The sequence below is a fragment of the Mesorhizobium sp. WSM3879 genome, from assembly GCF_002294915.1.
In the GTDB taxonomy this organism is placed as follows: Bacteria; Pseudomonadota; Alphaproteobacteria; order Rhizobiales; family Rhizobiaceae; genus Mesorhizobium.
The window spans coordinates 1-115,343 of sequence record NZ_NSFZ01000006.1; the positions used below are offsets into that span (position 1 = coordinate 1).

The following is a 115,343-nucleotide window of genomic DNA, read 5'->3' on the forward strand; positions in this document are numbered from 1 at the left end:
CTCATCATCTGCGACGAGGTAACCAGCGCGCTCGACCCGCTTGTCGCAGACGGCATTCTCAAGCTGTTGCTCCGCCTTTCCATCGCGGTCATGTATCGCGGCGAGGTCGTCCGCTACGGCTCAAAAACCCAAGTGCTGCGTCCGCCCTTCGATGCCTATACCGACCTGCTGCTCTCCTCGGTTCCCGAGATGGAGGTTGGCTGGCTGGAAAGCGCTATCAAAGGACGCCGCATGGAGAGCGCGGGAAACTCAGCTTCACCGGAAGATTACCCTGAAAAATTCCTGTCGGCCGTGAAATCATCCGTACGCTATGACATCGTTGGTCAGAAGCGGGATGGTGTCGCCGTTCTGGCGCTGCACGGTGAGCCGTCGCAATGAATCGGCAGGTTACTATGCTCTTGCTGGCCAGGCTCACCTCGGCGTCTTCGAGAAGGATCAAGCCGTCGCCCTGCGCGATCTCGATAGGGCGGCTGCTGCCCGGCGCAGATGCGTGTAATCGTTGCGCCAGCCAATATGCCTGCCGCGCCTGCTAGGACGTCGTGGTTTAGGCTCCCGCGCCGCCCGGCGATCGAGGGTGGTCTTCCGACCGAGGCGACGGTGCCCAGGTGCTGGTTTCCAAATATGCCGGTCATCTGCCGCTCTATCGTCAGGTGCAGATCTCCGCCCGGCAGGGCATCAATCTCGATCGCTCTACGCTCGCCGACTGGGTCGGCCGGCCGTCTGGCACCTGCGTCCGGTGCATGAGCGACTGCTTGGCAAGCTGAAGTCCTCGCCAAGACTCTTCGCCGACGAGACGACCGCGCCGGTGCTCGATCCGGCCGCGGCAAGGCTAAGACAGGTCAACTGTTGTCAATGGGCACCGAAGTTTCCGCAGATGTGGGCATCCAATTTTCGCCAGTTTGCGGGGATGCGATCGGTGATCAGCCGGGGTCTGGATCGATCGGTTTCAGTCCTGCTGGGCGGCGATGTTTTTCGGCGGCGCCCCGCAGTCGAGATCGCCGACCTCTATGAGGGTCGCTGGCAGATCGAGCTCTGTTCCGCTGGATCAAGCAGCGCCTCAGGATCCCCAAGTTCCTCGGCACCAATGACAGCGCCATCCGCCTGCAGCTCTTCGCCGCCATGATCGCCTGCGGTGCTGCGCATCGTCGCCCGGGCCTGCCGTATCACCATGCCCATCCTCAGATTCACCGATTTGGTCGCCCGATGCCTCTTCGAGCGACGAAACGTCGCCCTCGACAAACCGCCGCCCCGTCAACGTGAGAGACCAAATTGCCAGAACTGCGCCGTCGAGAACCGGCCTCCAAATCCACCCCGCCAAGCTGTCCCGGATTTAGCGAAATCACTGTCCGGGAATTACTGGAGTTGCTGTCCCGACTAGAATGCCCTCCCGGGAATACCGGAACGCGCAAGACCTCGACGCGTTGACGGCAGCATGTCGTTGCCGCTGTCGAACATCGGCTATCGCTGTCGGCGACCTCCGGTATCCGCCCGGCAGCAAAAGAGATCAGAGCGGTGGTTTCCGGACCACCTTTCGGGAGTGTTCGCGATCCGTGAGGTTGCTGATCCTTGGGTTATCGGAGATGGCTTGTGTCTGGACTTGACCTTCCGCTTGACCCGGGGCGGCAGCTTCGGTGTCTCGAGGCAACGGTGCCGGCGGTCGGCGCTCGGAAAGATTGCGTTCGGCTCCAGCGTCTCCGATGATCCGCGTCTTGTCATCTACCGACCACTGACAGTCGCCCGTCGGTATGGCCTCAGGGCCGCAGCAGGTCTTCGCCCGGCGCCACAAAGGCAGGAGAATCTTGCTGCACCGAAGCGACCTGTTTGCGCTTCGCGGCGGTTGTGGCGGCGGAACCTGTAGCCAGCCGTTCACCGAAGCAGCGGAAACGGCAAGCCACCCGAGATGCGGGAAGGATCCGCAGGATAAGGTTCCTGCCTGCTGCTCATCCGCTCGGGCGATGGCCCACATGAAAGCAGCGAGTTCCCGAGCTATTGCGGTCACAGCTACGGTGCTGCGACATACGGTCTTACGATTGAACGAAGCCGCTAACGCGGATGGCGGATCGATTTGCGGTGACGCTTCTGTTTTTTGAAGGAGTCCGCGCTTCTATGCCTTTTCCCTTTCGTCAACAGTGGGCAATGGTGTTATCGACCAACCAATTGAGGCGACTGCACGCTGCACTATGGCTATCGTCTGAGCATGGGTGGGTGACGCGGCGACGACATGCCCGATGCAGTCTCGGTAATCGCCTTTCCTCGCGATCGGCGCCTTAGACTTAACATGCAATCTGATCTCGGCGACACCTGGTAAAGCAGCAGCCCCGCCGGCGCCATCGATAGAATCGAGGATGCCATCGCTATCAGCAACAAGGAATCGCCCAACCGCAACCTGTGATTCTCTTTTGCATAAGTTAGGTTTACCGCCGGTGACAAGCTTAATGTGCTCGCAAATAAGATCTACACCGTAAGCAAGCTTGATCAGTAGAGGAGTGGGCGCGCCACTAAGACGCGGATTGACTTCAATGACGACTGGGCCACGTTTGGTCAACCGGAGTTCAATACTTTTTGGCCCCCAGTAGAGGCCGAGAGCTGACAAACAGTTAAGCGAAACATTGGCAATACGCTTATACGCCTCATCAGTTAGCGGGGCAGGAAAAGTGCACTCTCGATAGACGAAGTGCGGTGGCGAATGGTAGTCAGCGGCGACAATCCCAACTACCTCATGTCCCATCACTGCAGTGACATACGCAGGGCCTTCTGCGAATTCTTCGACCAGAACTCTTGGCGGAGACCGCCATATGTGCTTCCCCTCCAACAGATACGCCGTATGTTCGGCCAATTCATCGAAGCTGCTGCACAATCGGACACCCATGCTGCCGCTGCCGACGGCTGGCTTAACAATCACCGGCAGGCCAATCTCGGCAGCCGAGCTTTCTACGTCCGTCGCATTCGCTGCCAGGCGATAACCAGGTATTGCAACGCCGGCCTCTGCGAGGAGCTGACGTTGAACGAATTTGTCGTAGCATTGTTCAATAGACGCGGGATCGGGACCCGGCAGATCAAAATACCGGCAGAGCTTACCAACTGTCGCAGAGACCGACTCGTCGTCGCCTGCAAAGCCGGTAATGCCGGCAATGCCAAATGTGGCATCCAGCCGGGAACATTCATGGATTAGCGCATCGAGATTGTCTATATCGACACGGATTGTCTGAACGTTTTCAGCTGCAAGATATTCGTACTGAGTCGGATCTGCCGACAGTGTAATCGGATATAAACCAAGACGCTGAGCCGCTCGGACATAGAGCTGACCATTACCCCTATGACCTTCGATCAGGATGAGCGCTTTCTTTGCCATTGGCTGTCTCCTACGTTGTGTCCCTGCGACCTTCAGGAGCAAAAATCGGCATCAGCTCGTTCGGCCGTGCCCTCGGAAGTGAAAGTACCATCGCCGTCGCTTTGCGGTTGCAAAGAGTGTGTATATTTATGCGAAGGATCTGCAACGGCTGGGCTGGATTAGGGGGAACGATTGTTGCCATATGGGCCATGGCACGACATCATCGAACCATTCGTCAGCTCTGCTTCTTATATTCGGCCCATGAGCGCAAACGCGGATGTGGCTTCTCGGCTGAGTTTTCGGCCCGTTGAAAAATGGCATCACGACGCTGTAGACGTGGAGCCTACGGGGTATAATGCGGTCGCGCGTTTCTCTCTGCATCGAGCGACCAGCCCCCCATATTTTGAATATTTAATACATCAGGTCTAAGCGCGCTATGTCGGCCATAGCTGGTCGTTGCTGTCGAACTGAACCTTGGGCTTTGCCATCGGGCCATCGACAAAAACGGCCGACGTGCACATGAACTACAATATGCAGCGGAAGGAGACGCTGGCTGCGGAGCGGCGCTCGCGGCGAAGCGGCAAGATTCGGCAGCTGGTGATCGATACTTAGCGATAGCTTTGGTCTCTCTGAGGCTATCTCAAAACCAGATGGCGGCGATACGCAAACTGAATTTGACGCAAATCGCGGAGCCTGGAACATAGATCGAATGACTGTTCCTTCAATATTTATCTAACCGATAAGCGTGATAACGGCGCGACCGGAAAAGGGGAAAGACCAATAACAATCTCGACGTGAATGATCAAGGCGCGTTTGGCTGCCCGAGCGGCTGTATCGATCCCATCAGTCCTGAGGGCGACCAACTCGCGGACGGTCCGATGATGCTGGTAATCTTAGCGTATTCGATCCGATGTTGACGACGGCTGTGGACACTATCACCCACTGTCTGGCGATTTACGACCCGCTGTTGCCTTTGATTCCAAGTATGTGCCTCAGCTGCTAACGTAGGGAAGTTGGGGGGCGGCGACAAAAAGATCTATACGTTCGAGCTTCAGGATGGCTGGGCTGGCACGACGGCAGCGCCACCGCAGCGGACTGTGCCGCCCTCTATCGCAAGGTACGTGTTCAACCCCACGAAGATGTCAGGCGCTGGTCAATCAAGTTGCAGCGCTGAGTGGACAAGTAATAAGCTGCTATATACGATCGATAACTGCCATCTATTAAGGACATTGCGTACGTGAAACTGCAGCATAAAGGGTCTATCGGGATATTAACTTCCGGCCAGGAGAGTTGCCCAACTATGAGAGGGCTAAGGAACCGGGCGCATAGAGAATCCTGCAACCTTTGATTTTCCTGTCATCACGGAAGTGTGAAGGAAACCAGAGGCAGAAGAATCTTGGCAGGCCCCAGTTCTAGAGCACGGTTACGAGCTGCCAGTTTACGATATCACAAGTCTGTGCGCGATGATGATCGCTTCGCTCACATAAATTTTTTACTGGCCGAGCGTGATCCCATGATAGGCACAAAGGGGGGGCCGAAAGGGTATGTCCATATCCCGCTCGCGACAGGGGGCCCGAAACTATCTGCTCCCAGTACCGGTCCGGCAAACATGGCGACTTGGGCAATCCACGCGTGTCGAAAAAAGCTATGCGATGGACCGCGCCTGCGGGCCAGACCCTATCCCTCACTATGCTCTCCTTCGCGCGACCGCCGGAATAATGGCATCGATGAGTTGATGGCTTGGCATGTGCCAAGGGTGGCAAAATTCCGGCTCTCCGGGAATCTGAGTTTCATCTGAAAACCAGATGGCCGCGATACACAGACTGAATTTGACGCAAACCCCCGCGGCATTTGAGAATCAACAGCCTAATAAAACCGGTGGCGCTTCCTCGGCGGCGATTTCGGTACTCGATTTCCATCGAGGCGTCCTTCGGGATTAGGCGATTCTCGCAAGGAGTAACGTCTATGCAATCATCTATTGATGCGACAATCGAGCGCAAGCTTAAGGAATTTTGGATTCCCGGCTCGGCAGTTGGGATCGTGCGAGATGGCACGCTTGTTTGGGCGAAGGGCTATGGATTGGCAGATGTGACACGCAACGTTCCGATGACGCCCAAAACCATCATGAATATCGGCTCCGTATCCAAGACTATTACTGCAACAGCCGTGATGCAGCTTTGGGAACGAGGGTTAATTGACCTGGATGCGGATGTCAGTAGGTATCTTCCCTATCAGGTCGTCAATCCGAAACACCCATCGCTGGCCATCACAGCGCGGCGGCTCTTGAACCATCGCTCGTCAATTGGGGACGGGAAGTCTTACTCGGACAGCTACGCCTGCGGCGATCCGACGGTTGCCCTTGGGGACTGGCTCGAGGCATACCTAACGCCAGGAGGGGTCTATTTTGACGCCAAAGACAATTTCCACGGGTGGGCGCCCGGCAAACTCGATCCGGATCACCCCGGCGGGTATTCCAATGTTGCTTATGGCCTGCTCGGCCACCTTGTCGAGTGCGTAGCTGGCACGCACTTCACCGATTATTGCGCCGACCACATCTTCACCCCCTTGGGCATGAACAGCACTGGCTGGTATGTGCGCGATATTGCTGTTAACCGGCATGCAGTTCTCTATAGCAGAGGCACCAAAGAAAAGTGGGAGAGGGGCGGGCAAGCATTTTCCTCACGATTTGCAGTTCCTGGCTTGACAATTGATGAGCTTACGCCCGGGGGCCGTATGCAGCTTTGCCTCTACAGTTACCCCACCTATATGGAGGGACTAGCGCGCACGAGCATTGAGGAACTGTCGCTCTTTCTCGCCACTTATGGAAACCGAGATAGAAATCAGTTGCTGAAAGAGTCAACCATCAATCTGATGCTCTCTCAAGTCCACGATGGTCGCCCCCTCTGCTGGATGAGATCCATCCTCGAGAATGGTGATATCGTTTGGGGGCACACTGGCAGCGATCCTGGCGTCAGGACCTTTGTGGGCTTCCGTGAAAAGGACGGGGCTGGGGCGATCATCTACTTCAATGGAGACGACATTGGTGATAGCAGAGAGGTCCTTATCGAAAGCCTTTTCTGCAAGGCCAGCACCCTTTAACGTTCGTTTCGTCATCGCGCCCCTAGGATGTGCGAGTCCGAAGTACGCTGACTCACGCTATCCGTTCCTTGTCCCAGCCAGGAAAATCAGGCGGGGGCTCTAAGCCGTAACCGGTCGGGCGCCTCGCATAACCAGGAAGGCGTTTGTCCCCATTTGAACCTCCACTCGTCTACATCCGGACCATCTCAAACCCAGATGACCGAGATATACAGAATGAATTTGACGGAGGCATCGTGGCGGAATCAATTTAAATGAAACAAACCCAGAGGCGCAGAACCGGCGCCGTGCAAGAGAGGGATGGAAGATGTCAATTTCTCGACGCAACCTCGTTAAGATGGGCATTGCCGCCGGAGCATCTATATCGATCCCCTCAGTCCTGAGGGCGCAAACAGCACCGACCGACGCACGGACGGTCCGCATGGTGATGGGCGAACTCAGCACCTTCGATCCGATCCTTACGACGGCTACCATGACCGGCAATCATGGCCTGGCGATTTACGACATGCTGTTTTCGCTTGATTCCAAGATGGTGCCTCAACCGCAAATGGTGGGGAAGTGGGCCGTTTCCGATGACAAGAAAGCTTATACGTTCGAGCTGCGGGATGGTCTGGGCTGGCATGATGGCACCCCCGTCACCGCGGCGGACTGTGTCGCCTCGATCCGTCGCTGGGGCGAAGTGCCTTCTGGCGGAAAGCTGATCATGGAACGGGCCAGCGATATCTCGGCGCAGGACGATAAAACCTTCACCATCTCGCTCAAGGAACCGATGGGGCTTCTTACCGAAATTCTAGCGGGAGCTGTCACGCCGGTCTTGTACATCATGCGCGAAAAGGACGCCAGTCTCGCAGCCACAGAGCAGGTGACCGCGAACATTGGGTCTGGGCCTTTCAAGTTTAACCATGCTCTTGCTAATCCGGGCACCAGCTTCACCTACGACCGCAATGAAAAGTATGTACCCCGCCATGAGCCGGCCGACGGGTTCGCGGGCGGGAAGGTCGTCAACGTCGATCGCGTTATCTGGGAAAACATCACTGATCAGCAGACTGCCCTTGCGGCCTTGCAGTCGGGCGAAGTCGATTTTCACTTAACGCCACCGGCCGATCTTTACCCAGCGATTGAGAGCGATACCAACCTTTCGCTGCAGGTTCTTAACAAGGCGGGCGATGTATATTTCCTGCGCATGAACTGCCTGCAGAAGCCGTTCGACAACGTCAAGGCACGCCAGGCAATGCTTCACCTGATCGATCAGGAGGCATTTATGCGTACTTCGTTTCGTCCAGAATACACCCGCACCATCACTTCGTTTTTCGGAAACCAAACGCCTTATACCAACGACGAAAATACGGGGTGGTACAAGAAGGGCGGTGATCCGGAAAAAGCCAAGCAGCTCTTCAAGGAGGCGGGATATTCGGGCGAGAAAGTCGTCATCCTTCAGCGCACAGACTGGGCAGAGGCGGGCAATTGTGCTCAGCTCTTGGCGGTCACTCTGCGCAACATTGGGGTGAATGCCGAGCTTGCGCCGGGCGATTCGGCCCTAGGTGGCGATCGCATAAAGAACAAGGGCTCCGTTGAGAGCGGCGGCTGGAGCATTTTCATCACCTGCGAGTCTGATTATGAGCGAAGCACTACCCTGAGTAATCCCACTCTGAGCGCGAATGGCGAGCAGGGTTGGTGGGGCTGGCCGCAGAGCGATGAATATGAGGCTCTTCGGGCCAAATGGGCGGATGTCGAAACGCTCAAAGAGCGCCAGGCACTGGCCCGCGAGATGCAACGTATACAGTGGGACATCGCGGGCACCGTTCTACTGGGTTCAGCTCTCTCGCCAATCGCGCGCCGAAAGACGCTCGCTAGTCTCATCGAAATGCCATCACTCATAGCGATGTGGAATATGCAGAGGGTTCCGGCCTAATGGCTGCTTACATCCTACGCAGACTCGTTTCGACCATCGCCGTCATGGCGACGGTCGGGGTCTTCATATTCCTGCTTCTCAGGCTGGCTCCCGGCGACCCGGCGGCCATCATCGCTGGCAGGAATGCCGCTCCGCAGCTGATCGCCAGTATCCGAGAACGGCTGGGCCTGAACGACCCCATGCTGGTTCAGTTCATGCGTTGGGTGCGCGACATGCTCGCCGGCGATTTCGGCACCTCAATCTTTGCCGGCCGACCGGTTCTGGAACTCATCTCCCAGCGGCTTGAGCCGACACTTTCCCTATCGATCCTGACGATGATCCTTTCGGTGACGGTGGGGGTCTCTTTCGGCATTCTTGCCGCGTGGCGAACTGGCGGGCTCGTCGACCGCCTGCTCGCCGCCTTTTCGGCAGTTGGTTATTCCGTTCCGGTCTTTGTCATCGGCTATTTTCTCATATACTTCTTCGCCATCAGGACACATTGGTTACCGGTCCAGGGATACGCCCCTTTCAACCAGGGCCTCGGGCTTTGGTTTGTGCACCTGATTCTGCCCACCGTGGCTTTAGGGCTTGGGTACATTGCATTCATTGCGCGGATTACGCGGGCGAGCATGCTCGAGGTCTTGTCGGAAGACTATATGCGAACGGCCGCCGCCAAAGGCGCGTCGTCCTATGCCATGCTTTTTCACCATGCCTTGAAGAATGCCGGCGTCCCCATCCTGACCGTTGTCGGCATAAGCTTCGCCTATCTGATCGGCGGAGTCGTCCTCACTGAAACAGTGTTCAACATACCCGGCATTGGTCGTCTGGTCGTGGGTGCGATCAACAACCGCGATTATCCCATCATTCAAAGCGTGCTCATCCTGACTTCGGGTCTGTACGTCCTTGTCAATCTCATTGTCGATCTGGCCTATACGCTGATCGATCCCCGCATCCGGTACTAATATGACCCTCCTCTCCGCACCAGCCGAAGCCGCGCCGATGGCGCGGCTGCAGCTATCCGATGTTCCCCGTCTTGCAAGGCGGCACCCGCTGATCCTGATAGGTGGCGGCCTCCTGATGTTCCTGATCGTTCAGGCTATGGCCGCCCCGCTTTACGCCGGAGATCCAGTCAACATAGATCCATTCAGGCGCCTTCAGCAGCCTTCGGCCGAGATGTGGTTCGGGAGTGACAATCTGGGGCGGGACGTGTTTGCACGAACGATCTTCGGTGCTCGGGTCTCCCTCGTGGTGGGACTGATGTCGGCAGCATGCGCGGCGGTGGTCGGGCTCCTGGTTGGGGTCGTCGCCGGCTACAGCCGCAGCTTCGACAATGTCGTCATGCGGGTCATGGACGGGCTCATGTCAATCCCAACGATCCTGCTGGCGATTGCGCTGATATCTCTGACGGGTCCGGGGCTCGGCATCCTGATCGTCGCGATCGCGATCCCGGAGACGCCAGCCATCGCGCGGCTAGTCCGTTCGGTGGTGCTGGGGATTCGTGAGCGGCCCTATGTCGAGGCTGCGCTTTGCGGCGGGGCGCGCTTGCCGAGGGTGCTTTGGCGCCACATCCTGCCAAGCACGGTTCCGGCGCTTATGGTGCAGGGCGCCACCGTCTGCGCGGGCGCAATCCTGACTGAGGCGGGGCTGAGCTTTCTTGGCGTGGGCGTACCGCCTGAGATTCCGAGCTGGGGCAACATGATCGCCAGCTCGCGGCTCTATCTGGCCATCGCGCCACTGACAATCTTTGCCCCCGGCATCTACCTTGCCGTCACAGTCCTTGCCGTCAACCTACTCGGGGACGGCCTTCGCGACATGTTCGATCCCCGAGCCAGGCCGAGGCCTTGACATGCAGATGCATCAAAGGCCCGCGAACGACTTGTTACTCGATGTGCGAGATCTCGAAACGCATTTCTTTGGCGAAAACAGCGTCACTTGTGCGCTGAGCGGCATCAGCTTCCAAGTGAAGAAGGGCGAGACGCTAGGCGTCGTCGGCGAATCGGGATGCGGGAAGAGCGTCACGGCGCTGTCCATCCTTCGCCTACTGCCGAAGCGGGGCGCCAGGACCGTGGGCGGTGAGGTCCGCTTCCAGGGTCGCGATCTGCTAGCGTTGTCCGATCGGGAGATGCGTAAGATCCGCGGCGACCGGATCGCCCTGATCTTCCAAGAGCCTATGACGAGCCTGAACCCGGTATATACGGTTGGAAGGCAGATCGCGGAGGCGGTGCAGATACACACCAAGGCTTCCCGCCCGGCGGCCATGAAGAAAGCCGAAGAAATGCTCCGTCTCGTCCGAATCGCGGATCCTGAGCGTCGCGTCAACAACTACCCCCATGAAATGTCGGGGGGCATGCGCCAGCGCGCGATGATCGCCATGGCTTTGGCCTGCTCGCCGGAATTGTTGATTGCCGATGAGCCGACGACGGCGCTCGACGTGACCATCCAAGCGCAGATCCTGCGGCTGATCGGTGAGTTGAAGGAGCGCACGGGAACGGCCGTGATGTTCATCACGCATGACCTCGGGGTAGTCGCCGAGACCTGCCAGCGCGTGATCGTCATGTATGCCGGGCGTATAGTAGAACAAGCGAACGTAATCGATCTGTTCGCGCGCCCCGCGCATCCCTACACACAGGGGCTCATGCGCTCGGTGCCCGACCGGCGGCGGGGCCGTCAGCGCCGCCTTCCGGAAATTCCCGGGATCGTGCCGAGTCTGCGCGAGCCCATCGTCGGCTGCAGCTTTGCGCCGCGCTGCCCATTCGCGGTCGACATTTGCCGCGACAAGACGCCGGCCTTGCGAGATGTCGGTTCCGAGCACGCCGCGGCCTGCTGGCGCGCCGAAGAGGTGATGGGCACATGACTGGTCCTCTGCTGAAAGTCGAGAATCTGACCAAGCACTACCCACTTGGCTCGGGCCTCTTCAAGAAAAGCATTCCGGTGATCCGGGCGGTGGAGGATGTATCCTTTTCCGTCGAGGCGGCGGAGACGCTTTGCATTGTCGGCGAATCCGGCTGCGGCAAGTCCACTGTGGCGCGGCTCTTGATGCGGCTCGTCGAGCCGACGGGCGGGCGGGTGCTGATCGAGGGCACCGATATTGCGGGCCTCAAGAAGCACGCGCTTCACGCCTGGCGCCGTCGCATGCAGATGGTCTTTCAGGATCCTTACTCGTCGTTGAACCCGCGCCTTACTGCCGGGCAGATCATTACCGAACCTGTCGAGAATTTCGAGCGCCTCGGCCGAAGGCAGCTCCAAGCGCTTGCCGCGGACCTTCTGCGAACGGTCGGAATGTCGCCCGAGATGATGCACAGACTGCCATCCGAGTTGTCGGGTGGTCAGCGCCAGCGGCTCGGTATCGCGCGGGCGCTGGCCCTGCAGCCCTCGCTTATCATTGCCGACGAAGCGGTATCTGCCCTTGACGTCTCCGTGCAGGCGCAGATCCTAAATCTGCTTCTGGATCTCCAGCAGCAGATGGGCATCGCCTTTGTCTTTATCTCGCATGACCTCGGCGTCGTGGAGCATATCGCGGATCGTGTCGCCGTCATGTACCTGGGGAGAATAGTGGAACTCGCCCCAAGCGAGGCGCTCTTCGCGAAACCGGGCCACCCCTACACCGAGGCGCTGATTGCGGCAGCCCCAGTGCCGGATCCAACCCGAGTTCGGACGGAGGCGCCCGTCGAGGGCGAGGTGCCGAGCCCCATCGACCCGCCCAGCGGTTGCGCATTCCACCCCCGCTGCCCGCTCGCAGTCGAGCGTTGCCGCAATGAGGTCCCCCCTTTGGTGCCAATTCTGGGCGGGGGAGTCGTGGCCTGCCATGTCCGCGCCCCAGCCACGGAAAATTCGAGCCCGGCCGAATCTTCGTTCATTGGCGCATAGCATCAGGGCCTTTGATCCGATCGAAGATCGCAAGAGCGCTCCGAGGAAACGGTGGAAGTGATAACATTTTTCGCCAAAGTATAGGAAAGTCCATGGAAAACGGGAACGGTGGTCATCCAGCACAGCGGGAAGTTGGCTTTGATGTGGTCGGTTCGACAGCAACGAACGTGGCGGACGGTTTCACAATGGTGGCAGTTGGTGACCTCATCGTCTCGCGAGCGGTGACCAGATCGCAGGATTCTGGCTTCGGCGCCGTCGTCCAAATTCTTCGTGATGCTGATGTCACGTTTGGCAACCTGGAAGTTAACCTAGTCGATATCCGATCGTTCACTGGATACCCGCAGGCTGAATACGGCGGGGCGTATCACCTCAGCCTGCCGGAGGTCGGTCCTGATTTGAAGGCGATGGGGTTCAACATGGTAGGTCGCGCTAACAATCATTCCCTTGACTGGGGCGTTGAAGGCATGCGCGAAACAAGCCGGGTGCTCGATCAGAGTGGAATCATCCATGCCGGCGTGGGAGAAAATCGTGCGCAAGCCGGCGCCGCTCGGTTCTTAGAAACCGCACGCGGCCGCGTGGCTATGGTTTCATGTGCTACAACCTTCATGCCTATGGCTCGTGCCGGCGACCCCGCCGGCGAAGCGCCCGGCAGACCTGGACTCAACGCCCTTCGTTTGGCCAAAAGCATCGTGGTTCCTCCCGAGATGCTCGAGAGTTTGAGGCAGATACGCGCTGTGTTACCCTGCCACTGGCCTGGTGGTGAAGATCCCAGCGTGGTCGTGATTGAGGGAACGACATACATAGCCGGCGAGACTGCCGGAGTCAGCTACGAACCCAATCCGCGCGATATCGCCGATATTCTACGAAACGTTCGTCGAGGCAAGCAGTTCTCCGACTTCTGCATTGTCACGAACCACGGGCACGAGCCTGATAATTGTCGCCAGCTAATTCCTGATTACGAACCATCCTTTGCACATCGCATGATCGATGCTGGGGCCGATGCCTATATCGGGCATGGATCGCACCAGTTGCGCGGCATCGAGATCTACAGGGGTCGCCCGATCTTCTATGGCCTTGGGAACTTCTTCGAGGACGACCTCGGTACTCCGTCGGGCGCCGATATGTTTGATGAATACGCTAAGGACCCACGGGTCGACACGGATGCGGAGGTTAAAGTCGCCGAGATGGCAGGTGGATTCACACACCCGCTCTTCTATGAAAGTACTGTAACTGTGAGCCGCTTCGAGCTGAACCAGCTTGCCGAACTGCGGCTATATCCGATCGAACTCGGTCGCTCCAAAAGGTTTGCAGACCGGGGCGTGCCGAGTCTCGCACCCACGCAGCAAGCGAAAGCCATTCTCGAGCGTCTGCAGATACTCTCAAAGCCATTTGGGACCGAGATCGTCATCGAGAACAATGTTGGAGTGATCAGATTGCGGCCCAACTTGCTGGCATGAGCAACAGCCCTCCAACGTTGCGGGCAAACCGAAATGCCGATCACAGGCTATCTTGAGCGGAATCCGCGAGGGCCTGCACCTGCCGCTTCTAGATGTTTAGTCCCGGCATCTGGTAGAACGGCTTGAGTGTGAAGCGTTCGGGCTGAGTGGCCCATGCCTTGCAGATGAACTCGTACGGCGTGAGGCCCTTGAGGGTCCTGAGCGTGCGGGCGAAGTTGTAAGCCGTGACGAAGTCGGCAAGGGTGCTGGCGCAGCTGATCGTGGCTCTCGTAATAGAAGCGCTTGACGGTGGCGTTCTTGATAGTGCGATTCATCCTCTCGAGCTGGCCGTTATCCGGTATGTGATCTGTGGTGCCTTTTCGTCCTGCTGTTCTTGTTTTGGAACGGCCTTATGGTGAGCCCATCCGGGACGTGGGGCTTCGGGAGCACGAAGGTGCAGGCAGGCCGTCAATAGACCGTGGGCTGAGAGCCCGAGCTCGTTACATGGCCGCCCCTCGCGACGTTCCCGGATGCGCTGCGAGCGCCGATCAGTAGATGTCGTGTTGCCCGCCAGCTCCCGTCTTTGACCGAAGCCAAAAAGGAGGAACGGGCATGCGCATCACCGGGCTGGATATCCATCGCGCCTTAGCCGAGGCGGTAGCTTGGGAGGACGGCAGGCTCAGTGGGCTGGGTCGTGTCGACATGCGGCGCGATCTGCTGGATGCCTTCGCCGCAAAGCTGTCGTTGGATGATGTCGTGGTGATCGAGGCGACGGGCAACGCGTCCTCGGCCGCCGCGGTTGTTGCGCCGCATGTGAAGAAAGTGGTGATCGCAAACCCCAAGCAGGTGCGCGTCATCGCCTATGCTGAGATCAAGACGGATACGATCGATGCCAGCGTTCTGGCGCAGCTCTATGCCAGCGGCTTCCTGCCGGAAGTCCGGATTCCGGATGAGCCGACGCAGGCTCTGCGTCGACAGGTGACACGGCGCAATCAGATTGTCCGACAGATATCTCGATTGAAGAACGTCATCCAGTCGATCCTTCATAGCCACCTGATCCCGTCCTGCCCGCATGCCGACCTGTGCGGCGCTAAGGGCCGGTCATGGTTGAGCGAGCAGGTCGTACCTCAGGACGAGCGCCTCGCGATCGGCATCTGCGCGAGTTCGACCGATTGGGCGAAGACCTCCAGGTCATCGAACGCGATCTTGCCCGCTCGGCTCTCGCGGAAGAAGGCGTGAAGCGGCTGATGACCATTCCCGGCGTCGACTTGACCGTCGCGCTGGCGCCTGGGATCAAACAAGTTCTTCGGGCAAGGTGATGATGGTGCGCGTAATCGCGTCGCGCATGGCCATCTATCAGGCCCTTTTAGTTCAGGGCCGGGGGCTCTACGCCGCGAACTGTCGGCCTGCTTGAGAACAGGGCGCGTGTTCCGGGTCCACAGGCGCGCGAACGCGGGCAAGAGCTTTGTCTCGCCGGAGACCATGATCAGTCGACGCCCGGCCGAAGCGGCTGATCGCGCGGTACCGGGTCACTGAGAAGGAGACCTCATCCTTGGTCTTGACGCTCGGCGATCGGGACGCTGGTTGAGCGTACGACCACGCTAACGATGTTGCCCATCTTCCCTGGCTTGCAGGGCATGGCGAAGCTCTAAGCACGAAGAATGGCCCTGACGGGACACGCGGCCGAAGCCTGCTCACGTTCCCCAAACGAGAGGTACCGCCCGGACGGCGGAACATCGCGCTGGTGCGATGCCGCCCTTTCGGAACTTTGGTTCCCACAGGCTGCGACATACCAGCCGCCAATGCAGCATCCACGTATCATTCCTTACGCGATTCCCCAACCAGAATAGCTGGAGTTCAGATCGCCCCCGCTACCGGCGGCTGTCCCGGTGACGGCAGCGTCGCTCGTCCAGACCGGTGTGACCGTCGCTTTCGAATGTCCATCGCAGCCTCCTTCGTTCAGATGTTGCGCCGTGATAGTTTTTTAGGATGTCGCGCTCCGCCTTAGCTTCGCGACTTCCTGGCGCAGGCGATCGATCTCGATCTGCTCAGGCTTCATCTGCCCGCGGTCGGGAAACGCATGCTGCGGATCGGTCGACAGGTCCCGCACCCTTTTGCGCAGCATATTCTCGTGGAATTGAGGTGGCGGGCCGCCTGGGTGACTGCGACGCCCGACCCTTCACCAGCCTCACTGCCTCAAACTTGAACTCGCGGATGAACTTCCTTCTCTGCATTTCCAGTCTCCAGTTCCGTTGAAACACCTTGCCCCGGCGCCTTCCCGCCAAACGCCTGTGCCAAGTTCTCCGAGATCTAATCAGCGCGCTAACACCGCGGGTTGATTGCTGACTGTTGGTTTCCAACATACTTAGAATCATTGTAGCAAATAACGCGAAAGACATCCGCCCTTACAGCCGTCATCGCAGAAATCTCAAAACACCTCATCGCTTTGTTCTGGTGTATTGTGTCCCCGACATAGTAACAGCCAACCTTGATATTTTTTATAAGAGAACGAGTGTTACTTTTTGAAATGAAAATAACAACTTTATTAAGCTTCAAATACTCGAACGCATACTGTAAAACCGCCCTGCTGGCCTCAACGCCGATCCCTCTTCCGGAAGACGCAAAGTTAAGACAGGTTACGCTTTCCACTTTATTCGCATATTGTGGAAAATACTGACCGCAGCACCTCAATCCAGAATAGCCTGCGAACTTTATGGCTTGGCCTGCATCTTTGACGAACACCATCCATAAGCCGAAACGATTTTGCTGCCAATGATTGATGAACTGAAGCAGTGCAGCTTTCGACTGCTGTATCGTCGGATAAACCCCATCCTCGAAAGCGTTGACCACGAACGGTTCGCTATGAAGTCCATGAAGAAGAAGCTCATCTCCATGCGAGGGCGGCCTCAGGATTAGGCGCGGCGTTTCGAGGATATGCATGTGATTATTCCTTTTTTAGCCGGTGTTTACAATCGAGCGGCACTCACAAAATGCGAATGGCTCCCCCAAAAAAAGGTGGGCCTAGTATCACATTCAATGCGCACTCTGTGGATTAAAAATCTAAGAAATATCGGTAATAATCTTGTTTCCGGGATGCGGAAATTCCTAAAATCCACAGAGTGGCGTGCCAATTGTACGCTGACGTGTTTGCTCAAGTCTCCTCGTGGAATTTGGTTAATGAGCCGAACCGAATTACTTTCCGTAGATAAACCCGCAATGAACTACGCCGCCCTGAGCAATTTATCATCTGTCAGCGGCAAGTCCGTCGTTCGCTCGGGCGGCATGCTGTCGCCTAACAGCGGCGTTGTCGGCGCAACGTGTCCATCCCGGCGGCGCGTGCCTCAAGCTCGCCCTGCACCGGCGGGGTGGCCGCAGGGTCATCCGCGTCATCAGCTCGACAATCAATGCACCCACCGCCGGGTCGACGACTTTGCCGGTCACGTGCTGGCAGACCTTGCCGCCACGCCGGGCCGCGGTCTCCTGGCAGATATAGGTCGGGACCGGCTGACCGTGCCCTTGGTTGTAATGGACGGCGTGAACACCATGCGGAGCGCCGCCTGCACATGGACGTCCGGGTCGAGTGCGAGGTGTCATCTGGCAAAGTAGACCAAGCTGGCGGCCCTATCTTCAGATCGCCGGCTTGCCTTGCTGAGTTGGCCGCCGCGCATGCGCGCCTTGAAGAAGTGCAACTCCGCTTCCGAGATCGTTCCTTTCAAGTCCAAAAGAAGCCTGTCGTTGAAGCTGGCCGGGTCGCAGATGCCATCGAGGATGCGAGTGCGGGTCAGGGCGCACAGCTCAAGCAGTCGGTGGGCGGCAGAGTTGCGGCCCAAGCGCTCCAACCCCCTGAAAACCGGCCTTGGCATAGCTACTTCGCTGACCAATCCCTGGAAGCCGTCGCGGGCAACGGCGCGGATCCCGATTTTCCCAGGTCGCAGTCGATCACGTGGACGCGTTCGGCCGGCCAACCGGCAGCAATGGCGCGATCACGCGGCCCATAGAGTGGCACGCGTGCTCTCGCGTTGTGGGCGACTTGTCGCAGCGTAGGCTGACGGATGTCGAGGTAGCCGTCGCGCCGGAGGATCGCCAGTGACTTTGAGTTCAGGGCTGGCTCCGAGGTAAGCGTGACAACAAGGCTGCAAGGATGAGGGTTGGCTCGCTGGTGGCGATCGCGCCTGCCGCCGTTCCATCAAGCATGGTTAGCACCATCGGCCTGGATTTGGCTGGAACGTTTTTTCAAATTCATGGCGCCCACGCTGAGGGCGCGCCCGATTTTCAACCGCAAACTGCGTCGAACCGAGCTGCTGGGCTTTTTCGAAAAGCTACCGCCGTTTTTGGTTGTTTGGAAACGTGCGGCGGTTCGCATTATCGGGCGCGCGAGATCGCGGCGGTCGGTCACGACGCGCGTGTAAAGCCTTCGTGAAACGAGGCAAGAGGGACGCCGCCGAAGCCGCCACCCGCAAACACCCGCAAGACCGTGCCTTTCGTTCTGATCAAATCGGCTGATCAACAAGCGGCGGCATGGTGAAGGCCATCGCCCATGCCAGGATAAAACCGCCAAGATCGATGCCGGGGTTCTGGCGCAGCTCCATGCCAGCGGCTTTCTGCCGGAGGTCTGGATTCCCGATGATGGGACTGAGCGGCTTCGCCGCCTCGTCGCGCGGCGCAACCAGGTCGTTCGGCATCGCACGCGCGTGAAGAACGAGGTGCATGGCATCTTGCAGGCGCACCTCGTGCCGAAGTGCCCGCAAGCCGATCTGTTCAACCGTCGGGGTCGCGCCCGGCTCGAGCGGCAGGTGCTTCCCGACGACGAGCGGGCTGCTATGCCCGCCACATCGGCGAGATCGACCGCCTGGCCGAAGATCTGGCTGACCTCGGATCAGGAGATCGCCCGGGAAGCGGTTGATGATGTGCAAGTCCGGCGGGCTTCGGACCATCACCGGCGTCAACGCCATCGTCGCGAGCCGTATCATCGCCCCGTCGGCGACATCCGGCGGTTCCGTGAACCGCAGAAGCTGGTGAGCTACTTCGGCATCAACCCTCGTGTGCGCCAATCCGGTCTTGGCTTGGCGCCATATGGCCGGATCAGCAAACATGGGCGTTCCCATGCCCGCGCCATGCTGGTCGAAGCCGCCTGGGCGGCGGCAAAGGCGCCCGGACCGCTCGGGGCTTTCTTCCTGCGCATCCGCAACAAGCGCGGCCATCGCAGCCGTGGCGGTCGCCCGCAAGCTCGCCCTATTGATCTGGCATCTGCTCACATAGGAGCAGGACTACTTCTGGGCTCGCGCGGCGTTAGTGGCGGCAAAGCAGAGGCAGCTTCGCTCCCAAGGCTGGTGCGCCGGGCGAGCGCGGAGTGGCGCGGTTCGGCTTACGCCTACGAAGGAGACGCGAAACAGCGAGAAAGCCACGGCCGAGGATGCCGAACCTCCGAGGTGCCGATCTCCATGCCCACGACCTCGCGCAGGCCGTAACGGCGATGATTACGGCGACCGAGACGATCCGCCCGCCGCGGCGGACCTTCATGTAAGTGGCGTCGATCCACAGGTATGGCCAATGCGGCTATCAGCAGCTCGCCATTTCGTCACGTGCAAAGCTAACCTTTGCAACAGATCCATCAAATAAATTTACAGGAACATTTGCGACCGCAAATCGCTGGCGATGATACTCTCACCGCAACGTCTGATCAGGCACGGATGGACCGAAGGGTCGAACCGCTCATACAGCACGCAATGTTGGAGTTAAAGCCAATGGCAAAAAGAGCGCTCATTATGGTTGGAGAGTCAAGAGGTAATGGTCCGCCACACATCCAAGCGGCCCGGCGTCTTGGCCTTCATCCAATTACCCTGGCAGCGGATCCAACTCAACACGATTATCTTGCGGCAAAAGGGATCGAGGCAATCCGTATCGATACAGGCAATCTCGATGCGCTGATCCACGAATGTTGCCGGCTTCGCGTGACCTATGACATTGCCGGCATCACCGGGTTTGCGGGCCTCGACGAGTCAATCCCTGCGACAATTGGCCAGCTCTGTCGGCATTTCGGCCTGCCAGGGCCTAACCCCGCATCCGTTGAACGGTGCTGCGACAAATTCATTCAACGTCAGCTGCTCGCAGAGGCCGGCGTTCCAATGCCTGCTTATCGTTTAGCAGCGAATGCGAAGGAGGTAGAAAGCTCTGCCGTAGAGATCGGCCTGCCTGTGGTTGTTAAGCCAGTCGTGGGCTGCGGCAGCATCGGTGTTCGATTGTGCCGCAACTTCGATGAGTTGGCCGAACATACGACCTTTCTGTTGGACGGGAAGCATGCATGGCGATCGTCGCCGAGGATACTGGTCGAAGAATTCACAAAAGGCCCCGTTTATGTCGCTAATTTAATGGGAGATGAGCTTGTTGGAATTACCGCCTACGAGTTCAGCGCTCCACCGTATTTCGTCGTTCGTGAGTGCGCCAGTCCGGCCCCGCTGACCGACGAGGAGCATCAACGTATCGTCAATGTTTCGCTGAGCTGTCTGCGAGCTCTCGGCCTTGGTTGGGGGCCATCGAACATTGAATTCCGGTGGACGAAGCGTGGCCCAGTCGTCATTGAAGTCAATCCGCGTCTTGGCGTTGGGGAACCTGAACTGATCCGACTGGCGTGCGGTGTCGATCTCGTCACCGAACACATCAAGATTGTCATCGGCGAGGAATGCGATTTGCGCAAAAGGCATTCGCAAACGGTGGCCCAACGGAACTTAATCCCTGATCGCGATGGCATCCTCGATTGGAACGGTGGCGACCGTCGGGCGGCGGCTATACCAGGCGTCGTCGATGTCAAATTCTATCTTGAATCCAAGAGGCCGATAGTGAGGAAAGGCGATGGCCGAGACTCTATGGGATACGTTACCGTCGTTTCGCCCAGCCTCGCTCAGAGCAAGGCGATCCTTCAGCGGGCCGTCAAGTCAATCGGTTGGTCGATCAAACCATTTCCTCGGCTTAGCGAACGGTAACCACATGGGGCCCCCTTGCCTCCTCCCCGCTCGGCCATTTTGGTGCAATCGAGAGCACGAATGGCACACAGGCGGTATTCAGTGTTCTTCAAGAACCGTGACCGGCGTTGGAGGCAACATCGCTGCAAAGTTCCTGGCGGGCGCAACCCAAGGTGAAGAAGCTTCTGTAGACGGAGTCACTTCTCGGCCGACGGCAAGCTGATCGAGGCCTGGGCGTCGATGAAGAGCATCAAGCCGAGGACCGCCCAAGCGGTGGTCATGGCGAGCCGCCGGCCCGCGAGGTTATGGAAAGAACGACGGCGGGTCGCCCCCGTCCTCGACCCGAATGGCAGCCGAGGAATCGAGCACGCCTGGCTGGACTAGATGTTTGATCCCAGGCTTTGATGGGGCATCCTTATCGTCCGAATCAAAGGATGCGCTATGGGCCAGGTTCTTCACGGGAGCGCCACGACGACAGAGGCGGTCTGTCGAGCGATACAGCATAGTCATGTCTGGACGGCGCCCGCTGATCAAGGGTTTGTTTTCGGCGATGGGACGGTCGCGGGTGCGGTCATGTCTCCGGCCTGTTGTTGCGGTACTGTGACCGCTGGCCCTGATGGTGTCCGCTGATCCTTTGGCCTGATCAAGAGAACGAGCTCGAAGCTCCGACTATGCTGCAGGCTTTGGGGATGTGTCCTCGTCAGTTCCCATAACGTCATTGTCACCCTCGATTCCGGCTCGCGGCCTCAGCCGCTTCTGCTGTTACTCCGGTGTTTCGGCATAGCGTGCGTCATCACGCATGAGCGCGAAGGCGATGCGGGCAAGCTTGTTGGCGGTCGCCACGGCGACAAGCTTGAACGGCTTGGTCTCCATCAAGCGATCGGCCCAGCTTCTCAACGCGTCGCTGCAGCGTTTGCGATGGAAGAGGACCGCGTGAGCGCCGACAACGAGCAGCTTGCGCAGATATCGGTTTCCCATCTTGGAAACGCGCCCCAGCCGCTCCTTGCCGCCTGATGAACTTTGCCGGGGCGTTAGCCCGAGGAAGGCCGCGAACTGCCGCGGGCCCGAGAACGCGGAGATATCATGGATACTTGCGGCAAGCGCAGAGCCGGTGACGGGACCGCCGGGAAGGTCATTAGACGGCGCGCGGTGTTATCGGCTCTGGCGAGAGCCAGAATGGCCTGATCGCTTTGCCCGATCTCATGATCGAGTTCATTCAGCCGACGCACGATAGGCAACAGCGCCGGGCGTACGATCGCTGGGATCATGTCGTTATCTTCCATGATGAGAACCGCCAGAGCACGGGCATTGTTCGGTCCCTGCGCGGCGATGATCCCGATCTCAGCCAGATGGCTGCGCAGGGCATTGAGCAGTTGCGTGCGTTGCGCCACCAAAAGTTCGCGCACCTTATGGTGCATTGAGCGCAGCCTGGTTCTCGACCGATCGTACCGGTACAAAGCGCATGGAGGGCCGCGTCACCGCTTCGCAGATGGCCGCTGCATCAGCGGCGTCGTTCTTCTGGCGACGGACATAGGCCTTCACGCACGCTGGCGGCATCAGCCGCACATAATAGCCAAACTTTGCCAGTTCGCGAGCCCAATGGGCCGAGCCGCATGCTTCCATGCCGATCAGGCACGACGGCAGACGCTCGAAGAATACCAGCACATCTTTGCGCCGTAGCGCACTAGACATGACGACACGGCCGGGAGCGTCGACAGCGTGGACCTGAAAGACATGCTTGGCCAGATCGAGGCCGATGGTGGCTACAGCATTGAGTTCGATGGTAGTCTTTTCCATGGACGGTGCTCCTTCAGATGAGTGCTCGACAGCAGCCATCTTGGCACGCCTCTCACGAGGATGATGCCGTTGCGGGCGCCGTCCACCCCATCAAGAGAGCTTAAGGGCGCTGGCCAGGCGCTATGGGATCAACCAGAAGACCGTCGCGAAATGGAAAGGGCGGACCACAGTCGCCGATCTGCCGACCGGACCAAAGGAGCCGCGATCGACGGTGCTCTCCGTCGAGGAAGAGGCTGTCATCGTCGCCTTTCGGCGCTACACGCGCTGCCGCTCGACGACCGCATTGCAGCCGACAATCCCGCATCTGACGCGTTCTTCCCTGCACCGCTGCCTGCAGCGCCACGGCATTGGCCGCCTGCCGGACGTCGAAGGCGACAGGCCGGCGAAGAAGAAGTTCAAGACCTATCCGATCGGTTGTTACTTCCACATCGACATTGCCGAGGTGCGGACCGAACAGGGCAAGCTGCACATGTTCGTCGCCATCGACCGCACCTCGAAGTTCGCCTTTGTCGAGTTGCACGAGAAGGCCACCACCGCCGTATCGAGAGACTCCTGCTGCGGCTGATCGCGGCCGTCCCCTACAAGATCCAAACCGTGCTCACCGACAACGGCATCCAGTTCACCACGCCCGGCGCCGGTGGCTCGGCCGTGCCGCTGATCAAGGAGGCCATCGCCAACGGCGAGCGCTTCTGGGCTCATGCCTTCGAATACACCTGCGCCACCAACGGCATCGAACACCGTACCACCAGAGCCAAGCATCCGTGGACCAACGGCCAGGTCGAGAGGATGAATCGCACCATCAAGGACGCCACCGTCAAGCGCTTCTATTACGAGAGCCACGATCAGCTGCGCCAGCACCTTGCCGACTTCGTCACAACTTCGCCCGCACGCTCAAGACCCTCAAGGGCCTCACGCCATACGAGTTCATCTGCAAGGCATGGGCCACTCAGCCCGAACGCTTCACAGTCAATCCGCTCCACCAGATGCCGGGACTAACATCTAGCTTAACTGCGTGTCGGAAAAACCGGCAGCAGGCCACCTTCCGTGCAGAGGTGTAGCGGCATGGAGCGCCCTCCACGGACCGTGAGCCAGTAAGAAGTGACGGACAGCGATCACCTCTCACTTGGCCACCTCAGCTGGTTGTGGAGTTGAGGGCCATATATTAGTCCTGTTAGCCAAGGGCCGGAAGTGGTGTAATCGACCAATCAATCAAGGCGACGGCACGTTCAAGTATTGTCTCGGTCTGAGCAAGGCTGGGTGAAACGGCGATGATATGTCCGATCCAATCTCGGAAATCCCCTTTCCTGACGATCGGCGTCTCGGGTTGAATATACAATTTGACTTCGGCAACACCTGGCACAGCAGCCGCCCGACTGACGCCATCGATCCAATCGAGGATGCCATCGCGATCAGGAACTAGGAACCGAGCGGCCGCAGTTTGCGAATGGCTTCTGCGCAAATCGCATTCCTCGCCAATGACAAGCTTGATGTGCTCGGTGATGAGGTCGACACCACTAGCCAGTTGGACCAGTTGGGGCTCCAGCGCGCCAGCAAGGCGCGGATTGATTTCGATGACGACTGGGCCACGCTTCGTCCACCGGAATTCCATGTTCGTTGGCCCCCAGCCAAGGCCGAGAGCTCGCAAACTACTCAGGGATAGATGGGCTATGCGCTCATGATCGTCATCAGCTAGCGGGGCCGGAAAGGTCGTCTTATGGAACACGAAATGCGGTGGGGGGCTGAAGTCAACGGCGACAGTCCCGATAACCTCATTTCCCATTATCTCGACGCTATAAAAGGGACCTAGTACGAACTCTTCGACCAGTATTCTCGGCGAAGACGGCCAAACGTGTTTGCCGCCCAACAGATGGGTTGTATGCTCGGCTAACTCACTGAACGTGCAGCACAATCGGACTCCGATGCTACCGCTGCCTACGGCCGGCTTAACGATGACGGGGTAGCCGATCTCCGCGGCAGAGCGTTCTACGTCCGTCGCATTCGTCGCCAGACGGTAAGCAGGTACTGGAACCCCGCCGTCCGCGAGAAGCTGACGTTGAAAGAATTTGTCACAGCATCGTTCGATGAATGCGGGGTTCGGTCCCTGAAGATCGAAATATCGGCAGAGCTTGCCAACTGTCGCATAGACGGACTCGTCGATGCCCGAAAAGCCGGTAATGCCAGCAACGTCATAGCTTTGACGCAGTTGGGAACATGTGCGGATCAGCGCATCGAGATTGCTCGTATCGACGCGAATGGCCGCACTCCTTTCCGAAGCAAGATAGCCGTAATCTGTTGGATTAGACGCCAGCGTGATCGGATGAAGACCAAGACGCTGGGCCGCTTTGACGTATCGCAGACCATTATCCCTTGCGTGGCCTTCCACCAGGATGAGAGCCTTTCTACCCATCGGCTGTTTCCTCCAACTTGTGTACTTACCCATTCAGCTTTTCAGCTGTCCCTGACCTCAGGCTCTGCGGTGAAGGTACCAATGTCAAAGCTCCGTCGTCTCAAACATTTTGTGAAGCTTTTTTGAAGGACCTGTTGAACGTCGATAGTAGTGCAACGTTGACCTGCAGCTATGAATCGATCTCACATTTTACAGGCTAAAGTGAAGCCCGCCGGCGGCGATCGAACTGGCAACTGTTCGGATCCTATGAGGAGGTGGATAGCGATGTTTTGGCGACCTCACTTTGCCACCGCGCCGGTCGCGGCTGTCGCCTACCCACAAAAATTGCGGCCGCAGTTCGCACCTTCCGGCATCTCCTCTTGGAGGCTAAACATGGGGCCTGCTGGTCTTAGTTTAGCACGGTTTGCCGAGCTCAACCGTCGCCGCGCACTCGTTACAATCCCTTCGGAGCCAGGGAATTATCCGCTGCGATCCTGTGGCGAATGCCTTCGCCCCGCGAGCGGTCTGTCAGGGATTGGGTCGACTCGGGAAATTTCTGGCCTTGCCGATCGCGGTCCCATGGACATGGAGTGACTGTGTACTGCGCGAGATCGAGTGGTGGCTTTAAACGAGCATTGACATGTACAACCGAGATCCGGTCACCTTGCGCCAGCAGAAGCAGACAGTCAGACGCAGTTGGTCCGTTGTGAGCCGGGGCATCGCCGTTCTGCTGTGCCGCTTCCGTAGAGAAAGTCCCGACGCTGATGCATGTTTCTTTCCTTCGATCGATATCAATGTTCGACGTGTTGCAAAGTCGGCAGGTTCCACCGGCTCGCGACCAGCGCAGCAAAGCTCGTGCCACTTTGGCTGGTCGGGCCACGATCTGTGATCCTTTCAGCAATTTGCCCGTGAGACCAACCAGATCGGGCAGTTTGTGTTGCGTACCCGACAAAGCAACATGGGGTGTCGGGTTGCTTGAGGCGCTATTGCTGACGTTGGGGCTGCAACGAATTTGAGCGTGGTTTACGCAGGATCCTCTGGACGGCGAGTAGACCCTTGCAAGGAGTGGATTTCGCGCGATTGTCAGCGCCGCAATCACGTTTCCGCCGATGATCCGGGCGGTCACGCCACCATCTGCTTTCGCTGCCGTTTCTAACGCGTGCCAGAGCGATCCGGCAGATGAGCGCGCGCCAACACGGGATCAGCTTGCCCCGCCGGAGCGATAAGCAACCCATATGTTCAAGGCCTTCGCCCGAACCCGTGAAATCGGTTTAGACGAGGATGCTCCAAGGTCAATGAATATAGCAAACATATTTAAAAAAGGTGCGAAAAACTTTACAAATATCCCACTTGACGTCCCTGACCTGTATGCGCATCTTTTATCAAAGAACTTGTAGATTTGAGCAATGCGCAAGTAAAATAGTAAGTGGGCTCGTCTATCGCAGGCGGTGTGGGATGTAAAAGCGTCGAAGTATGATTTTAGTTAGTCGGAACTGGCGCAGAGTAAAGAGGGCGCTATTTTATAAAGGGTCATGGTGGCATATACATAGACAATTCCAGACATTGAGAGCTTCGTTCTTTTGGCAAGGCAGCGGGATTTTTCGGGCTGGGAGGCAGCACCGTGGGTCATCTCAGTGCATCGGCCACCCAGCAGGCTCACTCCCTGTCTCAGGTTTCCCGCATTGTGGGGTGGTCCGTCCCGTGCAGTGGCGTCGTACTCGACCCTCAGGGACTCGGTCCTCAGGATCACGAGGGCGGGGCACGGCGGCAGCTTTCTGGATCCGTGGCGAAGGTGGACCGGAAGGGCAATTCGATTTTGGCCCGGGTGCATTGTGGTTACGCGCCTGGGAGGCTGGCGGATCCGGTAGATTAGGTACATGCGTACCGCGTCTCGTGTAGTTCTCGACTATACTCGTCGCTCTGATCCTAACAGCTGCACCCCGCCGCCGGCTGCATCTTGCAGACTGATGGCCGCAATATAAAAACTGTATTTGACGCAGACCGTGGGGCGGCTTTTTCTGAGAAAAACCCGCAGCGGCGACAGATTTGAACTTCGGTCCGGTGACAAAGAATTGGGGTGAAATATGGCGACGATACGCCCAGCGATTCCTCTGACAGGTGTCCCCTTCCCGAGATCAGAGTACGAGCGCCGGCAGCATAGGGTTCTGGCGGCAGTGGAGGCCGCCAGATTAGATGCACTTGTGGTGACTAGCCACGGGCATCTTCGATACCTTAGCGGATATGATGGAAGTGGTGGGTATTTCGGCCCCTTTCCGTTGATCTTAATGCCGGGTCGGCCTGCTACATACGTCGTTCGAGAATACGACGAGCAGGCAGTTCGTGCGTATAGTTGCATTGACGAGATCGTTGCGTATACGCAACAGCACGATTTTGGCAAGGTTTGCGCCGATGTCTTTCGTCGATACGGACTGCAGAACAAGCGGGTCGGCTTTGAGCTTGGCTGCTGGAACCTTGCGCCGGCTGACGTCAGTGAACTCCAAGCGCAGCTTTCCGATTTGAATATCTGCGATGCGACACGCTTGGTTTCTTCAGTGGCGGCGGTGAAGAGCGAGCTAGAGCTAGAGTGCATGCGCGACGCAATGCGCATGACTGACCTAGCGGTGCGAACCTTCCAGAACTCGCTGCGCGAAAACGTTACCGAACTGGAAATCGCGGAAACAATGGCGATGGCGATCAAGCGAGATCCCAGCAACTCTGGCGGTGACGTTGGGTTGGCGCCAGTCACCATTCTGTTCGGTGAGCGGACGAAGTTGCCGCACGGCTTCCCAATGCAGCATCCAATTGCTAAAAATGAGCCCGCCTTTTTGGAAATCGGCGCGTCGAAGCACGGTTACACCGCGGGGATGGTTCGGTGTGCTGTGCTTGGCCGGCATCCTGAGGCCGAATCGCTGCATGCCCTAGCCGAGGAGGTCATCGAGGCCGTCGTTGCCGCGATCAAGCCGGGTATGACCGCAGGGGCAGTGGACCTTACCGGCCGCGAGGTGCTGAAGCAATCTGGGCGCCAAGGAGTGTTTCGCCAACGAAGCGGATATCAAACCGGCATTAATTGGACCGAACGCGGGGACCTGAGCTTAGAGCCGGGCGCGGAGGATCTCCTGACAGCCGGGATGACCCTGCACATCCCAAATATTTTGTGCAGCGAAAACGGCTATTTGTTCGGGGCTGGCGCCCACGTCTTGGTTTCAGAGCGTGGCGCCGAATTACTGAGCAGCATACCGTACACGCTCCATCGCGCATGAATTGGCAAATCGCGTGCTGCATGACTGGGCAGCCGGGAGTGGCTGGTTTGGGATATTCAGTCGATATTGCTTCAAGCAGCATGGTACATGCCTGCTGGCCAACTATATTGCGGGATGAAGGATCGCTTCAATCGAATCTGCTGACTTGGGAAGGCTGGGCATCCCGGAGGGCAGCCCGAATGGGCAGAACGCACAGAGGTTCATTGAATTCTTCATCACCAGTGCTGATAGGCAGGCACCTTTTGCGCAACTGATGCCTTGCGGGCCAGCGAACCGGAATGAGGTAAACTTATACCAAAAGCTGGGACGAAAATTCGCTAGCCACCCAGACTACTTGGCGTCTAGCATACAGCACGATTCAAAGTGGCACGCTGAGATGGGGTCAGACGGCGTGACAAACGTCGAGCGGCTTACCCAGCGTTGGAACGAGTAGGTTCTGCCACCGATCAACAGAGTCTGTTGCGAAGTCGGCGCCGACCATGGCGGTCGATTTGCTGGCTTCTGAAAATTTCGCTGGAGCCGCATTGACCGACGCTCTCGCTTCTTGGAAGCAATTCCTCGCTGTCGTGCTGGGTATCAATTGTGACCTTGAATATTAAAAGCACCACACCGCCAACCGCCGAGGAAGAAGCATTAGGGAAAAGTTGGGTTCCTGCGCAAAATGAATTTCGCAGCGAAATGTATGGGGCGGTTGCAGCGGTCAAAGCCCTGTCACTCACACTTCGTCGCGGTTGACCAGCGGCTGGAGTAGGCGGCGAAGAGCATGCGAGCTGGGCCATTCCAGACTTTGTGAGGGTAACGCTACCGCTAATCAGGCCAGGCGTAATGGGGATGCCGTGTTCACGTTCCTCAGTTCATTCGATGAGGCGTCGTTACATCGCTGGTAGGCGGATCCCGCGATCGGCACCTTCCGCTGAAGATGCGGGAGGACATTCCCCCATCAGATCGACCCGACCATTGCAGCAGTGTCGTCGCTACTAATACTCATGCCCCTCCTTTCGCTAATCGTGCTGTCTATCACGTGGTGGCGATCGAGCCCGAGCGCTCAGCGCCTGCTCCGAAACCCCGCGACTTGAGCACCGACCTTCAGCAGGCATTCGCCCAACAGAACGTCACATACGAACAATGGATGCATGGAAAATACGTCACGTGCTTGGGATGACGGGATTTCCTGCTGCCTAGGACAGTGCAAAATGCTATGTCTATATTCCTACCCATGACGAGACGATGAGCTGCTGCGCACGCCAGACCGGGTGTCCCGGGCGACATTTCGGTCTAATACCGGCCTGCGCCTATCTTGGAACCAGATGGCCTTAATACACACACTGGATTTGACGCACGGCCTCCGTCGATTGAAACTCCATTAATAAACCACTCAACAAGACAATCGCAACGCAGGCGGGAAGCGGAGGAGACGAGGGGCTATTGCGAGTGTGCGCTGCGCTCAGCGGCGTTCGAACAGCTGAAGGCTCAAGAAGGACAAGCGTCAACTGGCTCTCAACCAAGCACATGTAACTCGCCAACTGTTGTCGAGCTTCGCGCGCAGGCGGTCGCACGGTATGCGGAGGAGTAATGAAGCAATTTCTGTCCAATAAGGATCTTGACCAATGAGCGAAGCGCCCCACGTTACGTTTGACCTTGACACGCCCGGGGTGAGCACAGGACATCTTGTTGTCCCCAAAGGGGCGGACTGCGAAGCTCTTTCGCTTCCGGTCTTTAGCCTTAATAAAGGGGAAGGGCCGCGCCTCCTTATTACTGGCGGATGTCATGGCGATGAATCGGAAGGGCCAATAGTGGCTCGACGGATGGTTGAGTGGCTGCCAGAAAGGCAAACATGTGGAAGGGTCGTCATCTTACCAGTACTCAATCCGCCGGCCGTGCAGGCTTGGACCCGTAACACCCCGATAGACGGCTTGAATCTCAATCGAGTCTTTCCGGGCCGCGCCGACGGGTCAGTAACTGAACGAATCGCGGATGCAGTTTCGCGTCTGTTGCTGCCAACGGCTGATACGGTATTTGATCTACACAGCTTCGGGCGAACGTGGGATTTCCCACCGGCGGGTACGACGCATCCCATTGCTGACGCCGGCCTCATGGCCAAGACGCTCCAAATGGCAGCGGCATTCAAATTACCCGTGACGTTGCTCTGGGATCACGACGACACGCTTGGAATGTTCGACACTTGGGCGCATAGTCAGGGCAAAGTGTTCGTTTGCGCTGAGTTCGGCGGCGGCACGGTCGGCGCGGACAACCTCGCGATCTACGAGGCTGGCGTACGCAACGCGCTCATCGCGCTCGGGATGGTCCTGGGTAAAGCCGAGTATCCAACGTTCCGTCAACAGAAGTTCGGCCATACACTCGAGACACATCCTTCCGACGAGTTGAAATCGGCTGCATCCGGGATCTTCGAACCTCGCTGCTCGGTGTTTGATGAGGTCAAACAGGGAGATCTCATAGGCATCCTGCATGCGATGGATTCGCTGTCTGTCGAGTCCATTGATATCCGCGCGCCTGGAACATCCATCGTCTTCGCCATCCGATCGGGGGGGCATGTCGACGTCAACGAAGGCGTAGCACTCGTTGCGCGACCGCTGAAGACTTGAGAATCAGGTGCAGGTGAGCGCCTCGCGAGCCATTTAACCGCCTCAAAATGAACAGAGTGACTGAATTGCAGATCAAAGACGTCCTCCTTGCCCCGGGCAACGGCGCATTCTTCTATGATGATCAAGCTGCCATTAGCTCCGGCGCAACCCAGGACGGTTTCATCTATGTTGGCGCGCCCGCAACGCCTGGGTTCAAGTCGATTCGCATTCCAGCATCTTCGCTCGGTGTTGGACTTGTCCTTACCGACGACACGGTCGTTTGGGGCGACATGATGAACGTGCAGTATTCAGGTGCCGGTGGACGCGATCCTCTGTTCGACACAAAGCAAATCTCAGATTTAACGTCACGCGTTGTCGTATCCCGGCTTTTTGATGTTGATGCCTCTCGGTTTCGTGATTCTTGCACGAAGTGTTTTCAGCCCGTCGAACATCGGAGGCTACCTCTGGCTGTAGAGTATGGCATCAGCCAAGCGCTTCTTCGAGCAGCAGCCCATCTTCTGCGTAAGACGATGGCGGAGATCATATGCGCGGAGTTTGATTTGCAGCTGCCGAGGTGCCGGGTACCGATTTATTGCCAGAGCGGTGACGCTCGTGAATTTAATGTCGACAAGATGATCCTGAAGGCGGTGGATGTGCTTCCCCATGGCCTGATCAATTCACAGCAGAAATTCGGCCAAGGCGGCCATACGTTCCTTGACTTTGTCAAGTGGGTTGCAACGCGCACGCGCCACCTCGGCCCCCCTGGGTATCAGCCGGTGCTGCATTTCGATGTGTATGGCTGGATCGGCCTAGAAATTGGCCTGGAGCCGCAACGGATCGCCGACTTTATCTGCAGCGTCGCGGAGGCCGTTCCAGGTTTTGCGCTGAACATCGAGTGCCCGGCGGACTTTGGTTCCACACAAGCTCAAATTGATAACTATGCCCGGATCGTATCGATTTTGGACAATCGGGGTTCGAGCGCTCGCATCGTCGTGGACGAGAGGTGCAACACGCTCGAAGATATACGGCTCTTTGCCGAAGCCAAAGCGACGCATCTGGTCCAGATCAAGACGCCCGATGTCGGCTCAATGGCCGATACGGCGCGTGCCGTTCTCCTCTGTAAGGAGAATGGAGTAGGGGCATATGTTGGAGGAAGCTGTACCGAGACAGATCTCTCCGCCCAGGCTTCTGTCCACGTATCAGTGGCAACCCAGGCCGACATGATGCTTGCAAAGCCCGGTATGGGTGTCGACGAGGCATTCTCAATTGTTGGTAATGAACAAAACCGGTTGCTGGCGATGCTGAACCGGCGTCGGGCTCAAAACGAAAACGTTGGATGAAACACGGTGGCGCATGCAGAACTCTCTTGAGGGGATCACCGTCGTAGCCGTGGAGCAGGCCGTGGCCGCGCCTTACGCGTCGTCTAGGCTCGCGGATGCCGGCGCGCGAGTGATCAAGATTGAACGGCCTGAAGGGGACTTTGCCCGAAGCTACGACAACTTGGTGCGTGGACAGAGCGCTTACTTCGTTTGGCTCAACCGGGGTAAAGAGTCGGTCTGTCTGGACCTGAGGTTGGAGGCGGATCGCGCCGTCCTGGACACGCTCATTGCCGCTGCTGACGTCTTTATCCAGAATCTGAAGCCGGGCAGCATCGAAAAACTCGGTTTCGGGTCTGCTGATCTCCGTCGCCGATTTCCGCGCCTGATAACCTGTGACATCTCGGGTTTCGGTGACAAAGGGCCCTATTCACACTTGAAGGCCTATGATCTCATCGTCCAGGCTGAAACAGGTCTATGTGCGATCACCGGCAACCAACAAGGGCCCGCACGTGTCGGCGTCTCGGTCTGTGACATCTCAGCGGGCATGACAGCGCACAGCGCCATTCTTCAGGCGATGTATCACCGCGAGGTCACCGGCGAAGGGACCAGCATTCAGGTGTCCCTGTTCGATGCTGTCGCTGACTGGATGAATGTTCCGGTTCTGCAAAACGACTATAGCGACTACCACACGGAACGCGCCGGTGTTAAACACCCGTCTCTGGCGCCATATGGCGCCTATCGTTGTGCCGATGGTAAGGACGTCATCTTTTCGGTTCAGAATGACCGCGAATGGGTGAGTTTTTGCGAGAAGTTCCTCAAGCAGCCGGAACTTACACGCGCACTTGGTTTTGCAGATAACATGGAGCGCCTCAGTCACCGTGCGCAACTTGATGCGATCATTGAACGGCGGTTCTCTGAACTATCATGCCAGGGAGCAATGCAGGAGCTTGAGGCGGCCGGTCTGGCATATGGCCGACTGAGCGAGGTGGCGGATGTTTCAAAACATCCACATGTCCGCAGAGTCGAGATTGGCACGCCTGAAGGAAGCGTCGAGACGATCGCGCCGGCGGCAATTTTCAATTATGAGCAGCCCTCGCTACGGCCAGTTCCGGCTCTTGGCGCTCATACTGAGGCTGTCCGAGAGGAGGTTCTGGGGCTTTTGCGCGACAGAGCCGCGTCAGCGTGAGCGCGCGTCTGAGTATGGGGAGTGCGCTCGCGGTTTGCGAGCCTGTGCACCTCGGATCATCTCAGCGCGTCGGCCATCCAGCAAGCCCACTGCCGTCACGCTCGCTAAGATTGATTGAAGAGGTGAGTCCATGATCGCGGACACCCTGCCGTCAGTTGAAACCGCGGTGTCTGTACCACGTTGGAGATCCCTGCTCTTCGTACCCACTCACGTACCGCGTTTTGTGGAGATGGCCCACGAGCGGGGTGCGGATGGCGTCATACTGGACCTCGAGGATTCCGTTCCCCAGGATCAGAAGGGAGAAGCACGGCGGCAGGTTCCTGAATGCGTGGCCAAGGTGGGCCGGAAAGGCGCATCTGTTTTAGTCCGCGTTAATCATGGGTTGCGCGCTTTGGCGGCCGATCTTGATGCAGCAGTGATAGCGGGTGTTGACGCGCTTGTTCTTCCGAAGACGGACTCGGCAGAGTGGGTATGAGAGATCGCCAATGCAGTTTCAGAACTTGAACGGGAAAGAAGTCTTCCGCTGGGACGCATCCGGCTCCTTGCCCAGATCGAGACCCCAGGCGCCTTGCAAAGGCTCGCGGCCATTGCGCTGGCACATCCCAGGATGGTCGCAATGACGCTCGGTCCCGAAGACTTCAGTGCCGCCGTCGGCGGCTCCCCTGAGTCCGACCTTCTGTTGGCGCCGAACCTTTCTGTTTTGTTTGCCGCCCGTGCGGCCGGTTTGCTCCCGCTGGGCTTCGTAGGGAGCATCGGCGAGTTCTCCGATAGCGATAAACTTCGTGAAGCCGCGACGCGTGCGCGGCGGCTTGGCTTTGTCGGAGCCTTCGCAATCCATCCGACACAAGTGGCCGTATTCAATGAGGCATTCTCGCCAAGCGCACAAGAACTCGAGTGGGCCCATCGTGTGGTTGCGGCGCAAACCGATTTCTCGGCCCGGGGCAGAGGTGCTTTCGCCTTGGACGGAAAGATGGTCGACGCACCGGTCATTCGAAGGGCCCAGGAAATCATCGCCTCCGGCCCGCAAGCCAAGCCCGACGTTTAAAACCTTGGCCAACTGATGAGAACCGGGCGAGATATCACAAAAGCCCCCAATTGCCTCGCCCCAGGGCCTCTGCAGCGCGGCATAATTATTGCTGTCGAGCCATCGCATTTCGAGATAGATTACATAAATTGGAGTTGGCCATCGGAAGAGTACCCGTGGAAATCAGGCAGCTAAGATATTTCGTCGGCGTGGTTGAAGCAGGCAGCTTCACGAAGGCCGCTGCTTTCCTTAATATCGCCCAGAGCGCGCTGAGCCTTCACGTGCGCCAACTGGAGGAAGGCTTCGGCACACAGCTGCTGATACGCGATAGGACCGGCGTGAGTGTCACGGCGTCGGGAGCCAAACTCCTCGATCGGGCGCGGGCGATTCTCAGGGAAATTCGACTTACCGAGGTGGAATTGACCAACTCAGCGGCTTCCCCGGCGGGGGAGGTGACTATTGGCATTCCGTCTGGAGCTGCTCGAGTCCTAAGCGGCCCGCTGCTTGAGTCGGTAAGAAACGAACTGCCCAAAGTTTCCCTTAAGATGGTCGAGGGCATGACTGGACCGCTTGAGGAGTGGATGTCTGCTGGACGCTTCAATCTGGCAGTTCTCTACCGCACCGCGGACAGTGTGGGTCGAATGACAGTCTTGGCGCGCGAAGACCTCTGCCTGGTGGTGCCGTCAAGTGAGCCCCCTTTCGAGGAGTCGATATGTCTGGTGAACCTGCATGCGTTCCCGTTGGCGGTTCCCATGCGCAATAACAACGTCAGGCGCTCGGTGGCTGACGTCGTCGCACAACACGGCTGCGCTTTGGATGTCAAATTTGAAGTGGACTCGCTCTCAACGATCATCAACATGGTCGTAGAGGGAAAAGCCCATTCTATCCTGGCCCCGTCCGCGGTCCAGAAAGAAGTCTCTCAAGGGCTGGTGCGGACCGTCAAGATCGTCGATCCGGTGATTACCCGCTCGGTTGTGCTTGCTGTAAATCCTAAAGATGAGCGTTCCGCGGCCGTATCCGCGGTCCGCAAGCTCATCCCCAAGGTCGCCAGAGAATTAATTGAGAGCCGGGGCTGGGCAGCGGCGGCTCCTGACGCGGCCTGACGACCGTCGATCTATAAAACACGGCCTTTTTTGCCATTGGATTAGATCGATCTGGATTCCAGATGGATTTCGGCACTAATCGATATTTGACCCGCCGCGACCGTAGCGATGAAAATTGGCTCAAGCGAGTTGCGGTCTCAACGTCGAACGGCACTCGCATGGCTAGAATTCACACAAGTGGAGCACGCGATGTCCGACCCCAGGAGCCACGAGCTCTTCATCAATGGCAAATGGCGGGCCGGCGGTAGCAGAGCCACATTGCCGGTGACTAATCCGGCAACGGAGAAGGTATTTGCCTCGGTGGCCTCGGCGACGGTGTCGGATCTGGATGAGGCCCTGGCTTCGGCAGAACGCGCCCGCAAGGCTTGGTCTTCACGGCCTGCAAAAGAACGTGGCGAGATCCTGGTAGCAGCCGCAAGAATCCTGGCGACGAAGATTGAATCAGCAGCCAGGGACCTGACGGCCGAACAGGGGAAGACGATTGCCGAAGCGACAGGCGAGTACGCGCGCGCCGTCGAAACACTGGAATGGAACGGCATGCACGCCGAAGAGCTGTCGGCCCCGAATCCGATGGGGCCGAACCGGATGATCGTCCCGGAGCCGCTCGGCGTCGTTGCTGCCTTTACGCCCTGGAATTATCCGGCGGTTCTCATCGCCCGCAAGCTCGGCCCCGCGCTGGCGGCAGGCTGCCCGGTGATCCTCAAAGGGGCTGAAGAGACACCGAGCGTGGCTGTCCATATAGTTGGAGCCTTGCGCCAAGCAGGCATCCCGGAGGGCGTGGTCAATCTGGTCTTCGGTGTGCCGGTGCATATATCGCGGCATCTGCTCAGTTCGCCAATCGTCAAGGTCTTGACCTTCACGGGTTCGACCGCGGTTGGAAAACAGCTGGCCACGCTTGCCGCGAATAACTTGCAGCGTTGCATCCTTGAACTCGGTGGACACTCGCCGGTTATTGTGTGTGAGGATGCGGATCTGGCAAAGGCCGTACCGGCTATTTTGGAATACAAGTTCGAGTGCGCGGGCCAGAGCTGCAATGCGCCCAGTAGGATCCTGGTCGCACGGCCACTCTACGAGGAATTTCTGTACCGGATAACGGAGGCGGTCAGCAGGATCAGGATCGGCCTACCAGACGACGCTGCAACGGACATGGGTCCGATGGCGAACGCAAGGCGTATCGAGGCCATGCAGCGCCTGACCCAGGATGCGGTCGAACGCGGCGCCCGCATCGAGACCGGTGGCGCCCGCCTCGACCGACCGGGCTTTTACTGGCCGCCAACCATCCTGACGGGCGTGCCAAAGGAGGCTAGAGTGCTTCATGAAGAGCCCTTCGGACCGATCCTCACGGTGGCGCCATTCGAAGGCATCGAAGAGGCAATCGAGGAAGCCAACGCGACGGATTACGGCCTGGCCGCGTATTTGTTCACTGGCGCCGCCGACGCGCAACAGATGATGATCAACGGCCTTTCGGCAGGCTCTGTCAGTGTGAATTACCTGAAAGGGGTTTCCGCGGACGCTCCTTATGGAGGCGTCAAGCAAAGCGGCTATGGATACGAGGGCGGTGAGCAGGGGGTGCGAAGCTTTCAAATCCTCAAAATGGTAAATGGCCTCGGATCATTTGGATAAGTTTTCGTGGATAGAAGAACACGGACCATCGCCGGCAAGGATATCACAAGGAGCGTTGCCGACGCCCTTCAGTACGCCTCGTACTACCATCCTCCAGATTACATCCGGTCACTTTCGCAGGCCTATGCGCGGGAACAGAGCCCGGCGGCGAAGAATGCGATCGGGCAGATTCTGCTGAACTCTCGAATGGCAGCCTTCGGGCGGCGGCCGATCTGCCAGGACACCGGCCTTGTGGTGGTCTTCGCGAAGGTCGGCATGGGCGCCCGCATCAAATCAACGGTCAGTTTCGCCGACCTTGTGAATGAGGGTGTCCGTCAGGCCTATCTCGACCCCGACAATCCCCTTCGGGCATCAATCGTTGCCGATCCGCTCGCCGGACGGGTCAACACCCGTGACAACACTCCAGCGGTCATCCACGTCGACCTTGTACAAGGGAACCAGATTGAGATCACCATCGCGGCAAAAGGCGGCGGATCGGAGAATAAGGCACGCTTTGCTACCTTAAACCCCAGCGGGTCTGTTTCCGACTGGGTGGTTGACACAGTCTCGACGCTGGGCAGTGGGTGGTGTCCGCCCGGCCTGATCTCCGTTGGCATCGGTGGTAGCGCTGAAAAGGCGATGCTACTTGCCAAGGAAGCCATGAACGAGCCCATCGACATGTCGGAACTAATCGCCAGGGGGCCGTCAAGCGCTGAGGAGGCATTGCGGATTGAGCTTTATGAGCGGATTAACGCGCTGGCCATCGGCGCCCAAGGCCTTGGTGGCCTGACGACAGTCGTCGATGTCAAGGTTGCGACCTATCCTACCCATGCGGCGTCCAAGCCCGTGGCGGTCATTCCGCAATGCGCCGCCAACCGGCACCTGAAATTTATCTTGGATGGCTCTGGACCGATCAGGCTGAAGCCGCCCGATTTGTGCGAATGGCCCGACATTGGCACCGACGAATTGAGTCCGGCCGGCGTACGAAGTGTCAACCTCGACGCGTTGACCAAGGAAGAGACGGCATCCTGGCGCTGTGGTGAAACGCTCCTTCTGTCCGGAAAGATGCTGACAGGCCGTGACGCCGCACATAAGCGAATGGTCGAGTTGATCGACGCCGGCAAGCCGCTTCCGTTCGATCTGCAGGGACGCCTGATATACTACGTTGGACCCGTTCGCGCCGTGCGAGATGAGGTCGTCGGACCGGCTGGCCCAACAACCTCCAGCCGCTTGGACGACTTTACCGACAAGGTGCTCGCCGAAACCGGGCTTTTCGCGATGGTAGGCAAAGCGGAGAGAGGACGGGCTGCCATCGAGTCGATTGTAAGACACAAAACGCCGTATCTAATCGCAGTGGGTGGGGCTGCCTACCTAATATCAAAATCGATCAAGTCAGCGCGGCTCATTGCCTTCGAAGACCTGGGCATGGAAGCAGTCTATGAATTCGAGGTGCAGAATATGCCTGTCATCATGGCTGTCGATGTTGAGGGCAACTCCATTCACAATTCCGGGCCTCTTGAGTGGCGCAAGCGCATGGCGGCGGACAGCATCGCACGCAACATCGGCGTTTGAGCCCTCCGACCGAGCTCGGTTGGTTGGCGTCAATTCCATTGTCGACAACGGCTAAAAGCAGACGGTTATGAAGTCGAAACCCAATCCTGCGCGCCTGGACGCTTGGGATTTCCGGATTCTCTCAGAGATTCAGTCAGACGGCCGGATTTCAAAAAGCGAGCTTGCAAAACGCGTTCATCTTTCGGCGTCGGCCTGCTCGGAGCGGCTCCGTGCACTCGAGGTCGCAGGGATTATTGAAGGGTTTTACGCGCGGCTGAGTCCGGCCCTCATCGGCGGCATGGTCTTTGTCATGGTGGAGGTCGTACTGGATCGTCATCGCCTTGAGGACCAGAGACATTTCGAGACTTCGATCCAAGAATATCCGCAAATCCTGGATTGCTGGGCTATCGGCGGGCGGATCGATTATCTGCTGCGCGTCGCATCTCTTTCTATGGCTGCGTATCAGGATTTCATGGAGGGATTGCTGCAGGCAGGCTTGGGGATTGATCAATATTATAGCCTTGTCGTGACCAAACCCGTGAAATCCAATGCGCCGATTCCCTTGTCTTCGCTAACGCAGCGGTAAACTCGCCCGGGCTTCGTTTCCACGGGATTGGATCATCATTCCGCGAATTCCGTGGCGAAACACGCTCATTCCCGTGAAACACAAAGGGACGCTTCCCGTATAAGAGGCGGCTGGTCGGCGTCTCCTCAATCGAAACGGCAAGAGGATGATGCGCCTGAGCAACCTGGACATCGAGGAACTGCGAGAGAGGATCGAAGCCTATGGCTCCGAAAGAGAAGTTCAAATTCAAAATCGAAAACGAAAATTATGAATGGGATAACCAGTTCATAACCGGCGCTGAAGTGCGAGGCGTTGGCCCTGGCATACCAGATAGCATGGACCTTTATGTGAAAAGGCTGGGCCAGCCCGGTCAGCCCGTTGGGCGTGGTGACACAATCGATTTACAGCCTCCGGGGATCGAAAAGTTTTACGCCCAGGATGCTAGTTCGGAAGCTGGACATCAATAATGCCCCTGTTGTTCGATTCTGACTACGAGATACTCCACAAAGCAAGCGTCGATTTTGAGGAAGAAGACCGCGCCCGTTTTCTTATATTCAAGAATTTTTCGCTGCCGAAAGATATATATCTGGTGGATGAAAAGCCCGCCGATGCGGTCGATGTGTTGTATGTTATTCCGCAGAATTACAATAGCTCGGGCGGGGACATGTTCTGGGTTCACCCACGCCTCCATCGAGCTGATGGAAAGCCAATACCAAACACTGGCGGGCCTGGTCCCAAAGAGGATTCGCGTACGCACAACGGGCTAGTGTTCTGTCGGTGGTCCAGGCACTGGCACAACAATCCGTGGAAACCAAAGGTCGACAACATCCAGACAATTATGGACCGGATCTCATGGGCGTTTAAGTACCCTGACGCGAAACGCTCATGAACGGACATCGCATCTCAATTACCGGTTCTTTCCACGACAGGCTGAAGAGCTGGTTGACGGGGCACCTGGGCGGCCACGAACGGGGCGCGTTGGTTCTCTTTCGCAAGATGGACAGGACTGTATCGGGTCTGCCGGCGTCCACACGTTTTGTGGCTGTTGATGTGATTGAGATGGACGGTGACTGGGTAGTGGACAGCTCCCCGGTTCACCTGCGCATTAATTTGCGCAAGTTTCAGGATATCTACCTTCGTTGCGAGCAGGAACGGCTTGAGCTGGGATTCGCACATAGTCATCCAGGAGGGATGCTCAGTTTCTCCACGAAAGATGATCAGAACGAACAAAGCATTCTGAGGGGATACGCTGGCTGCAACGGCCCTGAGGTCTCATTTGTTGCGATGATTTTAGCCGACGGACAGTGGCGTGCGAGAGTTCGGCCGGGTGCGGCTCCTCAACGCGTGATGGACGTCCGGCATGTCTGTGTGCTCGGGTCGGAGCTCGCAGTTCATATTAACGAGACAGGCGACGCTGTGCCATCGGAACTGCTAAGGCGTCAAGAAGCCGCCTTTGGCGAACCATTCAACGAGAAGCTCAGATCGTTGCGCGTAGCAATCGTCGGAGCTGGTGGAACCGGATCTTCACTCGCCACACTCATCGCCCGCGCGGGTGTAGGCGAACTCATCGTTATTGATGGCGATTTGCTCGAAGAAAGCAATCTCAACCGCGTCCGCGGATATCGCCGTTGCGATGTAGGCGAGAGCAAAGCGGCCACGTTAGCGCGGTACATTCGCGATCTGGGCCTGATGTTGAATGTCGTTGCGATTGAGGCGTATGTGAACGAGTCTCCAGAAGCGGTCGATGCGATTTCCAGCGCCGACCTGGTCTTCGGCTGTACCGACGATGTAGCTGGAAGAGAAGTTCTCAATCAAGCAGTGTACTATTACTGCCAAGGGCTTATCGACTGCGGGCTCGCCGGCAACATTGGTGTTGACCAGGAGCGTGAGCCGTACCTACGCTCCCATAAAGGCCGGGTTAGCACAGTTCTTCCCGAATCTGGTGGGTGCTTACGATGCCAAAGCGTCGTCACCGAGGAAAAGCTCAGTTACGAGAGTGCACTGAAGGCGCGCCCGAATTTGGTGGAGGTGGATCCAGAGACGCTCCGGGAAGAGTACTACCTGGTCGGGGGCGGGGAGCGGGCGCCCGGAGTCGGCCCCTTCACCAGTGCGACTGCGGACATGGCCGTCGCGACATTATTTGACCTGGTGCGCCCGTATCGGCGGCTTCCGAGCGACATTCGCCGTGACAATATATGGTACGACTTCGTGCACATGGTAATTTACAGCAACATGCCAAAGGACAACACAGATTGTTTTTGCTGCGGTCCAAACGGTTTATTGCTCGAATCTGAGAATGGCTATCGGCTCAGAATGCCGGCACTCGGCAAGCTGTGTTGATTCACATGTGGTCTTGGCTGTTAAGATTCTTTCGGTGGGTAGAGGAAATCATTCTCGGCCCACGCAGTCCACAAACGTCTGAGGACCGAAATCCTTCTGACGCACCACCCGCGGATGTATTTTTCGCGCGCAGTGATGTGGTTGAAAAAACGCCTCCGAATGACACGGTTCGGCCGGGGCAGTTCATCAGCGTCGTGCACAAAGGTCGACCATACTGGGCGCTCTTTAGGTGCCCCTGTGGGTGTGGCGATGTGGTTTCGTTACCAACGCATCCGCCACATAACCCCAGGTGGCGCATTGAGGTGAGCGTGGAGGGCCGGCCAACATTGCATCCCTCTGTTTGGAGAACTAAAGGATGCCTAAGCCATTTCTGGATTAGCGAGGGAAGAGTCTACTGGTGTGACGACACGGGTGTCGAGCCTTGGCGGGCCCGATCCGACCTATATGAAAGAAAAATTTAGAGCGCGTCCTGGAGCGACTGCGATGTGACGACGGCTATGCGGCGCTAGTCCGGTCACACTACTGCGGAGAGTCGCAAGCTCAGGAGCTGCACCGCGGGCCAGAAACACAAGTCACCCCGGCCACCAAGGCCAGGTGCGGGGCCACTCGGCCATCGAGTCCGTGACGGGCCACATCTAGGCCGAGCACCGGACAGTCCGCAACTATCTCGCCGGCCCAGCCGGCCTGGCCCTCACGCCATTCTGACCACAGCCGGCTATAGGTTGTTCCTCGTGCTCTCAGCTGATCATCGCGATGAGCATCCCCGCGGGCGCAGTTGCCAATACATTCCATTCGTCGACGAAAAGTTGATGCGCTCGGCAACGAGAGCGACCTCGTAAGCCTCGCAAAGCCAGCTGAGACAGTGCAGTAACGGGCACGCCAGATACACGCAATGACGACTGGGCCACGGTCATCCACCGGAGATTCGATGTTCGTTGGCCGAGGCCCAGAGCTCGCAAACTCGCAAACTCAAAAAACGGTGCGTAGATTGTTGAACAGCGCCGTCCGCCCCGCCACCCGACTTATTGCTTTGACCGGCACGAAGCGCATCGTGGTGGCGTCGCCGACTCGGCGTCGCGGTCGTCGTACTTGTTCGCTTTCACATATTACCGAACCTATTCCGACGACACGAGGGACCCATCGGGCAGTTTCTGCTGGTCTCCAGCACGGCGGCCAACTGACGGCGCATCTCTTACCACCATCTCCAGACCCTATGCGGTACCTTTCGCTGACACGCGGCCCGCGAACAGAACCCGGCAGCGCCCGCATGCAATAAGGGCCAGTTTCGCTGATCTCGTGAATGAACGCGTCCGTCAGCAAATCCAAACCAGCCTTCGCGTGACCAAATCTATGGACTTCAATTCACCGATCCCATGTCCGCGCTAAGGCGACGGTAACGCCGAGGGCTGGGTTTCCACGGCTTTTCATCACGATTCCGCGAATTCGTCGGGGAATGACGTGCATTCCCGCGAAACTGGAGAGGCGTTTGCGGTATGCTAATCGCCTAAGGAGGCGGCCGGCCGAGTGCCCTTCGCCAATCCATCGCGAGGAGAGGGACTATGCGGTTGAGCAATCTGGGAACCGAGCAACTCAGAGAGAAGGATCGAAGCTTCGTCTTTCATCCATCTACGCATCTGGCCAAGCACAGCCGAGGGGAGACCCCAAATCGGATCATGGCCGGTGCGGAAGGCGTGTATATCTGGGATACCGAAGGCCGAAAGAGCCTCGACGGTTTCGGTGGGCTCTACTGCGTCAATATGGGATATGGCTGCACGGAAATTGCCGAGGCCATTGCCAGGCAAGCACACGAATTGCCGTTCGCCCATGTCTATGCAAGTCAAGGTACAGAGCCAGTCGCCCTCTTGGCAGAGGCCGTGGTCGAGTATTTTGGCCAGAACATGCGAAGGGTCTTTTTCGGCCTTTCGGGCTCCGACGCCAACGAGACCAACATCAAGCTGGTCTGGTACTACAACAATATTCTAGGCCGCCCCGAAAAGAAGAAGATCATCTCGCGACATCGCGGTTATCACGGGTCTGGGTTGGTCACCGGCAGCCTTACGGGCCTTGCCTTTTTTCATAATTTCTTCGACTTGCCGCTGGACTTGGTACGCCATACCACGACGCCGCACCACTATCGCCAAGCGCATGACGGCGAAAGTGAGCAAGCGTTCTCGAAACGCTGCGCGGATGAACTTGAAGCCCTTATCCTCGCTGAAGGCCCGGAGACCGTTGCAGCGTTTATCGGAGAGCCGGTGCTTGGGACAGGCGGCATCGTTCCGCCCCCAAAAGGATATTGGACCGCTATCCAAGGCGTGCTCGACAAATACGATATCCTCCTCATCGCCGACGAAGTGGTCTGCGGGTTTGGACGAACCGGTGAGAAGTTCGGTTCTCACCTCTATGGCATGCGGCCGGACTTCGTGACCATCGCCAAGGGTTTGAGCTCGGCCTACCTGCCCATCTCCGGATCAATCATTGGCGACCGCGTCTGGTCGGTCTTGGAACAAGGAACAGAGAAGCACGGCGCGCTGGGCCATGGCTGGACATATTCGGGTCATACGCTTTGCGCTGCGGCCGCGCTCGCCAATATTCGGCTCCTGAAGGAAAGAAATATTCTGGAGCATGTGCGCGATGTCGGACCGTATTGGCATGCACGCATGAATGCCGAACTGGCGGGACACCCCATCGTCGGCGAGGTTCGTGGTGTCGGAATCCTCTCTGCCGTCGAGCTGATGCGAGATCCAAAGCACAGGATACCGTTTGCATACGATCTTCAGGTCGGCGTTCGCGCCGCCGCTGCTCTGTTCGAGAACGGTGTCATCGGCCGCGCCATGCCACACGGCGATATCCTCGGCTTTGCCCCGCCTTTGATCATCACTCGGAAGGAGATCGACATAATCGTCGACGCAACCGCGAAATCGATCGAGACGACCTATCGCGCGCTGAAGGCCGAGAATGCGATGTGAACGGAGCGCCAACGGAATGCGAGCCCCGGGTTGACGCCGTCCCAGGTACCAACGTGGTGCTCCCTGGGATGAACTTTCCCAGGGACCAGACGTCACCCTTGCATTAGGACTGGTCGCCCATTGACGTCCCATTGGTGAAGAAGGGTTGACTGCGCATTTCACGCCGAACCGACCGAAACTTGAAGCCGTCAGATTCTAAGCATGCTTCAGACTTCGATCAAGCGGTTACCAAATCAGTTCTGCCGCCGCTGTCCTGTTGCCCAACGACCGGGGCTTCTGTGCGGCGCGCCCTGCCGGTGTACCTCCCCGCCGGCGGGGCGCCTTTTTTGATCGATGGATCTGCGTGATTGTAGCGCGTCCGCAATCGACAGTTCGAGAAGGAGGTCATCTGCAAATCCGGATGCACATCGAGCTTCGATATTTCTATTCACCATGACAACCGCCCACAATCGCTGCTTCGGACCCGCGGCTAGGGCATCCGGCGTCGAGGTCGCGTGCATCTCCTTTCATATGATCCAAAGTCCGGAGAGTAGTCACCGCGGTGAATTTTCTCCGGGGTCGAATCGCGGGGGCAAGTCTTCTCGCCATCGCGTGTTAAGTCCCAGGTTTAATTGAAACAGCCGCAGGACAAAATGCAGCTCGTCTTCGAAACTTTGCTGGATCAGTTGTCTTTAAGCGTTGATGAAGTCGACTTCCATAACGCACTCGCCAGCGCCGCCGGCGCCTTCGACATTCCAGCATTCGCCTGTCTGTCTCTGGTGTCTGATCGCGTCACAGAACCCAGGCTGATATCGAACTATCATTCCGGCTGGACGTCGCACTACATGCTCCACCAATATGAAAGGATTGACCCGGTCATAGAATGGGCACGATGCAGCGAATGTCCCTTTCAGTGGGGACCGGGATTCGGCCATGCCGGCATTTCAACGCGACAGCAACAGCTTTTCGATGAGGCTGCCGAATTCGGCATCTGCTGCGGACTGACGATTCCACTTGTCGACCGCCGCGGCGGTGTCGCTGCCATGACCTTCGCGGCAGACAGGCTCGATCCGACCTTCCTGCGCGTAGCCGAGCAATATGAGCAGGCGCTTGAGATTATGGCGATGTGCTTTCACATTGGCGTTCGCCGCAAGCTTTCCGGTGGTCTGACGGTGGATGGTGTTTCGCTGACGCCTCGTGAATACCAATGCCTGGAATGGACGGCAAAGGGCAAGTCCGCCTGGGAGATCGGCTGCATCTTGGGCATCAAGGAGCGCACGGCCGCTTTCCATCTGGACAATGCCAAGAAGAAGCTCGGCGTGCGCACCAAAAATCAGGCGGTAACGCTGCTGGCCTCCTCAAGATCATCAATCCTCTGAGGAACAGAATCCCTCCTTGATCTACCTGTGCAAATGCACAGGCAGTCGCGGCATGAAGGTTAGCCTCCAATGGCAGGGTCATACCTGCGAGGAGACCATCATGATTGAGCTTATTGCGGCCGGCCGGTACGGCGCCTTCGACGAACTTCACGAAATGCACCGGCTGCGCTGCCACGTCTTGAAGGAGCGGCTCGGCTGGAAGGTGCACACGACCGGCGGCTTCGAGAGCGATTCATTCGAGGCCCTGAAACCGCACTATCTCGTGTTCCGCGGTTCCGCCGGTCCCGTCGGGTGCGGCGTACGCCCTCTGCCCTCGACGACGATGCTCCCAGACGTCTTTTCGACCCTGTTGGAAGGAAGAACACCCGGTTACGGATTTGCCCACAGGGCTATTCTGCGTACGCCGGATGGCCGCTCGCCCGGATCGGTCTGCCCCAGACAATCGGTACCACGCGCGCCTTTGCCGGCTTTTTGGATGTCGCAGAGGAGAGCCTTGCTGCGGTCCGCCACAATAGCGGTCTTCGCGGTCCTGTACTGTGGGCGCCGGTGATCTGGACGGGCGCCTGATATGGTTATGATTGGTAATGACGCCGACTGGCCGGACTGGCAGGATGAGAAATCCTATCGCTATACGCGCTACCTGACGCAACGCGGCTGGGCCTGGGAATTCCTTCGGCGCAATCCTGCCTTCCAACGTGACTTGAGGCACGCGCTTGAGCACGCAGAATTTGCAGAAAGGCGCTTCGACGTAGAAGTGGTGAGATCGTCGCTCGATCTGACGCGGTGGGGGCTCCTGTTTCGCAAGCTCGCTGAGGCCTGATGCGAATGTGTTCTGGTGCTCCCGCCAATGCCCGCACGTCCTGCGGGTCATTGCAGAAAAGGTATTGTCGCCCGAAACACTTCTTTTTGATCTCGCTGCAATGCCATGTCGGGCGGCACTCGTGATCACGGCGGACGGTCGCCAGCATGTCATGCTGCGAAATGCTCACCGGGATTTACAACTTGTTGTGGAGGGCGCGGACGTCTTGCGCCCCGTTCGGCTTTCCGTAGACGCGATCTGGCCCGCCGATCGGATGAGACAGCAGTTGAATGCGTTCGAATGCCTCAATGCTCTTCACGCGACCGGACAACTTCCCGCCAGGCTGTTTCCGCCCGAAGCGCGCGCCAGCCGTCTGCGCTTTGTCCTTCAGGCGCTTGACGGCTCGCTAGCCGGTGCATCGCACCGTGAAATCGCAAGGGCTCTGTTGGACCAGCAACGCGTCCAGGCCGACTGGACGGATCCGCGCAACCACCTTCGCGATCGCATCCGCCGTGCCGTCCGGCGCGGTCACATGCTCATGGGTCATGGCTATCAGGATTTCCTCGCCCGAAAGTGATTTGAATAGTTCACCTGGAGGCAGTCAACGCGCGAACAGTTCCTTGTATCCAGTCGTAACCATCCAGTTTGCCCTATCGAGATGACTGCGAACCGCCAATCGGGCGCGCTCAGGTTCTCGCATCGGATCGATGCCGAGGACGAGCTGCGCCATCTCGTCTTCGCTGGCATCGTCGGCGGACGCGTCCAGGAGCCTCATATAGATCGTGAAGTGCTCGTTGTCGTAAGCGGTCAGACGGTCCGACCACGGGACTTCGTCTTGAACTTTGGGTTTCATCGCGACCTCCTGCGGTTCGGGTTTGTCGTCTCTTGATAGGCAAAGACATCTCCTCGTTGGACCAATCATATCGAATAGGAACGATAGTTCCTAGAACGATAGTTCTGGTTCTGGTCCCTTTCTTCCCATGGACCTCAAGGAGGTCATGGCGATCAACATGCGTCGTTTGCGCCATGATCTGGACCTGACGCAGGAAGAATTGGCTGCCCGCGCAGAGCTGAGCATGCGCTATGTGGGCTCGATCGAGCGTGCTCGGGTTTCCGCAAGCGTCAGTGTGCTTGGCCAGCTCGCAAAGGCGCTTGACGTTGATCCTTGCGAGTTGATTAGGCCGCAGTAGCAAAGGCGATCCGGCCCATCCCGGGTTGCCGAAATCAAATTTGATGGCGCAAACGGCCGCCAGTGAATTAGCCCGCTTTCTTCGAGTAGACCATCCGGCGTGCTCCCTTGGCGCAACTTGCGTGACCAACAGCGCTGCTGGTTGGACGAAATGCACGAGGACAAGGGAGAAGACCGGCTTTAGGCGGGAGCAGCTTGCCGAGAGTCCGGCTCACTCTGCAGTACATCAGCGGTCGGAGAAGGGCAAAAGGAACCCAACCATCGTCACGAATCACGAACTGGCACAAGCCCTCCGTGTCCGCCACATCGATCCGGACTGACCACGACTAAGCGCTATTTGGAATGACGCCGACGCGCCGCGGCAACCGCATCCGTCGTGTAAATGATGCTGCGCGCACTTGGATAACCCAAGAGGCACGACGTGCTGCCAGTCGGGCCGCCAGCTCTGAGTGATCGCCGGGTATGCCGGCCGAGTCGCCTGCGTCGAAGTCCTCCAGAGCCTTCATGCCGGGTTGGCGTCCGCGCCCCGCCAAATGGCGCTGAGGGTCAGCACGACGGCTTTGCGATCCTTCCGTGACACGAGATCTTAAATGGCGGATCAGGTGCACCATACAGTGTAGCTCTGCCGCCTGCGAAAAGGTAACTCGCCAGCCTTGCCGTCTTGCCACTGCCATGTTCGTTGCGTTCTTGTGTAAGCATTGCAATAGATACTTCAAAGAAATTCATGTAATCTTTGCGACCGCAAATCCATGTCAGTGGTAGTGTCACTACAAATTATTCAGCGGCGGCAGAACCAACCTAGTGTCGTTTTACGTCCTCCGCCGAACAGCGTTTGCGAAGAGCGCGAAATGACAAAGCCAGCAGGACAAGGGTTTGGTACTTCTATTTGGCGTCGTGCTGACCAATGATGATACTTGTCGATCGCCTAATGACAGCAGCACATATTGATCGCCTTCGAATCCTGGGCCTTTGCGCGCATGCTGACCTGACTGTCTGCGAACTAGCAGAGATTCTGGATCTGCGTCGCGAGCGCGTTGCACGACACGTCCGGAGGCTCACCAGAGCCGACTTTCTTTGCGGCAACGGACAACGTCCTTGGTCCTCATATCATCTCAATACAGTGGGCAAGGACCGAGGTTTGGTTCAATTCTTGGTCGATCTCCTGCCCCACGACGATGGGCCTCATAAGCGGGACCTGGAGCGGCTCGAGGCGGTACAAGACGCGCGGGCCAAGGGGACCGCTTGCTTGATGGGGAATAGATCCATCCAATTGGAGCGCGAATTGCCATGAGCAACTGCGCCGAGGGTGCCATCGCGCAGCCCGACACTTTCGGACGGTCTTCCTTGGTCCACGTCGATTACCGCGTTCACGAACTGCTTCTACGACAGAGGCGGCACGAGCGGACGACGCTCAAACTCATCGCGTCCGAGAACTTTGCCTCCTCGGCCGTTCTGGAAGCGACCGGCTCGATCTTCGCGAACAAGTATGCCGAGGGCTACCCGGGTGCGCGCTACTACGCGGGAAACGAGATTGTCGATGAGCTTGAAAACGTCGCTATCGAGCGCTTGAAGGCGCTATTCGGCTGTGAACACGCGAACGTCCAGCCATATTCCGGCTCCCCGGCCAATCAGGCTATCTATCGCGCGCTTTTGAGCCCCCGTGACGAAGTCATGGGCTTGCCTTTACCCGAAGGCGGCCATCTGACGCACGGTTGGGCGGTCAACTTCTCCGGCACCGATTATCAGCGAGTCCCGTACATGCTGCACGAAAAGACGCAGCAAATTGACTATGACCAATTGCGCGAGACAGCCAAGCGGGAACGCCCGAAGCTAATTTGGGTCGGCGGAACTGCTTATCCACGTATTTTTGACTACGCGGCAATGGCCGAAATCGCTGCGGAGGCGAAGGCCTATCTTGTGGCCGACATTGCGCACATCAGCGGCCTTATTGTCGCCGGAGCGCATCCGAATCCCGTGGCCCATTGCGACGTCGTCACCAGCACGTCTCATAAGTCGATCCGTGGGCCCCGTGGAGGCTTTATTCTGTCGAAGAAGGAAGATCGCTATCAGGCGCTTTATCATCCGAACAGCCAACACAATCTGGCCGAACGTATAGACCGCGCCGTGTTCCCTCTCCTGCAAGGCGGACCGCATATGAATACTATCGCCGCGCTTGCCGTCGCTTTGCAGGAAGCAGCGAACCCGTCCTTTCGTATCTACGGTCAGCAGATCGTCAACAACGCCAAGGCTCTGGCCCAGGCGCTTCTGGAGCGAGGTTATGAACTCGTCACCGGGGGCACTGACAATCACATGCTGATCCTTGATCTTCGGAACCGGCCGCTGTCAGGCAAAGCGTATTCCGATCGCCTGGCAAGGGCAGGCATCATTACGAACTGCAATATGGTGCCGGGCGACCGGCGGCATCCGGCGCTCACAAGCGGCATTCGCTTAGGGACACCAGCGGTGACGTCCATGGGCATGCGCGAGACGGAGATGGCGCAAATCGCCGATTTCATCGACTCGGTCTGCCGCCAGCCCGATGACCAGGAGGTTCATGCGAGCGTACGAAGAGAGGTTGCAAACTTCTGCACTGCGTTCGAGGTCCCCGGCATCACCGACCGATAAGCCACCCCAGTCCATAAACTCCTCACCTAACCCCAACACTTGAAGCGAGGCATACATGACCAGGCAGTTCGTGTTCTCTTCCGAATCCGTCGGCGCGGGACACCCCGACAAGATGGCAGATAACATCTCAGATGCCATCCTCGATGCCATTCTCCGGACCGACCCGAAGGCGCGCGTCGCCTGTGAAACGTTGGTGAAGACAGGGATGGTCGTTCTGGCTGGCGAGATCACCACCCATGCGCAGATCGACTACAGCCAAGTCGCCCGCGATACGATCCTGGATATTGGCTACGACGACGTTGCCGTCGGCTTTGATGGCCGACGTTGTGCCGTCGTTCTGGCTCTCACCGAGCAGTCACCCGACATAAGCCAGGGCGTTGACGAAGGACGAGGGCAGGATCTGGAGCAGGGGGCGGGAGATCAGGGCCTCATGTTTGGATTCGCATGCAATGACACCTATACATTGATGCCCTTGCCGATCCAACTCGCTCACCGTTTGACCAAAAGACAGGCAGAGGTCCGAAAAGCAGGACAACTTGGCTGGCTGCGTCCGGATGTGAAATCTCAAGTGTCGGTACGCTACGAGGGTCTTCGGCCGGTGGCGCTGGATACCATAGTCCTGTCGACGCAGCATGACGAGGCGGTCTCCCAAGATACAGTCCCGCGATGGCGTCATTGAGGAGATCATAAAACCGGTCCTGCCGACCCACATTGATACTTCTGGGATCAGATTTCTGGTCAACCCAACAGGGCGGTTCGTGGTCGGTGGGCCCGCCGGTGACTGCGGCCTGACTGGACGCAAGATTATCGTCGATTCCTACGGTGGAACCGGGCGTCACGGCGGCGGCGCCTTTTCGGGCAAGGACCCATCCAAGGTTGACCGCTCGGCCGCCTATGCCGCCCGGTATGTCGCGAAGAACATCGTTGCCAGCGGGCTTGCAGAGGTCTGCGAGATTCAGCTTGCTTACGCGATCGGCGTGGCCAGTCCGGTTTCTGTCATGGTCAACACATTCGGAACTGCAAGGATTGAGGAAAAAAAGATCGAGCGCCTTATTCTTGAGCTTTTCGATCTCCGACCGAAAGGCATCATCAAGATGCTTGATCTCTTACGCCCGATATACCGCAAGACCGCGACATACGGGCACTTCGGCCGCGAAGAGCCTGAGTTCACCTGGGAAAAGACGGACAGAGCCGACGACTTGCTGCGTGAAGCAGGACCGGCAGCTGCGTGAGGGCCGTTGGATCAAGCAATGCGGCAATCCATTTCAACTCGCTAGACCCGCGCCCGGCCGGCATGCCAGATAGCCGGGTGGGTTCTTGGCGGAGATTTTGATGCCGGAATATGACGTGCTTTGCATCGGCAATGCCATTGTCGACATCATCGCGCAATGCGACGAGGCTTTTCTCGAGACCAACGGCATCATCAAGGGCGCGATGAACCTTATCGACGCCAGGCGCGCCGAGCTGCTGTACAGCCGCATGGGGCCGGCGATCGAGGCTTCCGGCGGCAGCGCCGGCAACACCGCCGCCGGCGTCGCCAGCCTCGGCGGACGGGCCGCCTTCTTCGGCAAGGTATCGAACGACGCGCTGGGCGAGATCTACACGCACGACATCCAGGCCCAGGGCGTGGCCTTCGACACCAGGCCGCTTACAGGCCAGCCGCCCACGGCGCGCTCGATGATCTTCGTCACGCCCGACGGCGAGCGGTCGATGAACACCTATCTCGGCGCCTGTGTCGAGCTTGGTCCCGAGGATGTCGAGGCCGACAAGGCCGCCGGCGCCAGGGTGACCTATTTCGAGGGTTATCTGTGGGATCCGCCGCGCGCCAAGGAGGCCATCCGCCAGACTGCAAGGCTGGCGCATGCGGCCGGCCGCGAGGTGTCGATGACGCTGTCGGATTCCTTCTGCGTCGCCCGCTACCGCGACGAGTTCCTCGAGCTGATGCGCTCAGGCACCGTCGACATCGTCTTTGCCAACAGCCATGAGATCAAGTCGCTCTACCAGACCGCTTCCTTCGAGGAGGCGCTCGCCGCCATCCGCAAGGATTGCAGAATAGCCGCCGTCACCCGTTCCGAGAAAGGCTCGGTCATCGTGCGCGGCGACGAGACCGTCATCATCGAGGCGACGAAGATCAAGGAGCTGGTCGACACGACCGGCGCCGGCGATCTCTATGCCGCCGGCTTCCTTTACGGCTACACGACCGGACGCAGCCTCAAGGAGTGCGGCGACCTCGGCTCGCTGGCGGCCGGTTTGGTGATCCAGCAGATCGGCCCGCGCCCGCGCCAGAATCTGCGCCGCGAGGCCGAGCAGGCCGGGTTGTTCTAGCCGGCCTGCAACGACGGGCGCACCGTTCCCCTCCTGCGGACCGTGCGGGGCGGTGCGCGTAAATCGAAATGTCAGATGCGCATCCGCGTGAGAAGCAGCCGCAGGGGCATGCCACGATGGAAAGGGTGAGTATCGCCCTCCAGTGCGAACCTTCTGCCGTGCGATATGGGAAGCGTTCCGATCAGTAGCTCGCCCTGTCGCATATCTTGCTCACCCGCCGTGGTCGACCTCATGTGCTAACACGTCGGCCGTGCGATACAGCGGGGAAGAGGCCGACTCGTGAATTGACATGAACGCATCACCCGATTGAAATTATCCTGCTGGGAGCGCAGCGCTGTTCACGCCGGTCGGACGATGATGGGCAGTCATAAGGACCATCGTGAGCCACGCCAGCATCGCCATGACGATGACACGGTTTCTTTCGCGGAACGGTCTTCCAGCCAAGCTACTTTGTCCGTTCGTCGACCGTAACCGCACCCGCTGTCGACGCCGACGTCATCCGTTCAACACCAGCAAGGGTTTTGGCTTTTTCAAATTGCCGGAGGGCGTCTAGGCACATCCGGGTGCTGCAGGCGGCCGGGAGCCGCGGTGTTTCCGAGGCAAGGCGTCTCAAGGTCACGACGGAAGAAAGTCCAAAAGGTCACCAGGTCTCTCAGGTGCTGGAGGTCGATCGCGAAACGCAGCTACACACGCGTAGCGCTGGAGAGCCCGCCGCCGGGACGAGCGCCCAGTTGGAGAGCGAGGGCACGGTCAAGTGGTACAATGCGCAAAAGGGCTTCGGCTTCCTTGCTCCTCAAAACCGTGAGAAGGACATCTTCGTTCATGCCACCGCGCTGACCCGCTCAGGACTGGGCACGCCGATCGAGGGTCAGAAGGTGTTTGTCCAATGCGGGCAGGGCCAGAAAGGCCCGGGGGTTCGGAGCATTCGCCTCGCTTAAAGCCAATCCGTTGGTCCAAGACCGAAATCGCGTCTTAGACAAAGAAAAAGCCCGCTGCCGGGAGGAGGTGGCAGCGGGCTCGATTTTCGAATGAGACACGGGAGGAGGTGCGCCCCATTCAGCGTCGGCACCATATCTGGGAGGAGTAGATGGCCGACAACATGAGCATATCGATAGCCGCGGATATTGCAACGCACAAATCATATCTCGCAGGTGCGAAATCATGCCGCATCGGCTTGGTCGATCTGAAAAAATTGTGGTCAGGCTGCGCCATTCTTGCGGCCGCGCTTGGCAGGTGCTGACGTTTCCGGTTCCTTCGGCTTGCGGCCGAGACCCATGGTCTTGGCCAACGCCGAGCGCGCGGCAGCGTAGTTCGGCGCCACCATGGGATAGTCCGCCGGCAGTCCCCATTTCGCGCGATATTCGTCGGGCGTAAGGCCATGGTGGGTTGCCAGGTGACGCTTAAGCGACTTGAACTTCTTACCGTCCTCAAGGCTGACAATGTAATCGGGTGTAACCGATTTTCTGATCGGTACGGCAGGGTTGAGAGGTTCCGACTTTTCTGGTGCGGCACCACCGGCACTGGTTTTCAATGCGATGTGGATCTGGCCGATAAGCCCAGGCAGTTCACCGACGGGAACCGGATTGTTCGAAACATAGGCTGAGACGACATGGGCGGTGAGTTCGATGAGGTTGTCAGCTTTCGTCTCGGTTTCTTCGGTCATGAAAACGCTCCTGCGGACTTAGACTGGGCGGTGGAGAATCAATTCATAGCTAAATAGTGACGACCGCGTTTGATGGCAACCAAGCCATTGCACGATCTGTTGGCGGATCGCTACACACCCGGCCGCAGTCGCAGGATATTCCTCTTCAACCGTCATCGTCCTGACAACACCGCTGTGCCATGGTTGTGCCGCGTCCGATGCGGGGCGCCTCTTCACGCAAATTGGTTACGGATAGTTTGGAGAAACGAATGAACGCAAAGGCTTTCAGCAACCCCCTTTTCGTGAAGCGCTCAACGCACATCATCCAAGAGATTGCCGGCCTTGCGGATGCCATCGATTTTCTCAACGAGTGGCCGGAAGATCGCAGAGACATGATCCACGAGGTCGCCCTGAGGGCATGCTACGATGCATACGATGGGCGCAAGCCGGTAAGCACGGCTCGCAACGCCTTTTTCGGCTTTGCGAAACGGGTCGCCATATTGGAAGATCCAACCTCGGCGATGAAGTGGATTGCCGCCTGCAGATCGGGCAGTGGAAAAGTGCAGGTGTAGCCTTCGACGACATGTTTGAGGCTGGCAAGGCGCGTCAAAGAGTGCAGTATGTTCAGGTTCCACAGCTAGACTACGCGAATGAGAAGCAGTTCCTCACCACCGACTCCAAGAGCGCAGATCGCACGCAACCTGACTATGGCCAGACGCAGCTCATGGCGATCGCTTGGTCGCCAATGGTCCGCTTAAGTGGTCCAGGTGCATCGGTCGCGTTCGACTGAGTAAACAAATACGACCGGGGCGGTTTGCCGCATAGTAGCTGTGGAGGAGGGGGGATGACCGGGTTGATCAGATTTGAGAGGCCAGTCGTTGTTCAGGTCAGCCGCCGCAGCTCAGAGCGTATCGTGTTCGACGTCAACGACGCGGCCGCTATCTTGCTGCGGGATCTGCATCATGAGACCGATAAACGCAGAATAGCGATGGAGGCCTGTCTGCAGGTGTTACGCGGTAAGACCCATGCGCCAGCCGCTCGACGAGCTTTCGTCGCAGCCGCGCTCGAAGCACGCATTCTACGCAACGATTGAGATTTATGACGCCGCTTGCGCGGTCCGAACACCGCTGCCGGCATCCGCCAGGAGCAAGCCAACCCCGCACTTTCCGCGATGGCTTTCCTGGTCGCGAGTGGGATCTTCCACCATCAAAACGCAACGGTCCGCCAGCCAAGCTGCGGTCGCTCGGCTTCGCCTTCGCGGCGATCGTAATCGGAGACAGAGGCAGACGGGCCATTGAGCGAGAGTTGGCCCGCTGCAGATGACAAAGCGCGATGCCGCCTCGATAGTCTACAGAAGTGCCGTTTGAATGTTCCCCTGCTTAGCGCTGCATCCGGTTTCCCGGAACACCCTTGGACCGGCGCCACGTGATCGCCGATGCCTCTCCCGATGATCGCCGATCGTCGGAGTGGAGGTCTCGGCGTCGGAAAGATGATAGTGATATTGGACTATCCCAATCCGGAGTAGTCCGAAACCCGCTGGAGGTCAGCCGTCTCGTTTCTGGCCGGCTCATTTGAGGGCCGGCCTTCGATCGCTCACCAGCCCCGGCCTTTGGAACAGCTGGCTTGGACGCGTTATAACAAGGCCCGCGACAGACCAAGCTTGCCGAGGTTTCGTCAGCGGCAGCTCGATTTCTTTGGGTGAGCCGGATAGACTCGCCCGCGGTGTAGCGTCGCCGCTCACCGCCGGCGAGTGTCACCGAGCCCTACGCCGTCTGCGTTTTTTCCCGAATTGCGCGTGCCGCAGCCACCATGTTCGCCAGGGCAGGCCGGACCTCCTCCCATCTGCGCGTTTTGAGACCGCAGTCGGGATTCACCCACACTTGGTCATCCAGCAATCGTTCGCGCGCAAGCATGATGAGGTTGGAAATCTCGCCCACTTCCGGGACCCGCGGCGAGTGAATGTCATAGACGCCAGGTCCGATGTCGTTCGGATACTTGAAGGTTCGAAGCGTATCGAGCAGTTCCATCTGCGAGCGCGAGGTTTCAATGGAGATCACATCGGCATCCATTGCGGCAATCGCGTCCACGATGTCGCCGAACTCGGAGTAGCACATATGGGTGTGGATCTGGGTCGCATCGCTGACGGCCGTCGAAGCCAGCCGGAAGCATTCGACGGCCCAGTCGAGATAGGCCTCCCAGTCGGCCGCGCGCAGCGGCAAGCCCTCCCGCAGTGCGGCTTCGTCGATCTGGATCATCTTGGCGCCGGCCTTTTCAAGGTCGCTCACTTCATCGCGAATGGCGAGCGCGACCTGGCGGCAGACGGCTGAGCGCGGAAGGTCGTCTCGGACGAAGGACCAGTTGAGGATCGTCACCGGGCCGGTAAGCATGCCCTTCACCGGCTTCAGCGTTAGCGACTGGGCATATCGCCACCAATCCAGTGTCATCGGATTTTGTCGCGACACATCTCCAATGATGATCGGGGGTCGCACAAAGCGCGAGCCATAGCTCTGCACCCACCCGTGTTGCGTGAAGGCGAAGCCGCAGAGCTGCTCGGCGAAATATTGCACCATATCGTTGCGCTCGAATTCGCCGTGGACCAGCACGTCGAGTCCAATCTCTTCTTGCCAGCGAACGGCGGCTCTTATCTCTTTCTTCAGGAACGCTTCATAGTCGATGTAACTCAGCTGGCCTTTGGCATGAGCTGCCCGCGCCTTGCGAATCTCGGCTGTTTGCGGGAAGGAGCCGATCGTCGTGGTGGGGAGGAGGGCAAACCAAATGCGTCGGCCTGAAGCTTGGAGCGGACGGGAAATGCGCTCTTCCGACGCGTCATGCCGACCTTGATGCTGGCGATCCGGCCTTCGACCAGCGGATCATGCACCTTCGCGGATGTCGCGCGAACGGCGGCAGCCTCAGCCGACGCCTCCAGTTCGGCGGCAACTGCGTCCCGGCCTTCGGCCAGGGCACGGGCGAGCACGACCAGCTCGTCGGTCTTTTGCGTTGCGAAGGCGAGCCACGACCTTACATCCGCATCGAGTGCCGTCTCCATGTCCAGGTCGATCGGCACATGCAGCATCGAGCAGGACGGGGCAATCTCCACCCGCTCCAGCGGCCAATCGGCGACGATCGACTTGATACGGTCAAGTACGGCAGGCAGGTTCGCGCGCCAGACGTTGCGGCCGTCGATCAGCCCGAGCGAGAGCACAAGTTCCTTCCGCGCGAGCCGGCCGATGGCGTCCAACTGCTCTGGAGCGCGCACGAGATCCACGTGCAGTCCCGCCACGGGCAGAGAAATTGCGGTCTCGAGATTGTCTCCCAGCGATCCGAAATAGGTAGCGACCATGATCTTCAACTCGGGTGCTGCTTTCGACAGCCGGGAGTAGGCGAATTGGAGCGCATCCCGTTCGTTGGGAATCAGATCGAGCACGAGCGCCGGCTCATCGATCTGCACCCAATCGGCTCCCGCGAGCTTTAGCCTCTGCAGGAGCACCTCGTAGACAGGCAGCAGCCGTGGCAGGAGCGCGATAGGGTTGAAACCTTTCTCAGATGACTTCGCCAACTTGAGAAAGGTAACCGGTCCAAGCAGGACCGGGCGAGTGTGGATGCCGAGCGCCTTGGCCTCGAGGAAATGATCGACCGGTTTCGCCGACGAGAGGGAAAAGCTCTGATCGTCCGTGAGTTCCGGCACTATGTAATGATAGTTGGTGTCGAACCATTTGGTCATTTCCATCGCGGCAAGGCCATGCCGACTGGCCGCATGCTCGTCACCGGCATGTCCACGATCCGCGGCCTGACCTTGGTTGCCGCGCGCCATGGCGAAATAGATATCGAGTGGGACCTCGCCGCCAGTCCAGGCGTATCGTGCCGGCACGGCGCCGACCATGGCGACTGTGTCGAGCACATGGTCATAAAGTGAGAAATCGTTGGACGGGATTTTCGACACGCCGCGATCGTGCTGCTCCCTCCAGCTAGCGGCACGCAGCGTCTTCGCCGCCGCGAGCAAGTCGTCAGCGGGAGATTTTCCGGACCAGTAGTTTTCAAGCGCGAATTTCAGTTCCCGCCGTCGACCGATACGCGGCACGCCGAGCGTTGCTACAGCAATTCGTTGAGAGACAGTCATGCCATACCCCGATGGTTGGGGCGGGGGACAAGGAACCCGCGAATAGGCGGTACGAAGCCGAGCTACCGCGACCACCGGATACCCCGCCCGTGGACGTTGTTCGACGTGGCAGGTCTCCTGGCTCGCGGGTCAAAGCCTCTGCCCGTCTTCCCGAGGCCGTTCGCCTCAGTGACATCAATGGGCTTGGCTCGCCGTAACAGTTGCGGGGGCAGCGCCGGCATCGCACCGGCTTCCCTCTTAGCTCCGCTACGGCAGTGCCGCGCGGAGAACCATGACATGCGCACAATCACAGCCGCTTCGTTCCTTGTCAATACCATATAACGAGATGTTTATGTGATTATGCGAAAAGCGCCTTGCGCTGATCGGTCTCTGTCGTCCGAATATGCCCCCGAGCCGGGCAGGCGGAACTGCCCAAAGCTTGGCTCGCAGATCGGTGTCGTAGACGGGCGCGAGCAATAAGGGGGAGGTGGAGGGGGAGGGTAAGACGCGCAGGGGGATTTTGGAAACGCGACAGCCTGCTGTGCCAGCAGCACCAGGACGACGGCCGCTGCTACTCCCCGCGCCACGTTCATTCGCTTTGTTGCCATGATATTTCTCCTTGCTCTTCAGAATTGTAGTCTGTGGTGTGAAGTGCTCCGTCGATTGATTGAGATCGACAAGGCGCTAGCGCGCATTGTGCAAACTGTACTCGCACGGTTTGTACCTTGCCGCAGTCCTCGACCTGTACTCACTCATCCGAAGTTCGCCCTTGTCGAGCTCCGGGTCCTTTATGAAAGCCATCGGCATGCCACCCGATCGCACTGCGAAGGAAACCGATACCAAGGCTGATGAATGCGGCTCGCTCCCGATTGTCCTTGCCGTAGCCGTGCCCGCCCGCGCTGGGCTCGTAGAAGTAAGCGGGATAGCCAGGGGCCTGCAGCTTTGCCGCCATCTTGCGCGCATGGCCCGGGTGGACGCGGTCGTCGCGTCTCATGGTGGCGAGCAGGATAGGCGGATAGGGCTGTCCCGACGACGCGGCGTGATAGGCCGAGATTTCACTCAGGAAAGCCCAATCGTCAGCCTTGTCGGGATCGCCATATTCGTCGATCCAACTCGCGCCTGCCAGAAGCTTGGTGTAGCGGCGCATGTCGACAAGCGGAACCGTGCAGAACAGCGCGCCGAAACGCTCAGGATAGCGGGTAAGCATGTTGGCGATTAGCAGACCGCCATTTGAGCCGCCCTGGGCGGCAATCCGCCTCGGCAGTGTGATGCCCCTTCGCACGAGATCGGCGGCAACGGCGGCGAAATCGTCATGGGCGAGACGCTTGCCCTCCCTGCGCCCGGCTTCGTGCCAGCAGGTGCCGAACTCGCCGCCGCCGCGGATGTTGGCCACCACACACGTGCCGCCGCGCTCGAGCCACAGCTTGCCGAGGGTGGAGTTGTAGGAGGGCAGGAGCGATATGCCGAACCCGCCATAGGCGGTAAGATGAACTGGGGCATCTCCGTTCCCGTTTGGTGGACCGACCTGCGTATAGGGGATCATCTCACCATCAATCGAGACTGCCTCGTGGCGTGTGATCACCAGTGCGGATGCGTCGAAATTCTCCGGGCTGCGCTTCAGAATTGCTGAAGCGCTGAGAGGCGGCGCGGCCTTGAGATCGAACAGCAAAAGCTGCGGCGGCGTGATCGGATCCTGAACGCAAACCAGGACCTCCCCATTGGTCTCGTGATCTGCCGCATCGAGTGACCAGAGGTGAACAGTCCCTTGCGACGGCAAGGCGTCCAGGGCTCGGCGTGTCCATTCCTGCGGGCCTGGGGTGAACACCTCGAATCTCGAGCGAGGTTCGCCAGGTAGCGGATAATGAGCTTCCCGCCATTCCAGAAGAATGACTGCAGGCACCGCCTCTCGGCTGGTTCAAACAGGGTACTAAAATGACGCTCACCAGCAAGGAAAGAGGAAAGCGAAATGCCGATCAGTGCGTCGGCGCTATAGGTCGTCCCGGCGACCGTCCATGGTTTGCGCGGCTTTACCGCCAGCCAATCGCCGAAGTTAGCCCACCTGGCGTCCTTCGGAAGGTCGATCTCTGTCTTCGGCCCGCTTCTATCACCACTGTGGACTTTCTTCGCGAGCCAGCCCAATTGCTCAATGAACCACAAGCGCTCGCTCTCGGCGGTACGGTCCAGATGGCCATTCACACCGAGGGTTTCGGAACCGGTCTCGAAGATTACCGGCGCGGTGAGCGGATCCGCGCCACGCTTCCACAGTCGCACGGTGCGTGGGTAGCCGCAGCGCGTTGCCATGCCATCGCCAAGCGCACTGCATAGCACAAGAGTGTTGGGGTCGAGCCAATCAGTGTCGCCCTTGGCCTCTGGGAGATTGAAACCGTCGGCGACAAAGCTGAGAGAGCTCAGGTCGAATTCGCGATGCACGACCGCATCGCTGCCGCCTCGCGACAGGCGCAGAACGGCTCTTTCCCGTCTCTCCGGCTCGATCAACGCACCACTCCAGACCCAGTCCTCTCCGTCGCTAGCCGCGAGCGCATCAAGATCGAGCAGTAGCTCCCATTGGGCGTCCGCGTTCATGTAGAGGGCAAGGGTGGTTCGGCGCCACAGTCCTCGCGGATTGCCAGCATCTTGCCAAAAATTGTAGAGGTACGGACCGCAGCGCGTGACCAGGGGAATCCGGCCGGGACGATCGAAAATCGCCGTAAGCGCCGCCCGGTCGCGCTCGAACTGCGTTCCCGCGAAGTCCTTCAAGGTTTTCGCCGACTGGTTGGCGGTCCACGAAAGTGCCCGTTCACCATCCACATCTTCAAGCCAAAGATGGGGGTCATCGTCGGGCGCATTCAGTGTCGGGCGGAAATCGAATTCAGTCATGTCCGAAAGACCTGAGGAATGAAAGCGCAATGGCTCTCGTCTGCTCGAGAAGGCTCAATTTTTGCGGCGACGCCCGTATGTTCGAAAAGTGTGACCATGAATGAGTTCTTCCCAGTTGGTGCGGCGTCGCAGTGCTTTTGCGCATAGGACCGCAACCGTCGTGCCAACTGGGAAATCCTTGTTTAAACAATGGGCTCGCCCTGGCGGCGCTGTGTCCGATGTCAGACATCGTCGCGAACGCGACAATGAGCGTACCGGTAATCAGCGGGCCAAATTCCGGCGCAAGGCAGCTTATCTCGATGCCGGATCGTTCTTGTTGTTATCGACGCCAATCAGTATTTCCATTCCTGGGAGTACGAGAAGATGCCGAATAAGAAGGTCGGCACAGCCGCCTACAATCGGTTCACTATCTGCCACGTCACTGCGATTTCTCCGCTTCTTTCACTGGAAAGGCGCACCAAGAACGGGGCATTCCTCAATACAAGCGTCCGCAGCCTTCAACATACGTTCACTTGGGTTAAATCCTGGCAGCATTTGCCCAAGGATCATAGCGTTAAGGAACAGCGAACCGCCAAGACGCGGATGAGTCGTGTGCCCTATCGCCACGCTGTAATTTGAAGGGTTGCCACCATAGCGGAACGCAATATTCCGCGCATTTGACACACCTGCTACACCGCGTTTCTTTTTACCTTCGGCACTCATCGTTTTCTCTTCGCTTTCTTATGTTGTCTGTATCCAAACAGGCAGCACGATTGTTCAAAAATTATGCCAACTTCACCAATGACGTATCTGCTTACGCGCTCATTTTCTTCACGCGTTCCGGCAAAGATAAACGCATTTGTGCTTTGAGTTACTTCTAGCTCGGAAGCTTTGCCTCTGTTGTCCGGCAACAGACGCGACACCGTCGCTCCAAGTTGCCGCCTCCCAACTTGCAAAGGCCGTGCCAGCATCTCAGCGTCCAGTAAGGTCCGTTTGCTTTGCAAAACTCGACAGTGACCAGACATCGGCTTGTAGTGAACCTCACATTTTGTCCGCCGCGGCTGGAACCGGCCGCCTGTCATTTAAGCCGCCAGATCAATTGAACGCCCATATCCGCGCACGAAGAGCTGGACCATCCTGCGCTACTTGCAGGAGCAGCGGTTCGACGTCTTGCAACATCACATCTCGCTCCAGGAGATGGTCGAAGCGTGCGCGTCTCGAAAGAGTGGCAATGCGCCTGTGCGGCCTAGGGACAAAGCAGCAGCTTCAAGAGAAGGATCGAGGCTTCTTCGTTCACCCGTCTGGACATTTGCCAAGTCGGGGCAGACGCGATCTGATTTCCGTCGGAGCACGGCACCGGGTTCACTCGAACGCCAAGCTCGCCTGGACGGCAGAAGGCCAGCACCGTGTCGCTCCAGGCAAGCCGATGCAGAACCGAATCTGCGAAGCCTTGAACGGCCGCAGCGGGACGAGCGATTGAACTTAGTAGGACCTCGATCACGCGATCAGTGATCGCTAGATGGGTCGCTGGATGCCGCCAACGGCACCCTAGCATTCAGCGCCCGGATCACACCTGCGGCCCCTATGCCGCAACGCTAACTGCAACACACGGCTGCGCAACTCGACCGGCCGGCGATCGCCTGTTGCCTCACTCCGCTCTTAGATGCGCAATGCTCAACCGAGGAGTCTGGCGTCAACCGTGCAAAGCTGGTCACAGCATTTGTCCGAGTTCGATTCATGACAATCTGTGTTCAGATACAGACATCCTGGGGCTTAAGTTCGAGCCTGCCAGGCGGACGACTCCTTGGATATGTGGTTGCTGCTCACAACTCACTTGGTGGCATGGCAATTGCATACCATGACACGTGTTGCGACATGGCCCGTCGCGCAGTCTTTAGCCCAGGAGTTCACATGACATTCTAAATTTCTCTCGATCTGCCGCGCCCATCCGGAGTGCCACAGACGGCGTAGAAAATCAAAATGGACCCAATCCGAGAATCATCAGGGGCTCCCGAGCTCCCAGTTCGAGGGCAGGATCCTTTCTGAACGTGGCGCTACGCTGAACCGGAGTGACGCAAATGTCCTGAGGCTTTCAGGCTGCTGTCACCCAAGGGTGTCAGAAGCCGGCTGTTGCTACCCTGCCGTTCACCGTTTACTTGGAGCCATCCCATGCTTAATCCAAAAGCTGGCGCTATCACCCTTTCCGCCCTAGCCCTGCTTTTTTCCGGGCTAACGACACGATATGGTCCAGTTGCCATACACTACGTCCGCCAGCTCGAAAACCATCGCCGGCTCGCCGAGGATTGGCGGAAGCTCATTCCAGAGCGGCGCGACGCACTCTTGAACGACACCGCTGCGCCAACTGCTGGCAACCCGAATGGCGACGTCCCTCTCATTGTGTTTTTGGACTACAACTGCCCGCAGTGCCGGGCGGAAGACCGTATAATCCAGCAAGCCCTCAAGGATGATCCCAAGCTGAAGGTTGTCTACAAACATTATCCGGGCGAGAAACCGGGTTCCAAATTTGCCGCACTGGCGGCGCTCGCCTCCATCAAACAGGGAAAATATGACGCGTTCCATCACGCCCTGATGGCTACTAGCGGGCAGCTCAGCGAATTCGACATTTTGACTATCGCAAGACAGGTCGGCCTTGATGTTGAACAGCTCAAGCGGGACATGAAAGACCCCGCCCTCGAAAACCTCCTCGAGCGCAATCGCGCGGTCGCCAAGGAGCTGTACATCGACGGCACGCCTGGGGTTGTTCTCGGCCTCGAAGTGATCCCAGGCGTGCCCAACATTCACAAGCTGGAACGCTTAATCGCCAAAGAGCGGGAAATTAACCGTCGTGCCGCATCACCAACTTCGGCATTTTGACAGCGCCGGCGGCCGGTGCAGTCCCTTCTCTCGCCACGAGCGTCGCCTCTCGGCCCGGCCAAATCTCTTATACGGTCCGGCAACACGGTAGTGGCCGACCACGCGGTTCTATGCAGCGCATCAGGCCAAGAGCAATGCCAAGCCGTCATGGACATCGCATCGGAGTTCAAGGGCACCAATGCCCAGGAATGGTCGCCGCGACAACAACTCCTGCGAACGGGCGCTGAGAGCCGCCGTCGTTTAACGAAAGATCACCAACGGCTATCCCGAGGACGCCCCATGAATCGCTGCAAATCATCATTTGCAATTCTTGCTTTCGGCACGTTCTGCACATCGTCGACCATCGCCATGGCGGCGCATTCGACCATCTGTTCAGCGCCCGACAAGAGCGTCGCCATTGTGGTGTTGGCTACACCTGGCTAAAGGGCAACGAGCTTGTCTACGACAAAGTGGGGCAATCATATCAGCAATTTGATCTGGGAAACCGGCGCGCCTGGTTCTGACCACCGGGCTAAGGGCCGAGGTGTGGAACAACTGGATCATTTCAGCCAACGCCGTCTTCGGTTTCTCTGGCAACAGCCATATGGAAGACTGTGATTGGCTCAAGGATGCGCCGAGCTTCGCGGCACGGGATTGGTCGCATCAGTCCATCCACCCCGAAACTCGCCTTGACCGCTACATTGACCTTTGGCAGCAGGCCCAGACTTCGTGATCAACGATGCCACGGTTATCAACCTGCATGGCGGCGTCAAATACACTGACATGAAGTGGAAGGCCTATGGCGGTTCGTACCAATATAGTGGGGAGGGGTTCCGCGATTATCGCGGGGTCCCCGGACCGAAACCGGGCATCGATTACGAACAGCGCTATTTCGGCCTGTTCCTTGGCGCGGAAGCGACCACGACGCTCGTGAACTTGAGCGCTCTCGGGTCTGCTGCGCAGCGGCTTCACCGTTGATGCAAGCTCTGTTGACGATCACTGGAGGCGCGAGCTGCGATTTGAGGACGACTTCTTCACGGTGCCGTTCATCTCGGCCGGCGCCAAGATCGATTATCAGATGACCGAACGCGCCAGCGTCTTCCTGGCCGCCAATGGCGACAAACATTTTCGGAAGAAAGGCTACGCAAAGGCCTACAACATAGCGACCGCAAACAAAAAACCTACAAGGATAGCGCTGGCGTAGACTTCTATGCCTTCACGCTGCGGGCCGGCTTCAGGCTGACGTTTTGAACGCAGCCATGTCTGACGCTGAGCCGTAGACGATGCGTGGAGTGACGATTTGGAGTAAGGACGCACAATACATCTGCGCGAAATCCTGATCGAGAACGCGCTGCACTGGACCCTCGACGTCGCCGCAGCGAGGATCAATCCCGCCTCCGAAAGGGGCACGGGGCGCATTACATGGCTATCGTCAGGCATTTCGCCATCCAAGCGTGCCGTCACGACAAGCCCCCATCAAGCTCAGGCGCAAAAAGGCCGGTTGGACCGACTATCTCGCTGCAATCCTCGGAGAACTTCGCCGTTGACCCCGATTCGGAGCTCTGCCCAAACGGCGCCGACCTCGGCCAGGATGTCAGGAATATCCGGGCGGGCGTGATCCGGCTGGCGTGAAGGTGTTGTTCGCCGGACATCAAATTTTTATTCCCGACGACCGTCTGGCGCTGGTTCGCGAAGCCGCTTCGAAGCGCGCAAAGCCAGTAGCTCAGCTGATGGCCCGCCTAACCAAAGGCGGCCATCGTAGTAGACCGCAGTCCTTCTGACCGACGTCCAAGCGGCCCAGGCGATTTCGCAAGCCGGACGCGGGTTCGCGCCGTTCGCATCAAGAGCTGCCCGGCCAAGTTGTCCCTCGCATAAAGCTGACGGTTAGCCGCAAACGGTATACCAGCTGTCGAATCGGCCATTGTTTGGAGCCACGCAAAGACCACCGTAGCAGACATTCTCATCCTTGAAGTAGGCCAGGAACTGTAGCAAATGCAATACTTCGTCCTGTTCATCTTCGTCGCGGATCCGCTCCGGAGCACCCTGCGACTTCAGTGCAAGGTGGATCAACTCGATCGCCCGATCTTTGTTGCCGCTCTCGTGATAGTACAGGGCTGCCAACGGATAAGGCAAGAGCTTGCATTGGTCGCTTTCGGGGGGATTCAGTTCCAGGATGTGTTCGGACAGCTGTTTACCCATTGCCAAGCGCTCAGCAGACGGAAACTGCGAATAGTCAAAGTTCGGGGAGAAGAGTTCCTCTAGCGCCGCAGTCATCCATTTCTCGGATTTTCTGTGGATCGCGTCGCGAACGAATTGGCTCATGACCGGCAAGCCGACCTGCATGTCCTTCATTGTGCGAAGCAACAGATTCACGTGAGAACGGCGCAAACCGAGGTTGTCCGGCATCAAGGCGATGCCTTCCTCGATCGCCGAGAGCGCCGCCTTCCAATCCTTCTTCTCCACCGCCGCGCTATATATGTCATTGATCTTCTTCTTCAGCGCCTGTTCGCGCGCTATCGTTTCGCCTACCGCGATCCGCTCCCTATCGGCGGATTTTGCTTTATTGCTGGCGCGCCAGCTGCCAGTAAGCACTTTCGGCAAAACCTCATCGAGTTGCATCGGGTAACCGATAAACGCGATTTGGCCGTCTCGGTCGACCACGAACGAGGTCGGAAGCGCGAAAGAAAAGCTGGGCTCCATCCAAAGCGTGTTCATTTCGCCGGTGAAGTCGAACGCGATCCGATAGTTCAGATTCATAAACTTTTCGGTCAACCAAGTGTCCAGCGTGCTTCGGGCCTCATCGGCCGTAGGAGCGTCTTCAGAAGCCGCGACCCCGATGATCTCAACTCCGCTGTCCTTGTATTTCTCCTGCAGCTGCATCAGACGGGGCATTCCATCCACACAAGGGGCGCACCAAGTTGCCCAAAATTCGACGATGTACACTTTGCCCGGCTCAAAGCTGGTGAGGGGCTCGCCACGCAGCCAGCTCTCGACTTGAATCGAAGGGGCCGGGGACCCGATCTGCAATACCACGTTGCGGTCTAATGCTTTTTTCAAAGCTTTCTGCATTGGTTTCCTCTCGGAGGCGGACGGGTTCAGGGAAGCATCCTTGTCTTGCACCGTTGCTTGTGTGCAAACGCTATGCCAGCGGGCTCAGCGCGCTAACCCCATGATATCTTTGAAAAGCCTCTGAAGTGCCCGGATAGCGGTTGTAATGAAACTGACAAGCCCTTTGTCAAGTTTTGGACGCGCATTGCCCGCTTTAAGGTGGGTTGTCCCTTATGTTGAGGGTGATGCATGCTCGTTGCACTTACTTGGAGAGAGTGGGGCGGGGGGCAGCCCAGAGCCAGATGAGTCATCAGCATGTTGCGAGGCCTGACTCCAGCGTCATCTTTGAATGAATCAGCGTGAGGGGGATACTTTGGTGGGTGATCATGGATGGGTTCTCCTTGTTCTGTGAGGCGTGTCCGGGACCGCGCACATTCCGTGCCAAACGAGAAAGCTCGTTTCGGCAATGAGTAATCGGACTCTGCTATGTTGCGGATCCCACATTGTCGGGAATCGGACAGCGCCAGGAAGTGCGTGCCACTTAAGTTTCTATCTTGCCCGTCGCTGGGGCATGGCGCTGCTCGCCGGCCGCACGAGCAAAAATTGACGACAGAAAGACCGCCGGCCGCGCGGCTAGCGCTCAGCCGTTGCTGCGATCAAATCAGGACCGCGGACAACCTCCTTCGCGAGTGGCGGCCGGGGCCCGGAGATTAGGTCTTTCTCTCGCCACCACCAGTCTGGAAACCTCAGGATTGTTTCATTGTATCTTCGAGGTCAGCCTGGCACCTCAGGGCTTGAAGACATGCAATCAGGATATGACAAAGCACTCGTGGCCAACACCGGTTGGCAGCATGCAAAATGGGTCGAGGAGGCCGGTGTCTGCTTGCCAATCTCGCCGGCTCAGATCGTGCTCTCTATCGGCGGCGCTGGACCGGGTGAGCACAACAGCCTCGTGGCCGACGCTTTGGCCGCGGCCGGCTGGGCACGCCGGAGTTGAGGCAGCCGCCCCGCCAGCATTAGCTGCCAGCCAACGGCAGATCGGCCCTGGCCGGATGCGCTTGACCCGGGCAACCACCTGCCGCGGCTGTTGTGGCCAGCGGAGAGGCAGGAGGGCCCCGAGTACGGCTAATCGCGGAACAACTGGTCGAGCCTTCCACGCAGAATCAGTGAAGCCGGGGTGAAGGCCGCACTCTCTAGGCCATGGACGGGCGGAAGGTGACCGGCAGCCTCTGCGGGCAGCGAATGACGTAAGACGGCATGTAGACAACGTCCTCCGCGGCGATGGTCAGCGCCAGATCCTTCAGCCGCCCAAACAGCGCGGGGAAGGCGCAGCCCAATTCCAGGCGCGCCAGCGCAGCGCCCAGGCACGAATGCGGCCCCTGGCCGAACGACAGGTGCGGGTTGTGCCGCCGGGTGACATCGAACCTGTCGGCGCCCGGACCGAAGGCCCTTTCGTCCCGGTTCGCCGCATGTAACGCCATCAGCACGGCGTCGCCGCGCCGCACCATGCATCCGTCGATCTCCACGTCCTGGGTGGCATAGCGGAACGGCAGATTGGCCGCTGAGCTGCCCCAGCGCAGAATCTCCTCGATCGCCTGTGACCACGGAACTTGGCCGCTGCGCACCAGGTGTAGTTGCTGCGGATGCGTCAGCAATGCCAGCATGCCATTGCCGATGACGCCGGTGACAGTCACGAAGCCTGCAGAGAGCACCATGAACAGCATGTCGATGAGCTCGGTGTCGGAAACGAGCTCGCCATTGTCGCGTGCGACGATCAGCGCCGAAGCCAAATCGTCGCCGAGCTGGCGCCGCTTGAGCGAGATCAGACAACGGAAGAACTCCGGGATGCGCTGCCGCGTCTGTCGCACCTCTTCGGCTGTGGCGGAGGTGTTGGCCAGGCTGTAGGTGAGCGCGACGATCTCTTCACGCTGTTCGTCCGGCAAACCGAACAGTTCGGCGATCACGTTGGTGGGCAACGGAGCGGCGAACTCGCACATCAGATCGGCACTGCCGCCGCGCTGCGCCATCTCGGCCAGGAGTTGATCGACGCGTTGTTCGATCCGTGGCGCGAGCAAGGCAATACGACTGGGCGTGAAGCTGCTGGACAGCAGGCCGCGCAAGCGCCGGTGATCGGCGCCGTGCGCGGTGGCCATGTTGTCCACTTTGCACATCCCGATCAGCGGATGATCCTCGGGAATCTCGCCGTCCTGCAGCGCCCGCCACTGTCGCCAGTCCTTGTTGAAACGCTGGTCGGAAAGCATCCGCCTGAGCGTCTGATGACGGCCTGCCGCCCACGTCACCACATCGCCAGGCAGCGACACCCGCGCCACCCCCCTCTGCCGCAGAATTGCAGAAGACAGACCATCAAGTTGCGTGGGAGCGGCCGGCACACCGATCACGTGCCGATGATCGTTTTCTACGCGCATGCCAACAACTCCCTTAAGACCCATCGCGGTGCCACTTCTCGGCGCGGATGATCCGGGCGCGGACTTGGAAAATGCCTCTTCAGGTGCTTCGTCCTTAGAAGCGGTAGGTGAGACCTGCGCCTACCAGCCATGGATCGAGCCTAGCCTTGCCTGTGAGCTTAGCGCCGGCGACAGTGACGTCGAAGTCGGGCTTAAGGAAAAGCTTCTTCACGTCGAAGTTCACGCCCCAGTGCTGGTCCACCATGTAGTCGAATCCGACCTGCAGCGCGGCGCCGAATGTGTTCTTGACCTTGAGATCATCGGCGCTGCCGGCTTGCTGATGATGGAAGATCGTATAGTTCACGCCGGTGCCGACATAGGGCTTGAAGGCGCCGAAATCGGTAAAATGATACTGCAATGTGAGCGTTGGCGGCAGCAGCCAAACCTTGCCGATCTTGCCCAACCCGCCGATCGAACCTTGGCCATAGATGTTGGCATAGGTGGTGCCGAGTATGAGTTCGGCGGCGATGTTGTCGGCGAAGAAATACGATATATCGAGTTCCCGCGTCACGCTGTTCGAATAGGAAAGACCGGAGCCGGGCACCGCGTTGACGTAGCCCGAATCCTCGGTGATCACCCCCAACGCGCGCATGCGGATCTGCCAAGGGCTTGGCGCTTCCGCGACCGGGGATCCTACCTTCGCAAGGCTCGCGACTTGATGAATATCTGCCGCGCCGGCCTGTCCCGCAACGATGAGGACGACAGCCGCTGTTACTGCCCGCGCCACGCCAATTCGGGCTCTCGCCATACTCTTCTCTCCTTGATATTCAGAAGCGACGCACTGCGCCCTGATTGAATCCTGACCGCATCAATCAGATTGACGGAGCGGTCATGCGGGACAGCCCCCGCATATGTCGTGCCAAATGAGAAAATGATTGCGAAACAAATGCGATCGCTCTGAGAGCGCTGTGTCTCATGTCCGACTTCGTCGAAGATCAAACAACGAATGCAGACGAAGCCACCCGGGTAGGCAAATGCAATCCAGATTCGGCCCGGTTCTGAGACGGGAACGGGCTGTACGTTTCAAACCCTCGAAGATTTCACGCGGCATCAGCCTATATTCACGATGCGGTCGCAGACCGGGCACCGTGGCCACCGCGGGGAGTGGCTTGCCCGCGTACCTGCCCTGACTGGCAATTCGCCGCATGACGGCGGCTCTGCACTTCGGGCGGAGAACCTGTCCCACCTTGGTGTAGATGCGCTGTTTCGATTGCAGCGTCGCTGACGAGACCGCCGTGGCACTGAAGAAGCGATCGCGGACAAGAGCTGGCAGCACCCATGTCCGGAGTCGAAAGACTCATCGGTGGGACGGACAGACCCAGATATTTCCATCGGCCGCTCGTTTTTTAAGCCGATCTTCGTATGCCAGGGTTTCGTGTGGTTGCCTGACAGCTGTTTTGATCCGTCGGACCACATCGCGCACCTGGTCTGCTCCGGCGGCGAGGCGCTTCTCCCCAAGCGAGGAACACCCGCTGTGCATGGAAGGCAGCGATGTTTTGCGGACATTTGCCGGATCCGCCGTTTTCATAGGGCACGGCAGGGTAGGTCCTTGCGGTTTGTCCTGATCGACCCGACCGTTTGGCCGCTGATGGGCCGCTAGCTGCAGCGCGTTCAGGCCTTCCGACAAGCAAAATATCTGCTACCGACATCGCCACCGGCCTGTCAGAGCTTTGAAGCACCTCAATCCCACAGGGCGCGCCAGCTGAGCGGGGCGAGCAAGAGGCCAAAGGCGATCACTGAGCCAACGGAAGGCGGGATTTGAACGCCTATGTTCTTCAGCCGGCGGCATCCATCGCCGGCGAGAGTGCACACTTTGCGCCAAGATCTTCGCTGCGTCTTGTGGAGGTCTGTGCATCGTGAAACCAGGCTCGTGCGCTGCAGCTGCATCGGCGCAATTTTCCGAAGCAGCGCATTCCCACGCGCGAAGTCATCCATCCGAGGAGAAGCTGGCGGACTGACGGAACGTCGCAGAACCGCCTCGCCGAGACGGAGAATACCTCTCTACAGTTCGTCCGCCTCAAAAAGAGCCCGACGATCGACTGAGCGCCTGGAATGAGGGGAAATCAGGCTACCCTGTAGCCGACGGGGGAAATGCGTTGGTGCTTCTTCTTGTAAATGCAGTAAGTGAGCAAATCATAAGTATTTGAGAAGCTGTGCAACCAGAATATGTGAGGTTCGCCGTTCGCATCATAAAAGATGCTTTCGCCTTCGCCTACCGGACCCCGCTTGCGGTTCGTTGCGTGATCGCAGATCGCGGAATAGGCGACTTCGGTCGTGATGCCCGGAAAGTGCTCAGCTAGCGCTTTCGATCTCGGGAAATAGGCCACATTGTCGTTCCCCGCCTTCTCGCAGATATCCCTGTGATAGGGATGCCGGCTGACAACGCCGAAGGCAGGAAATTCAGGATTGCGTTCGCAAACCATTTGCCAAAGCGTTGTAGTAAGGGTGTTCCCGTAGCGCTTGCGAAGCTGCTCAATGCTCTTCCATTCAAACGAGCAGTCCAGCGCTTCGGGACGAAATCTTCCTCCGAGGAACAAGAGATGGCGCCCACCGTAATTGGCTTCCGCCTCCATTGCCTGATGGAATGTCGGGTTCAGAGTGGACTCATTGTCCCCCAGAAGCAGGGAGCGATGCCAAGGAAGAAGGTCATGGGTAATCTCATGTGCGATGAGGAAGCGTCGCTTCAGCTCGGCTACGTCATCATCGATGAAGATTCGCTTGTCGCCTTCCTTCAGCATCAGGATACCACGAAGGCCATATTGCTGGACCACATCGACCATGCGCTTGGCCGTGCTGGTGATCTCGTTGCCAGCGAGTCGCGCCCGGTGGGCGATCTCATCCAGTAAGCTCAGGTTCGCTTTGCTATAATAGGTAAGGTCAAGCTTTTGCAGCGCGCGCACCTGCTCGAGCCGTAATGGGGGCTCTGGATTGCCGAGATCACGGAGCAGACGTGATATGTGCTCATGGATATCTCGGCGCTCAAAGTCCCCAATTATCGGCTCAATCGCGGACATGATCATCCATTCTTCTTATCGATTGAGGCCAGTACCTTGACGAAATCGTTGAGGTCGCGCCTTTCAGCCTGGCTTAGCTTCGATAGGTCGTCCGAACTCGCGGCAAAACGATGCGCCGCTTCGGTGAGATTGTCGTTCTGCGCAGACGATGCCGCGGTCAGCTGTTCTACAGCACGTGCTGAAACCCCAATGAACTCGGCTAGCTGATGAACGGTACGCGGGCCTGGAACATAGCAGGGATCCTTCTCCACCTTCTCCAATTCCGCCGCATCAACACGAATTTTGGCAGCCAACTGCGCAATGCTCAATCCGTCCTTGCGTCGAAGCTGATGCACCAACTTAAAAAGCACAACAGATTTCTGTTCGGAGGCAGCCGAAGGCTGCCCCGCAGTTGCTTGATGACGAGACTTCTCCTGCATAAGACGTCCAAGCGGAGCTGCATCGCGCAGCGGGAGTCCCGCGTCGCAATCGACATCTGGATCATGTTCGATATGGCTGCGCAGCCAATCGGCAGTGAAATGTAATTTCATGGTCGACTCCTCTTGCTAGTGTTGCACGGATAGGAAAGTCGCAGCATCCCTGCTGGAAAGCTCGAAGTATCTCAGACCTTTATGCACTCCTTCGCTATCCGCTCCAAGATCCGTCATTCCGATCGCATCTCGGTAGAAAACTTCTGCGCCAGGAAGTGAATGCAGACCGATACGGCCACCAAACTCTTCTTCCAGGCTCAAGCTGACGGCCGTACCAACGAGCACACGCCCCGCACCCTTGTAAATCGGCTCAGCAACCAGCTTTGGTCGATTCCATGGAGCCGTCGCCAGAAACTCCACGTAGATCAGCGGCACTCGCTGATGCTCGGGGTGGCGACTGAAGCAGTCTTGGCCCCCTTTGCGCGTCATCATGATGGCCTGTGTGCTGCCACCACATTCGAGCACGAAGAAATCGAACAGGAATGGATCGTCCAGCGCAACCAGCGCCTTCTTGCCCCATTCCCAATGGGCATCTTCTGCATTGACCTCCGCTAAAGTCTGAAGAGAGGCCTTGGCTTCCCTCCGACGCAACTCAAAAAGCGGCCGCCAGCGTCCCTCGATATGCGCGAGATTGGTGCTGTCCAGGCCATGATACAGATCTGCATCTTCGAACCGGCCTGTTGCGCGATTTAAGAGAAAGACGCGATCGATCAGCTCTTTCATAGAACCATCAGCTCTACTTTTTCTGACTTATCTGCGCTTTCGACAAACACCTTTTCGCCACGCGCCAGTCGATCGTCGACTGATTTGTAGAGCCGCAGCGCTTGGCGAACGAGCGCGGTTTTGGACAGCCCTTTTTCTTCACACATGGTTTCAAGGACGCTCATTTCCGCGTCCGACAAGTTAAGCGTCATCGTGCGCTTCATGGGCGCCTCCCTAACCGGCATTGTTTATGTAGCTATAAAGTCCATAATTGTCAACCAAAAAATGATGACAAAATAGCTACCAAGTAGCTAGACATTGGCTAAAAATTGCATATATGTTTTGTGCAGAATGAGAGACAAGGAGGCTTCGATGCCTGGCGTGACGAACTTTACATACAAGCTGGACGGCCGTGTGGTGGCTTCCAATGACGCCATCATTTCTGGTCGCGAGGTCCGCGCCCTCGGTGGGCTTGATCCGGCCAGCGACTATGTTCTCATCCAGATAGTGGACAGGACAACGCGTTCGATCGGCCTTGAGGAAGCGATCGACCTGCGGGAGATGCCCCACTCTGAGTTCCTTTCATTCGAAGGCGACAGGACCTTTTCTTTCACCGTCAACGAGCGTGGCTGGGAGTGGGGATCGGCGACAATCTCCGCGGCTGACATCTACCGCTACGCCAGCATCGATGAGGATCTCGAACTGATTCTGGACAGCGCCGGCGATACGGTCATTCCCGCTGACGGCGCGGTGACTCTTGGTGGACAGGGCGTCGAGCGCATCCGCAGCCACGAGGCGAAAACGGTGGTTATCAAGGTCAACGGTCGATCGCGCACGGTACCAAGGAGAAAGCACAGCTATCGCGAGATTGCACTGCTGGCCTACCCCGACGCCAACTTTGAGAAGTTCAAGTACACGATCACGTACCTGAAAGGTGTCCACGGCGCGGAAGGTGATCTGGTGGAGGGCGAGAAAATCGAAGTCAAGAACGGGATGGTCTTCAATGTCCGCCGATCTGATAAGTCGTGATCCGCATCTCAAGCGGCTGCTGGACGAGGGGTTTGAGCTCGAGATGCGCGAGCTCGTCCTTCTCGTTCACAGCGTCCCCTACGTGAAGCGCGACAGGTCGCTTGGCCGCGGCACGCTTGTCTGCACGCTCTCGCTGGATACCCAAGGCCTGACCTCGACTCCACAGACAGACCACACCATGTGGTTCACCGGAGAGACGCCCTGCCATCGCGATGGCACGCCGATGACCAATATCATCCACAACAGCAACGAGGCGACTGTCGGATCCGACATCAAGGTCCATCACTATTTCTCATCGAAGCCAGAAGGTACTGGCCAGTATGCCAACATTTACGACAAGGTTGTCACCTACGAATCTCACCTCGCCGCCGCTGCGCGGTCGCACGACAGGACCGCGAACGCGCGCACAGGCGTCACGTTAGCCAGTGCGGAGGACGATAGCCCGTTCGCAATCCCCGATTCTGCGTCAGCCCGCTACGGAATCGTCCTCGCCAATCGCAAGCTCAGAGGCCGCATCGCGATCATCGGCCTCGGCGGCACAGGTGCCTATCTGCTCGATCTCGCCGCCAAGACCCGCGTTGCCGAAATCCACATCTACGATGACGACCAACTTCTCAACCACAATCTTTTCCGCTCGCCTGGTGCTCCCGAACAGGCGCTGGCGAAGAATTTTCCCCGCAAGGTAGATTATTACGCAGCGCTTTACGCGCGTATGCACAAGGGCGTGAGGCCGCACGCCACCAGGGTCAAGGCTGACAACATTGACGAATTTGCAGGTTATGACTTCGTCTTCGTCTGTGTTGACAAGGGATCGTCGCGGCGCGTGATTGCCGAAGGGCTGGTTCGCCTGGGCATTCCATTCGTCGACACCGGCATTGGTCTTGGGCTCGATGACAACACGCTCGACGGTTGCGCACGGGCGACTTTCATTGCCCCCGGCACGCCGTGGGCGGAGGTGGCGACCCATCTGTCGTTCGGTGACGACGATGACGAGGCCGATGTGTACGGAACCGAGATCCAGACCGCCGAGCTCAATTCGTTGAACGCCATCATGGCGATCATGCGCTGGAAGCGCTGGCTGACCTTCTATCGTGATGAGCGCAACGAAAGAAACGCGACATACATGATTGAGGGCAACAACATCACGAACCGGGGGGCATGATGGCTCGGGTGGATTGTCTTACAACGGTCTTTGTCGAAGATATTCCCGAACAGCTGGAAGACGGGGTTCTTTACGTGTCGCGCCAATGCCACGTTGCCCTCCACAATTGCGCCTGTGGCTGTGGCGAGGAGGTTTCGACACCGCTCGTTCCAACTGAATATGACCTTGTCATGGAGGACGAGGGCGCCTCGATCTGGCCGTCGATCGGCAATCACGACTTCCCTTGTGGCTCGCACTACATCATCAAACGTGGCCGAATCCATTGGGCCGGCAAGATGTCTCGCGAGCAGATCGAAGCCGGCCGCGCCTATGACCGCCTTCTCAAACGCGGCGCCGAGCCAAAGGGGCTCAGGGCCATCTTCGCATGGTTCAAGCGCCTGTGGATCAAGTTGATCGGCTAACCAGCGTGAGGCCGAGGGCATAGCGTGTGCGGCCACAGATCAGGTTGGCGACGCCTTGCAACAAGGGCGTTATATATTTGACAGACCCAAACGGATACCGCGATTAGGAATCTAAGGAGTTATCGCTATGTCCATTCTATCCCACCCCTACTTCCACGACGAAGCCGCCGCATTGAGCATGTCGAAGGCATGTTGTGGCCGCAGGGTCCGGTTTGCCACCACTGCGGCTCTATGGCAAAGCACTACTCCCTTGAAGGGTGGCCGTACGAAGCCGTCCAAGAAGCATCCGCATGGCTGAGCGATTCACTTTTCGTTCACTATATGAGCGCAAGCTAACGTAAGGTCATGCTGGTACCGCGTACATGCCTGAAGCCCTAGCGCCGATCACCCTCCGCGCTGGGGCTTTTCTGTGTCTCAAGAAGGTGTGAATGTTGGAGGCGCTTGAGGGACTGTTCAAGGGCAAGTCGTGATTGCTCGACCTTCAATCTAGCATCTTCCACTCCGGCGCGGGAGCGGCCAATCAAGCGGCGCGCGCTATCGACAAGCCGCTGTTCTGTTCCCCATGGATGCATCTCTTGGATCACCGGGCAACCCGTTCAAGCTCTGTCGATAGCTGGTCAGGATCAATCAAACCTCGCCCGAAAAGCGCCAGGACTTTAAGCGCTATGCGCTCGCGCTCATCCTTCCCTGCAGCCAGGTGCTTGGTACAATAGTCGTTCTGGCCTTTCGTAAGAATTGCGAGTTGGGAATCCGCCACACCGTATGCCGACATACTCGTCTCTCCAGACGGACGACGGGAAGAAGATACACCCAGAAAAAGTCAGAAACGAGTCAATTTGAAAGCGTGGATCTGTCAAATATACAATCGCCGCAACAAGCGGCTGTTCGGCAGGTTTGAGGGTGACACCGCGGCGTCGAGAGGAGATGGCCCGCGCCGTCGTTGAACGCAGCTTCTCTAAAGCTCAAGCGGCAAGAACCTACGGTGTGACGCCGAAGGTGGTCGCGCGCTAGGTCGAGCGATACGCGGCTGAGGGCTGCGCCAGCATGTGCGACCGCTCATCGACGCCGAAAGCGGTCGACCAGATTTGGCCCTGCGCCGTCAACGGCTGGCGGGCAAGGACATCGCCAAGCGTACAGGTGTTTCGCCAACGACTGTGAGCAGGGCGCCCAAGCGTCGCCGGCCTGTCACGGCTTAGGGATATGGAACCGGCCGAGCCCGTTCGCCGCGATGAGCGCGACATGCCAGTCGAGATGATCCACATCGACATCAAGAAGCTCGGTCGCTTCGATCGTCTCGGCCACCGCATTACCGGCGATCGAAAGGGACAATCCAACAGCCGCGGCATCGGATGGGAGTTTGTCCATTCTGCACCGATGACGCTTCGCGTGTGGCCTCCTCGCAAATCTCGCCCGACGAGAAGGAGGAAAGCGCGCCATTGCCTTCCTCAAGGTTTGCTTTCGCCTTCTATTCCGGTCTCGGGATGCCGTCGAGCGAGGTGCAAGGTCTTTGCCTTTGCCAAGGCTTTCCGCAAGCTCGGGCTCAAGCACATCCGCATAAAGCCTTATAGGCCGACCACTTGATACAAACCGCGGGCCTATGCCGTCGCCTATCGGACCTCAGACTTCCACGCAGCCGAGTTTCCAGCCTGGCCTCACCGATAAAACTCATCGACCGCATGGCAGCCTCAAGCCACAACCTGTTGAAGCTCCACATCGAGCCGACCTTAATACATTGGCTAAAACCGCAGGGTTCTACGGCGCTGATCCAGAAGGCTTCCCTATCCATGCCATGGATGCATGCCATCCAAACAACCAAGTTTACCGATACGTCATGATGCTGCATAGCGAAGTACCGGCGGGCACCGACCGATCACTCCCTGCCTTGATCGTTAGATGAGCGCGCCAAGAGATTTCAATAGAAGGAGAGCTATGGTTGCCCCTGACTTCCAGTGGAGGCCCTAACTTCCGTTCTGAGCTCCTGTCTGGGTCGTTCTGCAAATTTGATCGGCCGTTACCATGCTGAAGAGAATTACATCTGGATAGACCGATGGCGCTTTCAATAGAAGCACTAGCCCACTGCAATATACCACCTTACCTGTCCACCAGCAAAGCGAAGTCATGAAGTTCGGGTCAAGCGGCGTTCGAGGTTTGGATTCGGAATTGCTCGGCAAGGCCAGCGGGCTTTATACCGAAGCTTTCGCCTGGCGTTTGAGTTCGAGCCAGGTTCAGCCGAATAGTTCGGTCTTCGTAGGCCGCGACCTGCGTGACAGCAGCCAAGCGATAGTCAACAATTGCATGGCGGCGTTGGCCGCAAATGGTTTCCAGCCGATCGATTGCGGCGCCATACCGACGCCTGCCCTGGCACTGTATGCACGCAGACACGGCGCGGCTGCTCTTATGGTCACTGGGTCGCACATTCCAGCCGATCGCAACGGCATCAAATTCTACGGCCCGAATGGTGAGATCAGCAAGGCGGATGAGGCCGCGATTACGCGCTTTGTGGCCGAAAGATCAAATGCATATTGCTTGCCACCCGCTCCTCTGGGAACGACGTGGCCTATCCGCCACGAACAAGCGATGGCCTCTTATCGAGAGCGCGCCAATGACACGCTGGAGCCGGGCTCCCTTTCCGGCCTGAGACTTGGAGTCTACCGGCACAGTTCGGTAGCAGCAATGCTTTTGGTGGAAATTCTTCAATCGCTCGGCGCCGGCGTGGTCGCCGTCGGGAAAACCGAAACTTTCGTGCCTGTCGATACCGAAGCCGTGGATGCAGCCACGATTGCAAAATTGAAAGAATGGGTCCGCGAATTCAATCTCGATGCCATCGTGTCGACCGATGCAGACGCTGATCGGCCACTCATTGCCGATGAAAATGGCGATCTGTTTCGCGGCGATCTGGTTGGGCTCGCCACGGCTCTCTTCCTGAAGGCGGATACCGTCGTGACGCCTGTGACCTCCAATTCCGGCATTTCGAAAGCTTTCGGCTTCGACGTCCTGAGGACAAAGGTCGGGTCCCCCTTTGTCATCGAAGCCATGGAGGCGTCACATCGTGCCGGCAGCATCGTTGTCGGCTTCGAGGCCAATGGTGGCGTTCTCCTGGGGTCGGATTACACGGCGAACGGGAAGACTTTGACCGCCCTGCCGACGCGGGACTCGCTTCTCCCCATCCTGGCTGTTCTCGGTACCATGGCATCGACAAAGAAGAAGCTGTCGCAACTGCGCGAGCTCTGGAAGCTTCCGGTATGCGCGAGCGACCGGCTGCAGGATTTCTCCGCCGAAAGTTCAAGCAGATTGATGGATCGCCTCGCAAACCTAGACGCACTCCATCAATTTCTCGCCCCGTTCGGGACCGTAGCCGAAGTCGACAAAACCGACGGCTTCAGGGTGCGTATGCGCACAGGCGAGATCATACACCTGCGGCCCTCCGGCAATGCACCGGAACTGCGCTGCTATTCGGAAGCTTCGAGCGAGAGCAGAGCCACGACGATCGTCGCCTCGGTGCTGAAAAGAGCGCAGGCATTCGCGTCGCAGACGTTAGAGGGCATTTGATGAAAGTGGTTCCTGTCATCATCAGCGGCGGAGCCGGCTCGCGGTTATGGCCCGCCTCCAGGCAATCGCACCCCAAGCCTTTCCTCAAGATGGCGGACGGGTATTCGCTCATTCAGCACAGCGTCTTGCGCGCCGCTTCCATAGTGGGGGCGGCCGAGCTCGTCACCGTGACCTCCAAGGACCATCTCTTCCTCACGAAAGACCATTTTGACGAGCTGGATTCCGTCGTGCTCCCGCGCACCTTCCTGCTCGAGCCGGAGGGCCGGGACACGGCCGCCGCTATCGCCGCGGCGACCATCCACGCCAAGGCGACACAGGGGCCGGATGCAATCCTGTGCATTTTTCCCGCGGACCAGATGATCGGCGACCTGGCGGCCTTTGGAAGCGCCATCAGTCGGGCGATCGAGCATGCGGGGCAGGGGCGCATTGCAACCTTGGGCATCAATCCAGACAGGCCGGACACGGCATTCGGCTACATCGAGGCCGATGGCGAAAAAGTCGTCCGTTTCGTCGAGAAGCCGGACGTCGAGACCGCCAAATCCTATGTCGCCTCCAAACGTTTCTTCTGGAACGCCGGCATCTTCTGCTTCAAAGCGCAAGTCATGCTCGATGAGATGGCCCTGCATTGCAAGGAGGTGGTCGACGCCGTTCTGGGCAGCTACGAGAACGCCGCAATCATTGACGGCGGGCGCTTCGCCAGCATCGAGCTCTCGGCCAAGCATCTCGCCGTGGCTCCGCGCATCCCGCTCGACCGGGCGGTGATGGAAAAGGCGCACAATCTCGCCGTTGTCCCTTGCGAGATGGGGTGGAACGACATCGGTTCCTGGAACGCAATGGCCGAACTGATCCCTCCCGACGAGAGCGGCAACAGGATCCGCGGCGATGTCCATCTAGTGGACACCGTCGACACCTACATAAGCTCGGACAAACGAGTCATAGGGACGGTGGGCGTCAGCGACCTGGTGATTGTCGATTCCCCCGATGCGCTGCTCGTTGCATCCCGCGATCGCGTCCAGGACGTCAAGAAACTGTTCGAGGGGCTCAAGGCTGCGGGACACGAAGCGCACTTGCTTCACGGTACCGTGCACCGGCCCTGGGGCACCTACACGGTTCTGGAGGAAAGCGAGCGCTTCAAGATCAAGCGTATCGAGGTTAACCCGGGCGGGCGCTTGAGCCTGCAGATGCACCATCACCGCTCCGAGCACTGGGTCGTGGTCAGCGGCACTGCGAAAATAGTCAACGGCGACCAGGAGCTACTCCTGACCACCAATCAGTCCACCTATATCCCGTGCGGCCACAAACACCGGCTCGAGAACCCCGGCAATATCGTCCTGGTTATGATTGAGGTCCAAAGCGGCGAATATCTGGGCGAAGATGACATTGTGCGGTTTGAGGACGTATACGGTCGCACCTGACGGTCCGACGTCTACAGGTCGTGATCAGAAGGTAACTTCGTTGAGGTTTCCCTTTCCTCGTTAAGCTAATGGCGTGCCGAGCTTAAGCGAGAAGATTGCGTTGATTACTGGCATCAACGGTGAAGATGCTCCCATCTGGCCGAAATGCTGGTTAAAAGAGCTATTCGGTCCATTACCTAAGCCGTCGCACGTCCCCGTTCAATAAGGACAATTTGGAACTCAGTTCCTTCGGCGCATGGCACCTCTATGCCCTTCATGCGTGTGCCTCGCGAAGATAGCCGACGTCCGATCGACCAGACAATGCATTGGAGTCGGTCGTGGGCCGGTCGATGCGCAGTATATCTGCGAAATCCGAATCGGAGATTTTGGAGTCCCAAGTTTACGGCGAGGACAAAAAAGTCACCGCACATATTGGCGTTCAACGCGATGCCACCGCGATTTGGCGAGTTGGTGCACTCGGCGGGCGCCACCCCAGCTTCCCCAGAAACAGAGTTGCCATTCAGGGGGGCGTTTATAGGGGCCCGATCTCAAAATACGGCTGTTCTCGATCGAAGGCTCGGCCGGGTCTTCTGTCAGACGAACTTCGGACATTGATCCTAACAGCATTTGCCCCGCCGCAAGGGCTATTGTGCATTGCACAAAATCCGACCCGCGGCTAGACGTCCTTCCGCTGCGGGAATCGGGGTTGGAACCCAGCGGCGGGGCAGCGAGAACCGAGGCTTCGTCGATATCGCATTCATAGCTGAGGACCTTCATGACCCTTTCTAGCCCTGACCAATCCGGCGCCCCCAGTCTCGAGGCCATCGCGCGAAACGGCGGCGTGCTGCGCCGCATCGCCTTGCGCATTCCCACCTATCTTTCGGACATTCGGGAGAACCCGGCATGGCTGCCGATGTTCGTGCTGGCCCGCACCATGCCGGCCCGCAGGATGCACTGGCGTGGGGCAAAGCCGGTTTGCGTGTCCCAAAAGGCCCACGACACGATGTTTGCCGGCGTCAATCGCCAGGACGTTGTCGAGGCGCTGCGGTCGGACGGGCTGTTTTGCGGGCTCGTCCTTCCGACTTTCATCCATGAGGAGATCGCCGCCTTCGCCCGGTGCACGCCTTGTTTCGGCAATTTCGATCGCCGTCTCGAATTCATGCCTGAGGACCATGCCGAGGCCGAAAAGCGTTTCGGCCGCTCCTTGCTCAGCGGCCACTATTTCGAACGCATCCTCGGCTGCGAGGCAGCGGTCGCCCTCCAGAACGATCCGCTGCTGCTCGACATCGCCGCGCATTATCTGGGCGCTCAGGCGAAACTGATCACCACACGCGTGTGGTGGAGCTTTCCCACCGGCCAGGCTTCCGACGCCGACAAGAACCGTGCCTCGCTGGGGAAGTATCATTTCGATCTCGATGACTGGCGGATGCTGAAATTCTTCTTCTATCTGGCGCCGGTCGACGAGGGCACCGGCCCGCATGTCTATGTCCGGGGCAGCCACAAGCGGCGCATCCTCAAGCATCAACTGACGCTGCTCGTCGGCCATCCCGCGCATGAGGTTCTCAACGTCTATGGCGATGACAGCCCCGTCACGCTGACCGGCGAAGCCGGCTTCGGCTTTGTCGAGGATCCGTTTGGCTTCCATATGGGCACCGTGCCTTCGCGCACGCCACGATTGATGATGGAAGTCGGCTTCGGCGTGTCGCCGCCCTCGCGCCGGCGCTTCCATGGCGAGCCGGTCATTCGCTGATCTCGCAAAGTGCTGAAAACAGCTTTCCCCAGATCACACGCCTGGTTCTCCCTTGGGCTAGCTGGTGCCATGGCGTCGTCATGGGATCAGCTGGCACACTGGATCGAGGTCATCCGACCCCGGTTGGGCCTCGACTGACCCAGATCAAGGCCATGTTCTAGTCGGCGTGGTCTGATCGGCCAGTTCTTCAGGGGAAACGCATGTGCTGACCGACAGCCTGATCGTCGCTCCCATCATCTTTACAATCCGGACCATACGGCGCGCAAATGACGCTTCACCAGCCAGGAACCGACGCGAGAAACGCGCCTGAGGCGATGCGGCGGGCCATGGATCGCAGCGCGACCGATGTGCGACATACGGCTCGAATCCAGCAGCGTTTCGCGAAGAGAGCCGACGCGCAGGCGGCACGCTGATGCCCGGCCTTGACCACAGCTTCGACATCATTGTCGTTGGCGCCGGGCCGGTCGGTCTTTCCTTCGCCGCATCGCTTGCCCACAGCGAGCTCAAACTGGCGGTTGTCGAAGGACAGTCCCTGGATAGACTGGCAAGTCCGGCTTTCGACGGTCGCGAGATCGCGCTCACCCACGCCTCGATTGGCATCCTTCGCGAGCTCGGCGCCTGGGATGTTATCCGTGCTTCGGACAAGTCACCGCTTCAAGGCGCACGCGTCCTCAACGGATCGAGTCCCTTTGCGCTGTGTTTCGATTCACCGGGCCGATCCGCAGAACCACTGGGCGTTCTGGTCCCGAATTGCCGGATCCGCGATGCCCTTTTCAAGATCATCCGCTCCCAGGGCCATGTTCGGCTGCTGTGCGGCCACTCGGTCGTGCGTGCAACAAACAGCCGTCAGCGAGCAGTTATAACGCTCTCCAATGGCAGGCAGCTGACCGCTCGGCTTCTCGTTGCCGCCGATTCGCGTTTGTCCGCCACCCGCAATCTGCTCGGCATCGGCGCCGATATCAACCGGCTTGGCAACTCGATGCTGATTTGCCGGGTGAGGCACGAGCGCCCCCACCATCAGATCGCGATCGAATGGTTCGATCATCATCAGACGATAGCGATGTTGCCCCTCGCCAAGGGCGTGTCGTCGCTGCTTTTGACTTTGCCCTCAAACGAGGCCGAAGAACTGCTTGCCCTTGATGACGAGTTGTTCCTGATGGAGTTGACGAAACGCTGTCGAGGCCGCCTCGGCAACATGAGCCTGGCAAGCCAACGCCATATCTATCCGTTGGTCACGACCTGGGCGCACAGGTTCCGGGCGCCGAGCGCCGCATTGATCGGCGACGCTGCCATCGGCATGCACCCGGTGACCGCGCATGGCTTCAACATCGGCCTCGGCGGCCAGAAGCAGCTCGCCCGTGGTATTCAGACAGCATGGCGCGACCGTCGCGACATTGCCGATCCCGACATGCTCCACAGATATGAAAGCCGACTGCGCCTGTCGGCCGCGCCGCTCTACCATGCTACGAATATTCTCGTCGGTCTCTACTCAAGCGAGCATCCGGCAGCACGGCTTGCAAGGCATGTGGGGCTGCGCCTCGGACAACATCTTCCCTTTGTCCGTTATGGCATTGCGGCCATGCTGAGGCGGTGAACCCCAGTCACAGTGGCATCGTCCGCGTGCCGGCCTAGCAGGCTGGCGAGTGTGGTTCGATGTGAGCGGTCGCGGCTGCGCGGAATCGTCGATCGCCGCAAGAGCATGACGCCTTCCTCCCCTTGTATAGGCGAAGGCGTGCTCTGCTCTTTCAGGCGTCTGTGTTCCTAGTGCGGACGACGAGGTATCTGGGCCGGTCAATCGGCTTTCGGTGCTGATTATGGCAGGGCCGCCCCTCTACTGAGCGATCGGTCAGGATTGCTCTGTCTTGGAACGAGAGAGGACCGCCGCGATTTTCGACCCGCGCAGCGCCCAGCCGGTTCCGTGGTTGCACGCTTGCCGTTCCATGGTCAGCCGCATCCGGCACAGCCGGCACACGAGGTGGGCGACCGAACGGACCGTCAGGGGCGCCGATCCGAAGGAGCCCAATTGCTCCCAATGTGGGCCTCGCGGCTGACGGAACGCGGCTGATCGACGCGATGGAGAAGGCCAACTGGTCCAGGCTAGGGCGGCTCGTATCCTCGGCCCCACGCCGCTGCAAGTCGGCTATGCTCTGCGCCGGCACGGAATTGAGGTGAAGAAGTTCTAAACGCCTGGATGATGTCAGGTCGCGAAGTCGCCCCCGGCCGTTGTGACCCTAGACATGCGGCACCTCTCGCGAGCGAGTTCGCTTCGTCAATGTCGGGGGCCAAGACATTGGGCGATGACACCTTTGTGAGTTGGCATAGGATTGGACGTTGAAGCGCATTCTGGAACAGAGTTTGAAATGGCCGAGTTGAGCCCGCTGCGCCGCCTGAGCGAGGACATGACGGCTTGCAACAACGATCGCACATCCACACGGTAGCGAAGGTATTTCGTTTCTCCGGAACGACGATGCGCGCCGTCTTGTACGTCTCCTTCGCGATGTAGGTGATCACGCCGCAAGCTCAGATAGCTGAAGGTGGAGTTCGCACAGGAGGTGCGGTGTCTCCTTCACCCTCATCGCCGCCGCCCGACCCTCCATCATCCAGATCGCTACTGGGCCAGTGTGCCGACAGGCTGTCGGATGGGAGGTCGACCTCGTCACCACGGCGATCGCCCGGCAACAACAACCCATTTCCCTGTACCGGGATGAAATCGGCACCTGATAATCGTCTCGCCCCGACTGATTGCGGGCACTACATGAAGCTGGGAACGCAAACGCCCCTCACGCAGGTCGTCCTCGAGAGGCAGCAATTCAAAGCCGGTGGCGGGTGCTTCCCGGGCGACCGCTCCACGACCGCTTGAAGACCGTCATGAAATCGGAAGTGCCGATCCTGAAGCGATGCGCCGATTGGGTTGGGTTGAATTATCCCAGGGAATGATAGAGAGCTGGATGTGCAGCAGAGCCTCGCGGACCGCGGGGGCGAGCCCTTCCGCACGGCGTGTTGGGACAAGTTCACGGCCTCTGATGATAAATAGCTCGTCGCGGAAAAGTCGCGCACCGGCTTTAGCGGGTGGAGCATTCACATCAAGGCCCTTGAAGCGCACGGTCGATTCATCCACGGCATGGATGTGAAGTATCCGAACAATCGATTTTGCGACGTTTATGGAGTGCTGCATTTCTGAAGTAGACGTCTAGCATCAAACGAGGCCATGCTCACTCGAATATGTTCTTCGGACGTTGCGCAAGCTCCATCGATCCGGCTGACGCAACCAAGCCCCAAGGCCGCTTGGAGGCATACCACCGGCAAAAGCTCCGTACGCTTTCCAGACTGGTCGAGATCGGATCGCGTGACGCGTAACCCAGGAAACGGCAAGAGGAAGCTATTCCATGCGCTTCCAAAGTACGCCGGGAGACTATGCGGGAAATGAGCTGGGACTTGCAGACAACGTCGAATTCGCCGAATTCTTTCAAAAAGCCATTTTTAGGAAGGCGGCTTACATAGAGTTGCTGCGCCGTTTCATCCAGGGCTGACATCGTAGGTCAACCCCAGCCGAACAAACCTTAGAACGGAAACACTTGCATGACCCATCCAATGCCTTCACCTAGCCCATTTGTGATCCTTGCGATGCCGAGGGCGGGTACGCATTACTTGGAAGAACTGCTGAACGACCATGCGAGCGTACTGAGCAATGGTGAGTTGCTCAACCGCTATGATACTAACTGGCTCGATAAGGACCGCTTGCTAGGCAGCGATCGCGAGCTCCTCGAGCTTGCCTACTTGCGTTATCCCAACGCAACCGACAAGAAGGTGACGCGCGTTGGTTGCAAGATCAACGAACCTCAGTTTCGCGAGCGTCCGGGCTTTTTTGCTGAGCTCGCTCGTTGGCCATGCCTGAAGGTCATCCTTCTAGTTCGCAGAAACACATTGGAATCGCTGCGATCGCTGACACAGGCGAGGCAAACCCGCCAATGGCTTAAGTACATTTCGGGCAACGACGCGAATCCATGCGTCAAACTGACAGTCGCCTGCTGCGAGGCTTATTTCAAGACCGCCGATGAATTCCACAATCTCGTCGCGCGCTCCTTCGCGTCCACCGACTTGCATGTGGTCGAGTACGAGAGCCTTCTTGGCGAACCCTCTGCGTGCTTGGCAAAAATTTGGGAGTTCCTGGGGATTCCAGCGGTTCGGCTCTCTGGTGCCACTATTCTTAAGCGGCAGGAAGCGCGCCCCCTGGACCAAACGATAGAGAATTTCGGAGAGTTGCGGCGTCACTTCGCAGGCGGACCTTACGCGCGATTCTTTGAGGTTGGTGACCGTCTGAATAGTCGGCGCAGCGGAAAGCGACAGCCTGCCCTTCCTTAGCCTCCGGGACCCAACGTCGACGAGCTCGCTCGCCCTTCCGACAATAGTGCAGCGCTGAATTCAGGGCGAAAAAGGGGCTCGACGATGAAGGGCAGCATGGGCATCCAAACCTAGAGACCGCACACCCGCAAGGCACCGGCACCACCATCACCGCTTCTCGCAATCGGCACGTCCGTGTTCATACGGCCATGGCGTAAGACATACCAGACCGAGCGAAATAGGGATGCCGCCGGCGAAAGCAAGCGCCGGAATGGCAATAAGGGCTCGGAATGGCCTCCTGTACTGGCAACACCGGGAAGCAGCACGAACATTCGCATTGGTATGGCGATGCCGGGAGTTGCTGCGTGAGACGGCGCGGGCGCACGAAATTGTCATTCACGCCGGATCGACGTGCGCATGCTTGTGTCGGTCCCGCCGAACCTGTCGGTAAGTATCGCGTGCAGCGCCCGAAGGGACGCAGTTTACACAAGCTGCTGAGCGAGTTCGGATATTGCGCAAACGCTACTAGGGCCAGCATCTGTGGGCGAGGGGTTATTGGGTTGCCACAAGCGGCAATGTTACCGACGAATGTGGGGAACCAGACGCCGCCCGAGCCTGACGACAATCTCAACGTGACGTGAGTTCGCGCCCTGTCCGCCGGACGGCGGACCGATCCGGCTTTAAGCCGTAACCTGAAGCCACCGGTTTTAGTCGGTGAAGCATTCACCCGATGCTCAGAAGGTAGCCGGAAACTCCCTCAACGCGCGGCATGGGCTTCCCGGACAGCAGTGCAGAAATGACAAAGCCGGGGCGACAATGTCGGACAGGCGACGTATCTGTTTACGCTATCTGCTTGTTCCAGAATGACCTTTTATTCGGAACGGCACATGCTTGGTTGTCCGCGAGTCATCACCGAGCGAGTCTGGACACCCCATGCCTTTGCCGATCCTTGCACTTGCCATTGCATCCTTCTGCATAGGCACCACCGAATTCGTCATCATGGGACTGCTGCCGGAGGTGGCCGCCGATCTCGGCGTTTCAATTCCATCGGCCGGCTTGCTCGTCACCGGCTACGCGCTGGGCGTTGTCATCGGCGCACCGATCGTCGCTGTGGCGACGGCCCGCCTGCCGCGCAAGCCGGTGCTTGTCGGCCTCGCTACGCTCTTTGTCATCGGCAATCTGTTCTGCGCGCTTGCGCCCAATTACTGGCTGCTGATGGCGGCGCGCGTCTTCACCGCTTTCGGCCATGGCGCCTTCTTCGGCATCGGCTCGGTCGTCGCCGCGAGTCTTGTGCCGCGCAACAAAAGGGCGAGCGCGATCGCGCTCATGTTCGCCGGTCTGACGCTCTCCAACATACTCGGCGTCCCCTCCGGCACCGTGCTCGGCGAAGCCTTCGGCTGGCGCGCCACCTTCTTTGCCGTCGTTGGCATCGGGCTGGTCTCGGTCGCGGCCATCGCCTGGCTGGTGCCTTCGGATGTCGCCGAGCCGAGCGGTGGCCTGCTCGCTGAATTGCGCGTGCTCGGCAAGCTGCAGGTGTGGTTGGCGATGGTGATCGCCTCGCTTGCATCGGCCAGCCTGTTCGCGGTTTTCACATACATCAAGCCTTATCTCACCGACGTCTCCGGCCTGTCGACGGCGACCGTCACCTGGGTGCTGCTCTTGTTCGGCGCCGGCATGACGATCGGCAACCTCATCGGCGGCAGCCTAGCCCAATGGAGGCTGATGCCGACGGTAATCGGCACGCTTTTCGCCATGGCCTTGATGTTCGTCATCTTCGCCAAATTCGGTGCGATAGGGATGGTTGCCATAGCCATCGTCTTCCTATGGGGTATGCTGATCTTCATCGTCGTGCCGCCGCTGCAGATCCGCGTCATCGAGGCGGCTGCCGAGGGCCCGAACCTGGCCGCCACGCTCATCCAGAGCGCCTTCAATGTCGGCAATGCCGGCGGCGCTTGGATCGGTGGCCTCGCTATCTCCTGGGGCGTATCCTACGCCCGGTTGCCGCTGGTAGGTGCGGCGCTGGCGCTTCTGGCCGTCGCCGCCGCTGTGCTGCTGCAGTCAGTCGACCGCCGTACTGTCCTGCAGACGCGGCCGGCGGAATAGCCGCTCTGCGCATGGTAAGTCTGCACCCCCGAAATTCTCCGCTGAATACGAAGGGTAAGGCGATGCGACGACATTCCGAGATGCGCGAAGATACATCCACCTGTTTGCAATTCCCCTGCCTGCTTGGAGTCCGGCGCATGCTGGATCACTGACATCTTCCTGAGTTCGGACGATGTTGTCGCGAGGCAGGAAGGGGATGAGCTTGGAATTGAGCCTGGATGCCAGTGTGTAGGCGAGGTTGAGCTCGCGGTCGGTTTGACGCTCGTTGCAGATCAGTCCGCTCGATGCACGACATGCGGCTCGACTCCAGCAGCGTCTCCCGAAGAGAGCCGACGCGCTGGCGGCACGTTGATGGCCGGCTGTGACGACGGCTTCGACATCATTGACGTTGGCGGGTCGGGCCCTTCCTCCACTTGATCGCTGCTTCGGCACGAGGCGCAGACACGCCGCTGGCGGCCGCTCTTGAGGCAGGTTGTGTCACCGACAGCCGCCATCGCTGCCGTCGCAGTATCGGGCCGATCGAGGACGACCAGAAGCTGTAGATCAGGGCTTTGAAACGCATGGTGTTAACATCCACAGCCTGGATGCTCGCCATCTAAACAATCAATTTTACCAATCCGAGCGGGTCATTCATAGACCGCCGCACATGACGTACACCGCCGTTGCACCACCGCGTGAGGTACACAAAAGAACCCGAAAAAAAGGAAGTCTTCGCATGCGCTCTGACGTGCAGTGGAGGTTGTGCTGGGAAAATGAGTTGCGGCTTACCGATCATCTCGAACTCTCTGAGTTCTTCCGGAAGATCTATGAGCCTGTCGGAGCCTTTAGTGCAAAGGCATTCGCGGGCGGTCGAAGTTGGGCCGGTGCAAGGCCGGAGGTCCGCGCAATCGGCTATGATGTGCACGGGATAGCGGCTCACTTGGGCGTGCTGCGCCGATACATCAAAGTGGGCGACGCTGATCTCCTTGTCGCTGAACTCGGTCTATACGGGGTGCGTCCGGATCTTGAGGGGCTAGGAATCGCCCATTCGATCAGCGCGATGTATCCAGTGCTGCAGCAGCTTGGCGTTCCATTCGCTTTCGGCACGGTTCGGCACGCGCTCCGGAACCATCTTGGCAGGTTCTGCCGCAAAGGCTTGGCGAGCATTTTGTCGGGCGTTCGCGTGCGTTCAACCCGCCCGGACGTGTACCCAGATCTGCCTCCCACGCGAATCGACGACGACGTGCTCGTCATGGTGCTCCCAATTGGACGCTCAATGAGCGAGTGGCCGGCCGGCACTTTGATCGATCGGAACGGTCCAGAGCTATGAAGAACACCCGCAATGATATCAGTCACCGCGACCCGCCCCTCATCGCATTGACCGATCTGAACCCAGCATTGACCGCGGATTTGTTGTCCGCTCGCTTCCTCAAATGTACTGAAAAATCTGACATCTCATGAACCTCTTTGTCCCGGCCAGTATTGTCGCCGTCTGCTCTTATGCGCTGCTGTCGACCGTCTATAAGACCGCGCAGGTGCTTTATACCCTGCCTGCAGACGTACCGCCGTCCTCGGGCGAACCGGCCGGCTGTGAGCCTTGGCCGAGCGTCGATGTCATTATCCCGTGCTACAACGAGGCACCTCGCACCCTCTCGGACTGCCTGGCTTCCATTGCAAGTCAGGACTATGCCGGAGAACTGCAAGTCTATGTTGTTGATGATGGTTCTGGAAACCGCGATGCCCTCGTCGGTGTGCACGAGGAATACGCGCGCGACCCGAGGTTCAATTTCATTGCGCTCCCAAAGAATGTCGGAAAGCGCAAGGCACAGATTGCGGCGGTTCGCCGCTCGTGCGGAGATTTGGTGCTCAATGTAGATTCGGACACGATACTCGCACCGGACGTCATCACAAGGCTTGCGCTAAAGATGCAAGATCAAGCGATCGGCGCCGCCATGGGCCAGTTGGCGGCTAGCAATCGCAATGAAACTTGGCTGACGCGGTTAATTGACATGGAATACTGGCTCGCCTGCAACGAAGAGCGGGCAGCGCAGGCTCGGTTCGGTGCCGTCATGTGTTGCTGCGGTCCGTGTGCCATGTACCGGCGAACCGCGCTTGTTTCGCTGCTTGATCAGTACGAGACGCAGCGCTTTCGAGGGAAACCGAGCGACTTCGGTGAGGACCGCCACCTTACGATCCTGATGCTGAAGGCAGGCTTTCGAACAGAATATGTCCCGGAGGCCGTCGCGGCAACAGTCGTTCCCAACAGCATGGGGCCTTATCTGCGCCAACAACTTCGCTGGGCTCGGAGCACGTTTCGTGACACGTTGCTGGGGCTCCAACTGCTGCGCGGCCTTAATATCTATCTCACATTGGATGTGATTGGGCAGAACCTTGGCCCATTATTGCTGTCATTGTCGCTCCTGGCGGGGCTCGCGCAATTCCTAACGACGGGTACCGTGCCTTGGACGGCGTGCCTGACGATTGCGGTCATGACTATAATTCGCTGCAGCGTGGCAGCGTTTCGTGCGCGCCAACTTCGATTTCTCGGATTCTCGCTCCACACACTCATCAACATTTTTCTCTTGCTCCCATTGAAAGCATACGCGCTGTGTACATTGAGCAATAGCGATTGGTTGTCGCGAGGCTCTGCGGCCAATGTGCCAAACATCGGCGGCGCCGTTCCAAAGCACAACTTGGTGGGATCTGACGCAACTTACAGCGAACAGCAATAGTCACGTAGGTGGAAGAGCTTTGAGCCAGGACCAGGAACATCAAGTGTTGAGTCGGAAGTTGGGCCCAGAGGATTTGGGGCGGCTCGAGACTGGTCCGATCGAACGGAAGTCTCACGGGCAAGCAAGCGCGAAAAGCTCCCTGCCTGGCCCTCTGTCGACCGTGGCTGTCGATTTTGCCGGCGTAACCAAGTCGTATGGGAACAAGGCCGTTGTCGACGAACTGTCGTTCAGCGTTGCGTCGGGCGAGTGTTTCGGCCTCCTCGGACCAAACGGCGCGGGCAAAAGCACGATTGCGCGTATGCTCCTTGGCATGACATGCCCTGACGCGGGCACGATCACAGTGCTCGGCGTCCCGGTGCCGGCGCGAGCTCGGCTGGCACGCAGGGGCATTGGCGTGGTCCCGCAATTCGACAATCTTGACCAGGAATTCACCGTACGCGAGAACCTGCTGGTGTTCGGCCGCTACTTCGGCATGAGCACACGCCAGAGCGAAGCAGTCATCCCGTCCCTTCTCGAATTCGCTCGCCTCGAGCGAAAGGCGGATGCGCGTGTCTCGGAACTGTCCGGCGGGATGAAGCGATGCCTGACGATGGCGCGGGCGTTGATCAACGACCCCCAGCTCATTGTGATGGACGAGCCGACAACCGGCCTCGATCCCCACGCGCGCCACCTGATTTGGGAGCGGCTGCGCGCCCTGTTGGCATGCGGCAAGACGATTATCCTGACGACGCATTTCATGGAAGAGGCTGAGAGATTATGCGATCGGCTGTGCGTGCTCGAAAGAGGTCGCAACATCGCCGAAGGCCGCCCGCAGGCGCTTATCGACGAGCATATAGGATGCCAGGTCATGGAGATCTACGGCGGCGATCCGCACGAGTTGCATTCGCTGGTCAAGCCACATTCTCAGCGCATCGAGATCAGCGGCGAAACCCTTTATTGCTATGGGCCAGACCCTGACCAGGTGCGCACGCAACTGCAGGAGCGTGCAGGTCTGCGTCTTCTTCTGCGCCCAGCCAATCTCGAGGATGTTTTCTTGCGGCTGACCGGGCGCGAGATGGAGGAGTGAACGATGATTGAAGGTTTTGCCGCGGCGCTGCCGGCCAATGCGTGGAACTGGGTTGCGGTGTGGCGCCGCAACTATCTGGCATGGAAGAAAGTCGCACTCGTGTCGATTCTCGGTAACCTCGCCGATCCGATGATCTATCTTTTCGGACTCGGCACCGGACTCGGCATAATGGTCGGCCACGTTGACGGTGCGTCGTATATCGCCTTTTTGGCGGCCGGTATGGTCGCGGTAAGTGCGATGACCGCCTCTACCCTCGAAACATTGTACGCGGCTTTCGCTCGCATGCATTCTCAACGCACATGGGAAGCCATGCTGTACACGCACGTTACCCTCGGCGACATCGTTTTGGGTGAACTGGCCTGGGCAGCCACCAAGGCCTTCCTGGCCGGTACGGCAATTACGATTGTCACCGTAACGTTGGGCTATGCAGCCTGGCCGTCCGTCCTCTATGCGCTGCCAATCATTGCTCTGACGGGGTGCGTATTTGCGAGCCTCGCGATGATCGTCACCGCACTTTCGCCCAGCTACGATTACTTCGTATTTTACCAGACGCTTGTGCTTACACCTATGCTGTTCCTGTCGGGCGCCGTTTTCCCATTGAATCAGCTGCCTGACGCCTTTCAGAAGATAGCGCGATGCATGCCGCTGTCACATTCGATCGACCTCATTCGACCTGTTATGCTTGATCGCCCGATCGCCGGCATCGCCCTGCACATCGGTGTGCTCGGCCTGTACGCACTGTTGCCATTCTTTCTCTCGATGGCGCTGTTGCGCCGCCGACTGATGCGCTGACGCGAAAGAGAGAAGGAGATAAATCATGCCCTATGAGCGCAAATAAAAACGACATCGCCAGCATGTGCCGCGAAGGGTTTGGCTGGCGTCAATACAATCTCACAACGCTATGGGACCGGCGTCTCGAGCACAGAATCTTATGTTGATCCCGGCGGACCCAAGAGGATTTCTTTGAGGTCAGTGATGTCTGACTGGCGTTCGCCGGGACGAATGACAACGCAGCCGGTCTTTCTGATCGAACGGCCTCGAGACAGGCCAATTTAGTATTCTTGTACGACAAACGGAGAGCCAGATGCTGTGTCTAGGATTGAACGGCGGATTGGACAAAGTCCATGAAAACAGGTTTCAGATTCCAAACACATTCATGCACGATGGCGCTGCGGTGCTCGTCCGGGACGGACAGGTCATTGCGGCAGTAGAAGAAGAGCGCCTGAATCGGATCAAACATTCCAACAAGCTCCCAATTAGCGCGGCTCAATACTGTCTTTCAGCAGCCGGGGTTCAGCTCAGCGAAATCGATCGTGTGGCGTTCTACGCTACCGAAGCCTACTCGAATGCCATGCTAGAAAACATGCTTGTTTCCCAGCCGGATGCCTCCATTCCGTTGGATGCTAAACTGTTGGTGCAGAAGCTGTTGGCGCAGGAATTCGGTACCGAACTCGACGCTTCGCGTATCTCATTCGTAAGTCATCATCAGGCGCACGCCGTGAGTGCTTTTGCAATGTCGGGCTTCGAGCAAAGTCTGATTTTTGCGGTCGATGGCTCTGGTGATTTCCTGTCGGGCCTAATGGCGATAGGATCCGGTACTGAAATTACGCAACTCGCGACTTTCCCGGAGAACAATTCCCTTGGGCAATTTTATCTCGAGACGATCCGGTATCTCGGCTACGGCTTGTTCGATGAATACAAGGTAATGGGGCTAGCCCCCTACGGCGATCCCGTTCCCTATCGCGAGCTTTTCGAGCAGTTCTATGAACTCTCAGCAAACGGCGAGTATCGCGTCCACCTGGACCGCATCGGTCCGACTTTGCTCCGCAGCATTCAGGTTCGGCAAAAGGGAATGCCATTCACCCAGCAGCACAAGGATGTGAGTGCGTCGTTACAGGAAGCGCTCGAACGCATCGTGTTTCACATTCTTCGGCATTATCGCGAGGCCACCGGGATGACGCGGTTATGCCTGGCCGGCGGAGTTGCGCACAATTGCTCCATGAACGGCAAGCTCCTCTATTCAGGACTTTTCGAAGACATCTTCGTGCAGCCCGCATCGCATGACGCTGGGTGCGCATTAGGCGCTGCACTAATCGCGTCTAATGAGCTGGGCCGCCCCGCGCCGCGTGCGCGATTGCAGGAGGTTTATTGGGGGCCGGATCTTGCGAGTGATCACGCTGTCGAAGAGGAACTAAAGGCATGGGCGGGGCACCTGGAGTTTGAACGCACCGAGGAAGTGGCGGATAGGGCAGCCGAGTGGATGGCCGGTGGGGCCGTGATCGGCTGGGTGCAAGGTCGTTCGGAGTTCGGGCCGCGCGCGCTCGGAAATCGCAGCATTCTTGCCGATCCCAGGCCCGCCACAAACAAGGACCGGATCAACGCTATGGTCAAGAAGCGGGAAGGGTATCGCCCGTTCGCCCCATCTGTGCTGGAGGAGGATGCGCGCGAATTCTTTGACCTTCCGGGGAGTGCGGGCGAATTTCCGTTCATGAACTTCGTAGTTCGTGTGCACGATTCCAAACGTGGTTTGCTCGGCGCCATCACGCACGTCGACGGTACGGCTCGGCTGCAAACAGTATCGCGCAAGGCCAGTCCTGCCTACTGGAACGTTATCAATGCCTTCAAGCAGCGCACTGGCATTCCAATGCTGCTCAATACGTCCTTTAACAACAATGCCGAGCCGATCGTAGATTCAGTTGCAGACTCGATTGCCACGTTCTTGACGACAGAGCTGGATGGACTTGTGGTCGGGCCGTACCTCGTCAAAAAACGGGCCGCAACGCTGCAGGACTGGACTGCGCTCGCGGTTTCATTGCCGCCATATGTGTCCCTGCATAAAGTCCGCGCATACACGGCGCAGGATCGCCAAGAGACCGTCTGCGAAATCCGAACGGATAACCGTGACTGCGCGCGTATTTCACATGACTTGTTCGATCTGCTGACGCGGATCGAAGGCGAGGCCGTGCTCGCAGAGCTCCTCGACACAACCACGATGGATCAAGCCCAGCGCGAGGCTCTCACATCAGAGCTGAGACGATTGTGGGAGCAGCGCCACGTCCGGATGCACCCCTCACGAGCTGCTCGCGTCCACCAAAAATGATGCCAGAGCCTGGACGACCGATACCAGCTGCCGAAACACCGGTGCGTCCAAGCACCTTCATATGACAAGCCGCTTGGTGCGGGGGATCCGGAGCAATTGGCCGAACACCCGGATCCTGATCCATAGCCATTTATTGCAGTCCGCAGGTTTTTCGACTGGTGCCGGGCCAATATATCGACTTCAGCCTCGGCCTGGTGCTCACCATGAGCTTGCGCAAGGCATGGCGCGGATCTGGAGCCCCGCACAATGGCGCGCTTCGAAGCGTCCCGGCGAAGGGCGAGTCCGAAGGTCAAATTCGTTCACGGAGCCGGCAGTTGGAGCCGCGTCGAACGCGTCATCGCCTCGTGTCGAGGGCAGCGAATGAAAGCGTGGCCAAGGCGAGCTGTTCTCAAGCTGCGCCACGCGTCGCTGAAGGATTTCCGCGAGGAACGTGGAATTGCTAGCGTGACGCGAACCTCAGTTGGCACGCCGATCTAAACCATGCGAGTTCGACTGGAGCGCCGCGGCCTATCGCGCGGGCAGCCGAGTTGGCCGTTCGCAGACGGTGCCAGTTTATCAGTCTTGGATCGGTGGGGCGGGCTCGGGCATCGACTTCGGACATGCTCTTGGCTTTCGGCAAGAGTAGCTGCAAACTGGTCCAGTTGGGAGGAAAAGAAATGGTCCAGTTTCCAGGTCCCGGCGGCTCAAACCGCTCGTACGGCATGGGTGCGCGCCAGATCTACGAATCGCTTCGCGAGCAGATCCTCAGAGGCGTCTACGACACCGGCAGCCAACTGCCCTCCTCACGTGGTCTCGCCGAGGAACTTGGAGTCTCGCGAACGACCGTCACCGCTGCCTACGAGCAGCTGGCGGCGGAAGGTTTCATCGACGTCCGTCAAGGCGCGCGCCATCGTGTCGCATCCTCGCTGATCGGACCTGAGCTAACCGCCAATCCCCCAAAACGGGCCGGCCCGGGTCACTTGTCGAACTATGGCGAACGGCTGCGTGGCACTCCGCGCTGGCCGGATCACCTGCCCAACAGGCTGAAGATCGATTTCCGATATGGCGACCTGGCGCCCTCAGATTTTCCGGCACCGGTTTGGAAGCGCGCGATGAACGCGGCTATGGCGCAGCGGCCTGCACGGCTCGCCTACGACCATCCGTGCGGTTCGCGCCGGCTGCGCCAGGCGCTTCAGGGCTATCTCTGGCGCGCCCGTACTGTGCGCTGCGACCCTGAGCAAATCGTCATTGTCAATGGGTCGCAGCAGGGGCTCGATCTCTGCGCGCGCCTGCTGCTCGACCCAGGGGACAGCTTCGTCATCGAGGACCCCTGCTACAGGATGGCACGCCAGGTCTTTGCCAGTACAGGTGCCACGCCGGTTCCGGTCGAGGTTGACGAGCATGGCATGCAGACGGAGCAACTGGCGGGGCTCGCGGCTCGGCTGGCCTATGCGACGCCATCGCATCAGTTTCCGCTCGGCGGTGTCATGCCGATCGCGCGGCGGCATCAGCTTCTGGAATGGGCGCGGGACGAGGGCGCCTACGTCATCGAGGACGACTACGACAGCGAATATCGCTACGATATCAGCCCCGTTCCCCCACTGCACAGCCTGGAGGATCATGGAGCCGTCATCTACCTAGGCACCATCTCCAAGACGCTCTCGCCGATGCTGCGCATCGGCTATCTCGTCGTCCCGGTGGAATTGCAGCAGGTTTTTGAAACCGCCAAGCAGTTTGCCGACCGGCATTCTCCGATGGCCGAGCAGGAGTCATTGGCCTCTCTGATCGAGAGCGGCAGCTATGAAAGCCATGTGCGCCGCGTGCGCCGCCTCAACGGCGAGCGCCGGGAGGTGTTGCTGACCACCATGAAACGGAGTTTTCAAGATAGGATCGCCGTCCAAGGGGCAGAGGCCGGACTGCACGTCGTCATATGGTTCAACGACCTGCCGCGGTCGCGCGAAACGGCGTTGGTCGAAGCCGCGCAATGCGCAGGTCTAGGTCTGCACCTCATTTCGCCGCTTTATCATGGGCAATCGGGAGCAGGCGAGGCCGATCGCGTCGGGCTTGTCATGGGCTATTCTGCCTTGGGCATCCGGCAGATCGAAAAAGGCGTCGAGATGCTGCGGGACGTCGTCGCTCAACTCTGAGACGCTGACAGTTTCCGCATGCGGAGTAGGACACGTTCGCGGGTGCTCATCGTAAACAGTTCATCGTTGAAAGCAGCCGGGCAACGGCCGCGCTCATGGCCGGCTGACTTGGGTTGATGCTGCTTGCCCCCCCGTGAGGTTGCACTTCGGTCGGTGCGTCGCACGACCAGGAGGTTCAGATCAAGGGCTTGATCTCATCTATTCACAAACTGGATGCTTGTCATCGAAGCAATCGATTTTGCGGATTGGACAGGACGTTGCATAGGAAGATGGAGCCCTAAAAGGATTGTCGATGTATACGTTGGCTCCGAGGAGCATTTCTGGTGTGTGCCTCCTGGGCTGCGCCGAACTTAGGCGAGCCGATCCGCTTTCCGATCAGGTTCGTCGGTGATCGGCGCAAGCTGCATCGGGTCGGCTCTTCGCCACAAGCTCCCTCAGGTGGCGTAGGCGCCTACCTCAACATCAACAAGGTCGAGGTTTTCCCATGCGCTTCCAAGGACGGTGGAGGTTGTGCTTGGAAACAAGTTGCAAGTGGCCGATCATGTCGAACTCTCCGACTCTTCCGAAAAACCTATCGAGGGACTGATCCTTTGATGGAAAGTTATTCGCAGCCGTTCGAAGTTGGGCTGGGGCTTCGGCCTAACGGCTACGACGCGCTGGTCGTCACGGCTTACTTGGGCCTGTTGCGCCGCCATCAGGATCGGCGAGGTTGATGTCGTGGCGGGAGAATTCGGGTTGCACGCGATGCGTCCGCATCTTGATCGGTTCGGAATCAGCAATTCATTTTGTATACCATATCCAGTGCTTTCTCACTTGGGGCACGCGCTGCGGAACCAATTTGAGGTCCTGCAGAAACAGGCGTGGCGGCTATCGCGTCTACTTTCGCGTACGATCCCACTCCGGAGTGCCGAACCTCGACCGGCCGTCTCGCGCGTTTGAGCACGTGCTCTCGTGGCTATGCCGATTGCGGGGCCGATGAGCAAATGGCCGGTACAACAATTGACCGGAAGGATCCAGAGCTATGAAATATCATGATGAAAGATGGGAGGTGCAGAGTGAATGCGCTGATGGAAGTCGGAGCGTTTATCTGACGTTTGACGACGGTCCCGATCCATTTTTCACGCCACAGATACTCGATGTGCTGGCGCAAAATGGGGTGCCAGCGACTTTCTTCGCCATCGGTGCCTGTGCCGCAGAGCACCCGGATCTCATCCAGCGAATGATCGCAGAAGGGCACGAGGTAGGCAACCACACCATGTCTCATCCAGATCTGTCCAAATGCGACTTGGGTGAAGTGCAACGTGAGGTATTTGAGGCCAACCGTGCCATTATGGCAGCATGCCCGCAGGCCTCGATCCGCTACATTCGCGCGCCATACGGCGCCTGGAGCGAAGAAGTGTTCACTGCGTCAGAGATCGCCGGGCTGGCCGCCCTTCATTGGTCGATAGACCCAAAGGACTGGGCGCGGCCCGGCACCGACGCAATCGTCGATGCAGTGCTCGCTTCGGTCCGGCCTGGCGCAATCGTGCTCTTGCATGACGGTTGCCCTCCCGACGAGTCCAGCACTCAAGCCAGTCTGCGCGACCAGACCGTTATGGCGCTGTCCAATCTGATTCCGGCATTACATGCCCGCGGATATGAAATTCGCTCGCTACCAGAACATCACTGAAATGCCGGATTGGACCTGCTTCCCGCCAGAACCTTGTGATCTCGCGCATGAAGGCTTGCAGGCCGTTTACGCCCTGCGCACAAGCACTTCGTCGACCTCGGACGAACTGCGACCGTTCGCTTAAGCGTGGAAGGTAGTTGTCACCTGCCGGACCCGCGCACGCTCTTGGCATTGCCTGGCCGACGCGCTCTCCTGGAGGTTGTTTTAACATGGCTCATTTTGCGTTAGCTCAATTCATTGGGCTTGCCAGAGGCCTATACCACATTCCTGCGTGATCGCGGGCCACAAGGTTTGGGAAACTAGCCGCCGTTGCCGTCGTTGCGGGATATGCACCACCGCTCGGCTGCGAAGGACGCAGGCTGTTGCCAGACTCGCCGACCCCGCCGCGGGATCTGTCCCTGATCGGATCGGCGCGATGCCGTCTTTCGTCAACTGGACCACGTCGATAGCTTCTGACTGGCTGTTTTCAGCAGGTCAGATTGCCAGTAGCTGACTGGTAACGCAAGGAGGGCTTGCAGCGAGCGGGCGGGCATCTGACCGAGAGATCGCCGCGCTCATCCCAAATAATCGTGAACCTCGTTGGAATCGACCATGATGCCAGAACTGACCCCGTTCGCCCTGTATCTCGCCGCGGCCTTCATGCTCGCCATCACGCCAGGTCCGGGCATCTTCTACGTTGCCGCGCGCACGCTTGCCGGCGGTCGTGCGGAAGGTATCGCTTCCAGCTTCGGCACCGGGGTAGGGGGCATGATCCATGTCCTCGCCGCAAGCTTAGGTGTCTCCGCGATCGTGCTCGGGAGCTCGGAACTGTTCTCTGCATTAAAGCTGTTCGGCGCGGTCTACCTCGTCTGGCTGGGCTTGCGCACCTTTCAAACCGCCCGCCGCAAGGGAGCGACTGGCGGCCATGACGGCGACCGGGTGAGTCCAGTCGGACCCCGGCGGGCATTTCGTGAAGGGGTGCTGGTCGAGGCTCTCAACCCGAAGACGGCAGCGTTTTTTTTAGCCTTCCTTCCGCAGTTCGTGAACCCGAGCGCAGGGTTCGTAGCTCTGCAATTCGTGGTGCTTGGCTCCTTGTCGATTGCACTCAACACGCTTGCCGACATCGTGGTTGCCTTCCTGGCCAGCGGCATTCAAGACGGCGCGGCAGCGCGTCCCGGGTTGATCCGCCGCCTAAGGGAAGCGTCGGGCGGCGCGATGATCGCGCTGGGCGTAGGCCTCGCTCTGGCCAAGAACCCGGCTGCCTGAATTGTGAATCCGATCGGTTGGCCGTCTCTGTGGGTTGGCGGGTTAGCTTGCGCAAGCAGATGGATGGCCCGAGCCAGCTTCGGTCATTGCACCTATTCAGGCAATTTCTCGGAAGGCGCGGCACCACAGTGAGAGAAGCGTGAGCTCGACCGACTCGCCTCCCGCATGAAGATCATTTCGGCCCTCGCATATCAACGGACGGTAGAAGACAAGTCAGCCGAGAATGGCTTCCGTTTCCTGGAAGGAAAACCAACCCATGCGCCAAGCATCGCCCCGCTTTGCACTCGATCATATGGCGACACCCGGACTTGACGTCGGGGCACTTTTCGCTTTTGCCCGCGACCAGGGGCTGACCGAGGTCCAGATCCGCGGCCAGCCGCGCAGCAATGCGGTTGCACTCGGCATCCCGGCAGCGGAGGTCCGGTCTGCCGCCGCCGAAGCAGGCGTTGGGATTCTTTCCGTCAATGCCTTGCAGCGCTTCAATGAGTGGACACCCGCCCGCAAGGCCGAGGCGAGCAAACTCGCCGATTACGCGGCCGCCTGCGGAGCCAAGATGCTCATGCTGGTCCCGGTCAACGACGGTTCCTGGCCCGCCAATGGCGAGCGCCGGGGCGATCTCCACGCCGCCTTGAAGGCGCTCAAGCCGATCCTCCAGTCGCGCGGTCTGATCGGTCTCGTCGAGCCGCTGGGCTTCCAAACCTGCTCGCTTCGATCGAAGAACGAAGCGGCTAAGGCCATCGCCGCTGTTGATGGCCAATCGGTATTCCGACTCGTGCACGACACGTTCCATCACACGCTCGCCGGGGAGACGTTCTTCTCCTGCGAGCTGACCGGTCTAGTGCACATTTCAAGAGTGAACGATCCAATCCACTGGATTTACCCGGATCGCGTCCTGGCAGGTTCCGACAATGGCAGCCAGATCCGGGCGCTGCTTGATGGCGGTTATGGGGGCCCCTTCTCATTCGCACCGTTTGTCGATGCAGCCCACCCGCTCGACGACTTCGCAGGCGCACTTGCCGCAAGCATCGATCTAGTCCGACACGGGCTATTGACCCGACTGGCGGCCTGAGACGCGGGTGTGGGGGTGCCTGCGGCGCCCTTTGGCGTCCGGCGGAGAAGTCATTCGGGACGCCTCCTGTAACAACACCTCTCGCATCCAGATGCTTGCCGGATCGCTGTTGTGAAGGGCGGGCCACTGGACGGCCTCGGTGAATGCGGGAAGCGGCAGCGGAAGTTCGACGATCCGCAGGGGCAAGGTTTTTTCGAAATATTTAACCAGCCGGAAGGGCATGCTGGCGATACGAGCTGTGCCTGAGACCATCGGCGGGATCATGCTAAAAGCCTGTACGACGATCTCGATACGTCTCTTGAGACCATGCTCAAGCAAAAACCGTTCCTCCATGGATGGCGTCAGCGCATGGCCGAACTTGACCGCAACGTGCCTCATAGACATGTAGCTCTCGAAGGTAAGCTGCCCTGGCAGCTGCTTGTTCGTGGGGCAGCCGACGCACACGAGTGTCTCGTCGAACAGCGCCGCTCTTGGATGCGCGCTCGACATGAACAATTCGGGACAAATCAGGAAATCGACGTCGCCGCGCCGGAGAAGCTCATCCGGATCGTCGTCGAGCGGCAGCAATTCGAAGCTGACGCCGGGTGCTTCGCGTGCAACACGCTCCACGACCTTTTCAAAAAACACGAGTGTGACGAAATCGGAAAGAATGATCCTGAAACGGCGATCGGATTGAGCCGGGTTAAACGGATCCCAAGAAATAATCGAGGATTGGATTGTCAGGAGTGCGCCGCGAACTGCGGGAGCGAGTGTCTCCGCACGCTGCGTTAGAACACGTTCGCGTCCGCTCATCGTAAACAGTTCATCGTTGAAATAATCCCGCAGCCGGCCGACGGCCGCGCTCATGGCCGGCTGACTCAGGTTGATGCTGTCTGCCGCCGCCGTGAGGTTGCGCTCGCTCAGCAGTGCGTCGAGCACGACGAGAAGGTTCAGATCAAGGCCCTTGAAGCGCATGGCTTTCACTTATCCATAGCGTGGATGCTCACGATCTAAACAATCGATTTTACCAAACTTCCATGGCGCTGCATAGATGACCGCACCCGAGATGCACCCGATCACGCCACTGCACGGCGTAGCGGCTCACTTGGACCTGCTGCGCCGTTTCCTCACGGTCGGCGAGGTTGATTTCTTGGTAGGCGAACTCGGATTGTACAACGGTGCAAGTCGGATCTTGAGAGACTCGGAATGAGCCATTCTATCCGCGTCATGCGTGTCCCACCGCAGCAGCCTGACATTCCATTCGCTTTCGGCACGGTTCGGCACGCTCTGTGGAACCACCTTGAGAAGTTCTGCAGAGACCGCCTGACGGCAATAGTGCCGTGCGTTCGCGTCGCCGCACATGATCGCGACCGCCGCCGCGATCGAGGTAGCGATCAGGCGCTGAGATTTTGTCCGCTCGCTTGCAGCCGATCGCCCCACAATACCATGCCCGATCCCCGTCAGTTTCGATCCTTTGCGCCGAAACTGGCCCGCTCGCCGTGCCCGCAGACGGCACGTAGCAATGCGATAGATAGGCTGGAGTCTGATGCTTGATCACATAACAATCGGAGCGAAAGCACGCGACTCGCGCCCAGCCGGAACAAACAACCGAGACCCAAGCTTTGATTTCGCCAAAGGTATACTCATTACTTTAGTGATAATTGGGCACTTATTACAATATTGCATTTATCGAGGCACTGACGCCTTCTGGCTGTCGCCGTATTTCAAGTCGATATACATATTTCATATGCCTCTCTTTATGGCCATAAGCGGCTATCTATCTTCTGCGGCAATTTTGCGAAAACCATTCATTCAGGGAGTCCGCAATCGAGCAACCCAGCTACTGCTGCCAATGCTTTTTTGGTGTGCGTTAATTTGGACGCTAAAGTCCACCGTGATGGTCCCGACGAAGAGTTTAACTGGTGGGTTGTTGGATCTTTTGAATGAGGTCATTGGAACATACTGGTTCATATGGGCGGCGTTTACGTCGTTCGTCCTGGTTAAGTTTTTTACAACTTTCAATCGTCTATCGATGTGGATCATAAGCGCATCTGCAATTGCGGTCGCAATCGCCCCCATCACATCATCGATAATCCCGTCGTTAAGATACACATACCCATTTTATTGTTTGGGTTTCTTTTTTGCCCAGTCGAAAGGGTGGCAAGAAAGTATTAGCTGGACCCACAAATCAATATTTTTGTTCCTACTTTCGATAGCAGCTTTCATATGCTTGCTATGGTGGGATAAGCAGACCTACGCCTTCAACAATCTCGTGTTAATCAATGATGAACGGTCAGCTAAACAAGTATTGCTAATGTTCGCCGGCTCTGCGGCGGCTTCTGCAGTGGCAATGCAGTTTATGTTGCAATGCTGGAGAATCGGGTATTCGACCAGAATAGCTCACTTTGTAGCGGTCGAGCTTGGTCAGAGCACGCTGCTGCTTTACCTGGTACAGGGTGCCGTGTTTCGCCTCACGGATTTTATACAGTTTGGAGAAGTCTGGAATCTCACGACCAGAATCGCGTTCGCAAGTGTTCTTGGAGTGGCCATTGTCGTAACAGCGATGGCAATTCGCAAGTTTGTGGGCGACCTTGGATATGTGTCGCAGATCGTTGTCGGAGCGCCGCCACGCCCAAGCCTGCTCAAACCTCAATCTGTGATCAATTAGCCACGTGAAAAATTCAGTTCATAGCTCCGGACCTGTCCGATCAACAGTTGTACACGCCGGCCATTCGCTGATCGGCCGCGCAATCGGCATAACCCGAGCACTTCCTCCACACGCGTGGGCGGCAGGTCAAGACACAACACCTCTGAGTGGGACTTACGCAATGGTCGCGATGACAAGCAACCACGTTGCGGACGGATGAGGCATGCGCTTCAAAGGCCTTGATCTGAACCTTCTCGTCGTGCTCGACGCACTGCTGACCGAGCGCAACCTCACGGCGGCGGCAAACAGCATCAACCTGAGCCAGCCTGCCATGAGCGCGGCCGTCGGGCGGCTGCGCCATTATTTCAACGATGAACTGTTTACGATGAGCGGACGCGAACGTGTTCTAACCCCGCGTGCGGAAACACTCGCTCCCGCAGTTCGCGGCGCACTCCTGCACATCCAGTGCTCGATTATTTCTTGGGAGCCGTTTAAGCCGGCTCAATCCGATCGCCGCTTCCGGATCATGGTTTCGGATTTCGTCACACTTGTGTTTTTTGAAAAGGTCGTGGAGCGTGTTGCACGCGTAGCACCCGCCATCAGCTTCGAATTGCTGCCGCTCGACGACGATCCGGACGATCTTCTCCGGCGCGGTGACGTTGATTTTCTGATCCTTCCCGAATTGTTCATGTCGAGCGCGCATCCAAGAGCGGCGCTATTCGACGAGACATTCGTGTGCGTCGGCTGCCCCACGAACAAGCAATTGCCAGGGCAGCTTACATTTGAGAGATACGTGACGATGAAGCACATTGCGTTCAGGCTCGGCCGCGCGCAGATGCCATCCATCGAGGAACGGTTTTTGCTTGAGAATGGCCTCAAGAGGCGTGTCGAGATCATCGTTCAGGCTTTTAGCATGATCCCGCCGATGGTCTCCGGCACATCTCGTATAGCGACCATGCCGCTCCGGCTGGTTCAGCATTTCAAAAACACCTTTCCCTTGCGGATCGTCGAACTTCCGCGGCCACTACCCACGTTCACCGAGGCCGTCCAATGGCCCACCCTTCACAACAGCGATCCAGCAAGTACCTGGATGCGGCAGATAATGTTGCAGGAGGCGTCCCGCATGTGAAGTCGCGGGTGCTCCCTGGTCCAGGTCTGGATTTTACTCAGCGCCTCGTACGGGTGCAAACGGCGCGCAAAAAATTGGGCCTGGCTCTTCGATGATTTTGGCATGACGGTGTGGTGCTGGCTTCCCCACTGTCCCCGGGTGCTTCCCGGAGGTCACGCGGCGTGCGCATCGAAACTGGAGACCCGGTTCATGACGGAATCCGCGATATACATGGACGGAGTTCTGCATGACCCAGAACAGCCAAAATCAACGGTCGGGTCCCGCCCTGCGGTGCGGTCATCTCGCTTGCCTTAGGCACCTTCGGGCTTGTGGCGGCAGAGTTTCTGCCTGCCAGCGTGCTGACGCCGCTCGCGCATGATCTCGGTATCACCGAGGGTGCAGTTGGACAGGCGCTGACAGCGACCTGCAATCGTCGGTGCCATCGCCGCGCCGACGATGGCCATCATCACAAATCGCCTTGACCGCAGGATCGTCATGTGGGCGATGACGCTGCTGCTGATCCTGTCGAACGTTCTATCGGCCGTCGCGGGGTCGCTGCCGGTTCTTGTGACCGCCCGCGTCGTGCTCGGAATAGCGATCGGAGGCTTCTGGTCGATTTCAGCAGCGCTGGCGATGCGGCTCGTTCCAAGTCACCTTCCTGCAGCGCGCCATGTCGATCATCCTCACCGGCGTTACCGTCGCTAAAGTCTGCGCGGCTCCTATCGGCGCCTATGTCGGCGACATCTGGGAATGGCGAACCGCCTTCATCATCGCTGCGGTCGTAGCCGCCATTACACTGATAGTGCAACTCGTGACCCTTCCGAGGCTGCCTCCGATGGGACCGGCCAGCTTTCGCCGTCTGCTGGACGTGGCCAGGAACCCGAGGATCAAAGTCGCGATTTTGGTCGTCCTGCTGGCGGCGTCCGGGGCCGATTGCGAAGCCTGCAACCGCCAAAGATCGTGCGCAGGATCGGACCGCGCGGCCGATCTGATTGCATCTATCCCCGCGCTTTCACTTACGGCCTCTTTCAACGGTCTAGGCATCGCGCTTGGGGCCGAGCAAGAACACCGTCAGGGCAGCGAGGAACGAGGCTACGGCGCTGTAGGCAAAAACACTGGCCACGCCGGCATTGTCCACGAGTAGTCCGCCGAAAACCGCGCCGGCTGCAGCGGCGCGCAGCACCATCCATGTCTGCATACCCACCGGCACCCCGCCGAAGGCAAAGCCCCATACGAAACCGCAATCACCGCGGCCCACGCCGATGCTCCCAGCGCGATGGCCACTTGGAACGTTGCGGCCATCAGTCCACCGGCGTTCTCGGCATGCTCGGGAGTTGGGACCTGCATCGACCGCGTTTTTTTAGTGGGTGATTGCGTGCGCAGGCCGGGGATCTGGGATGACGCGGCCATCGCACCTCTACCATTGCGCTGTTGCTGCTCCCCCGTCGAGGAAGGTCTTTGACGCCTCCCGCTCATCAGCACCGCGCCGGTCTGCACGTGGTAAGGATCGAGTTCGGCTGGGCGTCAGGATCGTTGCATGATCGAGATGCCTTGATTTGCTCGCGGGCGCGCCCATCCGAAAAACTTTTTTTGGGCCCGAAGGCGGACAAGAATGTTGCAAGCGCGACCAAAAGATCGCCTCGGCCGTCTGCCCGTACTGGGGCAATGGTCAAAGGCAAACGGCACGGCGATCGGCGCGCAACTTGCTCCGACAATTTTGTAGTGGGCGTCGTCAGCAGTGCTTCACGAGCTCAGCGGTGATTGACCAACGATTGGCGGCGTGGCGGTTGTCGAATCCTGACGAGAAATACCGTGAGGAGAGCCTTCATGCCCTATCCTTCGACCGGCCACGGGCTTGTGACGCCGGCTACGCTGCCCGATGATGCCGCATGCACGCGCCAAACCAGGCGCGATTGACCCTGCACACACAGCCAGCCTTATTGAAGACCGGAGCGGCGACTAGCCCGTCTTGGTCAACAGCAACCCATCGCACCAAACGTGGTCCACGCATCCCCACTCACACGCTGCCGAGGCATCGGGAAAGAAGCCCCGTCCGTTTAGGTTGGCACTCGTGTTGCAGAGCAGCGGAATGCCGGTGAGTTGTTCGTATTCGACCAGGAGCTCTGCAATTGGGTGATCAGATTTTCTAGAAACTGTCTGTAGTCGTGCAGTCCCGTCGAGATGAATGACTGCCGGGATTTTCTCTTTCCACTCCGAACGTGTTCGGTGATCGAACAGCATGTAGGGATCAGGCGTGCCAGGTTCAAATATATCAACTGCGCGATCCTCCAAGCATATTGGCGCTACCGGCCGGAAGTGCTCTCGACGTTTTACTTTGTTGAGGTGGTCCTTCATTTGGGGCGAAGTCGCGGCGGCCAGGATGCTTCTGCCTCCCAAGGCTCGTGGACCAAGCTCTGCACGGCCAGTGAGGAAAACGACAGGCTTGCCGTCGGCGAGCACGCTGGCCAGTTCTGCCACGCTGCATGGAGCAGCCTGCCATCCCGGCGACACGGGGCCATCCTTCATGTTTGGTCCGCTGTAGACCGACCAATCGAGGTGAACGAAGCCTTTGTCGGCAGCCAGCGCGCAGCAAGCGGCACCGAGCGCCGACCCGCTGTCGTTTGGGAACGGAGGCACCCAAACTGTATCGAACAAACCACTCGCCCGAAGTGCGCTGTTCCATTTGATATTCAGCCCGCATCCCCCGGCGATGCACAGGTTTCGCGTTCCGGCAACCGAGAGCCCACGCAGCGCGATTGCCATTTCGCGAACCAGAAGACGCTCGAGAAAGGCATGAAACGAAGCAAGTATGTCCTCAGGTGTCTCGGCGACCAGCCGTGCCTCGGCTGCATCGAAGAAATCATGCACGGCCGTGAGTAACGCGTCCTCGGAGCGGCTGTTGTTTCTATATTCAATAGCAAGCTTCGTGTCACCGGCGAAATGTTGGTCGTAAAGTTCCCCAAATACTGTCACGATCTTTTCGCTGACAGATCCGAGCGCGATATAGGCCATCAGCTTGCCGGCGATATCCAGATTCCAGCCGGTCCTCGTTTCCTGCCTGTAAGGACCGAAGTGTTGGCCCGCGGCGGCATAGGCATGACCCATCATCGGAAACAGGCATTCGATAAACCGCACTCCGCTTGGTTCCACGTAGTAAAGCCGCGGGAAGATGAAGCCGTCCCATACCAGGCAAAGGGCAGGTTCTTTGGCTTTGGCGAATGAACTGGTGCAGTATGCGGAAGCTACGTGGCCAAGGACATGCGGATAGCTTTCATAACAAAATACCCCGCCGCCCAGCACGAGGCCTGAGCCATGACAAGCTGTCAGGGGACTTTTAGGATCCCGCTCCACATATGGTGCCCCGTTGAGAGTGACTGGTGTGCCCTCACTAACAACCTCGAATTGCGACTCGATCTCACCGTCCCAGCCATCGATGACGAACCGGTCTACATCGCGCGGATCCAGGCCATGCTCCGCTAAGGCGGCAACAATCGTTTCAAGACGATCAATGGATTGATATCGAGGATTATTGTCGAGTTTTTCCTGCTCGATGCAGAAGGCCAATCGGCCGTCCTCGACGACAGCGATTGCCCCGTCGTGCGTTAGCTTAATACCGCAAATTCGCATAATAGATCCATGTCAAAGTTAGCTGTGGAACAACTTAGGACGACCGACGAACGTGAGCTGGAAAGCATCGGGCATACGCTTTCAAGCAATGCGCTATGCAGTATGAGAACCCATCGGTAAACTTGATTGTTTGGATATAGTGCATCCATGGCGTGGATATCGGGGCACATGCTCACAGGCGCCTGGTGGCCAAGCTTAGTGAGCACGCGAGCTCAATAGCGCGCCCCATTCAAAGCCTCCATGCCGACCAGACACGCCGGCAAATTGGCGAAGAAGCGGGCGACCGCATCGCGGCGCAGCCTCTTTCGCAAAGAGAGTCCTATGGTAATTGACGCCATAGGCTTAGTAAGCCGCCAAGGGCGCAGCGGTCGCCTTGACGCCATCGGCACTGCTCAGCGCCCGCGCGCCTGAGGCGCGCGCCGGGTGCTCGTGAACCGAGCCCACTTTCTTCGGCAAGCTCAGGCGGTCTCGGCCCTGCGGCTTCGCCCCCTGGCGCGGGGCAGCCTGTCGGCTGCTGACGGTCGCCGGCCTTTGGGCCGGCGTGGTTTCTTGTACTGGCCTTCCCCGGTGGCGCGCGGTGGGCGGCACTCCCTTCTAGGCCCGCCGCGGCGTCCCGCAACCCTTCGCTTCGCTTCGGGTCCGCCTCTTCGTTCCGGTCCTTCGGATGCGGTCCGCCTTGGACGTCGGGCCTTTCCGGTCGCTTTCGCCGCCCACCCCGCTTCCGGGGAGGGCGCGGGATTAGGAGCGGAGGACCAGACGATGGGTGCAAAATACGAGCGTTCCGGTAGCCAAGAGGCTGGCGCGGGCAGGGGCGGGCGCACGAGCGCCAGCCTTTATCAGGAAATCACTGATCGCATCATCGCCGAGCTGGAGCGCGGCACCGTGCCATGGGTCAAGCCATGGGGCAGCGCCAAGGCCGGCCTCGGCCTGCCCAGCAACGCGGCCACCGGTCGCGCCTATTCCGGCATCAACATCCTGATCCTTTGGGGCGCTGTCTTCGAGCGCGGGTATGCCAGCCAGAACTGGCTGACCTTCCGGCAGGCTCAAGCGCTCGGCGGCAATGTCAGGAAGGGCGAACACGGCACGACCATCGTCCACGCTGACCGCTTTGTTCCCAAGGAGGAAAAGGAACGCGCCAAGACGGACGGCGACGAACCGCACGCCGTGCCCTTTTTGAAGCGCTTCACCGTCTTCAATGTCGCGCAATGCGACAACCTGCCGGATCATCTTTATGCCGCCGCCAAACCGCTGCCCCAGCGTCAGATCGCTCCGCAGGCCGAGGCGCTGATTCACGGCTGCGGCGCTGACTTCCGCATCGGCGGCGATCGCGCTTTTTACATGCCGGGCAGCGACTTCATTCAAGTGCCGCCGCAGCCTGCTTTCTTTCACCAGATCGACTATTACCGCACCTGCTTCCACGAGCTTGGCCACTGGACCGGCCATCCAACCCGGCTTGCGCGCGACCTTTCCGGCTCCTTCGGCTCGAAGGTCTATGCGCGAGAGGAACTGGTCGCAGAAATCTGCGCAGCCTTCGTCTGCAGCAGTCTCGGTATCGAGCCGACCGTGCGCCATGCCGATTACATCGGCTCATGGCTCGCCGTGCTGCGCGAGGACAACCGCGCCATTTTCCGCGCCGCCAGCCAAGCCTCGAAAGCCGCCGATTTGCTGCTCTGCTCTATCCCCAGCACTGAAGACTCGGACCGTGAGGAGATCGCGGCGTGAGCGCGCACGATCCTCATACGCTGCCGCCCGACACGACGCCGGAAGGCGAGCAGACGCTCATCCCGTGTCCGGCCAGTCACCACGCGCGACCGGCTTTTCGCTTCTCATTCACGCGCCGATGCGACCGCGCAAGGCACGAAAGCCGCTCGATATCGGCCTTTTCGACGAAGGCGCGCGCAATGAACTCGACCCGTTTTGACAGGAATTCCGCAATGATCCTGATCACCGACGACCTTTGCGCCCGTCTCCTCGCCAATGGCGCTTCCGACACCGAAACCGACCATGTTCCGGTCGTAAAACTGTTCGATCCGACCGGGGCAGCAACCTGGCTCTTGAGCGAACTCGCCGCCGACGGCGACACGCTGTTCGGCCTTTGCGATCTCGGCGTCGGCTTTCCCGAACTCGGCAGCGTCAGCCTTGCCGAACTGCAAAGCGTCAAGGGCCAGCTTGGCCTCGGCATCGAGCGCGACCGCTATTTCAAGGCCGAGTTTCCGCTCTCCGTCTACGCCGAAGCCGCTCGGCTGTGTTGCCGCATTACCCAGGACGAGCGGCTGCTGCGGCAGGTAGCAGACGCGCTTGCAAGCCCCCATTCCGAGCTTCCGCCTGACACGGCGGAACAACCGCGCCGCTAGGGCGCGAAAACCGTCCCGCCGCGCCGGCCTTGCGGCCTTTGCGGCGGGAGAACCTCAACCAAACCGAAGGAGACAGATCATGCAGCTTGCTCATATTCCGCTTGATAGGCTCAACATTTCCGCCCTCAACATGCGCCACGGCAAACGCGCGCCGGACATCTCCGATATCCTGCCGTCCGTTCGCGCGCGCGGCGTTCTCGTGCCGCTTCTTGTGCGGCCCAACGGGACGCCGGAAAGCTTCGAAGTCGTCGCCGGACGGCGACGCTATTTCGCCGCCAAGTCGCTCGCAGACGAGCGAGGCGAGAGCGACGCCTTGCCCTGCGCCATCATGGAGGACGGCGACGACGCCGATGCGCTCGAAGCCTCGCTCATCGAAAACATCGCTCGCCTCGACCCCGACGAGGTCTCGCAATGGGAAACCTTCTCGCGGCTGATCAAAGAAGGCCGCTCCATTGCCGACATCGCCGCCACCTTCGGCATCACCGAGCTTCAGGTGAAGCGCATCCTGGCACTCGGCGAGCTTCTCCCCAAGATCCGCGAAGCATACCGCGGCGAGGAGATGGACGCCGAGACGGCGCGCTATCTCACCATGGCTTCGAAAGCGCAGCAGAAGGACTGGCTGGCGCTTTATGCCGACCCCGAGCAATACGCGCCGCGCGGCTACCAGCTGAAACAATGGCTGTTCGGCGGCCAGTCGATTTCCATCAAGGTGGCGCTGTTCGCCATCGAGGACTATCCGGGCATGGTCGTCTCCGATCTGTTCGGCCAGGACAGCTATTTTGCCGATGCCGACGTGTTTTGGCTGAAGCAGAACGAGGCGATCGCGGCCAGACGCGACGCCTATATCGAGGCTGGATGGAGCGAAGTGACGGTGCTCGAACCGGGGCAGTATTTTCATTCCTGGGACCACGAGAAAACGCCAAAGAAGAAGGGCGGCAAGGTCGTCATCACCGTCTCGCATCGCGGCGAGGTCGAGTGTCACGAGGGCTGGCTTTCGCGCAAGGAAGCGCGGCGCGCCCGCGCCGATGACGAGGGCGGAGAGCCGGACGAACAGGTCCTCAAGCCGTCGCGGCCTGAACTCACCGGCCCGATGCAGAACTATGTCGATCTGCATCGTCACGGTGCCGTGCGCACCGCCTTGCTCGATCATCCCGCCATCGCAATGCGCCTCATGGTGGCGCATGCGATTTCCGGTTCAAGCCTGTGGCAGGTGCGCCGCGAGCCGCAGCGCGCGGCGAACGAGACGGTCGCCGCCAGCCTCGCCACCTGCAAGGCCGAAGCCGCCTTCGCCGAAAAGCGGGGTGAGGTTTTGGCGCTGATTGGGCAGGCGAACGATGATGGCCCGCTCACCGGCGGCCACGGCGACGCCCTTGCTTTCGCCAGCGTCTTTGCCCGCTTGCTGGCGCTCTCCGATGACGATGTCTTGCGCGTTCTCAGCCTTGTCATGGCCGAGACGCTCGAGGCCGGCAGCGCCGTCATTGAGGCGCTTGGGCATAATCTGAACGTCGACATGGCTGCTTTCTGGCAAGCGGACGAGGCGTTCTTCGAGCTACTGCGCGACAAGGAAGTCGCCAATGCCATGCTCGCCGACATCGGCGGCAAGCCTGTCGCCGACGGCAATGTCTTGGAGAAGGTCAAGACGCAAAAGAAGATCATCCGCGACTTCCTTGCCGGCGAGAACGGCCGAGAGAAGGTGGAAAGCTGGCTGCCGCGCTGGATGAAATTCCCCGCCGAAAGCTACACAGCGCGCGGCGGCTTCCGCACCGCCGATCAGTGGGCCAAGGTCCGGCACCTGTTCGTGTCGGAGTGACCGGCCAAGCCTCAAGCGGCGGCATTTCGAAAGCCGCCGCTTGGGGCACCTCTCGGGCAGAACCGGTTGCACTTTCGCGATTTTTGAAGCGCGCACTGCATGTGGTGGTCCGACGCAAATCGATGCCCTCGCCAGCCCTGTGCCAGGCCGGAATGCTCGCCGAGGCGCCACTCGGGTTAGGCACGTCGTCGCTGGCTGCGGTGTCTGAACCCGTGCCAAGCCCGGTACCCGCCATGTTGCTTGGGGATCGTGTCAGCCGATCGCGCGATCTGTCTCCCAAGCGTCTTTCAGGACCATTTCCCTGCGGTTGGCTTGTCGACCTATGGGCGGTTCCGACCCGCCCGAAACCCTCGGCCAGCAGCTTTTTTCCCCGCCGCCTATGGCGGCTTCCTCGCGCCCGCTTCGCTCCAAAAAAGCCGCCCGCTCGGGTCCTGCGCTGTCGCTGCGGCCCTGTCGGGTTCAGGCGGGCCGGACGCGCCCATCACGGTCCGCCATCGCAGGGGAATGGTCCCCGGCGACAGCAAAACAGGAGACTAACATGACCGCGATCGGATACGTCACCAAGCAGGAAAACGGCGGCTACAAGGGCCAGCTCAAGACGCTCAGCGTCCGCGCCGACATCGACATCGTGCCCAACCAGGGCAAGAGCGCCGACAATCATCCAGACTTCCGGGTGCTGACGCAAGGCGTCGAAGTCGGCGCCGGCTGGATCCGCATGGGCGAAGCTTCCGGCAAGGACTATGTGAGCCTGTCGATTGCCGCCCCGGAGTTCGGTCCGCGCAAGCTCTACGCCAATCTCGGCCGCGCCGCGGGCCAGGACGATGACGACACCTACGCCATCATCTGGAACCCCGTCGACTAAACGGCGGAGCTCCGAGCCCCGCGCCGCGACCGGCGCGGGGCTCATCTGACAAGAGCGGCGAAAACTCGCCCCCGACTCTTCGCCCGTCCCCGCAGCGACCTCGCTCGCCCATCCTCTCCGTCGCTTCTCCTTAAGCGATACGAGGACAATCATGGACGACGAAAACGAACGCGCCGCCCGCGCCAAGAAGGGCAGCCCCTTTCTCAATACCGCGCAGGCAGCCTTCTATATCGGCCTCTCCCAGCGCACGCTCGAAAAGATGCGGCTCAAGGGCGGCGGCCCGAAATTCCGCAAGCACGGCCGCTATGTCCGCTATCACATCGACGAGCTCGACGAATGGTCGAAAGGCCATCCGCACTGCGGCGCTCCCGAAGCCGGTTCCACGCCGGCCGACGATGGGGGCCGCTCATGACCCGGCGTCCTTTTCTGCGCATGATCGGCTCCGGCCTGCGCCGCGTTCGCGCCCGCAAGACGATCGCCATTGCCACGATTGGCCTCAGCCTTTTAGGCTTCACCACGTTCGCAAAACCCACGCCCT

81 protein-coding genes, 25 pseudogenes and 1 riboswitch (1 of these 107 running past the window's edge) are annotated in these 115,343 nt (G+C 58.8%); of the genes and pseudogenes, 79 read left to right on the top strand and 27 right to left on the bottom strand.

What is annotated here, in order from left to right:
* From CK218_RS15125 to CK218_RS15135, 3 pseudogenes are all read left to right on the top strand, one after another.
* Positions 1-249: pseudogene (locus CK218_RS15125) on the top strand (ABC transporter); the annotation flags it as partial.
* A gap of 228 nt (positions 250-477) precedes the next feature.
* A pseudogene (locus CK218_RS15130) lies at positions 478-843 on the top strand (transposase); the annotation flags it as partial.
* Between the two features lie 130 nt (positions 844-973).
* A pseudogene (locus tag CK218_RS15135) lies at positions 974-1,249 on the top strand (transposase); the annotation flags it as partial.
* A gap of 855 nt (positions 1,250-2,104) precedes the next feature.
* On the opposite strand, the gene CK218_RS15140 reads toward CK218_RS15135, so the two are convergent.
* A complete protein-coding gene (locus CK218_RS15140) occupies positions 2,105-3,352 on the bottom strand; it encodes an acetyl-CoA carboxylase biotin carboxylase subunit family protein (protein ID WP_095828227.1) in 1,248 nt (415 codons plus the stop codon).
* 1,944 nt (positions 3,353-5,296) lie between these two features.
* Between CK218_RS15140 and CK218_RS15145 the strand changes: the two genes are divergently transcribed.
* From CK218_RS15145 to CK218_RS15175, 7 genes are all read left to right on the top strand, one after another.
* A complete protein-coding gene (locus tag CK218_RS15145; RefSeq protein ID WP_095828228.1) occupies positions 5,297-6,430 on the top strand; it encodes a serine hydrolase domain-containing protein in 1,134 nt (377 codons plus the stop codon).
* Between the two features lie 304 nt (positions 6,431-6,734).
* Positions 6,735-8,339 (top strand): ABC transporter substrate-binding protein, encoded by a 1,605-nt coding sequence (locus CK218_RS15150; protein ID WP_095828229.1) that lies wholly within the window; start codon positions 6,735-6,737, stop codon positions 8,337-8,339.
* Complete coding sequence (locus tag CK218_RS15155) at positions 8,339-9,280, top strand: ABC transporter permease (protein WP_095828230.1); 942 nt, start codon at positions 8,339-8,341, stop codon at positions 9,278-9,280. The genes CK218_RS15150 and CK218_RS15155 overlap by 1 nt, the downstream gene beginning before the upstream one ends.
* A 1-nt stretch (position 9,281) precedes the next feature.
* Complete coding sequence (locus tag CK218_RS15160; protein ID WP_095828231.1) at positions 9,282-10,163, top strand: ABC transporter permease; 882 nt, start codon at positions 9,282-9,284, stop codon at positions 10,161-10,163.
* A 1-nt stretch (position 10,164) separates the two neighbouring features.
* Entirely contained in the window at positions 10,165-11,172 is a 1,008-nt protein-coding gene (locus CK218_RS15165) for an ABC transporter ATP-binding protein (protein ID WP_095828232.1), read from the top strand.
* Positions 11,169-12,185 carry an oligopeptide/dipeptide ABC transporter ATP-binding protein gene (locus CK218_RS15170; protein ID WP_095828233.1) on the top strand — a complete coding sequence of 339 codons (1,017 nt, stop codon included), beginning with the start codon at positions 11,169-11,171 and terminating at the stop codon, positions 12,183-12,185. The genes CK218_RS15165 and CK218_RS15170 overlap by 4 nt, the downstream gene beginning before the upstream one ends.
* Positions 12,186-12,277: 92 nt before the next feature.
* Entirely contained in the window at positions 12,278-13,642 is a 1,365-nt protein-coding gene (locus CK218_RS15175; RefSeq protein ID WP_095828234.1) for a CapA family protein, read from the top strand.
* Positions 13,643-13,730: 88 nt separating this feature from the next.
* On the opposite strand, the pseudogene CK218_RS15180 reads toward CK218_RS15175, so the two are convergent.
* Positions 13,731-13,974, bottom strand: a pseudogene (locus CK218_RS15180) (integrase core domain-containing protein); the annotation flags it as partial.
* A 259-nt stretch (positions 13,975-14,233) separates the two neighbouring features.
* Here CK218_RS15180 and CK218_RS15185 point away from each other — a divergent pair.
* Together CK218_RS15185 and CK218_RS15190 are read left to right on the top strand one after the other, a co-directional pair.
* A pseudogene (locus CK218_RS15185) lies at positions 14,234-14,901 on the top strand (transposase); the annotation flags it as partial.
* Positions 14,902-14,969: 68 nt separating this feature from the next.
* Positions 14,970-15,219: pseudogene (locus tag CK218_RS15190) on the top strand (IS30 family transposase); the annotation flags it as partial.
* Positions 15,220-15,603: 384 nt separating this feature from the next.
* Here the strand turns inward: CK218_RS15190 and CK218_RS15195 are convergent.
* The 3 genes and pseudogenes from CK218_RS15195 to CK218_RS31090 form a co-directional block, all read right to left on the bottom strand.
* Positions 15,604-15,855: pseudogene (locus CK218_RS15195) on the bottom strand (transposase); the annotation flags it as partial.
* A gap of 88 nt (positions 15,856-15,943) precedes the next feature.
* Complete coding sequence (locus CK218_RS15200; protein WP_095828235.1) at positions 15,944-16,561, bottom strand: GNAT family N-acetyltransferase; 618 nt, start codon at positions 16,559-16,561, stop codon at positions 15,944-15,946.
* A 650-nt stretch (positions 16,562-17,211) separates the two neighbouring features.
* Entirely contained in the window at positions 17,212-17,451 is a 240-nt protein-coding gene (locus tag CK218_RS31090; protein WP_245435043.1) for a hypothetical protein, read from the bottom strand.
* A gap of 311 nt (positions 17,452-17,762) precedes the next feature.
* On the opposite strand from CK218_RS31090, the gene CK218_RS15210 reads away from it, so the two are divergent.
* A complete protein-coding gene (locus CK218_RS15210) occupies positions 17,763-18,041 on the top strand; it encodes a hypothetical protein (protein ID WP_179294516.1) in 279 nt (92 codons plus the stop codon).
* Positions 18,042-18,195: 154 nt separating this feature from the next.
* Positions 18,196-18,714: pseudogene (locus tag CK218_RS15215) on the top strand (transposase); the annotation flags it as partial.
* Between the two features lie 329 nt (positions 18,715-19,043).
* Here the strand turns inward: CK218_RS15215 and CK218_RS15220 are convergent.
* A pseudogene (locus CK218_RS15220) lies at positions 19,044-19,171 on the bottom strand (transposase); the annotation flags it as partial.
* A gap of 194 nt (positions 19,172-19,365) precedes the next feature.
* On the opposite strand from CK218_RS15220, the gene CK218_RS15225 reads away from it, so the two are divergent.
* On the top strand, positions 19,366-20,601 hold the full coding sequence (locus CK218_RS15225; RefSeq protein ID WP_095828330.1) for an acetyl-CoA carboxylase biotin carboxylase subunit family protein: 1,236 nt from the start codon (positions 19,366-19,368) through the stop codon (positions 20,599-20,601).
* Positions 20,602-20,679: 78 nt separating this feature from the next.
* Positions 20,680-20,876 (top strand): annotated as a pseudogene (locus CK218_RS30120) (IS5/IS1182 family transposase); the annotation flags it as partial.
* Positions 20,877-21,342: 466 nt separating this feature from the next.
* On the opposite strand, the pseudogene CK218_RS15230 reads toward CK218_RS30120, so the two are convergent.
* Positions 21,343-22,377, bottom strand: a pseudogene (locus CK218_RS15230) (IS110 family transposase).
* Positions 22,378-22,468: 91 nt separating this feature from the next.
* Here CK218_RS15230 and CK218_RS15235 point away from each other — a divergent pair.
* Positions 22,469-23,435: pseudogene (locus tag CK218_RS15235) on the top strand (IS481 family transposase); the annotation flags it as partial.
* A 113-nt stretch (positions 23,436-23,548) separates the two neighbouring features.
* On the opposite strand, the gene CK218_RS15240 reads toward CK218_RS15235, so the two are convergent.
* A complete protein-coding gene (locus CK218_RS15240) occupies positions 23,549-24,784 on the bottom strand; it encodes an acetyl-CoA carboxylase biotin carboxylase subunit family protein (RefSeq protein ID WP_095828236.1) in 1,236 nt (411 codons plus the stop codon).
* A gap of 2,063 nt (positions 24,785-26,847) precedes the next feature.
* On the opposite strand from CK218_RS15240, the gene CK218_RS15245 reads away from it, so the two are divergent.
* The 17 genes and pseudogenes from CK218_RS15245 to CK218_RS15330 all read left to right on the top strand — a co-directional run bounded on the left by CK218_RS15245 (position 26,848) and on the right by CK218_RS15330 (position 46,995).
* A complete protein-coding gene (locus tag CK218_RS15245; RefSeq protein WP_095828237.1) occupies positions 26,848-28,023 on the top strand; it encodes a Xaa-Pro peptidase family protein in 1,176 nt (391 codons plus the stop codon).
* A gap of 1,607 nt (positions 28,024-29,630) precedes the next feature.
* Entirely contained in the window at positions 29,631-30,626 is a 996-nt protein-coding gene (locus tag CK218_RS15255; protein WP_095828239.1) for a succinylglutamate desuccinylase/aspartoacylase family protein, read from the top strand.
* A gap of 65 nt (positions 30,627-30,691) precedes the next feature.
* Positions 30,692-31,945: a methylaspartate ammonia-lyase gene (locus CK218_RS15260; RefSeq protein ID WP_095828331.1), complete on the top strand. Its 1,254-nt coding sequence runs from the start codon at positions 30,692-30,694 to the stop codon at positions 31,943-31,945.
* A 13-nt stretch (positions 31,946-31,958) separates the two neighbouring features.
* Positions 31,959-33,110 carry a CaiB/BaiF CoA-transferase family protein gene (locus tag CK218_RS15265; RefSeq protein WP_095828240.1) on the top strand — a complete coding sequence of 384 codons (1,152 nt, stop codon included), beginning with the start codon at positions 31,959-31,961 and terminating at the stop codon, positions 33,108-33,110.
* 130 nt (positions 33,111-33,240) lie between these two features.
* Positions 33,241-34,155 (top strand): annotated as a pseudogene (locus CK218_RS15270) (CoA ester lyase).
* Positions 34,156-34,310: 155 nt separating this feature from the next.
* Entirely contained in the window at positions 34,311-35,237 is a 927-nt protein-coding gene (locus tag CK218_RS15275) for a LysR family transcriptional regulator (RefSeq protein WP_095828332.1), read from the top strand.
* 189 nt (positions 35,238-35,426) lie between these two features.
* Positions 35,427-36,860: an aldehyde dehydrogenase family protein gene (locus tag CK218_RS15280; protein ID WP_095828333.1), complete on the top strand. Its 1,434-nt coding sequence runs from the start codon at positions 35,427-35,429 to the stop codon at positions 36,858-36,860.
* A 6-nt stretch (positions 36,861-36,866) separates the two neighbouring features.
* Positions 36,867-38,411: a fumarate hydratase gene (locus tag CK218_RS15285; protein WP_095828241.1), complete on the top strand. Its 1,545-nt coding sequence runs from the start codon at positions 36,867-36,869 to the stop codon at positions 38,409-38,411.
* 67 nt (positions 38,412-38,478) lie between these two features.
* A complete protein-coding gene (locus CK218_RS15290; RefSeq protein ID WP_095828242.1) occupies positions 38,479-38,976 on the top strand; it encodes an Lrp/AsnC family transcriptional regulator in 498 nt (165 codons plus the stop codon).
* Positions 38,977-39,176: 200 nt separating this feature from the next.
* On the top strand, positions 39,177-39,422 hold the full coding sequence (locus tag CK218_RS15295) for a multiubiquitin domain-containing protein (RefSeq protein WP_095828243.1): 246 nt from the start codon (positions 39,177-39,179) through the stop codon (positions 39,420-39,422).
* The gene (locus CK218_RS15300) at positions 39,422-39,844 is read left to right on the top strand and encodes an E2/UBC family protein (RefSeq protein ID WP_095828244.1); all 423 of its coding nucleotides are present in this window, start codon (positions 39,422-39,424) and stop codon (positions 39,842-39,844) included. The genes CK218_RS15295 and CK218_RS15300 overlap by 1 nt, the downstream gene beginning before the upstream one ends.
* Complete coding sequence (locus CK218_RS15305) at positions 39,841-41,295, top strand: ThiF family adenylyltransferase (RefSeq protein ID WP_095828245.1); 1,455 nt, start codon at positions 39,841-39,843, stop codon at positions 41,293-41,295. Before CK218_RS15300 ends, CK218_RS15305 begins: the two co-directional genes overlap by 4 nt.
* A 1,559-nt stretch (positions 41,296-42,854) precedes the next feature.
* Positions 42,855-44,261 (top strand): aminotransferase, encoded by a 1,407-nt coding sequence (locus tag CK218_RS15310; RefSeq protein ID WP_095828246.1) that lies wholly within the window; start codon positions 42,855-42,857, stop codon positions 44,259-44,261.
* Positions 44,262-44,893: 632 nt separating this feature from the next.
* Positions 44,894-45,619 carry a LuxR family transcriptional regulator gene (locus CK218_RS15315; protein ID WP_095828247.1) on the top strand — a complete coding sequence of 242 codons (726 nt, stop codon included), beginning with the start codon at positions 44,894-44,896 and terminating at the stop codon, positions 45,617-45,619.
* Positions 45,620-45,719: 100 nt separating this feature from the next.
* Positions 45,720-46,169, top strand: a complete 450-nt coding sequence (locus tag CK218_RS15320) for an acyl-homoserine-lactone synthase (protein ID WP_245435048.1) — start codon at positions 45,720-45,722, stop codon at positions 46,167-46,169.
* Positions 46,170-46,193: 24 nt separating this feature from the next.
* Positions 46,194-46,439 carry a DUF6499 domain-containing protein gene (locus tag CK218_RS15325; RefSeq protein ID WP_143749640.1) on the top strand — a complete coding sequence of 82 codons (246 nt, stop codon included), beginning with the start codon at positions 46,194-46,196 and terminating at the stop codon, positions 46,437-46,439.
* 64 nt (positions 46,440-46,503) lie between these two features.
* Positions 46,504-46,995, top strand: coding sequence for a DUF2285 domain-containing protein (locus CK218_RS15330; RefSeq protein ID WP_245435049.1), 492 nt, complete (start codon positions 46,504-46,506; stop codon positions 46,993-46,995).
* 24 nt (positions 46,996-47,019) lie between these two features.
* Here the strand turns inward: CK218_RS15330 and CK218_RS15335 are convergent, their stop codons facing one another.
* Positions 47,020-47,271, bottom strand: coding sequence for a DUF2285 domain-containing protein (locus CK218_RS15335; RefSeq protein ID WP_095828334.1), 252 nt, complete (start codon positions 47,269-47,271; stop codon positions 47,020-47,022).
* Positions 47,272-47,398: 127 nt separating this feature from the next.
* On the opposite strand from CK218_RS15335, the gene CK218_RS15340 reads away from it, so the two are divergent.
* The 6 genes and pseudogenes from CK218_RS15340 (at position 47,399) to CK218_RS31395 (ending at position 53,495) form a co-directional block, all read left to right on the top strand.
* Positions 47,399-47,608, top strand: coding sequence for a helix-turn-helix transcriptional regulator (locus tag CK218_RS15340; RefSeq protein ID WP_095828250.1), 210 nt, complete (start codon positions 47,399-47,401; stop codon positions 47,606-47,608).
* A 927-nt stretch (positions 47,609-48,535) separates the two neighbouring features.
* Positions 48,536-48,898 (top strand): winged helix-turn-helix domain-containing protein, encoded by a 363-nt coding sequence (locus tag CK218_RS15350; RefSeq protein ID WP_245435050.1) that lies wholly within the window; start codon positions 48,536-48,538, stop codon positions 48,896-48,898.
* Positions 48,895-50,232, top strand: coding sequence for a serine hydroxymethyltransferase (locus CK218_RS15355; RefSeq protein WP_095828252.1), 1,338 nt, complete (start codon positions 48,895-48,897; stop codon positions 50,230-50,232). The genes CK218_RS15350 and CK218_RS15355 overlap by 4 nt, the downstream gene beginning before the upstream one ends.
* Before the next feature lie 55 nt (positions 50,233-50,287).
* Positions 50,288-51,464: pseudogene (gene metK, locus CK218_RS15360) on the top strand (methionine adenosyltransferase).
* 100 nt (positions 51,465-51,564) lie between these two features.
* Positions 51,565-52,557 (top strand): adenosine kinase, encoded by a 993-nt coding sequence (locus CK218_RS15365; protein WP_095828253.1) that lies wholly within the window; start codon positions 51,565-51,567, stop codon positions 52,555-52,557.
* A 563-nt stretch (positions 52,558-53,120) separates the two neighbouring features.
* Positions 53,121-53,495: a cold-shock protein gene (locus CK218_RS31395; RefSeq protein WP_280950827.1), complete on the top strand. Its 375-nt coding sequence runs from the start codon at positions 53,121-53,123 to the stop codon at positions 53,493-53,495.
* 260 nt (positions 53,496-53,755) lie between these two features.
* Here CK218_RS31395 and CK218_RS15375 read toward each other — a convergent pair whose 3' ends face one another.
* Positions 53,756-54,220 (bottom strand): MucR family transcriptional regulator, encoded by a 465-nt coding sequence (locus CK218_RS15375; RefSeq protein ID WP_095828254.1) that lies wholly within the window; start codon positions 54,218-54,220, stop codon positions 53,756-53,758.
* Between the two features lie 248 nt (positions 54,221-54,468).
* Between CK218_RS15375 and CK218_RS15380 the strand changes: the two genes are divergently transcribed.
* A complete protein-coding gene (locus CK218_RS15380) occupies positions 54,469-54,771 on the top strand; it encodes a DUF982 domain-containing protein (protein ID WP_095776632.1) in 303 nt (100 codons plus the stop codon).
* Positions 54,772-55,043: 272 nt separating this feature from the next.
* Positions 55,044-55,292: a DUF982 domain-containing protein gene (locus tag CK218_RS15390; protein WP_095776630.1), complete on the top strand. Its 249-nt coding sequence runs from the start codon at positions 55,044-55,046 to the stop codon at positions 55,290-55,292.
* 670 nt (positions 55,293-55,962) lie between these two features.
* On the opposite strand, the pseudogene metE reads toward CK218_RS15390, so the two are convergent.
* From metE to CK218_RS30140, 3 genes and pseudogenes are all read right to left on the bottom strand, one after another.
* Positions 55,963-58,316, bottom strand: a pseudogene (metE, locus tag CK218_RS15395) (5-methyltetrahydropteroyltriglutamate--homocysteine S-methyltransferase).
* Positions 58,317-58,405: 89 nt separating this feature from the next.
* Positions 58,406-58,605, bottom strand: a riboswitch (cobalamin riboswitch).
* A gap of 438 nt (positions 58,606-59,043) precedes the next feature.
* Positions 59,044-61,172: pseudogene (locus CK218_RS15400) on the bottom strand (prolyl oligopeptidase family serine peptidase).
* 441 nt (positions 61,173-61,613) lie between these two features.
* Positions 61,614-61,874 (bottom strand): hypothetical protein, encoded by a 261-nt coding sequence (locus CK218_RS30140; RefSeq protein ID WP_143749641.1) that lies wholly within the window; start codon positions 61,872-61,874, stop codon positions 61,614-61,616.
* A gap of 1,446 nt (positions 61,875-63,320) precedes the next feature.
* On the opposite strand from CK218_RS30140, the gene CK218_RS15405 reads away from it, so the two are divergent.
* From CK218_RS15405 to CK218_RS30150, 5 genes and pseudogenes are all read left to right on the top strand, one after another.
* Positions 63,321-64,025: a DsbA family protein gene (locus tag CK218_RS15405; protein ID WP_095776626.1), complete on the top strand. Its 705-nt coding sequence runs from the start codon at positions 63,321-63,323 to the stop codon at positions 64,023-64,025.
* A 147-nt stretch (positions 64,026-64,172) separates the two neighbouring features.
* Positions 64,173-64,448, top strand: a complete 276-nt coding sequence (locus CK218_RS30145; protein WP_143749017.1) for a hypothetical protein — start codon at positions 64,173-64,175, stop codon at positions 64,446-64,448.
* Between the two features lie 285 nt (positions 64,449-64,733).
* Positions 64,734-64,982, top strand: coding sequence for an omptin family outer membrane protease (locus CK218_RS31400; RefSeq protein WP_179294518.1), 249 nt, complete (start codon positions 64,734-64,736; stop codon positions 64,980-64,982).
* Positions 64,960-65,208, top strand: a complete 249-nt coding sequence (locus CK218_RS31405; protein WP_280950828.1) for an omptin family outer membrane protease — start codon at positions 64,960-64,962, stop codon at positions 65,206-65,208. Before CK218_RS31400 ends, CK218_RS31405 begins: the two co-directional genes overlap by 23 nt.
* A gap of 135 nt (positions 65,209-65,343) precedes the next feature.
* Positions 65,344-65,551 (top strand): annotated as a pseudogene (locus CK218_RS30150) (ISAs1 family transposase); the annotation flags it as partial.
* A 337-nt stretch (positions 65,552-65,888) separates the two neighbouring features.
* Here the strand turns inward: CK218_RS30150 and CK218_RS15425 are convergent.
* The 7 genes from CK218_RS15425 to CK218_RS15460 form a co-directional block, all read right to left on the bottom strand.
* Positions 65,889-67,073, bottom strand: coding sequence for a TlpA disulfide reductase family protein (locus tag CK218_RS15425; protein WP_179294519.1), 1,185 nt, complete (start codon positions 67,071-67,073; stop codon positions 65,889-65,891).
* Positions 67,074-68,245: 1,172 nt separating this feature from the next.
* On the bottom strand, positions 68,246-69,478 hold the full coding sequence (locus tag CK218_RS15435; RefSeq protein ID WP_095776620.1) for a cytochrome P450: 1,233 nt from the start codon (positions 69,476-69,478) through the stop codon (positions 68,246-68,248).
* Between the two features lie 94 nt (positions 69,479-69,572).
* On the bottom strand, positions 69,573-70,265 hold the full coding sequence (locus CK218_RS15440) for an OmpW family protein (protein WP_095776619.1): 693 nt from the start codon (positions 70,263-70,265) through the stop codon (positions 69,573-69,575).
* Positions 70,266-71,580: 1,315 nt separating this feature from the next.
* Complete coding sequence (locus tag CK218_RS15445) at positions 71,581-72,537, bottom strand: ImmA/IrrE family metallo-endopeptidase (protein ID WP_095776618.1); 957 nt, start codon at positions 72,535-72,537, stop codon at positions 71,581-71,583.
* Positions 72,534-73,061, bottom strand: coding sequence for a helix-turn-helix transcriptional regulator (locus CK218_RS15450; RefSeq protein WP_095776617.1), 528 nt, complete (start codon positions 73,059-73,061; stop codon positions 72,534-72,536). The genes CK218_RS15445 and CK218_RS15450 overlap by 4 nt, the downstream gene beginning before the upstream one ends.
* 15 nt (positions 73,062-73,076) lie before the next feature.
* Positions 73,077-73,724 carry a hypothetical protein gene (locus CK218_RS15455; protein WP_095776616.1) on the bottom strand — a complete coding sequence of 216 codons (648 nt, stop codon included), beginning with the start codon at positions 73,722-73,724 and terminating at the stop codon, positions 73,077-73,079.
* Complete coding sequence (locus CK218_RS15460) at positions 73,721-73,927, bottom strand: ribbon-helix-helix protein, CopG family (protein ID WP_010913797.1); 207 nt, start codon at positions 73,925-73,927, stop codon at positions 73,721-73,723. The genes CK218_RS15455 and CK218_RS15460 overlap by 4 nt, the downstream gene beginning before the upstream one ends.
* A gap of 148 nt (positions 73,928-74,075) precedes the next feature.
* On the opposite strand from CK218_RS15460, the gene CK218_RS15465 reads away from it, so the two are divergent.
* From CK218_RS15465 to CK218_RS31105, 4 genes are all read left to right on the top strand, one after another.
* The gene (locus tag CK218_RS15465; protein WP_245435051.1) at positions 74,076-74,732 is read left to right on the top strand and encodes a multiubiquitin domain-containing protein; all 657 of its coding nucleotides are present in this window, start codon (positions 74,076-74,078) and stop codon (positions 74,730-74,732) included.
* Positions 74,707-75,894, top strand: coding sequence for a ThiF family adenylyltransferase (locus CK218_RS15470; RefSeq protein WP_095828257.1), 1,188 nt, complete (start codon positions 74,707-74,709; stop codon positions 75,892-75,894). The genes CK218_RS15465 and CK218_RS15470 overlap by 26 nt, the downstream gene beginning before the upstream one ends.
* On the top strand, positions 75,894-76,295 hold the full coding sequence (locus tag CK218_RS15475) for a DUF6527 family protein (protein WP_245435052.1): 402 nt from the start codon (positions 75,894-75,896) through the stop codon (positions 76,293-76,295). Before CK218_RS15470 ends, CK218_RS15475 begins: the two co-directional genes overlap by 1 nt.
* 189 nt (positions 76,296-76,484) lie before the next feature.
* Complete coding sequence (locus tag CK218_RS31105; RefSeq protein WP_245418789.1) at positions 76,485-76,631, top strand: transposase; 147 nt, start codon at positions 76,485-76,487, stop codon at positions 76,629-76,631.
* A 244-nt stretch (positions 76,632-76,875) separates the two neighbouring features.
* Here the strand turns inward: CK218_RS31105 and CK218_RS30935 are convergent, their stop codons facing one another.
* Positions 76,876-77,067 (bottom strand): hypothetical protein, encoded by a 192-nt coding sequence (locus CK218_RS30935; RefSeq protein ID WP_095776612.1) that lies wholly within the window; start codon positions 77,065-77,067, stop codon positions 76,876-76,878.
* Between the two features lie 152 nt (positions 77,068-77,219).
* On the opposite strand from CK218_RS30935, the pseudogene CK218_RS31110 reads away from it, so the two are divergent.
* From CK218_RS31110 to CK218_RS31410, 6 genes and pseudogenes are all read left to right on the top strand, one after another.
* Positions 77,220-77,954: pseudogene (locus CK218_RS31110) on the top strand (leucine zipper domain-containing protein); the annotation flags it as partial.
* A gap of 459 nt (positions 77,955-78,413) precedes the next feature.
* Positions 78,414-79,844 carry a phosphomannomutase gene (locus CK218_RS15495; protein ID WP_095828259.1) on the top strand — a complete coding sequence of 477 codons (1,431 nt, stop codon included), beginning with the start codon at positions 78,414-78,416 and terminating at the stop codon, positions 79,842-79,844.
* On the top strand, positions 79,844-81,259 hold the full coding sequence (locus CK218_RS15500) for a mannose-1-phosphate guanylyltransferase/mannose-6-phosphate isomerase (RefSeq protein ID WP_095776609.1): 1,416 nt from the start codon (positions 79,844-79,846) through the stop codon (positions 81,257-81,259). Before CK218_RS15495 ends, CK218_RS15500 begins: the two co-directional genes overlap by 1 nt.
* 754 nt (positions 81,260-82,013) lie before the next feature.
* The gene (locus tag CK218_RS15505) at positions 82,014-82,988 is read left to right on the top strand and encodes a hypothetical protein (RefSeq protein WP_095776608.1); all 975 of its coding nucleotides are present in this window, start codon (positions 82,014-82,016) and stop codon (positions 82,986-82,988) included.
* Between the two features lie 412 nt (positions 82,989-83,400).
* Positions 83,401-84,582, top strand: a complete 1,182-nt coding sequence (gene ubiM, locus CK218_RS15510; RefSeq protein ID WP_095776607.1) for a 5-demethoxyubiquinol-8 5-hydroxylase UbiM — start codon at positions 83,401-83,403, stop codon at positions 84,580-84,582.
* A gap of 464 nt (positions 84,583-85,046) precedes the next feature.
* Positions 85,047-85,171: pseudogene (locus CK218_RS31410) on the top strand (helix-turn-helix domain-containing protein); the annotation flags it as partial.
* Positions 85,172-85,776: 605 nt separating this feature from the next.
* Here CK218_RS31410 and CK218_RS31115 read toward each other — a convergent pair.
* A pseudogene (locus CK218_RS31115) lies at positions 85,777-86,124 on the bottom strand (LysR family transcriptional regulator); the annotation flags it as partial.
* A 250-nt stretch (positions 86,125-86,374) separates the two neighbouring features.
* Between CK218_RS31115 and CK218_RS30615 the strand changes: the two are divergent.
* From CK218_RS30615 to CK218_RS15530, 4 genes and pseudogenes are all read left to right on the top strand, one after another.
* Positions 86,375-86,518 carry a hypothetical protein gene (locus tag CK218_RS30615; protein WP_179294520.1) on the top strand — a complete coding sequence of 48 codons (144 nt, stop codon included), beginning with the start codon at positions 86,375-86,377 and terminating at the stop codon, positions 86,516-86,518.
* Between the two features lie 49 nt (positions 86,519-86,567).
* Entirely contained in the window at positions 86,568-87,350 is a 783-nt protein-coding gene (locus CK218_RS15520; protein WP_095776606.1) for a sulfotransferase, read from the top strand.
* A 390-nt stretch (positions 87,351-87,740) separates the two neighbouring features.
* Positions 87,741-87,918 (top strand): annotated as a pseudogene (locus CK218_RS31120) (transposase); the annotation flags it as partial.
* A 344-nt stretch (positions 87,919-88,262) separates the two neighbouring features.
* On the top strand, positions 88,263-89,432 hold the full coding sequence (locus CK218_RS15530; protein WP_095776605.1) for an MFS transporter: 1,170 nt from the start codon (positions 88,263-88,265) through the stop codon (positions 89,430-89,432).
* Between the two features lie 104 nt (positions 89,433-89,536).
* Here the strand turns inward: CK218_RS15530 and nifH are convergent.
* Positions 89,537-89,711 (bottom strand): annotated as a pseudogene (gene nifH, locus CK218_RS15535) (nitrogenase reductase); the annotation flags it as partial.
* Positions 89,712-90,147: 436 nt separating this feature from the next.
* Here nifH and CK218_RS15540 point away from each other — a divergent pair.
* The 9 genes from CK218_RS15540 (at position 90,148) to CK218_RS15585 (ending at position 102,418) form a co-directional block, all read left to right on the top strand.
* The gene (locus CK218_RS15540) at positions 90,148-90,741 is read left to right on the top strand and encodes a NodA family N-acyltransferase (RefSeq protein ID WP_095825975.1); all 594 of its coding nucleotides are present in this window, start codon (positions 90,148-90,150) and stop codon (positions 90,739-90,741) included.
* 127 nt (positions 90,742-90,868) lie between these two features.
* Positions 90,869-92,143, top strand: coding sequence for a chitooligosaccharide synthase NodC (nodC, locus tag CK218_RS15545; protein ID WP_095776603.1), 1,275 nt, complete (start codon positions 90,869-90,871; stop codon positions 92,141-92,143).
* A 43-nt stretch (positions 92,144-92,186) separates the two neighbouring features.
* Positions 92,187-93,209, top strand: coding sequence for a nodulation factor ABC transporter ATP-binding protein NodI (nodI, locus tag CK218_RS15550; RefSeq protein ID WP_095776602.1), 1,023 nt, complete (start codon positions 92,187-92,189; stop codon positions 93,207-93,209).
* Positions 93,210-93,212: 3 nt separating this feature from the next.
* Complete coding sequence (locus CK218_RS15555) at positions 93,213-94,001, top strand: ABC transporter permease (RefSeq protein WP_095802359.1); 789 nt, start codon at positions 93,213-93,215, stop codon at positions 93,999-94,001.
* A gap of 292 nt (positions 94,002-94,293) precedes the next feature.
* On the top strand, positions 94,294-96,309 hold the full coding sequence (locus tag CK218_RS15560; RefSeq protein ID WP_095776600.1) for a carbamoyltransferase: 2,016 nt from the start codon (positions 94,294-94,296) through the stop codon (positions 96,307-96,309).
* 656 nt (positions 96,310-96,965) lie between these two features.
* A complete protein-coding gene (locus CK218_RS15565; protein ID WP_095776694.1) occupies positions 96,966-98,435 on the top strand; it encodes a PLP-dependent aminotransferase family protein in 1,470 nt (489 codons plus the stop codon).
* 1,021 nt (positions 98,436-99,456) lie between these two features.
* Positions 99,457-100,104, top strand: coding sequence for a chitooligosaccharide deacetylase NodB (gene nodB, locus CK218_RS15575; protein WP_095802358.1), 648 nt, complete (start codon positions 99,457-99,459; stop codon positions 100,102-100,104).
* A gap of 594 nt (positions 100,105-100,698) precedes the next feature.
* Positions 100,699-101,349, top strand: coding sequence for a LysE family translocator (locus CK218_RS15580; RefSeq protein WP_095776693.1), 651 nt, complete (start codon positions 100,699-100,701; stop codon positions 101,347-101,349).
* Between the two features lie 256 nt (positions 101,350-101,605).
* Positions 101,606-102,418: a TIM barrel protein gene (locus CK218_RS15585; protein ID WP_245435053.1), complete on the top strand. Its 813-nt coding sequence runs from the start codon at positions 101,606-101,608 to the stop codon at positions 102,416-102,418.
* Here the strand turns inward: CK218_RS15585 and CK218_RS15590 are convergent.
* On the bottom strand, positions 102,395-103,372 hold the full coding sequence (locus CK218_RS15590; protein WP_095776596.1) for a LysR family transcriptional regulator: 978 nt from the start codon (positions 103,370-103,372) through the stop codon (positions 102,395-102,397). The two genes, CK218_RS15585 and CK218_RS15590, sit on opposite strands and share 24 nt — an antisense overlap.
* A 571-nt stretch (positions 103,373-103,943) precedes the next feature.
* Here CK218_RS15590 and nolL point away from each other — a divergent pair.
* Positions 103,944-105,065 carry a nodulation factor fucose acetyltransferase NolL gene (gene nolL / locus CK218_RS15605; RefSeq protein WP_095828262.1) on the top strand — a complete coding sequence of 374 codons (1,122 nt, stop codon included), beginning with the start codon at positions 103,944-103,946 and terminating at the stop codon, positions 105,063-105,065.
* A gap of 18 nt (positions 105,066-105,083) precedes the next feature.
* Here the strand turns inward: nolL and CK218_RS30160 are convergent.
* Positions 105,084-105,193 (bottom strand): annotated as a pseudogene (locus tag CK218_RS30160) (acyltransferase); the annotation flags it as partial.
* Positions 105,194-105,267: 74 nt separating this feature from the next.
* Here CK218_RS30160 and CK218_RS15610 point away from each other — a divergent pair.
* Positions 105,268-106,173 carry a LysR family transcriptional regulator gene (locus tag CK218_RS15610; protein WP_095828263.1) on the top strand — a complete coding sequence of 302 codons (906 nt, stop codon included), beginning with the start codon at positions 105,268-105,270 and terminating at the stop codon, positions 106,171-106,173.
* Positions 106,174-106,383: 210 nt separating this feature from the next.
* Positions 106,384-107,080: pseudogene (locus CK218_RS15615) on the top strand (MFS transporter); the annotation flags it as partial.
* A gap of 108 nt (positions 107,081-107,188) precedes the next feature.
* Here CK218_RS15615 and CK218_RS31125 read toward each other — a convergent pair.
* Positions 107,189-107,430: pseudogene (locus CK218_RS31125) on the bottom strand (MFS transporter); the annotation flags it as partial.
* A gap of 681 nt (positions 107,431-108,111) precedes the next feature.
* The gene (gene nodU / locus CK218_RS15625) at positions 108,112-109,779 is read right to left on the bottom strand and encodes a nodulation protein NodU (protein WP_095776591.1); all 1,668 of its coding nucleotides are present in this window, start codon (positions 109,777-109,779) and stop codon (positions 108,112-108,114) included.
* A 759-nt stretch (positions 109,780-110,538) separates the two neighbouring features.
* Between nodU and CK218_RS15630 the strand changes: the two genes are divergently transcribed.
* The 6 genes from CK218_RS15630 to CK218_RS15655 all read left to right on the top strand — a co-directional run.
* Complete coding sequence (locus CK218_RS15630; protein ID WP_095828264.1) at positions 110,539-111,501, top strand: zincin-like metallopeptidase domain-containing protein; 963 nt, start codon at positions 110,539-110,541, stop codon at positions 111,499-111,501.
* 212 nt (positions 111,502-111,713) lie between these two features.
* Complete coding sequence (locus CK218_RS15635) at positions 111,714-112,133, top strand: DUF2958 domain-containing protein (RefSeq protein WP_095828265.1); 420 nt, start codon at positions 111,714-111,716, stop codon at positions 112,131-112,133.
* A gap of 79 nt (positions 112,134-112,212) precedes the next feature.
* Positions 112,213-113,943 carry a ParB/RepB/Spo0J family partition protein gene (locus tag CK218_RS15640; RefSeq protein ID WP_095828266.1) on the top strand — a complete coding sequence of 577 codons (1,731 nt, stop codon included), beginning with the start codon at positions 112,213-112,215 and terminating at the stop codon, positions 113,941-113,943.
* Between the two features lie 538 nt (positions 113,944-114,481).
* Complete coding sequence (locus tag CK218_RS15645; RefSeq protein WP_095828267.1) at positions 114,482-114,805, top strand: DUF736 domain-containing protein; 324 nt, start codon at positions 114,482-114,484, stop codon at positions 114,803-114,805.
* A gap of 151 nt (positions 114,806-114,956) precedes the next feature.
* A complete protein-coding gene (locus CK218_RS15650) occupies positions 114,957-115,217 on the top strand; it encodes a helix-turn-helix domain-containing protein (protein WP_095828268.1) in 261 nt (86 codons plus the stop codon).
* On the top strand, positions 115,214-115,343 hold the 5' portion of the coding sequence (locus CK218_RS15655; RefSeq protein WP_095828269.1) for a S26 family signal peptidase. It continues 419 nt past the right edge of the window; the window shows 130 of its 549 coding nt (coding positions 1-130); it begins with the start codon at positions 115,214-115,216; the stop codon falls past the right edge of the window. Before CK218_RS15650 ends, CK218_RS15655 begins: the two co-directional genes overlap by 4 nt.

Excerpts from the sequence above, each read along its gene's own strand:
- CK218_RS30140 (WP_143749641.1), bottom strand. The coding sequence starts at position 61,874 with ATGAGTGCCGAAGGTAAAAAGAAACGCGGTGTAGCAGGTGTGTCAAAT.
- CK218_RS15355 (WP_095828252.1), top strand. The coding sequence starts at position 48,895 with ATGAGCAACTGCGCCGAGGGTGCCATCGCGCAGCCCGACACTTTCGGA.
- CK218_RS15405 (WP_095776626.1), top strand. The coding sequence starts at position 63,321 with ATGCTTAATCCAAAAGCTGGCGCTATCACCCTTTCCGCCCTAGCCCTG.
- ubiM (WP_095776607.1), top strand. The coding sequence starts at position 83,401 with ATGCCCGGCCTTGACCACAGCTTCGACATCATTGTCGTTGGCGCCGGG.
- CK218_RS15315 (WP_095828247.1), top strand. The coding sequence starts at position 44,894 with ATGCAGCTCGTCTTCGAAACTTTGCTGGATCAGTTGTCTTTAAGCGTT.
- CK218_RS15445 (WP_095776618.1), bottom strand. The coding sequence starts at position 72,537 with ATGATCATGTCCGCGATTGAGCCGATAATTGGGGACTTTGAGCGCCGA.
- CK218_RS15175 (WP_095828234.1), top strand. The coding sequence starts at position 12,278 with ATGGAAAACGGGAACGGTGGTCATCCAGCACAGCGGGAAGTTGGCTTT.
- CK218_RS15375 (WP_095828254.1), bottom strand. The coding sequence starts at position 54,220 with ATGACCGAAGAAACCGAGACGAAAGCTGACAACCTCATCGAACTCACC.
- CK218_RS15530 (WP_095776605.1), top strand. The coding sequence starts at position 88,263 with ATGCCTTTGCCGATCCTTGCACTTGCCATTGCATCCTTCTGCATAGGC.
- CK218_RS15540 (WP_095825975.1), top strand. The coding sequence starts at position 90,148 with ATGCGCTCTGACGTGCAGTGGAGGTTGTGCTGGGAAAATGAGTTGCGG.
- CK218_RS15340 (WP_095828250.1), top strand. The coding sequence starts at position 47,399 with ATGGACCTCAAGGAGGTCATGGCGATCAACATGCGTCGTTTGCGCCAT.
- CK218_RS15290 (WP_095828242.1), top strand. The coding sequence starts at position 38,479 with ATGAAGTCGAAACCCAATCCTGCGCGCCTGGACGCTTGGGATTTCCGG.
- CK218_RS15320 (WP_245435048.1), top strand. The coding sequence starts at position 45,720 with ATGATTGAGCTTATTGCGGCCGGCCGGTACGGCGCCTTCGACGAACTT.
- CK218_RS15325 (WP_143749640.1), top strand. The coding sequence starts at position 46,194 with ATGATTGGTAATGACGCCGACTGGCCGGACTGGCAGGATGAGAAATCC.
- CK218_RS15500 (WP_095776609.1), top strand. The coding sequence starts at position 79,844 with ATGAAAGTGGTTCCTGTCATCATCAGCGGCGGAGCCGGCTCGCGGTTA.
- CK218_RS15335 (WP_095828334.1), bottom strand. The coding sequence starts at position 47,271 with ATGAAACCCAAAGTTCAAGACGAAGTCCCGTGGTCGGACCGTCTGACC.
- CK218_RS15475 (WP_245435052.1), top strand. The coding sequence starts at position 75,894 with ATGGCTCGGGTGGATTGTCTTACAACGGTCTTTGTCGAAGATATTCCC.
- CK218_RS15210 (WP_179294516.1), top strand. The coding sequence starts at position 17,763 with ATGAGGGTTGGCTCGCTGGTGGCGATCGCGCCTGCCGCCGTTCCATCA.
- CK218_RS15610 (WP_095828263.1), top strand. The coding sequence starts at position 105,268 with ATGCGCTTCAAAGGCCTTGATCTGAACCTTCTCGTCGTGCTCGACGCA.
- CK218_RS15140 (WP_095828227.1), bottom strand. The coding sequence starts at position 3,352 with ATGGCAAAGAAAGCGCTCATCCTGATCGAAGGTCATAGGGGTAATGGT.
- CK218_RS15650 (WP_095828268.1), top strand. The coding sequence starts at position 114,957 with ATGGACGACGAAAACGAACGCGCCGCCCGCGCCAAGAAGGGCAGCCCC.
- nodC (WP_095776603.1), top strand. The coding sequence starts at position 90,869 with ATGAACCTCTTTGTCCCGGCCAGTATTGTCGCCGTCTGCTCTTATGCG.
- CK218_RS15170 (WP_095828233.1), top strand. The coding sequence starts at position 11,169 with ATGACTGGTCCTCTGCTGAAAGTCGAGAATCTGACCAAGCACTACCCA.
- CK218_RS15295 (WP_095828243.1), top strand. The coding sequence starts at position 39,177 with ATGGCTCCGAAAGAGAAGTTCAAATTCAAAATCGAAAACGAAAATTAT.
- CK218_RS15635 (WP_095828265.1), top strand. The coding sequence starts at position 111,714 with ATGATCCTGATCACCGACGACCTTTGCGCCCGTCTCCTCGCCAATGGC.
- CK218_RS15380 (WP_095776632.1), top strand. The coding sequence starts at position 54,469 with ATGAACGCAAAGGCTTTCAGCAACCCCCTTTTCGTGAAGCGCTCAACG.
- CK218_RS15465 (WP_245435051.1), top strand. The coding sequence starts at position 74,076 with ATGCCTGGCGTGACGAACTTTACATACAAGCTGGACGGCCGTGTGGTG.
- CK218_RS15160 (WP_095828231.1), top strand. The coding sequence starts at position 9,282 with ATGACCCTCCTCTCCGCACCAGCCGAAGCCGCGCCGATGGCGCGGCTG.
- CK218_RS15640 (WP_095828266.1), top strand. The coding sequence starts at position 112,213 with ATGCAGCTTGCTCATATTCCGCTTGATAGGCTCAACATTTCCGCCCTC.
- CK218_RS15300 (WP_095828244.1), top strand. The coding sequence starts at position 39,422 with ATGCCCCTGTTGTTCGATTCTGACTACGAGATACTCCACAAAGCAAGC.
- nodB (WP_095802358.1), top strand. The coding sequence starts at position 99,457 with ATGAAATATCATGATGAAAGATGGGAGGTGCAGAGTGAATGCGCTGAT.
- CK218_RS15240 (WP_095828236.1), bottom strand. The coding sequence starts at position 24,784 with ATGGGTAGAAAGGCTCTCATCCTGGTGGAAGGCCACGCAAGGGATAAT.
- CK218_RS15365 (WP_095828253.1), top strand. The coding sequence starts at position 51,565 with ATGCCGGAATATGACGTGCTTTGCATCGGCAATGCCATTGTCGACATC.
- nolL (WP_095828262.1), top strand. The coding sequence starts at position 103,944 with ATGCTTGATCACATAACAATCGGAGCGAAAGCACGCGACTCGCGCCCA.
- CK218_RS15265 (WP_095828240.1), top strand. The coding sequence starts at position 31,959 with ATGCAGAACTCTCTTGAGGGGATCACCGTCGTAGCCGTGGAGCAGGCC.
- CK218_RS15245 (WP_095828237.1), top strand. The coding sequence starts at position 26,848 with ATGGCGACGATACGCCCAGCGATTCCTCTGACAGGTGTCCCCTTCCCG.
- CK218_RS15425 (WP_179294519.1), bottom strand. The coding sequence starts at position 67,073 with ATGCAGAAAGCTTTGAAAAAAGCATTAGACCGCAACGTGGTATTGCAG.
- CK218_RS15455 (WP_095776616.1), bottom strand. The coding sequence starts at position 73,724 with ATGAAAGAGCTGATCGATCGCGTCTTTCTCTTAAATCGCGCAACAGGC.
- CK218_RS15470 (WP_095828257.1), top strand. The coding sequence starts at position 74,707 with ATGTCCGCCGATCTGATAAGTCGTGATCCGCATCTCAAGCGGCTGCTG.
- CK218_RS15565 (WP_095776694.1), top strand. The coding sequence starts at position 96,966 with ATGGTCCAGTTTCCAGGTCCCGGCGGCTCAAACCGCTCGTACGGCATG.
- CK218_RS30145 (WP_143749017.1), top strand. The coding sequence starts at position 64,173 with ATGGACATCGCATCGGAGTTCAAGGGCACCAATGCCCAGGAATGGTCG.
- CK218_RS15200 (WP_095828235.1), bottom strand. The coding sequence starts at position 16,561 with ATGCATATCCTCGAAACGCCGCGCCTAATCCTGAGGCCGCCCTCGCAT.
- CK218_RS15310 (WP_095828246.1), top strand. The coding sequence starts at position 42,855 with ATGCGGTTGAGCAATCTGGGAACCGAGCAACTCAGAGAGAAGGATCGA.
- CK218_RS15520 (WP_095776606.1), top strand. The coding sequence starts at position 86,568 with ATGACCCATCCAATGCCTTCACCTAGCCCATTTGTGATCCTTGCGATG.
- CK218_RS15225 (WP_095828330.1), top strand. The coding sequence starts at position 19,366 with ATGGCAAAAAGAGCGCTCATTATGGTTGGAGAGTCAAGAGGTAATGGT.
- CK218_RS15165 (WP_095828232.1), top strand. The coding sequence starts at position 10,165 with ATGCAGATGCATCAAAGGCCCGCGAACGACTTGTTACTCGATGTGCGA.
- CK218_RS15645 (WP_095828267.1), top strand. The coding sequence starts at position 114,482 with ATGACCGCGATCGGATACGTCACCAAGCAGGAAAACGGCGGCTACAAG.
- CK218_RS15630 (WP_095828264.1), top strand. The coding sequence starts at position 110,539 with ATGGGTGCAAAATACGAGCGTTCCGGTAGCCAAGAGGCTGGCGCGGGC.
- CK218_RS15150 (WP_095828229.1), top strand. The coding sequence starts at position 6,735 with ATGTCAATTTCTCGACGCAACCTCGTTAAGATGGGCATTGCCGCCGGA.
- CK218_RS15390 (WP_095776630.1), top strand. The coding sequence starts at position 55,044 with ATGACCGGGTTGATCAGATTTGAGAGGCCAGTCGTTGTTCAGGTCAGC.
- CK218_RS31105 (WP_245418789.1), top strand. The coding sequence starts at position 76,485 with ATGTTGTGGCCGCAGGGTCCGGTTTGCCACCACTGCGGCTCTATGGCA.
- CK218_RS15585 (WP_245435053.1), top strand. The coding sequence starts at position 101,606 with ATGCGCCAAGCATCGCCCCGCTTTGCACTCGATCATATGGCGACACCC.
- CK218_RS15495 (WP_095828259.1), top strand. The coding sequence starts at position 78,414 with ATGAAGTTCGGGTCAAGCGGCGTTCGAGGTTTGGATTCGGAATTGCTC.
- CK218_RS30615 (WP_179294520.1), top strand. The coding sequence starts at position 86,375 with ATGCGCTTCCAAAGTACGCCGGGAGACTATGCGGGAAATGAGCTGGGA.
- CK218_RS15450 (WP_095776617.1), bottom strand. The coding sequence starts at position 73,061 with ATGAAATTACATTTCACTGCCGATTGGCTGCGCAGCCATATCGAACAT.
- CK218_RS15555 (WP_095802359.1), top strand. The coding sequence starts at position 93,213 with ATGATTGAAGGTTTTGCCGCGGCGCTGCCGGCCAATGCGTGGAACTGG.
- CK218_RS15440 (WP_095776619.1), bottom strand. The coding sequence starts at position 70,265 with ATGGCGAGAGCCCGAATTGGCGTGGCGCGGGCAGTAACAGCGGCTGTC.
- CK218_RS15155 (WP_095828230.1), top strand. The coding sequence starts at position 8,339 with ATGGCTGCTTACATCCTACGCAGACTCGTTTCGACCATCGCCGTCATG.
- CK218_RS15255 (WP_095828239.1), top strand. The coding sequence starts at position 29,631 with ATGAGCGAAGCGCCCCACGTTACGTTTGACCTTGACACGCCCGGGGTG.
- CK218_RS15580 (WP_095776693.1), top strand. The coding sequence starts at position 100,699 with ATGCCAGAACTGACCCCGTTCGCCCTGTATCTCGCCGCGGCCTTCATG.
- CK218_RS15435 (WP_095776620.1), bottom strand. The coding sequence starts at position 69,478 with ATGCGCGTAGAAAACGATCATCGGCACGTGATCGGTGTGCCGGCCGCT.
- CK218_RS15280 (WP_095828333.1), top strand. The coding sequence starts at position 35,427 with ATGTCCGACCCCAGGAGCCACGAGCTCTTCATCAATGGCAAATGGCGG.
- CK218_RS15460 (WP_010913797.1), bottom strand. The coding sequence starts at position 73,927 with ATGAAGCGCACGATGACGCTTAACTTGTCGGACGCGGAAATGAGCGTC.
- nodU (WP_095776591.1), bottom strand. The coding sequence starts at position 109,779 with ATGCGAATTTGCGGTATTAAGCTAACGCACGACGGGGCAATCGCTGTC.
- CK218_RS15590 (WP_095776596.1), bottom strand. The coding sequence starts at position 103,372 with ATGCGCTTCAAGGGCCTTGATCTGAACCTTCTCGTCGTGCTCGACGCA.
- CK218_RS15145 (WP_095828228.1), top strand. The coding sequence starts at position 5,297 with ATGCAATCATCTATTGATGCGACAATCGAGCGCAAGCTTAAGGAATTT.
- CK218_RS15350 (WP_245435050.1), top strand. The coding sequence starts at position 48,536 with ATGACAGCAGCACATATTGATCGCCTTCGAATCCTGGGCCTTTGCGCG.
- CK218_RS15505 (WP_095776608.1), top strand. The coding sequence starts at position 82,014 with ATGACCCTTTCTAGCCCTGACCAATCCGGCGCCCCCAGTCTCGAGGCC.
- CK218_RS15305 (WP_095828245.1), top strand. The coding sequence starts at position 39,841 with ATGAACGGACATCGCATCTCAATTACCGGTTCTTTCCACGACAGGCTG.
- CK218_RS15560 (WP_095776600.1), top strand. The coding sequence starts at position 94,294 with ATGCTGTGTCTAGGATTGAACGGCGGATTGGACAAAGTCCATGAAAAC.
- CK218_RS30935 (WP_095776612.1), bottom strand. The coding sequence starts at position 77,067 with ATGTCGGCATACGGTGTGGCGGATTCCCAACTCGCAATTCTTACGAAA.